General features: G+C 43.1%; 118 protein-coding genes and 1 other annotated feature (2 of these 119 cut by a window edge). Of the genes, 104 read left to right on the top strand and 14 right to left on the bottom strand.

Going from position 1 to position 115,343, the window contains the following annotated elements; all coding sequences use genetic code 11:
• From J2Z20_RS06420 to J2Z20_RS05995, 86 genes are all read left to right on the top strand, one after another.
• Positions 1-688, top strand: partial view of a flagellar hook-length control protein FliK gene (locus J2Z20_RS06420; RefSeq protein ID WP_209846682.1) — the 3' portion only. 767 nt of this gene lie to the left of the window's left edge; 688 of the gene's 1,455 nt are visible here — the last part of the coding sequence; the start codon falls outside the window, past its left edge; its stop codon occupies positions 686-688.
• Positions 689-720: 32 nt separating this feature from the next.
• The gene (locus tag J2Z20_RS06415; protein ID WP_209846679.1) at positions 721-1,197 is read left to right on the top strand and encodes a flagellar hook capping FlgD N-terminal domain-containing protein; all 477 of its coding nucleotides are present in this window, start codon (positions 721-723) and stop codon (positions 1,195-1,197) included.
• Complete coding sequence (locus J2Z20_RS06410; RefSeq protein ID WP_209846678.1) at positions 1,194-1,577, top strand: TIGR02530 family flagellar biosynthesis protein; 384 nt, start codon at positions 1,194-1,196, stop codon at positions 1,575-1,577. The genes J2Z20_RS06415 and J2Z20_RS06410 overlap by 4 nt, the downstream gene beginning before the upstream one ends.
• An 85-nt stretch (positions 1,578-1,662) precedes the next feature.
• Positions 1,663-2,487, top strand: coding sequence for a flagellar basal body rod protein FlgG (gene flgG / locus J2Z20_RS06405; protein WP_209846676.1), 825 nt, complete (start codon positions 1,663-1,665; stop codon positions 2,485-2,487).
• A 53-nt stretch (positions 2,488-2,540) separates the two neighbouring features.
• Positions 2,541-2,768: a flagellar FlbD family protein gene (locus J2Z20_RS06400; protein ID WP_209846673.1), complete on the top strand. Its 228-nt coding sequence runs from the start codon at positions 2,541-2,543 to the stop codon at positions 2,766-2,768.
• Positions 2,768-3,229 carry a flagellar basal body-associated FliL family protein gene (locus J2Z20_RS06395; protein WP_209847388.1) on the top strand — a complete coding sequence of 154 codons (462 nt, stop codon included), beginning with the start codon at positions 2,768-2,770 and terminating at the stop codon, positions 3,227-3,229. The genes J2Z20_RS06400 and J2Z20_RS06395 overlap by 1 nt, the downstream gene beginning before the upstream one ends.
• Before the next feature lie 50 nt (positions 3,230-3,279).
• Complete coding sequence (fliM, locus tag J2Z20_RS06390) at positions 3,280-4,278, top strand: flagellar motor switch protein FliM (protein ID WP_209846671.1); 999 nt, start codon at positions 3,280-3,282, stop codon at positions 4,276-4,278.
• A complete protein-coding gene (fliY, locus tag J2Z20_RS06385) occupies positions 4,268-5,458 on the top strand; it encodes a flagellar motor switch phosphatase FliY (RefSeq protein ID WP_209846669.1) in 1,191 nt (396 codons plus the stop codon). The genes fliM and fliY overlap by 11 nt, the downstream gene beginning before the upstream one ends.
• Before the next feature lie 27 nt (positions 5,459-5,485).
• Positions 5,486-5,851 carry a response regulator gene (locus J2Z20_RS06380; protein ID WP_209846667.1) on the top strand — a complete coding sequence of 122 codons (366 nt, stop codon included), beginning with the start codon at positions 5,486-5,488 and terminating at the stop codon, positions 5,849-5,851.
• Between the two features lie 9 nt (positions 5,852-5,860).
• On the top strand, positions 5,861-6,397 hold the full coding sequence (locus J2Z20_RS06375) for a flagellar biosynthetic protein FliO (protein WP_209846664.1): 537 nt from the start codon (positions 5,861-5,863) through the stop codon (positions 6,395-6,397).
• Positions 6,394-7,149 carry a flagellar type III secretion system pore protein FliP gene (gene fliP / locus J2Z20_RS06370; RefSeq protein ID WP_209846660.1) on the top strand — a complete coding sequence of 252 codons (756 nt, stop codon included), beginning with the start codon at positions 6,394-6,396 and terminating at the stop codon, positions 7,147-7,149. Before J2Z20_RS06375 ends, fliP begins: the two co-directional genes overlap by 4 nt.
• 61 nt (positions 7,150-7,210) lie before the next feature.
• The gene (fliQ, locus tag J2Z20_RS06365) at positions 7,211-7,480 is read left to right on the top strand and encodes a flagellar biosynthesis protein FliQ (RefSeq protein WP_209846656.1); all 270 of its coding nucleotides are present in this window, start codon (positions 7,211-7,213) and stop codon (positions 7,478-7,480) included.
• An 11-nt stretch (positions 7,481-7,491) separates the two neighbouring features.
• Positions 7,492-8,280, top strand: a complete 789-nt coding sequence (fliR, locus tag J2Z20_RS06360) for a flagellar biosynthetic protein FliR (RefSeq protein WP_209846654.1) — start codon at positions 7,492-7,494, stop codon at positions 8,278-8,280.
• Positions 8,277-9,389 carry a flagellar biosynthesis protein FlhB gene (flhB, locus tag J2Z20_RS06355; protein WP_209846651.1) on the top strand — a complete coding sequence of 371 codons (1,113 nt, stop codon included), beginning with the start codon at positions 8,277-8,279 and terminating at the stop codon, positions 9,387-9,389. Before fliR ends, flhB begins: the two co-directional genes overlap by 4 nt.
• Before the next feature lie 24 nt (positions 9,390-9,413).
• Complete coding sequence (flhA, locus tag J2Z20_RS06350; protein ID WP_209846648.1) at positions 9,414-11,447, top strand: flagellar biosynthesis protein FlhA; 2,034 nt, start codon at positions 9,414-9,416, stop codon at positions 11,445-11,447.
• Positions 11,444-12,808, top strand: coding sequence for a flagellar biosynthesis GTPase FlhF (gene flhF / locus J2Z20_RS06345; RefSeq protein WP_209846645.1), 1,365 nt, complete (start codon positions 11,444-11,446; stop codon positions 12,806-12,808). The genes flhA and flhF overlap by 4 nt, the downstream gene beginning before the upstream one ends.
• On the top strand, positions 12,805-13,692 hold the full coding sequence (locus J2Z20_RS06340; protein WP_209846642.1) for a MinD/ParA family protein: 888 nt from the start codon (positions 12,805-12,807) through the stop codon (positions 13,690-13,692). Before flhF ends, J2Z20_RS06340 begins: the two co-directional genes overlap by 4 nt.
• 34 nt (positions 13,693-13,726) lie before the next feature.
• Entirely contained in the window at positions 13,727-15,082 is a 1,356-nt protein-coding gene (locus J2Z20_RS06335) for a protein-glutamate methylesterase/protein-glutamine glutaminase (RefSeq protein WP_209846638.1), read from the top strand.
• 33 nt (positions 15,083-15,115) lie between these two features.
• On the top strand, positions 15,116-17,191 hold the full coding sequence (locus tag J2Z20_RS06330) for a chemotaxis protein CheA (protein WP_209846636.1): 2,076 nt from the start codon (positions 15,116-15,118) through the stop codon (positions 17,189-17,191).
• Positions 17,192-17,229: 38 nt separating this feature from the next.
• Positions 17,230-17,691 carry a chemotaxis protein CheW gene (locus tag J2Z20_RS06325; RefSeq protein WP_209846634.1) on the top strand — a complete coding sequence of 154 codons (462 nt, stop codon included), beginning with the start codon at positions 17,230-17,232 and terminating at the stop codon, positions 17,689-17,691.
• A 3-nt stretch (positions 17,692-17,694) separates the two neighbouring features.
• Positions 17,695-18,324: a chemotaxis protein CheC gene (locus J2Z20_RS06320; RefSeq protein WP_209846632.1), complete on the top strand. Its 630-nt coding sequence runs from the start codon at positions 17,695-17,697 to the stop codon at positions 18,322-18,324.
• Positions 18,314-18,811: a chemotaxis protein CheD gene (locus J2Z20_RS06315; RefSeq protein ID WP_209846630.1), complete on the top strand. Its 498-nt coding sequence runs from the start codon at positions 18,314-18,316 to the stop codon at positions 18,809-18,811. The genes J2Z20_RS06320 and J2Z20_RS06315 overlap by 11 nt, the downstream gene beginning before the upstream one ends.
• Positions 18,812-18,813: 2 nt before the next feature.
• Complete coding sequence (locus tag J2Z20_RS06310; RefSeq protein ID WP_209846628.1) at positions 18,814-19,236, top strand: hypothetical protein; 423 nt, start codon at positions 18,814-18,816, stop codon at positions 19,234-19,236.
• A 15-nt stretch (positions 19,237-19,251) separates the two neighbouring features.
• Positions 19,252-20,040 carry a FliA/WhiG family RNA polymerase sigma factor gene (locus J2Z20_RS06305; RefSeq protein WP_209846627.1) on the top strand — a complete coding sequence of 263 codons (789 nt, stop codon included), beginning with the start codon at positions 19,252-19,254 and terminating at the stop codon, positions 20,038-20,040.
• 48 nt (positions 20,041-20,088) lie between these two features.
• Entirely contained in the window at positions 20,089-21,498 is a 1,410-nt protein-coding gene (locus J2Z20_RS06300; protein WP_209846625.1) for a flagellar assembly protein A, read from the top strand.
• A gap of 25 nt (positions 21,499-21,523) precedes the next feature.
• Positions 21,524-21,850: a hypothetical protein gene (locus J2Z20_RS06295; RefSeq protein WP_209846622.1), complete on the top strand. Its 327-nt coding sequence runs from the start codon at positions 21,524-21,526 to the stop codon at positions 21,848-21,850.
• A gap of 44 nt (positions 21,851-21,894) precedes the next feature.
• Entirely contained in the window at positions 21,895-22,470 is a 576-nt protein-coding gene (locus J2Z20_RS06290) for a DUF6115 domain-containing protein (RefSeq protein WP_245251882.1), read from the top strand.
• Complete coding sequence (locus tag J2Z20_RS06285; protein WP_209846619.1) at positions 22,467-23,072, top strand: endolytic transglycosylase MltG; 606 nt, start codon at positions 22,467-22,469, stop codon at positions 23,070-23,072. The genes J2Z20_RS06290 and J2Z20_RS06285 overlap by 4 nt, the downstream gene beginning before the upstream one ends.
• Positions 23,073-23,300: 228 nt before the next feature.
• Positions 23,301-23,999 (top strand): 30S ribosomal protein S2, encoded by a 699-nt coding sequence (rpsB, locus tag J2Z20_RS06280; protein WP_209846616.1) that lies wholly within the window; start codon positions 23,301-23,303, stop codon positions 23,997-23,999.
• 123 nt (positions 24,000-24,122) lie between these two features.
• Positions 24,123-24,773, top strand: a complete 651-nt coding sequence (tsf, locus tag J2Z20_RS06275) for a translation elongation factor Ts (RefSeq protein ID WP_209846613.1) — start codon at positions 24,123-24,125, stop codon at positions 24,771-24,773.
• Positions 24,774-24,887: 114 nt separating this feature from the next.
• On the top strand, positions 24,888-25,616 hold the full coding sequence (gene pyrH / locus J2Z20_RS06270) for a UMP kinase (RefSeq protein ID WP_209846610.1): 729 nt from the start codon (positions 24,888-24,890) through the stop codon (positions 25,614-25,616).
• Positions 25,616-26,170: a ribosome recycling factor gene (gene frr / locus J2Z20_RS06265; protein WP_209846607.1), complete on the top strand. Its 555-nt coding sequence runs from the start codon at positions 25,616-25,618 to the stop codon at positions 26,168-26,170. The genes pyrH and frr overlap by 1 nt, the downstream gene beginning before the upstream one ends.
• Positions 26,171-26,279: 109 nt before the next feature.
• Positions 26,280-27,047, top strand: coding sequence for an undecaprenyl pyrophosphate synthase (locus tag J2Z20_RS06260; protein ID WP_209846604.1), 768 nt, complete (start codon positions 26,280-26,282; stop codon positions 27,045-27,047).
• A 17-nt stretch (positions 27,048-27,064) separates the two neighbouring features.
• Positions 27,065-27,865: a phosphatidate cytidylyltransferase gene (locus J2Z20_RS06255; protein ID WP_209846600.1), complete on the top strand. Its 801-nt coding sequence runs from the start codon at positions 27,065-27,067 to the stop codon at positions 27,863-27,865.
• A gap of 34 nt (positions 27,866-27,899) precedes the next feature.
• A complete protein-coding gene (locus tag J2Z20_RS06250; protein ID WP_209846597.1) occupies positions 27,900-29,045 on the top strand; it encodes a 1-deoxy-D-xylulose-5-phosphate reductoisomerase in 1,146 nt (381 codons plus the stop codon).
• Positions 29,046-29,167: 122 nt separating this feature from the next.
• On the top strand, positions 29,168-30,433 hold the full coding sequence (gene rseP / locus J2Z20_RS06245; protein ID WP_415640004.1) for an RIP metalloprotease RseP: 1,266 nt from the start codon (positions 29,168-29,170) through the stop codon (positions 30,431-30,433).
• Between the two features lie 30 nt (positions 30,434-30,463).
• Positions 30,464-31,915, top strand: coding sequence for a proline--tRNA ligase (gene proS / locus J2Z20_RS06240; RefSeq protein ID WP_209846591.1), 1,452 nt, complete (start codon positions 30,464-30,466; stop codon positions 31,913-31,915).
• 104 nt (positions 31,916-32,019) lie between these two features.
• On the top strand, positions 32,020-36,336 hold the full coding sequence (locus tag J2Z20_RS06235) for a PolC-type DNA polymerase III (protein WP_209846588.1): 4,317 nt from the start codon (positions 32,020-32,022) through the stop codon (positions 36,334-36,336).
• A gap of 172 nt (positions 36,337-36,508) precedes the next feature.
• Positions 36,509-36,970 (top strand): ribosome maturation factor RimP, encoded by a 462-nt coding sequence (gene rimP, locus J2Z20_RS06230; RefSeq protein WP_209846584.1) that lies wholly within the window; start codon positions 36,509-36,511, stop codon positions 36,968-36,970.
• Between the two features lie 33 nt (positions 36,971-37,003).
• A complete protein-coding gene (gene nusA / locus J2Z20_RS06225; protein ID WP_209846581.1) occupies positions 37,004-38,101 on the top strand; it encodes a transcription termination factor NusA in 1,098 nt (365 codons plus the stop codon).
• A gap of 25 nt (positions 38,102-38,126) precedes the next feature.
• A complete protein-coding gene (rnpM, locus tag J2Z20_RS06220) occupies positions 38,127-38,435 on the top strand; it encodes an RNase P modulator RnpM (protein ID WP_209846577.1) in 309 nt (102 codons plus the stop codon).
• Positions 38,428-38,751 carry a YlxQ family RNA-binding protein gene (locus J2Z20_RS06215; protein WP_209846575.1) on the top strand — a complete coding sequence of 108 codons (324 nt, stop codon included), beginning with the start codon at positions 38,428-38,430 and terminating at the stop codon, positions 38,749-38,751. The genes rnpM and J2Z20_RS06215 overlap by 8 nt, the downstream gene beginning before the upstream one ends.
• Entirely contained in the window at positions 38,744-41,311 is a 2,568-nt protein-coding gene (gene infB, locus J2Z20_RS06210) for a translation initiation factor IF-2 (protein WP_209846572.1), read from the top strand. The genes J2Z20_RS06215 and infB overlap by 8 nt, the downstream gene beginning before the upstream one ends.
• Positions 41,312-41,337: 26 nt before the next feature.
• A complete protein-coding gene (gene rbfA, locus J2Z20_RS06205) occupies positions 41,338-41,688 on the top strand; it encodes a 30S ribosome-binding factor RbfA (RefSeq protein WP_209846569.1) in 351 nt (116 codons plus the stop codon).
• Between the two features lie 24 nt (positions 41,689-41,712).
• Positions 41,713-42,690, top strand: a complete 978-nt coding sequence (locus J2Z20_RS06200; RefSeq protein WP_209846566.1) for a DHH family phosphoesterase — start codon at positions 41,713-41,715, stop codon at positions 42,688-42,690.
• Complete coding sequence (gene truB / locus J2Z20_RS06195) at positions 42,687-43,601, top strand: tRNA pseudouridine(55) synthase TruB (protein WP_209846563.1); 915 nt, start codon at positions 42,687-42,689, stop codon at positions 43,599-43,601. Before J2Z20_RS06200 ends, truB begins: the two co-directional genes overlap by 4 nt.
• Positions 43,602-43,632: 31 nt before the next feature.
• Positions 43,633-44,580, top strand: a complete 948-nt coding sequence (locus J2Z20_RS06190; RefSeq protein ID WP_209846560.1) for a bifunctional riboflavin kinase/FAD synthetase — start codon at positions 43,633-43,635, stop codon at positions 44,578-44,580.
• A 145-nt stretch (positions 44,581-44,725) separates the two neighbouring features.
• Positions 44,726-44,995 (top strand): 30S ribosomal protein S15, encoded by a 270-nt coding sequence (gene rpsO, locus J2Z20_RS06185; RefSeq protein WP_209846557.1) that lies wholly within the window; start codon positions 44,726-44,728, stop codon positions 44,993-44,995.
• A 158-nt stretch (positions 44,996-45,153) separates the two neighbouring features.
• Positions 45,154-47,253: a polyribonucleotide nucleotidyltransferase gene (gene pnp / locus J2Z20_RS06180; RefSeq protein WP_209846554.1), complete on the top strand. Its 2,100-nt coding sequence runs from the start codon at positions 45,154-45,156 to the stop codon at positions 47,251-47,253.
• 148 nt (positions 47,254-47,401) lie between these two features.
• Positions 47,402-48,403: a polysaccharide deacetylase family protein gene (locus J2Z20_RS06175; protein WP_209846552.1), complete on the top strand. Its 1,002-nt coding sequence runs from the start codon at positions 47,402-47,404 to the stop codon at positions 48,401-48,403.
• Positions 48,404-48,482: 79 nt separating this feature from the next.
• Entirely contained in the window at positions 48,483-49,748 is a 1,266-nt protein-coding gene (locus J2Z20_RS06170; protein WP_209846550.1) for a M16 family metallopeptidase, read from the top strand.
• Complete coding sequence (gene dut / locus J2Z20_RS06165; protein WP_209846548.1) at positions 49,726-50,175, top strand: dUTP diphosphatase; 450 nt, start codon at positions 49,726-49,728, stop codon at positions 50,173-50,175. Before J2Z20_RS06170 ends, dut begins: the two co-directional genes overlap by 23 nt.
• A gap of 143 nt (positions 50,176-50,318) precedes the next feature.
• Positions 50,319-51,230 carry a dipicolinate synthase subunit DpsA gene (dpsA, locus tag J2Z20_RS06160; protein WP_209846546.1) on the top strand — a complete coding sequence of 304 codons (912 nt, stop codon included), beginning with the start codon at positions 50,319-50,321 and terminating at the stop codon, positions 51,228-51,230.
• Positions 51,214-51,810 (top strand): dipicolinate synthase subunit B, encoded by a 597-nt coding sequence (locus J2Z20_RS06155; RefSeq protein WP_209846544.1) that lies wholly within the window; start codon positions 51,214-51,216, stop codon positions 51,808-51,810. The genes dpsA and J2Z20_RS06155 overlap by 17 nt, the downstream gene beginning before the upstream one ends.
• Positions 51,811-51,857: 47 nt before the next feature.
• Positions 51,858-52,907, top strand: coding sequence for an aspartate-semialdehyde dehydrogenase (locus J2Z20_RS06150; RefSeq protein ID WP_209846542.1), 1,050 nt, complete (start codon positions 51,858-51,860; stop codon positions 52,905-52,907).
• 67 nt (positions 52,908-52,974) lie between these two features.
• Positions 52,975-54,195: an aspartate kinase gene (gene dapG / locus J2Z20_RS06145; RefSeq protein ID WP_209846525.1), complete on the top strand. Its 1,221-nt coding sequence runs from the start codon at positions 52,975-52,977 to the stop codon at positions 54,193-54,195.
• Between the two features lie 49 nt (positions 54,196-54,244).
• On the top strand, positions 54,245-55,123 hold the full coding sequence (dapA, locus tag J2Z20_RS06140; protein ID WP_209846522.1) for a 4-hydroxy-tetrahydrodipicolinate synthase: 879 nt from the start codon (positions 54,245-54,247) through the stop codon (positions 55,121-55,123).
• A gap of 232 nt (positions 55,124-55,355) precedes the next feature.
• Positions 55,356-57,035, top strand: a complete 1,680-nt coding sequence (locus J2Z20_RS06135; protein ID WP_209846518.1) for a ribonuclease J — start codon at positions 55,356-55,358, stop codon at positions 57,033-57,035.
• A gap of 175 nt (positions 57,036-57,210) precedes the next feature.
• Positions 57,211-57,981 (top strand): ClpP family protease, encoded by a 771-nt coding sequence (locus J2Z20_RS06130; protein WP_209846516.1) that lies wholly within the window; start codon positions 57,211-57,213, stop codon positions 57,979-57,981.
• Complete coding sequence (locus tag J2Z20_RS06125) at positions 57,978-58,235, top strand: YlzJ-like family protein (RefSeq protein WP_209846513.1); 258 nt, start codon at positions 57,978-57,980, stop codon at positions 58,233-58,235. The genes J2Z20_RS06130 and J2Z20_RS06125 overlap by 4 nt, the downstream gene beginning before the upstream one ends.
• A 77-nt stretch (positions 58,236-58,312) precedes the next feature.
• Entirely contained in the window at positions 58,313-60,988 is a 2,676-nt protein-coding gene (locus tag J2Z20_RS06120) for an FtsK/SpoIIIE family DNA translocase (RefSeq protein WP_342454268.1), read from the top strand.
• 158 nt (positions 60,989-61,146) lie between these two features.
• Positions 61,147-61,917, top strand: a complete 771-nt coding sequence (gene sleB / locus J2Z20_RS06115) for a spore cortex-lytic enzyme (protein WP_209846511.1) — start codon at positions 61,147-61,149, stop codon at positions 61,915-61,917.
• Positions 61,918-62,057: 140 nt separating this feature from the next.
• Positions 62,058-63,338, top strand: a complete 1,281-nt coding sequence (gene yfmF, locus J2Z20_RS06110) for an EF-P 5-aminopentanol modification-associated protein YfmF (protein ID WP_209846508.1) — start codon at positions 62,058-62,060, stop codon at positions 63,336-63,338.
• A gap of 3 nt (positions 63,339-63,341) precedes the next feature.
• Positions 63,342-64,625: an EF-P 5-aminopentanol modification-associated protein YfmH gene (gene yfmH / locus J2Z20_RS06105; RefSeq protein ID WP_209846506.1), complete on the top strand. Its 1,284-nt coding sequence runs from the start codon at positions 63,342-63,344 to the stop codon at positions 64,623-64,625.
• Positions 64,626-64,627: 2 nt separating this feature from the next.
• On the top strand, positions 64,628-65,392 hold the full coding sequence (ymfI, locus tag J2Z20_RS06100) for an elongation factor P 5-aminopentanone reductase (RefSeq protein ID WP_209847380.1): 765 nt from the start codon (positions 64,628-64,630) through the stop codon (positions 65,390-65,392).
• Positions 65,393-65,496: 104 nt separating this feature from the next.
• Positions 65,497-65,751, top strand: a complete 255-nt coding sequence (locus J2Z20_RS06095; RefSeq protein ID WP_209846504.1) for a DUF3243 domain-containing protein — start codon at positions 65,497-65,499, stop codon at positions 65,749-65,751.
• Positions 65,752-65,950: 199 nt separating this feature from the next.
• Positions 65,951-66,718 (top strand): DUF3388 domain-containing protein, encoded by a 768-nt coding sequence (locus J2Z20_RS06090; RefSeq protein ID WP_209846502.1) that lies wholly within the window; start codon positions 65,951-65,953, stop codon positions 66,716-66,718.
• Positions 66,719-66,787: 69 nt separating this feature from the next.
• The gene (locus J2Z20_RS06085) at positions 66,788-67,807 is read left to right on the top strand and encodes a helix-turn-helix domain-containing protein (RefSeq protein WP_209846500.1); all 1,020 of its coding nucleotides are present in this window, start codon (positions 66,788-66,790) and stop codon (positions 67,805-67,807) included.
• A gap of 66 nt (positions 67,808-67,873) precedes the next feature.
• Positions 67,874-68,038 (top strand): hypothetical protein, encoded by a 165-nt coding sequence (locus J2Z20_RS06080; protein WP_209846499.1) that lies wholly within the window; start codon positions 67,874-67,876, stop codon positions 68,036-68,038.
• 122 nt (positions 68,039-68,160) lie between these two features.
• The gene (locus J2Z20_RS06075; RefSeq protein WP_209846486.1) at positions 68,161-68,652 is read left to right on the top strand and encodes a YajQ family cyclic di-GMP-binding protein; all 492 of its coding nucleotides are present in this window, start codon (positions 68,161-68,163) and stop codon (positions 68,650-68,652) included.
• 137 nt (positions 68,653-68,789) lie between these two features.
• Positions 68,790-69,377, top strand: a complete 588-nt coding sequence (pgsA, locus tag J2Z20_RS06070; RefSeq protein ID WP_209846483.1) for a CDP-diacylglycerol--glycerol-3-phosphate 3-phosphatidyltransferase — start codon at positions 68,790-68,792, stop codon at positions 69,375-69,377.
• 90 nt (positions 69,378-69,467) lie between these two features.
• Positions 69,468-70,718 (top strand): competence/damage-inducible protein A, encoded by a 1,251-nt coding sequence (locus tag J2Z20_RS06065; RefSeq protein ID WP_209846480.1) that lies wholly within the window; start codon positions 69,468-69,470, stop codon positions 70,716-70,718.
• Positions 70,719-70,978: 260 nt separating this feature from the next.
• Positions 70,979-72,040 (top strand): recombinase RecA, encoded by a 1,062-nt coding sequence (gene recA / locus J2Z20_RS06060; protein ID WP_209846476.1) that lies wholly within the window; start codon positions 70,979-70,981, stop codon positions 72,038-72,040.
• Between the two features lie 145 nt (positions 72,041-72,185).
• A complete protein-coding gene (locus J2Z20_RS06055) occupies positions 72,186-72,902 on the top strand; it encodes a regulatory protein RecX (protein WP_209846474.1) in 717 nt (238 codons plus the stop codon).
• 345 nt (positions 72,903-73,247) lie between these two features.
• Positions 73,248-74,789, top strand: a complete 1,542-nt coding sequence (gene rny, locus J2Z20_RS06050) for a ribonuclease Y (protein WP_209846471.1) — start codon at positions 73,248-73,250, stop codon at positions 74,787-74,789.
• A 60-nt stretch (positions 74,790-74,849) separates the two neighbouring features.
• Complete coding sequence (locus J2Z20_RS06045; protein WP_209847374.1) at positions 74,850-75,644, top strand: TIGR00282 family metallophosphoesterase; 795 nt, start codon at positions 74,850-74,852, stop codon at positions 75,642-75,644.
• Between the two features lie 113 nt (positions 75,645-75,757).
• Positions 75,758-76,018 carry a stage V sporulation protein S gene (locus J2Z20_RS06040; protein ID WP_005550495.1) on the top strand — a complete coding sequence of 87 codons (261 nt, stop codon included), beginning with the start codon at positions 75,758-75,760 and terminating at the stop codon, positions 76,016-76,018.
• Positions 76,019-76,097: 79 nt separating this feature from the next.
• Positions 76,098-77,048: a dipeptidase gene (locus J2Z20_RS06035; protein ID WP_342454267.1), complete on the top strand. Its 951-nt coding sequence runs from the start codon at positions 76,098-76,100 to the stop codon at positions 77,046-77,048.
• A gap of 109 nt (positions 77,049-77,157) precedes the next feature.
• Positions 77,158-77,730: a phosphate propanoyltransferase gene (gene pduL / locus J2Z20_RS06030; RefSeq protein WP_209846456.1), complete on the top strand. Its 573-nt coding sequence runs from the start codon at positions 77,158-77,160 to the stop codon at positions 77,728-77,730.
• 139 nt (positions 77,731-77,869) lie between these two features.
• On the top strand, positions 77,870-79,417 hold the full coding sequence (gene miaB / locus J2Z20_RS06025) for a tRNA (N6-isopentenyl adenosine(37)-C2)-methylthiotransferase MiaB (protein ID WP_209846453.1): 1,548 nt from the start codon (positions 77,870-77,872) through the stop codon (positions 79,415-79,417).
• Positions 79,418-79,486: 69 nt separating this feature from the next.
• Entirely contained in the window at positions 79,487-79,939 is a 453-nt protein-coding gene (locus J2Z20_RS06020; RefSeq protein WP_415639998.1) for a YlbF/YmcA family competence regulator, read from the top strand.
• A gap of 187 nt (positions 79,940-80,126) precedes the next feature.
• Positions 80,127-80,531: a PaaI family thioesterase gene (locus J2Z20_RS06015; protein WP_209846451.1), complete on the top strand. Its 405-nt coding sequence runs from the start codon at positions 80,127-80,129 to the stop codon at positions 80,529-80,531.
• Positions 80,532-80,546: 15 nt separating this feature from the next.
• Positions 80,547-81,326, top strand: coding sequence for an NUDIX hydrolase (locus J2Z20_RS06010; RefSeq protein WP_209846449.1), 780 nt, complete (start codon positions 80,547-80,549; stop codon positions 81,324-81,326).
• 46 nt (positions 81,327-81,372) lie between these two features.
• Entirely contained in the window at positions 81,373-81,912 is a 540-nt protein-coding gene (locus tag J2Z20_RS06005; RefSeq protein ID WP_209846446.1) for a cysteine hydrolase family protein, read from the top strand.
• Between the two features lie 49 nt (positions 81,913-81,961).
• The gene (locus J2Z20_RS06000; RefSeq protein WP_209846443.1) at positions 81,962-83,413 is read left to right on the top strand and encodes a nicotinate phosphoribosyltransferase; all 1,452 of its coding nucleotides are present in this window, start codon (positions 81,962-81,964) and stop codon (positions 83,411-83,413) included.
• 214 nt (positions 83,414-83,627) lie between these two features.
• Complete coding sequence (locus J2Z20_RS05995) at positions 83,628-84,128, top strand: hypothetical protein (protein ID WP_209846441.1); 501 nt, start codon at positions 83,628-83,630, stop codon at positions 84,126-84,128.
• 7 nt (positions 84,129-84,135) lie between these two features.
• Here J2Z20_RS05995 and J2Z20_RS05990 read toward each other — a convergent pair whose 3' ends face one another.
• Positions 84,136-84,651, bottom strand: coding sequence for a MogA/MoaB family molybdenum cofactor biosynthesis protein (locus tag J2Z20_RS05990; protein WP_209847368.1), 516 nt, complete (start codon positions 84,649-84,651; stop codon positions 84,136-84,138).
• A gap of 153 nt (positions 84,652-84,804) precedes the next feature.
• Here J2Z20_RS05990 and J2Z20_RS05985 point away from each other — a divergent pair, with 153 nt between their 5' ends.
• The 6 genes from J2Z20_RS05985 to J2Z20_RS05960 all read left to right on the top strand — a co-directional run bounded on the left by J2Z20_RS05985 (position 84,805) and on the right by J2Z20_RS05960 (position 90,987).
• Entirely contained in the window at positions 84,805-85,833 is a 1,029-nt protein-coding gene (locus tag J2Z20_RS05985; RefSeq protein ID WP_209846438.1) for a CobW family GTP-binding protein, read from the top strand.
• Positions 85,834-85,962: 129 nt separating this feature from the next.
• The gene (locus J2Z20_RS05980; RefSeq protein WP_209846435.1) at positions 85,963-87,873 is read left to right on the top strand and encodes an OPT family oligopeptide transporter; all 1,911 of its coding nucleotides are present in this window, start codon (positions 85,963-85,965) and stop codon (positions 87,871-87,873) included.
• Positions 87,874-87,889: 16 nt separating this feature from the next.
• Positions 87,890-88,288: a PqqD family protein gene (locus J2Z20_RS05975; protein WP_245251880.1), complete on the top strand. Its 399-nt coding sequence runs from the start codon at positions 87,890-87,892 to the stop codon at positions 88,286-88,288.
• Positions 88,289-88,342: 54 nt separating this feature from the next.
• Positions 88,343-88,586, top strand: a binding site (T-box leader).
• Between the two features lie 55 nt (positions 88,587-88,641).
• Positions 88,642-89,376: a DALR anticodon-binding domain-containing protein gene (locus J2Z20_RS05970; RefSeq protein ID WP_209846432.1), complete on the top strand. Its 735-nt coding sequence runs from the start codon at positions 88,642-88,644 to the stop codon at positions 89,374-89,376.
• Between the two features lie 94 nt (positions 89,377-89,470).
• Positions 89,471-89,920 (top strand): hypothetical protein, encoded by a 450-nt coding sequence (locus tag J2Z20_RS05965; RefSeq protein WP_209846429.1) that lies wholly within the window; start codon positions 89,471-89,473, stop codon positions 89,918-89,920.
• Positions 89,921-90,057: 137 nt separating this feature from the next.
• Positions 90,058-90,987 (top strand): S-layer homology domain-containing protein, encoded by a 930-nt coding sequence (locus J2Z20_RS05960; protein ID WP_209846426.1) that lies wholly within the window; start codon positions 90,058-90,060, stop codon positions 90,985-90,987.
• A gap of 53 nt (positions 90,988-91,040) precedes the next feature.
• On the opposite strand, the gene J2Z20_RS05955 is transcribed toward J2Z20_RS05960, so the two are convergent.
• A complete protein-coding gene (locus tag J2Z20_RS05955; RefSeq protein ID WP_280921729.1) occupies positions 91,041-93,134 on the bottom strand; it encodes an ABC transporter ATP-binding protein in 2,094 nt (697 codons plus the stop codon).
• The gene (locus J2Z20_RS05950; RefSeq protein WP_209846423.1) at positions 93,134-94,891 is read right to left on the bottom strand and encodes an ABC transporter ATP-binding protein; all 1,758 of its coding nucleotides are present in this window, start codon (positions 94,889-94,891) and stop codon (positions 93,134-93,136) included. The genes J2Z20_RS05955 and J2Z20_RS05950 overlap by 1 nt, the downstream gene beginning before the upstream one ends.
• A gap of 495 nt (positions 94,892-95,386) precedes the next feature.
• On the opposite strand from J2Z20_RS05950, the gene J2Z20_RS05945 reads away from it, so the two are divergent.
• Both J2Z20_RS05945 and J2Z20_RS05940 read left to right on the top strand, forming a co-directional pair.
• The gene (locus J2Z20_RS05945) at positions 95,387-95,596 is read left to right on the top strand and encodes a DUF2524 domain-containing protein (RefSeq protein WP_209846420.1); all 210 of its coding nucleotides are present in this window, start codon (positions 95,387-95,389) and stop codon (positions 95,594-95,596) included.
• Between the two features lie 128 nt (positions 95,597-95,724).
• Positions 95,725-96,027, top strand: a complete 303-nt coding sequence (locus tag J2Z20_RS05940; protein WP_209846417.1) for a HesB/YadR/YfhF family protein — start codon at positions 95,725-95,727, stop codon at positions 96,025-96,027.
• Positions 96,028-96,078: 51 nt separating this feature from the next.
• Here J2Z20_RS05940 and J2Z20_RS05935 read toward each other — a convergent pair whose 3' ends face one another.
• From J2Z20_RS05935 to J2Z20_RS05925, 3 genes are all read right to left on the bottom strand, one after another.
• A complete protein-coding gene (locus tag J2Z20_RS05935; protein WP_209846414.1) occupies positions 96,079-96,597 on the bottom strand; it encodes an ADP-heptose synthase in 519 nt (172 codons plus the stop codon).
• 317 nt (positions 96,598-96,914) lie between these two features.
• The gene (locus J2Z20_RS05930) at positions 96,915-97,358 is read right to left on the bottom strand and encodes a DUF441 domain-containing protein (protein WP_209847360.1); all 444 of its coding nucleotides are present in this window, start codon (positions 97,356-97,358) and stop codon (positions 96,915-96,917) included.
• A gap of 34 nt (positions 97,359-97,392) precedes the next feature.
• Entirely contained in the window at positions 97,393-98,370 is a 978-nt protein-coding gene (locus tag J2Z20_RS05925; RefSeq protein WP_209846411.1) for a YpdA family putative bacillithiol disulfide reductase, read from the bottom strand.
• Between the two features lie 199 nt (positions 98,371-98,569).
• On the opposite strand from J2Z20_RS05925, the gene J2Z20_RS05920 reads away from it, so the two are divergent.
• Complete coding sequence (locus tag J2Z20_RS05920; protein WP_209846408.1) at positions 98,570-99,166, top strand: DUF2087 domain-containing protein; 597 nt, start codon at positions 98,570-98,572, stop codon at positions 99,164-99,166.
• Positions 99,167-99,380: 214 nt separating this feature from the next.
• Here the strand turns inward: J2Z20_RS05920 and J2Z20_RS05915 are convergent, their stop codons facing one another.
• The 3 genes from J2Z20_RS05915 to J2Z20_RS05905 all read right to left on the bottom strand — a co-directional run bounded on the left by J2Z20_RS05915 (position 99,381) and on the right by J2Z20_RS05905 (position 101,328).
• Positions 99,381-99,905: a CcdC protein domain-containing protein gene (locus J2Z20_RS05915; protein WP_209846405.1), complete on the bottom strand. Its 525-nt coding sequence runs from the start codon at positions 99,903-99,905 to the stop codon at positions 99,381-99,383.
• 26 nt (positions 99,906-99,931) lie between these two features.
• The gene (locus J2Z20_RS05910; RefSeq protein WP_209846402.1) at positions 99,932-100,720 is read right to left on the bottom strand and encodes an alpha/beta hydrolase; all 789 of its coding nucleotides are present in this window, start codon (positions 100,718-100,720) and stop codon (positions 99,932-99,934) included.
• A gap of 275 nt (positions 100,721-100,995) precedes the next feature.
• Positions 100,996-101,328, bottom strand: a complete 333-nt coding sequence (locus J2Z20_RS05905) for a winged helix-turn-helix transcriptional regulator (protein WP_209846399.1) — start codon at positions 101,326-101,328, stop codon at positions 100,996-100,998.
• A 154-nt stretch (positions 101,329-101,482) separates the two neighbouring features.
• On the opposite strand from J2Z20_RS05905, the gene J2Z20_RS05900 reads away from it, so the two are divergent.
• Positions 101,483-102,250 carry a DODA-type extradiol aromatic ring-opening family dioxygenase gene (locus J2Z20_RS05900; protein WP_209846395.1) on the top strand — a complete coding sequence of 256 codons (768 nt, stop codon included), beginning with the start codon at positions 101,483-101,485 and terminating at the stop codon, positions 102,248-102,250.
• Positions 102,251-102,321: 71 nt separating this feature from the next.
• Here the strand turns inward: J2Z20_RS05900 and J2Z20_RS05895 are convergent, their stop codons facing one another.
• The gene (locus J2Z20_RS05895) at positions 102,322-102,561 is read right to left on the bottom strand and encodes a hypothetical protein (RefSeq protein WP_209846393.1); all 240 of its coding nucleotides are present in this window, start codon (positions 102,559-102,561) and stop codon (positions 102,322-102,324) included.
• 284 nt (positions 102,562-102,845) lie between these two features.
• Between J2Z20_RS05895 and J2Z20_RS05890 the strand changes: the two genes are divergently transcribed.
• Entirely contained in the window at positions 102,846-103,652 is an 807-nt protein-coding gene (locus J2Z20_RS05890; RefSeq protein ID WP_209846389.1) for an SDR family oxidoreductase, read from the top strand.
• On the opposite strand, the gene gluQRS is transcribed toward J2Z20_RS05890, so the two are convergent.
• The gene (gluQRS, locus tag J2Z20_RS05885; RefSeq protein WP_209846386.1) at positions 103,647-104,606 is read right to left on the bottom strand and encodes a tRNA glutamyl-Q(34) synthetase GluQRS; all 960 of its coding nucleotides are present in this window, start codon (positions 104,604-104,606) and stop codon (positions 103,647-103,649) included. The two genes, J2Z20_RS05890 and gluQRS, sit on opposite strands and share 6 nt — an antisense overlap.
• Before the next feature lie 90 nt (positions 104,607-104,696).
• Positions 104,697-106,025 (bottom strand): hemolysin family protein, encoded by a 1,329-nt coding sequence (locus J2Z20_RS05880; protein ID WP_209846384.1) that lies wholly within the window; start codon positions 106,023-106,025, stop codon positions 104,697-104,699.
• Between the two features lie 308 nt (positions 106,026-106,333).
• On the opposite strand from J2Z20_RS05880, the gene J2Z20_RS05875 reads away from it, so the two are divergent.
• Together J2Z20_RS05875 and hrpB are read left to right on the top strand one after the other, a co-directional pair.
• Positions 106,334-107,098: a DUF1836 domain-containing protein gene (locus tag J2Z20_RS05875; protein ID WP_209846382.1), complete on the top strand. Its 765-nt coding sequence runs from the start codon at positions 106,334-106,336 to the stop codon at positions 107,096-107,098.
• Positions 107,095-109,632, top strand: a complete 2,538-nt coding sequence (hrpB, locus tag J2Z20_RS05870; protein WP_245251876.1) for an ATP-dependent helicase HrpB — start codon at positions 107,095-107,097, stop codon at positions 109,630-109,632. Before J2Z20_RS05875 ends, hrpB begins: the two co-directional genes overlap by 4 nt.
• A gap of 21 nt (positions 109,633-109,653) precedes the next feature.
• Here hrpB and J2Z20_RS05865 read toward each other — a convergent pair whose 3' ends face one another.
• Both J2Z20_RS05865 and J2Z20_RS05860 read right to left on the bottom strand, forming a co-directional pair.
• Complete coding sequence (locus J2Z20_RS05865) at positions 109,654-109,950, bottom strand: spore coat protein (RefSeq protein WP_209846379.1); 297 nt, start codon at positions 109,948-109,950, stop codon at positions 109,654-109,656.
• 5 nt (positions 109,951-109,955) lie between these two features.
• Positions 109,956-110,180, bottom strand: coding sequence for a hypothetical protein (locus tag J2Z20_RS05860; RefSeq protein ID WP_209846377.1), 225 nt, complete (start codon positions 110,178-110,180; stop codon positions 109,956-109,958).
• Positions 110,181-110,303: 123 nt separating this feature from the next.
• Between J2Z20_RS05860 and J2Z20_RS05855 the strand changes: the two genes are divergently transcribed.
• The 5 genes from J2Z20_RS05855 to J2Z20_RS05835 form a co-directional block, all read left to right on the top strand.
• A complete protein-coding gene (locus tag J2Z20_RS05855; protein WP_415640003.1) occupies positions 110,304-110,654 on the top strand; it encodes a DoxX family protein in 351 nt (116 codons plus the stop codon).
• A 198-nt stretch (positions 110,655-110,852) separates the two neighbouring features.
• Entirely contained in the window at positions 110,853-111,458 is a 606-nt protein-coding gene (locus J2Z20_RS05850) for an HD domain-containing protein (RefSeq protein ID WP_342454266.1), read from the top strand.
• A gap of 21 nt (positions 111,459-111,479) precedes the next feature.
• Positions 111,480-112,670 carry an acyltransferase gene (locus J2Z20_RS05845; protein ID WP_209846376.1) on the top strand — a complete coding sequence of 397 codons (1,191 nt, stop codon included), beginning with the start codon at positions 111,480-111,482 and terminating at the stop codon, positions 112,668-112,670.
• A gap of 376 nt (positions 112,671-113,046) precedes the next feature.
• Positions 113,047-115,137, top strand: a complete 2,091-nt coding sequence (locus J2Z20_RS05840; RefSeq protein ID WP_209846375.1) for a glycosyl hydrolase family 18 protein — start codon at positions 113,047-113,049, stop codon at positions 115,135-115,137.
• 169 nt (positions 115,138-115,306) lie between these two features.
• Positions 115,307-115,343 carry the beginning of a sensor histidine kinase gene (locus tag J2Z20_RS05835; RefSeq protein ID WP_209846373.1) on the top strand. Its footprint extends 797 nt past the window's final position, so the window shows 37 of its 834 coding nt (coding positions 1-37); its start codon is at positions 115,307-115,309; the stop codon falls past the right edge of the window.

The raw sequence follows: 115,343 nt of genomic DNA, 5'->3' as shown, positions 1-115,343 counted from the left end.
TACACAAGCAGCCGAAGGAGTTCAGCTGGCAGCAGGTTCTGATAAATCTAATGATGGATCTCAGCTAACTGAAACTTCTGGTGTGAAAGCAGAGAATATTGGACAAAGCAATATACCTCAGCAACATATTATTACTGCTGGACAACTTGCTCTCAGCGATACTGGGACAGCACCTGTTAAACCGGCAACGCCGCAAGTTCATGTGCAACGATTCGCTCAAGAAATGAGCGGTTTTGTTGTTAACAAATTGGACATTGTTAAGCTGAACGGTATTTCTGAGGCTACCATCTCACTTCGTCCAGAACATCTTGGTCAAGTTGATGTCAAAATTACGATGCATAACGGACAGCTCGTTGCTCAGTTCATGACTGATAATGCAGCGGCAAAAGATATGCTCGAACAACAGATGAGCGGGCTTAGAGCAACGCTTCATTCACAAGGCATTCAAGTGGACAAGCTCGAAGTGACGCAGAACCAATCGCTTTCATCTCAAATGTATCAAGATGGGCGTCAGCCAGGAAACGGACAGCAACAAAATCGTCAGACGAATAAAAATCGTGGGGAGCAATCAGAAGATGCACTCACGGTTCTTGAACTGAGTGAGGAATGGAATGAGTGGATCAGACAGTCTGAGCTGGGCGGAATTGACGATCAAGAGCTAGGAGGCTCATTTGCTGCTAAAGCTTAATAGCTGACTGCAAAACAATAGGAGGTGATCATGTGGCTTCTTCAGATAGTATAGTATCAACTAGCAACATTTGGCCCAATTACTCCGCTCAGAACGTACAGAAGGCAAGCGCCAAAAAAACAGAACTCGGACAAGATGAGTTTTTGAAGCTACTCGTTACACAGATGCAATATCAAGACCCGCTTTCGCCGATGGATAACACGCAATACATCGCGCAATTGGCACAGTTTTCATCGTTAGAGCAGCTTACTAAGATCTCATCTCAAATTACCGCATTAGGACAAGACTTGGGCAATGCGTCGGGATTGATTGGCAAAGAAGTCACTTGGCTCACAAGCGGTGATGCACCAGTCGAGAAGAATGGTGTAGTAGGTTCGATCATCGTAAGTGACGGTAAACTTGCCGCACAGGTTGGAAGTGACTTAGTACCTCTGGACTCAATTAAAAAGATTGGTGATACGAGTTCATCTGCAGCAGGTACTGGAACGAACGGAGCGGCTACACCATGAATGAACGTTTGACGGTGGGGCAACTATTCCCCGGGAAAATTCCGTCATCCATGCTTCGCCCGAAAACACAATCAGCCTCATCAGAAAAAACGGATAGTACGTTTAGACATGTACTTGATGAGTATGTTGTTAAGTTCAGTAATCATGCAGCTAAGAGATTAGAACAGAGAGGATTACAGCTCGAGCCCGAGCAGTTGTCTAAGATTGAATCTGCGATTGATAAAGCGGCTGCTAAAGGAGCAAAGGAATCTCTTATTTTGATGAAAGACATGGCGCTCATTGTCAATGTGCAAAAACGTACAGTGGTGACTGCTATGGATGGAGATACAATGAAAGACAATATTTTTACTCAAATTGATAGTGCAGTTATTATTGCTTAAGCTAGCTGGCCCGAACTGGAGAGCTAGGGGGCCGCTGATCGACGGATGCGGTCACATTCAAACGAATTAAGGAGGAGTAACGCGGATGTTAAGATCTATGTATTCTGGTGTTTCAGGGATGAAAGGCTTCCAAACGAAGCTTGACGTTATTGGTAATAACATTGCAAACGTGAATACGGTAGGCTTTAAAGCTGGTCGGGTTATGTTTAAAGACATTCTCAGCCAAACGACTGGTGGTGTTACAGCACCTCAACCCGGAACAAAGGGCGGTGTGAACGCAAAACAAGTGGGACTTGGGGTTCAAGTTGGATCCATTGACACAATGCACATGGCAGGCAGTGCGCAAACGACCAATAATCCAACCGATTTGCGTATCGATGGAGATGGATTTTTTGTTGTTAAACTAGATGACAACCAGCAAGTTCCTTACTTAACTCGTGCTGGTGATTTTCATATTGATGCTGAGAGAAACCTGGTTACTTCAGACGGTTTGTTAGTTTGTGATGAGAATGGAACACCAATCACACTTCAATCTAATACTGTATCTTTTTCTATCAGTAATGATGGATCAATCATTGAGACAGATGATACAGGTCAAGCTAATGTAAACGTTAGAATTGGTGTGGCGAAAGTGGCTAACCCTGAAGGTCTTGAAAAATTAGGCGGCAATTTGTACCGCACAACGCTGAATGCTGATAATCGTCCAGACCTTGGCGGCGGCGGCTGGGTTGCTAATGATTCAACATTAGGCAGTGGCGCAATCATTTCAGGTCAGCTTGAAATGTCCAACGTTGACTTAACAAGTGAATTTACTGAAATGATCGTCGCTCAGCGCGGTTTCCAAGCGAACTCCCGGATAATTACGACTTCTGACGAAGTGCTTCAGGAAGTTGTCAATCTGAAACGATAATGACTAAATAATGGAGGAGGAACTCCTCCTCCTTATTTCTCAGGAGGATCGTTATGATCTTAGTAACGCGTATAAACGGTTCGCAAATGTGGCTGAATGCGCTCCTCATTGAAACCGTTGAAGAATCACCTGATACATACATTACTTTGGTTAATGGCAAACGAATTATCGTGCTTGAAAAGGCTGCTGAGGTTATTTCACTGGTGAAAGAGTACAACAAAGATATCGGAATACATGCAGCAACTATTAAAGTGCAGCAGCAGATGGAGGAAAGCTCATGATGAAGAGAATGGCACCATGGCTAATTACGATATTATTGGCCATTACACTCATTGCTCTAGCTTCATTTCTTTTAATTAATAACAGTCTTAATAAAAATAATTCTGAAACAGCAGGCAAAGAAACGAAAAAAACGATGATTTCAGCAGACAAAATTGTTGAAGAAACATCTGAAATTACAGATATCAAGACAAATTTGGCAGACTCGAATTATATTATTTCGATTAGCTTGGCGTTCCAATTAGACAGCAAAAAATCTAAAGAAGAGTTCGAAAAAATTAAAGAAATAAAAGTGAAACCGCTCATTATTAAAACATTGGCCGATACGAAGCCAGAAGAACTGAATGGTGCAAATGGCAAAGATCAATTTAGCAATAAGCTGCTCAATTTGGTTAACAAAACGCTCCCGTCGGGGAAATTGACACAAATCGATATTACGAACTTTATTCTGTCACCACTGTAATACAACTTAATTATATCGATTGGAACATTCTACAATGGGGGTGAGATAATTTGGTAGATGTATTATCGCAAAATGAGATTGACGCCCTGCTGGCCGCTCTCTCTTCCGGTGAAATGGATGCTGAAGAACTTAAAAAGGAAGAAACTCAGAAGAAAATACGATCCTATGATTTTAAAAGAGCGGTACGGTTTTCCAAAGATCATATTCGGAGCTTAACCCGAATTCATGAAAACTTTGCTCGCTATCTCACTACCTATTTTTCTGCTCAACTTCGTACCTTTGTCCAAATTAATGTTGTGCAGGTGGAGCAGCTTCCTTATGACGAATTTATTCGATCCATTCCAAAAATGACTATTCTGAACATTTTTAATGCTGAACCATTAGAAGGAAGAATGGTACTAGAGGTTCATCCAAATGTAGCGTATGCGATGGTAGATCGAATGTTAGGCGGAACAGGTAACGCTCCTGCGAAGTCAGGTACTTTGACAGAAATAGAAACTATGATTATGGAAAGGATTTTTAGCGGTGCTTTCGACAGCTTGAGAGAAGCTTGGAAGACAGTCTTGGACATGACGCCAAGAATGGAAGCACTCGAAACTAATCCGCAATTTATGCAGATCGTTTCGCCGAATGAGACGATTGCACTTATTTCACTGAGTACGAAAATCGGCGATACATCGGGTATGATCAATTTATGTATTCCGCATGTCGTCATTGAACCAATTATGTCCAAGCTTTCTGTGCATCATTGGTTCGTATCACAGAAGAAATCACGTGCACAAGAAGAGGTAGACGCACTTAAAGAGCGTGTAAGCAAAGCCAAATTGCCAATTGTCGCGGAGCTAGGAGAATCTGAACTATCTATCGCAGAATTTTTAGGATTGTCTGTGGGTGATGTTATTACGCTCAATAAATCGGTTGAAGAAGGACTTTCTATTAAAGTTGGCGACAAATTAAAATTTATAGGCAGTCCGGGTACAGTAAGGGAAAGAGTTGCAGTACAAATTGATGAAGTTGTCAGCGAAGGAGTTGAAGAACTTGACGAGTAAAGATTATTTGTCCCAAGAGGAAATTGATGCGTTGTTAAATCAGTCAAATGACAATACAGCTTCAAGCCCAAGCGAAGCAGCGCTGGATTTGACTCCGCTAGAACGCGATGCGCTTGGTGAAATTGGAAATATTACATTTGGCAGTGCGGCAACAGCTCTATCCACTCTTCTCGGTAAAAAAGTAGATATTACTACGCCGAAAGTATCTCTTATTACTCGGGCCCAGTTCGAAGATGAATTTCCAAAACCGCATGTAGCTGTTCATGTAACGTATGTTGATGGTTTTGAGGGAATTAACTCACTGGTCATTAAAACGAGGGACGCTCAAGTCATTGCAGATCTAATGCTTGGCGGTGAAGGTAATGTTGAAGAAAGCGAATTGAACGAAATTCATATTAGTGCTGTTCAAGAAGCGATGAATCAAATGATGGGTTCATCTGCGACGTCAATGTCGACGATCTTTAATAGATTCGTAAATATTTCTCCTCCTGGAATTGACATTTTGAATTTAGAAAGCGGAGAAGGGGTCAGTAACCTGCCGCCAGATGAGTCTTTGATTAAAATATCATTCAGACTCACAATTGGCGATTTAATAGACTCGACTATTATGCAGCTGTTACCTATTAAATTCGCCAAAGATATGGTGAATTCACTCATGTCTGGAACAAGCGAGCCAGAACCTGCTCCAGCTAAGAAGGAAGCAGCGGCTGCTCAAGAAGCGCCAGCGCGTCCAGTTCAAAGTGAGCCGGCTCAACCAACTTATAGTGCGCCTGATCCGCATTATCCGCCTGCAGCGGGGGTCCCGCAGCAACCGCAATATGCGGCGCCGCAGCATTATGGGGCAGTACCAAGCCGTAATGTGAATGTTCAACCTGTCCAGTTTGCAAACTTACAATCTGGTACATTTGGAAATATTGATGAAAATAATTTGAATTTATTGATGGACATTCCCCTTAAAGTCACCGTAGAATTAGGTAGGACCCAAAAGCAAATTAAGGATATCTTGGAATTATCACAGGGGGCAATTATCGAACTAGACAAGCTCGCCGGGGAACCTGTCGATATTCTAGTAAACAACAAGCTGATTGCAAAAGGTGAAGTTGTCGTCATCGATGAGAATTTCGGTGTTCGCGTAACAGATATCGTCAGCCAATGGGACCGAATTCAAAAATTACAATAAAGTAAGGTTAGGGAGGATTTTTAATCAATGGCAAACCGAATTCTAATCGTAGATGATGCTGCATTTATGCGTATGATGATCAGAGACATTCTAACAAAAAACGGGTATGAGGTAGTTGGTGAAGCTCAAGATGGGTCACAAGCTATCGAAAAGTTCAAAGAACTGAAACCTGATTTGATTACAATGGACATTACAATGCCTGAGATGGACGGGATCGCAGCGCTAAAAGAAATTAAAAAACTCGATCCAAATGCAAAAGTGATTATGTGCTCAGCAATGGGACAACAAGCAATGGTAATCGATGCGATTCAAGCAGGGGCCAAAGATTTCATCGTAAAACCGTTCCAATCGGATCGTGTTATTGAGGCAATAAATAAAACTCTAGGCGTGTAGGTTAAGGTTATGCCCAAAGAACAAACACCAACTGGAATGGTAGACACATCAGGATACATATGGAATTTAGTTACAGTGATCGTTGTCCTAGCCATTATTATTTTTGCTATCGTATTTTTAATTCGATTATTAGGTCAACGGGGTCGGAGTATGACAATGAATCGTTCTATTCGCACTCTTGGAGCGGTAGGACTTGGACCAAACAAATCGTTGCAAGCCATTGAACTTGGGGGCAACATTTATGTTGTCGGAGTTGGTGAGGATATTAGTCTCATTGATAAGATTTCGGATCCAGGCGAAGTGGCTAGCCTTATTGCAGCTTTAGAACAAGAAGCGGCGGGACAGCGAATTTCGCTATCGCCGCTGCTTGATAAGTTGGCAAACCGGTTTCGCAAGCAGGAGCAATCACAAGAAATGGAAATCGATGATTCGATATCGTTTCATGAAGTTTTTGAATCCAAGCTTCGCCGGATGCCCAATCGGAAACAAAAAATGGAAGAATTATTGATTGATGATAATTCGGAAGATCGGTTGAGGGATCCATGAAAAAAAAGCTCATTTTAGCTTCTCTTCTATTTGTAATCATCAGTGCATTTGCCGTTACTGCTGCATATGCGGATCCCATACCTAACATTGGTATTCAAATAGGAGATACAGGCGATAAACCAAGCACAAGCTCGCTTTCTATTATTTTACTAATCACCGTTATTAGTGTTGCTCCAGCGTGCTTAGTATTGATGACGAGTTTTACACGTATCGTAATCGTTCTTAGTTTTGTACGTTCAGCGCTCGGGACGAACCAAACACCGCCTAACCAAGTTCTTGTCGGTCTAGCATTGTTTTTAACTTTGTTTATTATGACTCCTACTTTCACAAACATCAATCAGGTGGCAATACAACCGTATATTAAAGGAGACATAAGTCAGTCCGCAGCACTGGAGAAGGCGTCCGTTCCGATGAAAAAGTTTATGTTCTCTCATACGAGAGAGAAAGATTTACTCCTTTTCATGAAATATACGAAAATGGAAAAGCCAAAGAGCTATGAAGATATCCCGCTCACTGTTATGATCCCGTCATTTGCAATTAGTGAGCTGAAGACTGCGTTCCAAATGGGCTTTATGATCTTCATACCTTTCTTAATAATTGATATTGTTGTTTCAAGCACGCTGATGGCAATGGGGATGATGATGTTACCGCCAGTCATGATATCTTTGCCGTTTAAAATTTTGTTGTTTGTGCTCGTCGATGGCTGGTATCTTGTCGTCAAATCGTTGCTGTTGAGTTTTAACCCGGGTTAAGCGCAAACAACACGAAATGCTTTTTGTATCAAAGATGCTTCCTGATTAGAGGAGAATGGGCATGACTTCGGAGTTTATTATAGGTTTAGCTGGACAAGCGGTCTATACGGTTCTTAAAGTTAGCGCACCTATGCTGGTCCTAGGTCTTCTAGTAGGTTTAATTATCAGTATTTTTCAAGCGACAACTCAGATCCAAGAACAGACGCTTGCATTTGTACCGAAAATTGTTGCAGTACTTTTAGCGCTCTTACTATTTGGGCCATGGATTTTAACCACTTTGGTGGACTTTACTTATAATATTTTAAACAATCTATACAAATTTATCGGATAGGCTGAAAGCGAATGAACATGTTGCTGCAAAGCTTCCCAGTCTTTTTGTTGATTTTTTGTCGAATCACATCGTTTTTTGTTGTCGTTCCGATCTTTTCCACTCGTGGGGTGCCTAGAAGTTTCAAAGTCGGATTGGCCGCTGTATTGGCACTGATCGTAACGATGGTTTATGGTTCACATCAAACCGTTCCTACGGATCTAAGTTACATTTTGGTTATCTTTCGTGAAATCATAATCGGTTTGTTACTAGGATTTGTCGCCTATCTGATGTTTGCGGTAGTGCAGACGTCCGGTGCCTTTGAAGATTTACAAATCGGTTTAGCGATGGCCAATGTAATAGATCCTATGTCGGGTACATCGGCTCCGCTCTTTGGTAACTTTAAATATATGTTTGCCGTGCTGCTTTTCTTAATTATGAACGGTCATCATTATTTATTGGATGCCATTATGCGAAGTTATGAGTGGATTCCTTTGTCCAATGATTTATTTAAACGAATGTATGACGGAAATTTGGCTGATTTTCTGGTGGAGACATTTAGTCAATCTTTCTTAATTGCTTTACAGGTGTCAGCGCCAATTGTAGTTGCTATGTTATTAACCGACGTTGGGCTCGCCTTTTTAGCGAGAACAGCACCGCAGTTTAACATTTTTTCCGTAGGTGTGCCGCTGAAAATCATTGTTGGTTTATTCATGATGGTGCTCATTGTCCCAAGTTTCTCGTATGTTTTTGAGGAGCTGTTTAACAAGCTGTTCCAAGCGTTGGAGGGACTTCTAGGAACAATTGGTCAAAGGCCGCAATGATTTTGGATGGAGGGAGTCCCTTGCGTTTCAGGTATGTGCTGAACTTGCAGTTGTTTGCTGAAGAGAAGACAGAACAGGCTACACCTAAAAAACGCCAGGATGCACGTAAAAAAGGACAGGTTGCAAAAAGTATGGAAGTCCCCGGCTCCATCATTTTGCTCTCATCCTTTCTCTGTCTTCTAATCTTTAGCCGTTATTTTAAAGACCATTTCGTTCGTTTATTTACGGACGTTTTTTTGCATCGACTGAATATGACGGTCAGTATTGACAATGTAGTCATGATGCTGGGAGAGTATGGAATTCAAATATTACTGATGATTGCACCTCTATTCATTGTGGTCATTGTGATGGCACTACTAGCTGACTACATGATGGTTGGGTTTCTCCTTACCGGAGAGCCGCTTAAAGTGAAGTTTAGCAAGATAGATCCTATTAAAGGATTTAAAAACATTTTTTCACTTCGATCGTTAGTGCAATTTTTCAAATCGGTACTTAAGCTGATTATCATTGGTTATTTGGTGTATTCGATACTATGGCATGAACGTGGAGATATTGCAGCTCTTTCATATATGAATGTGGATGCCATTTTTCAGTTTACGGCTCATCTTACTTTGAATTTAGGGCTTAAGATTGGCGCAGCGTTGTTTGTTTTAGCGATGTTAGATTACATGTATCAAAGATACGAACATGAAAAAAGTCTAAAGATGTCCAAACAGGATATTAAAGACGAGTATAAAAAGATGGAAGGCGATCCGCTTATTAAAGGTAAGATTCGTGAACGCCAGAGACGGATGGCACTGCAGCGCATGATGCAAGAGGTGCCTAAAGCAGATGTCATTATTACGAACCCAACGCACTTTGCGGTCGCAATCAAATATGATGGAACACAAATGGATGCTCCGCAAATTATAGCAAAAGGACAAGATTACTTAGCTTTACGCATTAAAGAAGTCGCCAAGGAACACGGCGTTATCACGATGGAAAATAAGCCGCTGGCCCGCGCATTGTACAACAGGGTAGAAATCGGTGAAAGCATTCCAGCAGATTTGTTTCAAGCGGTGGCCGAAGTGCTGGCATATGTATACAAATTAAAAGGCAAAGTGAAATGATAGGGATCGGAGGCAAAGAGACCATTGAAAATTAAAGATATTTCTGTCCTTGCAGGTGTCATCGGAATTGTACTCATGATGATTCTTCCGATCCCGACATGGCTGCTAGACGTTCTTCTCATTATTAATATTTCGTTGGCATTACTAATATTGCTCGTCGCGATGAATACGAAAGAAGCCCTGCAATTCTCGATCTTTCCAGCGATGCTTCTTGTTACAACGTTATTCCGGCTCGCACTCAATGTATCAACAACAAAGCTTATTTTAGGAAAGGGCGCAGCGGGAGAAGTTGTAGCAACGTTCGGGAGCTGGATTGCTCAGGGACAAATAGCGGTTGGCTTTATCGTATTTTTAATTTTGGTGGTCGTGCAATTCATTGTAATCACCAAAGGTTCAGAACGGGTAGCGGAAGTATCTGCAAGGTTTACACTCGATGCAATGCCTGGTAAACAGATGTCTATCGATGCTGATTTAAACGCCGGTCTGATTAATGAACAACAGGCGCGCGAACGACGTCAAAAAATTGAACGTGAAGCAGATTTCTACGGGGCGATGGACGGTGCCAGCAAATTTGTTAAAGGGGACGCCATTGCTAGTATTATCATCCTGTTAATTAATCTCATTGGCGGTTTTATCATTGGGATCGCGATTCATGGTATGCCGTTTAATCAGGCACTTTCTACTTATTCAATACTGACCATTGGGGATGGACTTGTAAGCCAAATTCCGGCTCTCCTCATTTCAACGGCAGCCGGTCTAATTGTTACGAGGGCTTCATCAGATGGAAGTATGGCTGATGATATAACAGGTCAGCTGTTTACTTATCCTAAACTGCTTTATATTGTTGCCGTAACGATTGCCTTGCTAGGTTTCTTTACGCCAATCCATATCATTACCACATTGCCTCTAGCGATACTGCTTTTAATAGCTGCTAGAAGGATGCAGAAGAATATGGATCGTAAGCAAATTGAAGTCGAACAGATGGAAGAGGAGCAGCAGATAGAAGAAGTGCGCAGTCCTGAGAGTGTCATTAACCTATTGCAAGTCGATCCTATTGAATTTGAATTCGGATATGGACTCATTCCGCTTGCGGATACGCAGCAAGGAGGAGACTTACTAGATCGAATTATTATGATCAGACGACAATGCGCATTAGAACTAGGTATTGTGGTCCCTGTTATCCGAATTCGCGACAATATTCAACTAAAACCGAATGAATATGTCATCAAAATTAAAGGAAATGTCGTAGGACGCGGAGAACTATTACTTAATCACTATTTAGCAATGAGTCCAGGGTATGAAGATGAGTCTGTCAGCGGTATTGAGACGTTAGAGCCTTCATTTGGACTTCCAGCTTTATGGATTGATGAAGCAACTAAGGAGCGAGCTGAAGTTGCCGGCTATACGGTCGTTGATCCGCCGTCAGTTGTCGCAACTCATTTAACGGAGATTATTAAGAAGCATGCTCATGAATTGCTTGGTCGTCAGGAGACGAGAGCACTTGTTGACAATCTCAAGGAAAACTATCCTGTACTTGTCGATGAGTTAATCCCGTCAATTCTCTCGATTGGAGATGTTCAGAAGGTGCTTGCAAAATTGCTTCGTGAAAAAGTTTCGATTCGGGATATGGTATCCATTTTCGAAACGCTTGCGGACTATGGTACCTATACGAAGGACCCTGATGTTCTTACTGAATATGTAAGGCAAGCACTGTCTAGACAAATTACACAGCAGTTTTCCGAGTCAGGGGAGACGCTTAAAGTGATTACCGTCGGCCCGACTCTAGAAAAGAAAATTGCTGAAAGTGTACAGCAGTCAGATCAGGGCTCATATTTGGCTCTTGATCCTGCGTCAACACAGACCGTTTTCCAGAAGCTCACTGAACAAGTGAATAGAATGATCCAATTGGGTCATCAACCTATTATTTTGACATCACCAACGATTCGAATGTATTTGCGTCAAGTGGTTGAGCGAACAATGCAGGACATTCCTGTACTCTCTTATAGTGAGCTTGAGCCAAATGTTGAAATTCAAAGTGTCGGAGTTGTGAATCTATGAGAGTAAAACGATATATCGTTGACACAATGCCCGAGGCAATGCTCAAAATCCGCACCGAACTTGGAAATGACGCGGTTATATTGAGCACGAAGGAACTCAAAACTGGCGGTGTCCTCGGAATGTTTCGTAAGAAGCAAATTGAAGTCATCGCAGCGATTGAGAAGGATGACAATAAGAAAGCGACAAACAAGCAAGTCACGATAGCCCCGAATCTGGCAGTTGCTCCAAGAGCTATTCCTGAAGCTTACCGAAGAACTTCGAGTTTGACGGCTGCAAGCAGGGAGGAAGAAGCAGCGACCTTAGACGGAAGACAGCAGCCTTTCACGCATTCAAAAACGGATGAGCTAGCAGAAAAATCAGCTCTGCAGAGAGACCAGAAACACGATGAATTTCTAACTCAATCTGCCATGAATGAACAAAGGCAGCAATTAAGGTCCCAGCAGGCAGCGGCAGTTGAACAGCCGCCGTCTATCAATACTGGCAATGAGAACAAATTATTTGAAGAGATTCATCAGTTGAAACTGATGATGACTAAACTATCCAAACTGGATCGAGACAATAGGGAGCTTCCTGAATTGTTACAAAAAATTCAGAACAGGCTTAGTCAGCAGGAAATTGATGAAACGCTGATCGAGCAGTGGATTGATACTCTTCTGGTTCGTATTCAAGAAACTGATGCTCAAATGGATGATGGGCAGATTATTTCTCTCTTAAAAGAGGAAATGATCTCTTATTTGCAGCCTCGACTTGTGGGCGGTATTGAACCGAAAAGCCGCATCATTTATATGGCTGGACCAACAGGGGTTGGCAAAACGACTACGATTGCTAAATTGGCTGCTGATCAACTGTTTCGCCTTCGTCGCAAAGTAGGTTTTATAACATCTGATACTTATCGGATTGCGGCAGTAGAGCAGCTTCGTACATACGCATCTATATTAAATGTCCCTCTTGAGGTGGTTCAATCACCAGCTGACTTGAACCGAGCGATGGAGCGGCTTCAAGATTGCGATTTGATCTTGATGGATACAGCAGGCAGAAATTATCGTAATGAAATGCTCGTCTCAGAACTGCAAAGTTTGTTATCCCATCATGAAGACAGCGAGACATACCTTGTTCTTAGTTTGACGTCTAAAATTCAAGATATGAAGACGATCACCGAACATTTCAGTCAATACAATTTGGACAAAGTGATCTTAACGAAATTAGACGAGACAGGAACGTATGGTACCTTATTTAATTTGATTCAAACCTATCCTCTTCATATATCGTATATTACGAATGGGCAAAATGTACCAGATGATTTGCTGCTCCCAGATGCTTCATTCTTTATCGATCTTATTCTAGGAGAAGACTTCAAATGATGGACCAAGCGGAAGCACTACGAAAAATGGTTTCTTCCTTGGACTTGTCCACAGCCTACACACCTGGTCGCCGTGAAGCACGAATACTGGCCGTATCAAGCGGAAAAGGCGGAGTGGGGAAATCGAATTTCACTCTAAATTTTGCGCTCGCTCTTAAAAAAATGGGGCGTAAAGTGCTTGTATTTGATGCTGATATCGGAATGGGAAATATTGATGTACTTATGGGTGTAAGATCCAGGTACAATTTTCTTCATCTTATAAGAGGTGAACAGAAAATTCGGGATATTGTAGAGAGCGGGCCTGAAGAACTATCTTATATAGCTGGAGGATCTGGCCTTACAGAGCTGTTCAATTTATCCGAGTCTGATATTGACTATTTTACTAGGCAGCTTGAAGAAGTATCTAGTGAAATGGACTTTATTATTTTTGATACTGGGGCAGGGTTATCCAAAGAGAATTTGCAGTTTATTACGGCAGCGGATGAATGCTTTATTGTTACAACTCCCGAACCAACAGCGATTACGGATGCGTATGCATTAATGAAAGTTGTCTATGAACTGGAGAAGAAAGTCAATTTCAAGCTTGTTATTAATCGGGCGGCTGATGAAAGAGAAGGAATTCAAACTGCCGATAAGCTATCATTAGTAGCCCGCAAATTTTTGAATTTAGATGTACCTCTGCTAGGTGTAATCAGTGATGATGTCCATGTCATGCAAGCAGTTAAGAAGCAAGTTCCGTTTTCACTAGCTTTTCCGAACAGTCCTGCAGCTCGTGATATTCAGCGCCTGGCACTTCGTTACATGGCTGTCCCGAGTACAACGGATACAGGGACCGTGATGGGAATCAAAGGATTTATGCAAAAATGGCTGAGACGTACAAAATGATTCTTCTGAAATAGGAAATGGGAGTGGAAATGACGTGGCGCCTTATCAAGTTTTGGTGGTCGATGATTCTGCTTTTATGAGGAAAATTATTTCTGATCTGATTGAAAGTGATTCGTCCTTTCGAGTTGCTGGAACTGCGCGTAACGGAATAGAGGCAGTGGAGAAAATCAGCTCCTTAAAGCCCGACTTAGTTACCATGGATGTGGAAATGCCAGATATGAATGGTCTTGATGCTTTGAAGATGATCATGAAGAAGCATCCGCTTCCTGTCATTATGCTTTCAGGTATTAATGAACAGGGAATGCGTGAGACGATCATGGCATTAGAACTTGGAGCATTCGACTTTATTCGGAAACCATCTGTGTCAAGCACTCTTGATATTAAGCAAGTAGGAGAAGCGCTGCTGGAACAGCTTCATGCAGCAATTGACGCAAGGGAGCGTAAAGCTGCTAGAGAAGCAGCGCTGCAACAAATGAAAGTAATACATACCGCTCCAAGTGGTCCTAAAATGATCGATTTGCTTGACTTACATAAACCAGAGGTAACAACGGCTAAAAATAAACCGTTACAAAGTGCAGCTAAAAAAGAACAAGCTGCTCTTAATCACCATTCTGCGCAGGAAGCGAGAACGCAGATTGCAAAAGCGAAAGAAGCACCAAAGAAGAAAGAAGCAAGACAGGATACTTCTCGGAGGGCGAAATCGGTTTTGGAGAGAAAAGATCTAAAGCCGATATCGAAAACGAAGCAGTTACCGTCTGCAACTGCGGCAACTATGGCGACGAAGCATGCAGGTAATATAGAACGATCTGCTGAGTTCACTCAGTTGGTAGCGATCGGTTGTTCAACAGGCGGGCCGAAAGCTCTAAAGACATTATTAGAGCAGTTTCCTGCATCATTCCCTGCACCGATTGTCATCGTTCAGCACATGCCGCCGAACTTTACCAAGTCGCTGGCACAGCGGCTCAATACGTTCAGTCAGCTTGAAGTAGTAGAGGCGGAGGATGGAATGATTCTTCGCAAAGGAACAGCATATATCGCTCCCGGCGGGTATCATTTAACCGTTGCACAAGCAGCGGGCGGGCACTTTGTAGCGTCGTTATCCCAAAGTGCACCGCGTAACGGTCATTGCCCTTCGGTAGATACTATGTTTGAGTCTTTACTGCCTCTTCAATCCTTGAAAAGGCATGTTGTTCTGCTAACTGGAATGGGCAGTGATGGAGCACGCGTCATGAAACAATTGTATGATGCGGGTGTTCATTCTACTTTTGCAGAGAGCGAAGAAACATGTGTCGTCTATGGGATGCCAAGATCAGCTGTTGAACTTCATTGTGTAGAGCATATTTTGCCTCTGCACGAAATTGCTCCAAAGCTTGTACAAGTTGTGAAATAACGTAATGTGATCTCATGAAGGAGGTGTCTCTCGATGGACATGAATCAATATTTATCCATGTTTATTGATGAGTCGAATGATCATCTGCAGTCCTTAAACGAAAATATGCTTCAATTAGAAAGTAATCCGAATGATCTTGGTATCGTTCAAGTCATTTTCCGTTCTGCACATACACTAAAAGGTATGGCTGCGACGATGGGCTTTGAAGATTTGGCTTCCCTGACTCACCAAATGGAAAACGTGCTTGATTTGGTACGCAATGAGAAACTGGTCATGCAAGAGTTTATTTTTGATACTTTATTCAAAAGCTTAGATGCTCTTGAATCGATGGTACAAGATATTACTCAAGGCGGGGAAGGAAGAGCGGATGTCTCCTCTATTGTAGCTGCACTTCAGGCGATTGTACGCGGGGAGCTTGAGGCAGCTGTTACTGTTGAAGCGCCGAGCAGCACAAGTGAACAAACGATTCCGCTAGATGCGATTCAATTGGATGAGTATCAATACTCCGTATTGGAACAATCCATTACAGAAGGCCACCGTGTTCTATATTTGGAAGTTTCTATTCGTGAAGATTCCGCACTAAAAGCAGCCCGTGCATATATGGTGTTTGATGCTCTCGAGCGCTCTGGTGAAGTGGTTAAATCGTATCCTTCAGTTCAAGACATCGAACAAGAAAACTTTGAGCGCAGTTTTTCCCTCTATTACATAACCCAAAAAGAACCTGGTGATCTCGAAAGCATGATTGCTAATATTTCAGAGATTGATCAGGTCAAAGTCGTTTCTTTAGATCATGAATCTTTGAAACAAATGACGCAGCAATCTTCGAATGCAGCTCCTAAAAAGGCTGCGGAACCGAAAGCAGAAGCTGCAGAGAAAGCTAAAGCGTCAGCAGACAGTACATCCGCAAATGCGGCTCCAAAACAAAACAAGCCGAGCGGCAATGCGGCTGCTTCAGCACCTTCACGGACGATTCGCGTAGATATTGAACGTCTTGATGTGCTGATGAATTTGTTCAGCGAATTGTTAATCGATCGTGTCCGCTTGGAACAGCTTGCAAGTGAAATTAAGCGCCAAGACTTAACTGAGACGATCGAGCATATGACGCGTGTTAGCGCTGATTTGCAAAATATCGTATTGAAGCTCCGCATGGTTCCAGTTGATACGGTCTTCAATCGCTTCCCTCGCATGGTTCGTGACCTGGCGAAATCTCTGGATAAGAAAATTGATCTCATTATTACAGGGGCTGAGACAGAGCTTGATCGTACAGTTATTGATGAAATTGGCGATCCCCTGGTCCATCTTCTTAGAAATGCGGTTGACCATGGAGTTGAGTCTGTTGCTGATCGCGTAGCCGCTGGCAAATCAGATACGGGTACGGTTCATTTAAGAGCTTTCCATAGCGGCAATCATGTCTTTATTGAAATAGAAGATGATGGTGCCGGCATTTACAGAGATAAAATTGTAAATAAAGCTCTTAAAAATGGAATTGTTACTGAAGAACAGACAGCTGCAATGAGCGATGAAGAAGTATATCAACTGCTCTTTGCTCCAGGATTTAGTACTGCAGAGGTCATTTCAGATATATCTGGCCGCGGAGTAGGTCTCGACGTTGTTAAATCTAAGATTGCTTCGCTAGGCGGAAATGTAACGATCTTTTCTCAGCCTGGTAAAGGAACGAAATTCTCTGTTCAATTGCCGCTTACGCTCTCTATTATCGCTGCGATGCTCATCAAAATGGGGGATGAGAAATTTGCGATTCCGCTTTCCTCTATTGTTGAGACAGGCGCGATCAAACCGGATGAAATCCGTACCGTTCATGGTACGAAGATGATTGAGTACCGTAATTCACATATTCCATATATTTCGCTCAGCCGTTTCCTTGATGTTCCTAATTACGATGAAACAGGGGAAGAAGAAACGGAAATTGTTGTCATTCGTAAAGGCGATCGTATGGCAGCTTTAGCTGTGGACGATTTTATCGGTCAGAATGAAATTGTTATTAAAAATTTAGGAAAATATTTGCCGCAAATCCAAGGCATATCTGGCGCTACTATATTAGGAGACGGGCAAGTCGCACTAATTATAGACCCTAACAATATTATCAAGTAATCTCATGAATTACTGCTAAATCTAAGGAGGTTTTTCAAGTGGGAGAAGAGTTGAAAGTGATCGTCTTTAAACTAGGTCATGAAGAGTATGGGATTGAGGTTGACAAAGTTCGCAATATTGAACGTATGATGCCAATCACTCGTGTACCTAAAACATTTTCATTTGTAAAAGGCGTTATTAATCTACGCGGAGTTGTTATTCCTGTTATTGATTTACGCGGACGTTTCGGACTTCCTGAAAGTGAATATACAGACCAAACCCGTCTCATTATTGTAGCTGTTAACGAGATGGAAGTAGCCTTCATTGTTGACTCGGCGAACGATGTTATTGATCTGAATAGCGACAGCATTCAAACTCCTCCTGAAGTGGTGGGTGGAGTAAAAGCTAAATATTTAGATGGTGTTGCTAAAATCGGCGAGGATCGCTTGCTAATTATGCTCAATCTTTCAGAAGTATTGAATAAGAGTGAAATTATTCAACTAGAAAGTTTAGAGGACTAAGCTGTGAATCTCTTTAACGACTTTGAGGATCTTAAGTTAGACGTCCTAAAGGAAGTTGGCAATATTGGAGCGGGACATGCAGCAACTGCATTGTCTCGCCTCTTAGGTAAACCGATTGATATGGCAGTTCCCAAAGTTCAAATGCTTCCCTTTGAGCAAATTCCAGATAAGGTTGGCGGGGCTGAGCAAGTTGTTCTAGCAGTTTTCTTTCGTGTTGAAGGTGAGGCGCCAGGCAATTTGTTTTTTATTATGACGCCGCTGGCTGCCAAAAAACTTTTGCACCGATTAGCAGGCCTTGATGTCATTCAAGACGACACCTTCTCTGAAATGGAGCAGTCTGCGCTTGCAGAGATAGGCAACATTCTAGCAGGCTCTTATCTTTCATCACTTGCTGATTTCACGAAGCTGACTATGCTTCCTACGGTCCCGGCATTAGCCATGGATATGGCCGGTGCAATACTAAGTTACGGTTTGCTCCAATTTGGAGAAATGGGGGATGATGCGCTCCTCATCGATACGACATTTTTAGAAGGACATCATGAAGTGGAGGGACAGTTTTTTTTAATCCCGGACCCTCACTCTTTTGATAAAATTTTCGCATCTCTGGGAGTGCCTCTAACGAATGATAGATGAACACAACATTGTAAAAGTCGGAATGGCAGATTTAAATGTCGTACAGAACAGCGGGATTATACGTACGACGGGTCTTGGTTCTTGTGTAGGCGTGACACTGTATGATCCTGCGCTAAAAATTGGGGGTATGGCACATGTAATGCTGCCGTCTTCTGACATTGCTCGCGAAGGCACGCTGAATATAGCAAAGTATGCGGATACTGCGATCCCTGCTCTCTTAGAGCAATTGCAAAAGCTCGGAGCGAATAAAGAGCGAATCGTTGCTAAGATGGCTGGCGGTTCACAAATGTTCACTTTCGCAGGAAGCGGTGACTCGATGAGAATTGGACCGAGAAACGTGGAATCCTGCAAACAGAAGTTAGAACAATTAGGTATACCTGTCCTCGCAGAAGATACGGGAGGTAATTACGGACGCACGATCGAGATGGACTGCAATACAGGCATTTTATTCGTTCGCAGCGTACAGATGGGTGTAAAGGAATTGTAGAGATGAAAGGAAATATTCGCTTTAATATTATTTTCGGCGCGGTTGGTTTAATTTTTACGACAATTATTTCGGCTTCAAACAATCTGCTTACGACTAGTTTGTTGCGCGGACTAATCGCATTCGTCGTATGGTTTTTACTTGCTTTTGCAGTCAGATGGGTTTTTGGTATTTTGGAGACCGATTCACAACATTCTAAAGCAGCTCAGCATCATTCACAGACAACAGAGAGTGATCTCGGATCAAGACTTGACTTGACGACACCTGATGAAAGCGGTGAGTTGAATGAATTGCTAAAATCTCCAGTTGGCAAACAGGCAGGAAGCAATTCGTCATTTAAACCATTAACACCGCCGAAATTAATTTCGACAGCAAGTACAGATCCTGAAGAATTGGCCAAGGCCGTTCGTCACCTTACAGAAAACTAAGGAAGGTGAAAGCTATTGAACGAGCGAAAAACGTCCCATTTGAACTATCCCGACCTGTGGGAGAAGTGGAAGGAACATGGGGATCTGGAAGCAAAGAAGAAGCTCATAGAAAATTATTTATACATTGTAGATTATGTTTCTAGTCGTCTGGCCATTGGACTTCCGCGAAATGTTTCTAAAGATGATCTCGTTAGTAATGGCACAATGGGACTGATTGATGCACTGCATAAATTCGACTATCAAAGAGGACTTCAGTTTGAAACTTATGCTTCATGGCGAGTGAGAGGCTCTATACTAGATGGCTTGCGTCAAGGAGATTGGGTCCCTCGATCTGTCAGAGAAAAAGCGAAGAAGATTGAGGAAGCGTATCAACATCTTGAACAAAAATATTTAAGAACCGTTTCTGACGCTGAAATGTGCGAATATCTCGGAATGACAGAGAAAGAATTTCACCATGTGCTCCAAGAGGTAGCCGTCATGAGTCTATGCTCGTTAGAGGATCCGATTCGAGAGGAAGAATCGGAGACGAGAATGTCGATTCTCGTAGATGAGAAGGCCAGAAATCCGGATTATAAAGTCAATGAATCTTATCTAAAGGAATCTCTAATTAAAGGTATAGAGAAGTTGACGGAGAAAGAACGAATTGTTGTCTCTCTCCTTTATTACGAGGATTTATCATTAAGCGAAATAGCAGAAGTGATGCAATTGTCTCCTTCACGCATTTCGCAGCTGCATTCAAAAGCAATTCTACGGCTGAGAGGAAGTCTAGAAAAACAACGAGACTTACTGCTTCAGAATGACTAATACAGTTTGCCTTACTTTTAAATAGAAATGGAAAGGGGGAATTAATTAATGTCTGAGCAATTTCCACTAGATCAATATTTAAGTATTACTTTTTCTCAAGATAAGAGTATTGCTTATATTCAATTTGTTAAACGCGACGAACAGTTCAAATGCTCGGTGTCAGATCTTGAGCAATTCATCCGAAAAAACGAAGTCATCCATGGTCTGCAGCAAGATACGGTGAAGTGTATTGCTGAAAATCCAGAAGAATACTTTTTTAGCAGAACCCCCATTGCGATCGGCCAAGAGCCGGTAAATGGACAAGATGGCAGCATTCGTATGATTACGGATATTAATGAGAAGGAACATAGGCCGCTAGAGTCAGAGGATGGAAAAGTAGATTACAAGGAGCTTGTTAAGCTCAACAATGTACGTAAGGGTCAATTGATTGCAGAAAGAATTCCGTCAGTTCCGGGTATTAATGGTATCGCTGTAACTGGAGAGCCGATTCCATATAAACCAGGCAAGGAAGCTCAATTTAAAGTTGGCAAAAATGTTGTTGTTAATCCGGAAAATACGGCGATGTACGCTGCAATCGATGGTCTTATTACGAAGACGGAAAAAGGAAAAATTAATGTTTTCCCGATCTATGAAATTAACGGCGATGTGGACTATAGCATCGGCAACATTGATTTTGTCGGAACTGTTGTTATACGCGGTAATGTGCTTACTGGTTTCCGGATTAAAGCAGATGGTGATATTCGCGTCATTGGCGGGGTGGAAGGGGCTGAGCTTGAGGCTGGAGGATCGGTCGAAATTTCAGGAGGCATTATCGGCTACAATAAAGGCTATGTAAAAGCACAACAGAATGTTAAAAGCTCGTTTATTCAAGATGGGCAAGTACAAGCAGGCGGAGATATCATTGTATCACAAAGTATACTCCATTCTAATATTCGTGCTGGCAAAGACGTAATGTGTAATGGTGCCAAAGGGCTTATCGTCGGAGGTAACATTCAGGCAGGGGAGCGAGTGCTCGCAAGAACGGTCGGTAATTCTATGTCCACAGCAACAGTTATTGAAGTAGGGGTTTTACCAGACCTAAGAAATGAGTTGACAGAGCTGCGGGCGCAATTAAAACTGCAAATGGAAAATATGGACAAAACGGATAAGGCGCTGAATCTGCTTGATCAACTTGCTCTATCTGGACACCTTCCGCCGGATAAACTGGCACTGCGCATTAAATTGACGGCTACCAAAAAGTCTAATCTAGCAGAAGAAGCTGCGATCAAAGATCGAATTTTGGCGATTGAAAAAGAGCTTGAAGATGTAGGAAAAGCACGGGTTGATATCATTAATACGATATACGGCGGAGCTAAGATCGTGATCGGCAGATATACAAAATACATAAAAGATCCTGTACAGCGTATCTCTTTCCGTTATAAAGACGGAGATATATCCATGACTGCTTTCTACATGTAATCCTTGATTACACTGGGGTGATGATATGAGTATGAAGCCTGTAGAATTGCAAATTGCAGTACCGCGTACGCACGACGCAGGTCGTCTTCAAAATGAACAGCAGCACAGGCCGATGAATGATCAGCATTTGCTTGCTGGGCAAAATGTGAAGGAGGCCGATGAACTGCGGAGGCGAAGTACTGAAGTGAATGAATCGGTCAACAACTCGATTCGAGAAGATGACAGGCAGCAATCATCACAACAAGGCTCTTCTCATCGTTCACGGAAGCAAGGTCAAGAAGCTGAATCTGATAAGACTGTAAATGCTGCGGAACATCCTTATAAAGGGAAGCATATTGATTTTTCTCTTTAATACATGTTCAACACCAAATTGACATAACAAAAAAGGTGATCATATTGTCTTTTAATGCACCATGGTTCTATATTGTAGTTCTTGGCGCCATAGCCATTGTATACGCTATGAAACTGCCTAAGAAAAATTTAGACACATTCGATTCTGCTGACATCGTTAAGGAAGTGGAAACTACACTCGAACATTACATGTCTGAAATCGAACAAGAAAATGAACAACTTGTAAATTTGATTGGTCAAATGAAACAAGAAACGACAGCCAAACAACTGTCACTTCAAGATCAGGTTACAGAATTGCGTCAACGAGTGGTTACACTTGAACAACAAACCGCACAAGCGGAATCACGCAATCGTATGCTTGAAGCGGCTATGGTTCAAACGGCATCATCGATGGAACAGACTGAGACAGTCGCTGTCCAGGCAGAGTCTCCATCATTAGAAATCGCAACTACCGAAGATACTGCTGCTGAGAAGCACGATACTATAAAAAGCCGTTACCCAGAGCTATTCGACTTATATGAGCAGGGTAAATCGGTTGATTTAATTGCGAAGACTACGGGTCTCCCGCGGGGCGAAGTACAGTTAATTCTACAGCTCGCGAAACAGGAGGTGTCTTTGTGATTAAAAATCGTTCATTTGTAGTGGGGCTCGGAAGCGGTTTGATTATTGGCGCTGTTTTGCTGCAGTTAATGCTTATCGGTCAAGGCCAAGTTCGAGTAGATACGAATCAGGGCGAAGAGCTGATGACGAAGGAACAACTAGAAGAGCAAGCGGCAAAGCTTAACTTAAAAGTGGTTTCTCCTGATGATGAGGGGAGAGCAAATGCGAAAGATACACAGACTGCGAAAGGGAATGAGCAGACGAAGCAGGTAGAAGAACCGAATAAGCCTGCATCACCTGATTCTCCAAAGAGCAGTCAGCCTGTAAACAATTCAGCTGAGCAGCAATCTCCCAAGTCACCTGAAGCGGCGACGAAACCAGTGGCACCAGCCCCGCCAAAGAAAGAGAATAATGTAAGCTACACGATCAAATCTGGAAGTACACTGCAAGATTTAGCTAGTGGACTAGCCACTGCTGGTGTAATCAAAGATAAGGAAGCTTTTCTAAAACAAGCGACCTCGCGAAAGATTAACTCCAAAATACGTGCGGGTTCCTACTCGTTCGTGGCCGGAGAAAAATACAGTTCCATTATTCAAAAAGTTACGACAAAACCGTCTAGGTGATGTAAAATTGCCTTACGGTTTTTTAGTATGAAAATGAAAGTGGAACATCACTGGAAATACGAATAAACTGTGTTGCATCCGCTTTTCAGTTATGGTATATTAATTGACGGTGTTAAAAACACACGCTGATTAATTTCGTTAAGGGTGCTCGTTACATGACGAGTCTTAGCGGAAAATGACGTCAGCGGAGGGATTACACAAAAACCAAAACTTAGGAGGTGCGTGAAGATGGCAGTAATCTCCATGAAACAGCTACTAGAAGCTGGGGTTCACTTCGGTCACCAAACTCGCCGTTGGAATCCAAAAATGGATCGTTATATCTTCACTGAAAGAAACGGTATTTACATCATTGACTTGCAAAAAACAGTCAAAAAGGTAGAAGAAGCTTATAACTTCGTGAAATCTGTTGCAGAAGAAGGCGGCACAATTCTTTTCGTTGGTACGAAAAAACAAGCGCAAGATTCTGTGAAAGAAGAAGCTGAACGCAGTGGTCAATTTTACATCAACCAACGTTGGTTAGGTGGTACGTTGACTAACTTCCAAACCATTCAAAAACGTATTGATCGTTTGAAACAACTTGAAACTTGGGAAGAAGACGGTACATTTACAGTGCTTCCTAAAAAAGAAGTTATCATTCTCCGCAAAGAGAAAGAACGTCTTGAGAAATTCCTCGGCGGAATTAAAAATATGAAAGGCTTGCCTAGCGCGTTGTTCGTTATCGACCCTCGCAAAGAGCGTATTGCAGTTGCAGAAGCTCGTAAACTTGGCATTCCAATCGTGGGTATCGTAGATACAAACTGCGATCCAGATGAAATCGATTATGTAATTCCGGGTAACGACGATGCGATCCGTGCAGTAAAACTTCTTACTGCTAAAATGGCAGACGCAGTGATCGAAGCTAACCAAGGCGAAGAAACAATTGCTTAAGTCGAAGCCGTGGCAAATGATTTGTGATTGAATTAAATGAAAAGGGTGGCTGGTAGGTGTGAAACCTCTCACTGCCCTTTTTTTAAAGTGAAAATGTTTAAAACTAATTTGGAGGGAAATATAATGGCAGTAAGTGCAAGCGCGGTAAAAGAACTACGTGAAAAAACAGGCGCCGGAATGCTTGATTGCAAAAAAGCGTTGGAAGAAGCAAATGGTGATTTGACAAAAGCAGTTGAATTGCTTCGTGAAAAAGGTTTGGCAGCAGCAGCTAAAAAAGCTGGACGCGTAGCAACAGAAGGCGTTGTAGAATCTTACATTCACGCTGGCGGACGTATCGGCGTATTAGTAGAAGTGAACTGCGAAACTGACTTCGTAGCTAAAACAGATCAATTCAAAGAATTCGTTCGTGACATCGCAATGCACATTGCAGCGAGCAGCCCACTGTTCGTTCGTCGTGAAGAAGTTCCTCAAGAAGTGCTTGATAAAGAAAGAGAAATTTTGCGTGCTCAAGCGTTGAACGAAGGCAAACCAGAGAAAATTGTTGATAAAATGGTTGAAGGCCGTATCAGCAAATACTTTGAAGAAAACTGCTTGATGGACCAATCTTTCATTAAAGACCCAGACAAAACGATTGCAACTCTTCTTAACGAAAAAATCAGCACGATCGGTGAAAACATCTCCATTCGTCGCTTTGTTCGTTACGAACTTGGTGAAGGTCTTGAGAAGAAACAAGATAACTTCGTAGAAGAAGTTATGGCACAAGTGAATCAATAATTTTGACTTGTTTTGCGAGTCAATGATGAACATAATATAATAAATAGGAATTAGGATGGAACACGCCCGTGTTCCTTCTTTTTTAAGAGTGGTATGAAAGTGGAGGGTATACAATTGGAACAACCTGTATATAAACGTGTTGTCTTGAAGGTTAGCGGGGAGTCGCTCGCAGGTCAAAATGGGTACGGCATTGATGCGGAAACCATTGCTTCGATTGCAGAACAAGTAAAAGAAGTCGTGGAACTTGGTGTACAAGTAGCGATCGTATGCGGCGGTGGAAATATTTGGCGCGGTATCGCTGGCAGTGCAAGCGGTATTGATCGTGCTACAGCCGATTACATGGGTATGCTCGCAACGGTTATGAACTCGCTCGCACTTCAGGATGCTTTGGAACAAATCGATGTGCCTACTCGAGTACAGACGTCGATTTCCATGCAGCAAATTGCCGAGCCATATATTCGTCGTAGAGCTATTCGTCATTTGGAAAAAGGTCGTGTCGTTATTTTTGCTGCGGGTACAGGTAACCCGTTCTTCTCAACAGATACGACAGCTGCGCTGCGTGCAGCAGAAATTGAAGCAGAAGTGATTCTCATGGCCAAAAATAAAGTTGACGGCGTATACTCTGCAGATCCTTTCAAAGATGCAACTGCTGAAAAATACGACCAATTAACATATTTGGATGTGCTGAATAAAAACTTGGGAGTTATGGATTCCACTGCTTCTTCCCTCTGCATGGACAATGATATCCCGCTCATTGTATTTGCTATTACTGAAAAAGGAAACATTAAACGTGTTGTCCAAGGTGAAAAAATTGGAACGATTGTCAAAGGGAGTGTAGACTAATGCCACAAGAGATTAAGAAAAATGCTGAAGAACGGATGGATAAAGCCATCCAAGCATTGAAACGTGATCTTGCTACGCTGCGTGCTGGGCGTGCGACTCCATCTTTATTAGATCGTATTCAGGTAGAATATTACGGTTCCTTGACTCCTCTAAATCAGCTGGCTAATATAAATACCCCTGATTCTCGCACGCTGTTAATTCAGCCGTGGGATAAATCATCCCTTGCTGATATTGAGAGAGCAATTATGAAATCCGATCTCGGATTGACACCGGCAAATGACGGTTCAACAATTCGTTTGACGATTCCACCGCTTACTTCAGAACGTCGTGCAGAACTTGTGAAATTAACGAAGAAATTCGGTGAAGAAGCGAAAGTCGCTATTCGAAATATCCGCCGTGATGCGAACGATGACATCAAGAAGAAAGAAAAAACGGAAATTTCTGAAGATGAGTCCCGCAGACATCAAGATGATATTCAAAAAGTGACAGACAAATTTATCGCGGAAGTCGATAAAATACTCGCTGCTAAAGAAAAAGAGATCATGGAAGTATAATAGACTTGCGGCCCCTCCAATTGGTGGGGTTATGTCTTTTTTCGTGAACTAGCGTCTGCTGTATATAGGTGGCAATAGAGTTTTATTACCGATCTTTGGGGGAAATGGAATGATCAACAGGCTTCGATCTTGGTGGAAACAAGAACAAAAGCAAACTGAACTGAGCATATCTGCGGATAATATTCCACAGCATGTTGCTATCATCATGGATGGAAACGGGCGGTGGGCCAAAAGGCTTGGATTACCGCGCGTTGCCGGCCACCAAAATGGAATGAAAGCGGTCAAGCGTACGACTATTGCGGCGGATGAGCTTGGAATTAAATATTTAACTTTATATGCTTTTTCGACGGAGAATTGGAAACGTCCGAAGGATGAAGTTGATTTTCTGATGCGTCTTCCTCAAGAATTTCTAAAACTTGAACTAGAAGAACTTATGGAGAAGAATGTAAGGATTCAGATGATGGGGCTCGAAAATAATTTACCACAGCACACGCTTAATGCCATGAATGAAGCAGCTGAACGAACAGCGAACAATACGGGGCTCGTTCTTACATTCGCCCTAAACTACGGAAGCCGCAATGAAATTACGGAGAGCATGAGATCCATAGGTGCAAAGATTGCAGACGGCAGCCTCTCAGTGGATGATATTACGGAAGAGTTGATTCAATCTCATCTGCTGTCCAGCAATTTGCCGGATCCTGATCTGCTTATTCGTACAAGCGGTGAGCTGAGATTAAGTAACTTTATGTTGTGGCAGCTGGCATACAGTGAGCTGTGGTTTACGAATATATATTGGCCTGAATTTAAAAAGAAACATTTAATTGAAGCAGTAGCCGAATATCAGCGGCGTACGAGACGTTACGGAGGATTGTTATAGCGGGGAGGATGTAAGTCGTGAAACAACGTATTACTACTGGAATCATTGCAGGAGGAGCGTTTTTATTACTCTGCCTGCTTGGCGGTCTTTGGTACCATTCGCTCCTTCTAGTTATGGCTTTGATCGGATACTATGAATTTGTACGAATGACGAAGCTCTCCCCGTTCGGAGCTGTTGCAATGATCGGATACGTGGGTGTTCTCATGTTCATTTTCCCTTGGAAATTGCTTCATGTACCGTTGCCGTTTCCTTTGGAACATGGGTTGTGGGTGTTCATGCTGCTGTTTCTTGTTTTTACAGTTACAAGCAAAAATGTATTCAACATCAAACACGCTGCCCTTATGTTTATAGGAATGGTGTATATTGGTGTTGGATTTTCATATATTGCAGAGTCGAGAAATACAGATGATGGACATGGATTATTCTGGACGTTCCTTTTGCTAGCGTCCATTTGGGCGAGTGATGCAGGGGCGTATTTTACTGGTAAATTTATAGGTAAGCATAAGTTGTGGCCGGCAATTAGCCCGAACAAGACCGTTGAAGGCGCCGCAGGAGGAGTTATTATTGCAGTAATTGTTGCAGTCATATTCTCGGTTATCTCACCTGATCTACTCTCTTTTGGCAGAGCGTGTGCAATTGGATTTATCGCTGCTGTCGTTGGACAAATGGGTGACCTTGTTCAATCAGCATATAAACGCGTCTACGACATTAAAGATTCAGGTAACATACTTCCTGGTCATGGAGGGATTTTAGATCGCTGCGACAGTTGGCTGACGGTGTTTCCTTTGATACATATACTTATGTTATTGCCTTATTGATTGTATGATCTAATTCATGAAACCGAGGTGCACAATGAAGAAAATAGCGATCCTTGGATCTACGGGTTCTATCGGTACTCAGACGCTTGATGTAGTGGCGATGCATCCTGAACAATTTCAAGTTGAAGGATTGGCAGCCGGTTCGAATATTGAGTTGCTCCTTGAGCAGGTTACAAAATTTAATCCTAAAAAGGTATCTGTCGCGACAAAAGAGTTAGCTGACCAGTTAAAACCACAGTTGCCAGCAGGGACAAAAATATATTACGGGGATGAAGGATTAATTGAAGTTGCTGCGGAAACGGACAGCGAATTCGTCGTTACGGCAGTCATGGGCAGTATGGGACTTCCTTCCACGTTAGCTGCTATTGAAGCGGGTAAAACGATTGGGCTCGCTAACAAAGAGACGCTTGTAACTGCGGGACATCTCGTTACGGCACTTGCGAAGAAGAAGGGCATTAGGCTGCTTCCGATCGATAGTGAACATTCGGCTATTTTCCAATGTTTGAATGGGGAAGATGCAAGCAGCATTCGGCAAATTACGTTGACGGCTTCTGGAGGTTCGTTTCGCGATTTGACCAGGGAACAGCTCCAGCATGTAACAGTTGAAGATGCTCTCAAACATCCAAACTGGTCGATGGGCTCCAAAATTACAATTGATTCGGCAACGATGGTCAACAAAGGACTTGAAGTCATTGAAGCTCACTGGTTGTTTGGACTGCCTTATGAGCAAATTGGTGTCCTTCTTCATCCTGAGAGCATTATCCATTCCTTTGTTGAGTTTAGGGACAGCAGTATTATTGCTCAATTAGGCAACCCGGATATGAGAGTGCCTATTCAATATGCACTGACATATCCTGAACGCTGGTCTTCACCGTCTAGCCGGCTTTCGCTGGCACAGGTCGGTAAACTGAATTTTAAAGAGATGGATTTTGAACGGTTCCCTTGTTTAAGATTAGCGTTTGAGTGTGGTAAAATGGGAGGGACTGCCCCAACCGTGTTTAATGCAGCAAACGAGATCGCTGTGTCGCGCTTTTTGCGAAGAGATATTTCGTTTTTGCAAATCGAATCGATTATTGAAGATGTGCTCAGTAAGCACCAAGTTCAATCTGAACCCGATTTAATGGTCATCCAAGAAGCTGATCATTGGGCAAGACAACTGGCAACGGAGTGGAAGCAATAATCATCAATCCTTCATGAGAAGCTCCGAAAATAGTGATTCTCTTGTGCGGGACCTTAGAATAATGATAATCTAGAAGGACATACTGCGACCCCTGCACTTGAAGGAGGCTGTGACCATTGGAAATGCTAAGAACCATTTTTTTGACTGTACTATTATTTTTTGTCATTGTCACTGTGCATGAATGGGGGCATTATTATTTTGCCAAACGTGCCGGTATTTTAGTTCGTGAGTTCGCGATTGGATTCGGTCCGAAGCTTTTTTCCTATAAAAAAGGGGAAACAAGATTTACTCTTCGTTTGCTTCCTTTTGGCGGGTTTGCACGAATGGCCGGAGAAGATCCGGAAATTGTACAGGTTAATCAGGGGCAGACGATTGCAGTAAGACTAGCGGGCGATGAAGTGAAGGCGATCTACTTAGATCAACTGGACAATCGCAGAAATGTAATCCGCGGTGAAGTGGAAAGTGTTGATCTTACAGAGAAACTTTCGATGGAACTTAACGTGGACGGTGAAATTCAGAAACTAAGAGTGCATCCTCAGGCTGTCATGATAGCCAAAGGGCAGGAGACGCAAATCGCTCCTAAAAACAGACAATTTTCTAGTAAAACGGTTGGGCAAAGGGCGCTTGCTATTTTCGCAGGGCCTGCGATGAACTTTGTGCTCGCCTTTGTATTGTTTGCTGCTTACATTCAAATGGTTGGTATTCCGGTAAATAACCCTACTTACGTTCAAATCGGTAATATTACGAAGGGTATGCCGGCTGATGAAGCGAATCTTCGTAAAGGGGATATCATTGAGACGATCAATGGTATACACATTGGTGCTGATTATAAAAAGATGATTGAACTTATTTCCGCCTCGAAGAATAAGCCTATGGAATGGACGGTACGTCGTGGAGATCAAGAGTTTAAACTAACGATCACGCCGCGGGAAATGAAAGGCGAGGAAGGCGGCAAAGTTGGCATTACGCCAGAGCTTCCTACAAGGCGTGCAACACTTTGGGAGACGATAAGCGGATCTTCTGAAGCGATGGTAAGTACGACGAAGATAATTTTTCAAGGGTTTGCTCATGTCATCGCCCAATTTTCAATAAATGATCTGGGTGGTCCAGTAAGGACAGCACAAGTAACAGGGGAAATAGCGCAGCGGGGGTTTGATCAGCTTACTTATTGGGCAGGTATTCTTAGTTTGTATTTAGGAATTTTCAATTTGCTGCCCATTCCGGCGATGGATGGAAGCAGACTTGTGTTCCTTGGCGTTGAAGCAGTTCGCGGCAAGCCGATTGATCCGAATCGTGAAGGGATGGTTCATTTTATCGGTTTTGCAATGCTGTTTTTACTCATGCTCGCTGTAACATATAATGATATTTTACGATTAATTAACGGATAATTTAGCATTTATGGGAGGACATCCATTTTTATGGCAAACGACGATAAACAATTTGTGACTGAGATTACACCGCAGCAGGAAGATTTCTCTCGTTGGTATATCGATGTCATTAAGAAAGCAGATTTGATGGATTATTCACCAGTTCGGGGTTGCATCGTATTCAAACCGGACGGTTTTGAAATTTGGGAACATATCCAAAGTGAGCTGGACAGACGTTTTAAAGAAACTGGTCACCGGAACGCTTACTTCCCAATGTTCATTCCAGAGAGCTTCTTTCAAAAAGAGAAAGAGCATGTGGAAGGCTTTAATCCTGAGCTTCCATGGGTAACTGAAGCAGGAGGCGAGAAGCTTGAAGAGCGTCTTGCTATTCGTCCAACTTCGGAAACGATGATCGGCCATATGTATCAGAAATGGATTCAATCCTATCGTGATTTGCCAGTACTTATTAACCAATGGGCCAACGTAGTTCGCTGGGAGAAACGTACACTTCCGTTTCTGCGTACTAGTGAATTCCTCTGGCAAGAAGGTCATACAGCGCACGAAACGGAAGCAGAGGCTCGTGAAGAAACGATGCAAATGCTCGAGATCTATCGTGATTTTGTAGAAAACTTCTTGGCCATTCCTGTTATTATGGGTCAGAAGACACCATCAGAGAAATTTGCGGGTGCGGTAGATACTTATTCCATCGAAGCGATGATGAAAGATGGACGTGCTGTTCAAGCCGGTACATCTCACTATTTAGGAACGAACTTCGCGGAGGCTTTTGAGATTAAATATTTAAGTCGTGACAATACTCAAGAATTCGTTCATACGACTTCTTGGGGCGTAAGTACAAGACTGATCGGATCCATGATTATGGTACACGGTGATGATCGCGGTCTTGTGCTGCCGCCGAAGGTTGCACCAAAACAAGTCATGATTATTCCAATTGGTCCTCCTAAAACAAGAGATGCAGTTGTTGCTCTAAGCGATCAATTGTTCACTGAACTCAAAAAAGCAGGCATTCGCGTTGGCATTGATGATCGAGCAGATGTCCGTCCAGGTTGGAAGTTCAACGAATATGAAATGCGCGGAATTCCGATTCGTCTTGAGATTGGTCCTCGCGATATGGAAAATGGCGTGTGTGTTCTTGTATCTCGCATTAGCGGTGAGAAAAAGACGGTAGAGCTAAGCAACCTTGTCGCTGAAGTGAAAGCTCTTCTGGAGCAAATTCATCAAGAAATGTTCGAACGTGCAAAACAATTCCGTGAAGATCATTTCTATTCAGTGGACACGCTTCAAGAAATGAAAGATAGCATGGAAGAGAAACGTGGATTTACGCTTGCAGGCTGGTGCGGATCTGAAGCTTGTGAGAAAAAAGTGAAGGAAGAGACGGGAGCAACTAGCCGTAACATTCCTTTCAAACCAGCTGAAGTGAAGCATACTTGCATTTCATGCGGACAAGCTGCTAAACATACCGTAGTCTTTGCCAGAGCGTACTAAACGTATGAAATGAAGCGAAAGCTTCTGATGAAGATGAGTCAATGGGCAAGAAGCCCGGGTTCTTTCTTTGACAGAAGCTTTTCTTTTTGTAAGGGGAGGGAAACATGAGCAGCGTAGGGGAGAAAAGAACGCGTTTTGAGTTGTTAATGAAACAAGCACAAGTTCCTTCAAGTATGATTGATCCATATTTTATGGATGGATATATAGATCATGTTGAAATCAGTAAGAGCAATAAAGACTGGACCATTGTCATTGCTAAAGATTCGCTTGTACCTGCACAAGTATTCCGAACATTTTGTTTGCATATTCAAGAGCGGATGAACCATATTGCAAAAATTCGGTTTATATTCCGCTACAGCGAGGCGGTTCAGCCTGCGAGTATCGTTAGAGAATATTGGAAACTGTTCATCGAATGGGTTCAACGCGAAATCCCTTCTGTTAACGGCTGGATGGCGCGGGCGAAACATGAAGTGGAGGGCGATCTCGTCTTCGTTACGATGACGGATTCGACTTCCTTGGAGCTTGCTCGTAAAAAGCAGATTGACCAAGCTATCATTTCTTTCTTTGAGCAATTTTTTACACTCTCGCTAAGAGTTAAGCTGCAGGTCGGTGAGACTAGTAATGAAGTATATGATGAATTTAGGCAGCGCCAAGAGCAAGAAGAACGAGAAGTCATTAAACAGATGATGACGATGATAGAAGCTGAAGTCAAGAAGGAAGATGAAGACACTAGCAATTTGAAGCTGCAAATCGGGTATGACATCAAAGATGAACCGGTTCCGATTATGCAAATTCAAGATGAAGAGAAAAAGGCAACCATTCAAGGGACAATCTTTGGGCTGGAGCAGAAAGAATTGCGTAACGGCAGCACGCTGTTTACGTTCTTTCTGACAGATTTCAGTGATTCCTTGCAAATGAAGATGTTCGCGAAGAACAAAGAAGATCTTAAAGTAATGAGCCTGCTTGCAAATGGCAAATGGATTAAGGCACGCGGACGAGTTGAATATGACCGGTTCATGCAAGTGCCAGAGCTCGTTATGATTCCTTCTGATTTAATAGAGGTTCAAGCGCCGCCTTCTCGCAAAGATAATGCACCTGAGAAACGTGTTGAATTTCATTTGCACACGACAATGAGCACGATGGACGCTGTTACGTCCATAGATGATTATATTAAAACAGCAGCAAAGTGGGGGCATAAAGCCATTGCTGTTACCGATCATGGCGGTATACAGAGCTTTCCTGAAGCAGCGAAAGCTGCGAAGAAAAACGGGATCAAAATGATCTACGGCGTTGAAGCTAATGTCGTCGATGACGGTGTACCTGTTGTCATTAATGAGTCGCCTATAGATCTGAAGTCGGCAACATACGTCGTATTTGATATCGAGACAACAGGTTTGTCGTTTACGCAGAACAACATTACAGAAATTGCCGCGGTTAAGATCCAAGACGGTAAAGAAATCGATCGGTATTCTACCTTCGTAAATCCGCATGAGAAAATTCCTTATCATATTCAGCAACTTACGAATATCACAGATGAAATGGTTAAGGACGCACCGGATGTTGAGCCTGTTCTGGAGAAGTTTATGGAGTTTTCTAAGGACGCTATTCTTGTAGCTCATAACGCAAGGTTTGATACAGGATTTATTCAGACGATTTTGAAAAGATCCGGCATGCCTCAGCTGACAAATCCGATACTTGATACGCTCGAACTTGCTAGATTGTTGTTCCCGACGATGAAGAATCACCGGCTGAACACGCTCGCCGATAAGTATAAAGTATCGCTTGAAAATCATCACCGGGCTATCGATGATACGATTGCTCTGAGCGGTATTCTCCTTGGACTGCTTCAAGATGCTGAGAAAATGTTAGGCATTACGATGCTTGATCGATTGAATGACTATGTCGGTAAAGATTTGTCTAATGCTCGTCCTTTCCATTGCGGCATTTATGCGCTGAATATGACAGGCAAAAAAAATCTGTATAAGCTGGTCTCCTTGTCTCATACCGAATATTTCAAACGAGTACCGACGATTCCAAAATCGAAACTGAAGGAATTAAGAGAAGGGCTCCTCATCCTTTCCGGTTGTGAGAAGGGCGAGTTTTTCGAAGCGGTGCTTAATAAATCGGTAGAAGAAGCGGAGCAGATTGCAGAGTTCTACGATGTCCTAGAAATTCAACCTTTAACGATGTATATGCATCTCGTTGATAAAGGGCTCGTTGGAAGTGTCGAAGAAATAAAGACAGCAATTAAGAAAATATATGATATGGGCAAAAAATTGAACAAGCCTGTTGTAGCAACAGGAAATGTTCACTATTTAGACCCTCGTGATAAGCTGTTCCGGGATATTACGATACACGGTATTACTGGGTTTAGCCCGCTCAAAGATATTCGTAAGCCAGACGCTCATTTTCGCACGACGGAAGAAATGCTTGAGGAGTTTAAATTTTTAGGCGAATCTGAGGCTTATGAAGTAGTCATAACAAATACGAGTGAGCTTGCTGATCGTTTTGAAGAATTGGAACTGTTCCCTACGAAGCTGTTTACACCGATTATTGAGGGAGCGGACGAAGAAATTCGGACGAAATGCTATAATACGGCCAAATCCATTTACGGTGAAGAGCTTCCAGAAGTTGTCGTTAAGCGCCTTGAGAAAGAGCTGGAACCGATTATTAAATACGGATTCTCTGCCAACTACCTTATTTCAGAACGTCTTGTAAAGAAATCGAATCAAGACGGATATCTCGTTGGTTCACGGGGATCTGTCGGATCTTCTGTCGTTGCAACATTTTTGGGCATTTCCGAAGTAAACCCTCTGCCTGCTCATTACATTTGCAGAAATCCGGAATGTAAGTATAGCGAATGGTTCCTTGACGGCAGTGTGCCGAGCGGATTTGACCTTCCGGATAAGGAATGTCCGAAATGCGGAGAGATGCTGAAAGGTGACGGGCAGGATATTCCGTTTGAAACGTTCCTTGGCTTTAAAGGGGACAAAGTTCCCGATATCGATTTGAACTTCTCAGGTGAATATCAGCCGACTGCACATAACTACACCAAAGAAATTTTCGGTGAGAAGAACGTGTTTCGTGCCGGAACCATTGGTACCGTTGCAGAGAAAACAGCATTTGGTTATGCGAAGAAATATGAAGAAGACCATCATAAAAAATGGCGCAGCGCCGAGCTTAATCGTCTTGCAGCGGGTTGTACGGGAGTTAAACGAAGCACAGGACAGCATCCAGGCGGTATCGTTGTCGTGCCGGATTATATAGAAGTTGAGGATATTACTCCTGTACAATACCCGGCTGATGATACGAGCTCTGAATGGAAAACAACACACTTTGATTACCATGCATTCGACGCGAACTTGCTTAAGCTCGATATTCTCGGACACGATGATCCGACGATGATGCGGATGCTTCAGGATTTAACGGGTGTCGATCCAACGACGATTCCGATGAATGATCCTAAAGTGATGAGTATGTTTAACTCGGTTGAAGCGCTTGGCGTAACACCTGAACAAGTCCGTACACCTGTTGCTACGTACGGCATCCCGGAAATGGGTACAAAGTTCGTTCGGCAGATGCTTGTTGAATCTAAACCTTCATCTTTCGCCGACTTGCTGCAAATTTCAGGACTGTCTCACGGAACGGGAGTATGGCTTGGCAACGCGCAAGAACTAATAAAGAACGGCACTTGTAACATTAAGACCGTTATCGGCTGTCGTGACGATATTATGCTTTTCTTAATTTATAAAGCAGGAATGGATGCGAGTCTTGCCTTTAAAATAACCGAGAGTGTTCGTAAAGGGAAGGGGCTTACACCAGAGTGGATTGAAGAGATGAAGAAATGCAATGTGCCGCAGTGGTATATTGATTCTTGCCTTAAAATTCAGTACATGTTCCCGAAAGCCCATGCTGCCGCATACGTTATTTCAGCGGTTCGCACAGCATATTTCAAGCTGTACTACCCTATTGAGTACTATGCAACGTACTTCTCTGTGCGGGGTGAAGATTTCGATATTGAGCTATGCGTTCAAGGTTACGATGCTATCTATCGGAAGATTGAAGAGATTGAGCAGAAAGGTTTCCAAGCGACAACCAAAGAGAAGAACAGTCTTCCAATTCTTGAAATGGCGCTGGAAATGACCGCACGTGGATTCCATTTTAAAGGGCTCGATTTATATCGTTCAGAAGCAACAAGATTTGTTGTTGACGGAGACTCATTAATCCCTCCATTCTCTGCGTTGCAAGGGATTGGTGAGAATGCTGCTCGCAACATTGCAGCTGCACGGGAAGCGGGAGAATTTCTGTCTATTGAAGACTTCCAGCAAAAATCGAAAGCAAGTAAGACGATTATTGAACTTCTTACTCAAATGGGATGCTTCCGCGGTCTGCCAGAGAGCAATCAGCTTTCGTTGTTCTAAGGCTAGCAAGACGTGATGAGTCAAGTACTCACACTTGTCAGTGATTCCAGACTATGTTATAATTTTCTTAGTAATCATGGAGATAAAACCGTTGCTGAAAAGAGTGGGGAAACCCACTCTTTACTCTTTGGTATATACGATATGCAATTGATACACATGGAGGGTTGTACGTTTGAGCACACCGAAGATAAAAGAGACCGTGGAAGCAATGGTCCAACCATTTTTGGATGAGAATGGATTTGAACTCGTAGATGTGGAATATGTGAAGGAAGGAAAAAACTGGTTTCTGCGTGTTTTTGTAGATAAAGAAGGCGGCATTGACATTGATGACTGCGGGCGAATTAGCGAATATTTAAGCGAAAAGCTCGATGAGACCGATCCTATTCCAGATGCCTATTTTCTTGAAGTATCTTCACCAGGAGCTGAGCGTCCGCTTAAAAAGCCGGAAGATGTTCGCAAGGCAGTAGGTAAAGATGTATATATTACTACATACGAGCCGGTTGACGGCCTTAAGGAGTTTGAAGGCCAGCTTCTTTCCTTTGAAAACGATGAAGTTGTAGTTCGTGTAGGTAAGAAGCAGCACACGATTCCGTATGCTAAAGTCGCTAGTGCAAGACTAGCTATCATTTTTTAATTTGAAACGAATGGAAGGGGGAGCTTGAGGCAAATGAGTATGGATTTTATTGAAGCCTTAAATGATTTGGAAAGGGAAAAAGGGATTAGTAAAGAGATTTTGTTTGAGGCCATTGAAGCTGCCTTAATCTCCAGTTACAAACGCAACTTCAATACGGCTCAAAATGTGCGTGTGGATATGAATCGAAGCACAGGCCAAATCAAAGTTTTTGCGCGTAAATTAGTCGTTGAAGAGGTGCTCGATCCTCGCACGGAAATTTCGCTTCATGCAGCACGCGAGATCAATCCGAATTTCCAACTCGACGACGTGGCTGAAATTGAAGTGACACCTCGCGACTTTGGACGTATTGCGGCTCAAACTGCAAAACAAGTAGTAACGCAGCGGATTCGCGAAGCAGAGAGAGGACTTATTTACGATGCTTTTGTGGATAAAGAAGAGGATATTGTAACAGGCACCGTGCAACGTCAAGATATGCGCAATATTTACGTTGATCTAGGGAAGATCGAAGCTGCTCTCCCGCTGAACGAACTTATGCCAAATGAGAAGTTCAAACAAAGCGAAAGAATTAAAGCTTATATCACGAAAGTAGAGAACACGACGAAGGGACCGCAAATTATGCTGTCTCGTACGCATCCAGGGCTCCTTAAACGTTTGTTCGAGCTCGAAGTGCCTGAAATTTTCGACGGTGTTGTTGAAATTCGTTCTGTAGCCCGCGAAGCTGGTTATAGATCCAAAATAGCGGTTTACTCCCGCAACCCTGAGGTAGATCCTGTAGGTTCTTGTGTAGGACCTAAAGGACTTCGTGTTCAGACGATTGTGAACGAACTGCGCGGTGAGAAGATCGATATTGTTCGTTATTCTGACAATGTGGAAGAGTACGTAGCTAATGCGCTTAGTCCATCGAAAGTACTCGAAGTTCAAGTGTTTGAACAGGAGAAAATGGCTCGCGTAATCGTGCCGGATTACCAATTGTCGCTTGCTATTGGCATCAAAGGTCAAAACGCGAGATTGGCCGCTAAATTGACAGGCTGGAAAATTGACATCAAGAGTGAAAGTCAGGCGGAACAAGAGTTCGGCAGACCGAAGACATCTACCGATGAAATGCATCAGGATTCCGTCTCTGTCGAGTAATTAGAGCAAGACAGGGGGTTGTCATATGAAGGCTAGAAAGGTGCCGCTGCGCAAATGCGTTGCTTGTCAGCAAATGATGCCGAAAAAGGAACTTATTCGCGTTGTTAAAACTCCTGATGATGAAGTGCTTATTGATTTGTCAGGTAAAAAGTCTGGGCGCGGAGCGTACCTGTGCGGCAAAGTATCTTGTTTTAAATTGGCACAAAAAAATAAATCACTTGATCGAGCATTAAAACATCAAGTGAAACCGGAAATTTATGAGCAACTTGCCCAAGATTTCATCTCTGTCGAAGATGAATTTATCGCAGCGAAAGAGAGAGACGGCGATGAATAATTTGCTGTCACGTTTGGGGCTTGCTATGAGAGCTGGCAAAGTTGTAAGCGGAGATGAACTTGTACTAAAAGCCATCCGCTCTTCTGAAGCGAAATTGGTTATTGTTGCTGGGGACGCCTCACCTAATACACAGAAGAAATTTCGCGATAAATGCGCGACGTATAAAGTCCCCCTAGTGATCGGTTTTGATCGGGAAAGACTGGGCACAAGCGTTGGAAGACCCGAGCGGGTTGTTATTGCGTTAACAGATCAAGGGTTCGCAGATATGATTCGCAAACAAATGGGTACTACGTCGGAGGTGGAGTATATTGAGTAAACAAGAAAACAAGGAAAAGCTTCGGGTTTATGAATACGCCAAATCGCTTAATATGAGCAGCAAAGAAATTATTACCATTCTTAAACGATTGGATATTCCTGTCAATAACCATATGAGTGTTATGGAGAATGACGCCGTAGCTCGTGTGGAACAGTTTTTTAAAGATATTAAAAACAATGCTGCTGCAAAGCGTGAAGGTGGAGCGGGTGCGCCTGTACTAACACAGTCCATTGCGAAAGAAGCGACTGTTAATCATTTTACTCAGAGCCTTCAAGTTGAGGCCGGCACCCTAGAGGGGAACAGAAGAGAGGGCGTTCGTCCTGAGCAGCCGAAGAGACAGGATAATCACGTTAGACAGAATCGTGACGGCGGCCAAGGACAGTCTAAAAATCAACAGGAAAAGCAGGTAAGTATGAATAAACCAACACAAAACAATACCAAAGAAACGCAGAATCGACCGCAAGGCGGTCATGATTCTCGAAGAAATCAACAGTCAACTGGGTCACAACAAGGACAGCATAAAGCACCTCATCAAGGAGGGGGTCAACGTCAACAGACAAGCTCAGCGCGTCCCAACCCAGTGCAAACTAACAATATCGCGGCTAAAGCAAATACAGCTGTCGTTGATACGGAAGATATAGAAACACCAGTAAAAAGCAAAGCACCGAAGAAACCTTTCAAACCAAATCAACGCGGCAACGATGATAATAACGCACGAATCAATAACAACTTTAAAAATCGCGGCGGTAAAAACAACCGCGGCGGCAGAGGTCAGCAGGCCCAACCTCCGCGTGAGAAAATCGACAACACACCTAAGAAAATTATTGTTCGGGGCACGATGACTGTTGGTGAGACAGCCAAACTGCTCCATAAAGATGCTTCTGAGGTCATCAAAAAGCTGATCTCTATGGGCGTTATGGCTACAATTAACCAAGAGCTTGATATTGATACCATTTTGCTTCTAGCTGCTGAATTTGGTGTAGAAGTAGAAGTGAAAATTCCGGTCGAGGAAGATCGCTTTGAGACGGTTGAAGAAGTCGACAATGAAGCCGATTTGAAAGAACGTCCGCCGGTTGTGACGATTATGGGTCACGTTGACCACGGTAAAACGACACTTCTTGATGCGATTCGTTCTACAAATGTAACGAGCGGAGAAGCTGGCGGTATTACGCAGCATATCGGTGCGTATCAAGTAGAAATCAACAACAAGAAAATTACATTCCTTGATACTCCAGGCCACGAAGCGTTTACGCTTATGCGTGCACGCGGTGCGCAAATTACGGACATCACCATTATTGTCGTTGCGGCAGATGACGGTGTTATGCCTCAGACCGTTGAAGCGATTAGCCATGCTAAAGCTGCAGGTGTGCCAATCATCGTTGCAGTGAACAAGATTGATAAACCAGATGCAGATCCCGATCGTGTGAAACAAGAACTTACCGAATATGAACTCGTTCCGGAGGAATGGGGCGGAGATACGATCTTTGTTAACGTTTCTGCGAAACAAAGAATGGGTCTTGAAGAGCTTCTGGAAATGATTCTGCTCGTGGCAGAGGTAAATGAATTTAAAGCAAATCCAAATAAACGTGCTCGCGGTACAGTTATCGAGGCAGAACTGGATAAAGGTCGCGGTCCTGTAGCTCGTGTGCTTGTACAGCATGGTACATTGAAAGTTGGAGACGCGTTTGTTGCAGGTAACTGCTTTGGACGTGTTCGTGCTATGGTGAATGATAAAGGCCGCCGTTTGAAAGAGGCAGGTCCTTCTACACCGGTTGAAATTACCGGCCTGACAGAAGTGCCGCAAGCAGGCGATCCGTTTATGGTGTTCGAAGATGAACGTAAAGCTCGGTCTATCGCTGAGAAACGTGCCATTACACAGCGTCAATCTGAACTTGGTTCGAACACACGTGTGACACTGGACGATTTGTTCAAACATATCAAAGAAGGCGAAATCAAAGATTTGAACGTCATTATTAAAGCTGACGTACAAGGTTCTGTTGAAGCGCTCAAAGGCTCACTTGAGAAGATTGAAGTCGAAGGCGTACGCGTGAAAATCATTCACAGCGGAGTAGGTGCGATTACCGAGTCCGATATTATTTTGGCGACTGCTTCCAATGCAATTGTCATCGGATTTAACGTTCGACCTGATAATCAAGCCAAAGCAACAGCAGAACAAGAAAAAGTTGATGTTCGTCTGCACCGTGTCATTTACAACGTGATCGAAGAAATCGAACAAGCGATGAAAGGTATGCTTGATCCGGTTTATAAAGAAAATGTGATCGGTCATGCTGAAGTACGCAATACATTTAAAATCAGCAAGGTCGGTACCATTGCTGGATGTATGGTTACTTCAGGTAAGATTACACGTACTGCCGAAGCGCGTCTTATCCGTAATGGTATTGTCATCTACGAAGGTAAAATCGATACATTAAAACGTTTCAAAGATGATGCCAAAGAAGTGGCTCAAGGGTATGAATGCGGTATTACTTTGGAAAATTATAATGACATCAAAGAAGGCGATGTCATTGAAGCATTTGTAATGGAAACGGTGGAGCGCTAAGCGTTCGTTAAGAGAGGTGAATGTCCATGGCCAAAATTCGTACAGGACGGGTAGGCGAACAGATTAAGAAAGAACTGAGCCAGCTCATTCAAACAGAATTGAAAGATCCGCGTATCGGCTTCATTACGGTGACAGGTGTTGATGTTACGAACGACCTGTCTCAAGCGAAGGTGTACCTCAGTGTATTTGGAGACGATGAACAGAAAGAAAATTCACTGAAGGGTCTTGAAAAGGCTAAAGGATTCTTGCGATCGGAACTTGGCAAGCGGATTTTGCTTCGGCATACGCCTGAATTGATTTTCAAATTCGATGAATCAATTGAGTATGGTAGCCGGATTGAGAAGCTGCTCGGTGAAATTCAGCAAGAAGATAAATGAATTGGATATTAAAAGGAGACGGCAATGCAGACCTATGAACTAGGGCTCCAAAATGCAAAAGCATTTCTTATGGAGCATGATGATTACCTGGTGGTGTCGCATGTTCAGCCTGACGGAGATGCAGTCAGTTCCACGTTAGCAGTGGGCTGGCTTCTCTCATGTTTGGGGAAAAAGTTCGTGATGTTAAATGAAGGTCCTATTCCAGATCGAATGAACTTTTTATGGCATGCCGATCAAATTGTTAATTTAAGTGTGACATCGCTCGGCAGAACGTATAAGTATATTGTTTGTGTGGATTGTGCTGATTTTCAGAGAGTCGGTCTCACCAAACAATATTTTGCAGAGGATGCTGTTATTTTAAACATTGATCATCATCCAACTAATGATGCGTATGGTACTTATAATTTAATTAAAGAGGATGCTGCTGCAACTGCGGAAATTTTATACGATTTAATTCATGGTTTTGGACTAGAATGGAATGCAGATATCGCGTCAGCCATTTATACTGGCCTACTTACAGATACAGGGGGATTCCGCTATTCAAATACGACACCTAAGGTAATGTCTATAGCATCGCAGCTTCTTACCTATGGAGTAGACGGCCCGAAATTGTCTGAGACACTTCTTGAGGAAATGACTTTTGCCCAATTGCAAGTGCTCACTAAAGCGCTGTCGACACTGCAAATGTCGGATGACGGCAAAATTAGCTGGGTCTATGTCACACCCGAGCATATGGCAGAATGCGGCGCCAAAAATGATGACTTAGAAGGCATTGTTAATTACCCGCGAAATATAAGAGGGGTAGAAGTAGGCCTGTTGTTCAAAGTGATCGATGATCAAGCGGTAAAAGTAAGTATGCGCTCTGCTGGTAAGGTGGATGTTGCTGCAGTTGCTCAATCTTTTGGCGGAGGCGGACATGTGCGTGCTGCAGGATGCCGCATCGAAGGGCAATTAGATGATATAATTTCGCGCGTCATCGCGCGGGTGAGAGAAGATTTATGAGTGAACTTGAAGGCATATTACCTGTGTACAAACCCGCTGGCTTCACATCTCATGATGTTGTTGCTAAAGTGCGCGGTATACTTAGAACAAAGCGGATCGGTCATACCGGTACGCTCGATCCAATGGTAACTGGAGTTCTGCCATTATGTATTGGCAGGGCTACCCGAATGGTGGAATATTTGCAAGATCTTCCGAAGGAGTATAAGGCAACCTTGAGGCTGGGGGTTGCCACAGACACGGAAGATTTGACGGGTAATACAATCGAGCAGGTTCCTGACGTGCAGGTGTCAGAAGAGGACGTTCGTACAGTTTTGGAACGTTTCGTTGGAGTCATCTCGCAGGTTCCGCCGATGTATTCGGCTGTCAAAGTAGACGGTAAACGTCTCTATGAATTGGCCCGAGAAGGAAAGACGATTGAACGGAAAGCACGCGAAGTGACGATATATGAGCTTGAGCTTACTTCATTTGACATTGATGAATATACTGAAATATCATTTCGTGTACTTTGCTCCAAAGGGACATATATCCGTACACTTTGTGTAGATATTGGCCGTGAATTGGGAGTTCCATCGACGATGGCTAAACTTGAGCGGACGATGTCTGCAGGCATTCCGTTATCACGCTGTTTAACTTTTGAACAGATTAAAGCGCTCATGAAGGAAGATAGGTTGGAAGAGTATGTTATCCGAATGGATGAGGCCATTAGCCATCTCCCAGCACATTACGTTCCGGAAGAGAAAAAGGCGGCTGCAACGCAAGGACAACGGCTCTCTTCCAAAATCATTTCACCACAAGTTACCACCTTTGAACCAATTCGGTTATATGCGCCAGATGGCCAATTTTTAGGGATTTTTAAAAAGGAAGACGACTCAGGAGCCATTGCTCCGGTTAAAGTATTTCTTCCTGAATAGCTGATATAGCAGAATTGCAGGTGAGACATTCGTGAAAACTGTATCTTTATCTTATCCATTATTGCCAGAGCAATTAGAGCAATATGCGAAGGCTCAGGTACTCGCTATTGGGCAGTTCGATGGCCTTCACCTTGGACATGCTGCTGTCATAAATAGAGCTGTTGAGATCGCGCACAAGGAAGGTATTCTAGCATCGGTGATGACTTTCCATCCTCACCCTAAAGAAGTCATGAAAAAAGGGGATTATGAAGGCTATCTGACTCCTCTTCATGACAAAGTTGAAATTTTAGAACAAATGGGTGTCCATGTCATCTATATTGTTGAATTCAATGACGAATTCTCTCGCGTATCTCCTCAAGAATTCGTGCTGAATATGCTTAAAGGATTGCAGGTACATACCGCAGTTGTTGGATTTGATTTCCGCTTCGGTCACAGAGGGGAAGGGAATCCTGAGATGCTTCGAGACCTTGGTCAGAGCTTTATGCAGGTAGAAATTATACCTCCATTTGTGCTGGATAGCGAAAAGGTTAGCAGTTCTGGCATTCGTAAATGGCTACAGACAGGCAACTTGTCTGGGGCTAACGTATGGCTTGGCCGCTGCTATTCTATTACCGGTACAGTTGTCGATGGTGAGAAGCGAGGACGGACCATAGGGTTCCCAACAGCGAATTTGAAACTGAATGATCCATATGTCGTACCTGCTAAAGGTGTCTATGCGGTAAGAGTGAAGTATAATGATCGGTTTATTTCTGGCGTCATGAATATAGGTGTCAAGCCAACATTTCATACCGGCGAAGTGATCCCGTCTTATGAAGTTCATTTGCTTGATTTCAATGAAAGTATTTATGGTCAGGAGCTTGTCGTAGAACTAGTTGCTTACATTCGAGAGGAACGAAAGTTTAATTCTGTCGACGAATTGATTGCACAAATTAGACGTGACGCAGAGGAAGCAGCTGTTATATTAAAAGCTTTGAAGTAAAAGAATGGGAACATTTACTTTTACCAAGAATGTATGTTATACTAATCAACGTTGTTATTTTGACAACAAACAACCTTAGCTTGGTTACACGATCTCACCGACGGTAACGAGGCTGATGGCGATTATACCTAAGGAGGTGAATAGGATGGCATTAACACAAGAACGCAAACAACAATTGATCGAAGAGTACAAAACTCATGAGTCCGATACAGGATCCCCAGAGGTACAAATTGCTATCCTTACGGAGAACATTACAAATTTGACAGACCACTTGCGTACGCATAAGAAAGATCATCATTCCCGTCGCGGTTTGCTCAAAATGGTAGGTCAACGCCGTAAGCTTTTGGCATACTTGAAAAACAAAGATGTTAAACGTTATAGCGCTTTGATCGAAAAACTTGGATTACGTCGTTAATAACCGATGTGTCTAACCGAAAGCAGCCTGGTTGTTACCGAATGCGCTTCTAGGAGCGAATAGGTAGCAGCTAGGTTGCTTTTTATAGATTGATATTATGAAGGAAATAATGTAGTTAGTAGTGAACATCTATTTATGAAAACTGAAGGAGGGATTTCATGGAAAAACGTGTAGAAATGCAGCTGGGAGGAAGACCTCTTGTTCTGGAAACCGGACGTCTCGCGAAGCAAGCGAATGCAGCGGTCACAGTACGTTATGGTGATACGGTCGTGCTTTGTACGGTAACGGCTTCTTCCGAACCGAAAGATTTGGATTTCTTTCCGCTGACTGTAAATTATGAAGAAAGATTGTACGCGGTTGGTAAAATTCCAGGCGGCTTTATTAAGCGCGAAGGAAGACCGAGCGAGAAAGCAATTTTGGCGGGACGTTTGACAGACCGCCCGATCAGACCGCTTTTCCCAGAAGGGTTCCGCAATGACGTTCAAATTGTAAATCTCGTAATGAGTGTGGATCAAGATTGCGAACCGCAAATTGCCGCTATGATCGGTACATCCGCGGCACTGAGCATTTCCGATGTTCCTTTTAATGGTCCAATCGGCGGTGTGGCTGTAGGTCGTGTAAATGGTCAATTTGTGATCAATCCAGATCAAGCGCAGCAAGAGCAAAGCGATCTTTATGCAGTCGTTGCAGGCACGAAAGATGCTATCATGATGGTTGAGGCGGAAGCGAACGAAGTGCCGGAAGAAGTCATGCTCGAAGCAATTATGTTCGCGCATGAAGAAATCAAGAAAATTGTCGCTGTCATAGAAGAGCTTGTTCAAATCGCTGGTAAAGAGAAGATGGATGTTGTTCTGCATACCGTAGATGCTGAGGTAAACCGTGAAGTTCGTGAGTATGCAGCTGCAAGGTTAGTAGAAGCCATTCGAATCGCAGAGAAACATGCTCGTCAAGATGCAATTGATGCGATCAATGATGAGACGGTGGCTTATTTTGAGGAGAAATACATAGAAACTCCAGAGCTCATTAGTGATGTAAAAGAAGTACTGCATGATATTGTGAAAGAGGAAGTTCGTAGACTTATCACCCACGATAAAGTTCGTCCGGATGGCCGGAAACTTGATGAAATTCGTCCAATTGAAGTGGATACAGGAATATTGCCGCGTACACACGGCTCAGGCTTGTTCACACGTGGACAAACTCAGGCGCTTAGTATATGTACACTTGGCGCACTAGGTGATGTGCAAATTCTTGACGGTATCGATCCGGAAGAATCTAAACGTTTCATGCATCATTATAACTTCCCGCCATTTAGCGTTGGTGAAGCGCGTCCGCTTCGTCCTCCAGGACGTCGTGAAATTGGACATGGTGCTTTGGGCGAACGAGCTTTGTCTAAAGTCATTCCGCCTGAATCCGAATTCCCATACACCATTCGTCTAGTATCCGAGGTACTTGAATCTAACGGTTCAACTTCCCAAGCTAGTATTTGTGCAAGTACTCTAGCAATGATGGATGCAGGTGTACCTATTAAAGCGCCAGTAGCTGGTGTAGCGATGGGTCTCATTAAAGATGGTGACCATTTCTCAATCCTTACGGATATTCAAGGGATGGAAGATCATTTGGGAGATATGGACTTTAAAGTTGCGGGTACAGCTGAAGGTGTAACTGCGATCCAAATGGATATTAAAATTGATGGCATCGACCGTCAAATTTTAACGGATGCGCTCAAGCAAGCTCGTGAAGGACGCATGTTCATTCTGAACAAAATGATGGAAGCCATTGATAAGCCTAGAACATCCCTATCTCCATTTGCACCGAAAATTTTGACCATGAACATTAATCCGGATAAAATCCGTGATGTTATTGGCGCAGGCGGTAAAGTGATTAACAAAATCATTGAAGAAACCGGCGTGAAAATTGACATCGAGCAAGACGGCCGAGTATTCATTGCTTCTGCAAATGAAGAAATGAATGAAAAAGCACGTTCGATTATCGAAGGTATTGTTCGTGAAGTCGTTGTTGGCGAAACTTACCTCGGTACTGTTAAACGTATTGAGAAATTCGGAGCGTTTGTGGAAATTTTACCGAACAAAGAAGGTCTCGTTCATATTTCGCAGCTCTCTACGGAGCGTGTAGCGAAAGTGGAAGATGTCGTTTCGATCGGCGATACAATTACGGTGAAAGTAACTGAAATTGACGGACAAGGTCGCATTAACCTTTCACGGAAAGCGGTTCTTACACCAGAAACACCTGCACAATAATAAGTTAGTGAACAATAGAAGCGAAAGAGACAGAGTTAATCTTCTGGCTCTTTTTTGTTTTTCTTTGGCCTTATATCGTATTACCTCTCATAATTCCCCCAAGTTTCTCATACAATGAGGACAAACCTTACAAGGGGGATAGCCTTTCATGGATCGCAAAAAAATAGTACTTTTATTCGTTTTCATGGCATCGATATTCATGGTGGCCGAGATGAGCGGAGTACCCTATTTCGTGGAAGAAACTAGACAAAGAGGGGAAAGTCAAAATACATTTGAATGGTTTAAAGATGTGAAGGAAGATTCGCTGCTGACATATATTAAAACAGAAGCCAAGAAGCGGCGGATCGAACCGGTTGACGCGAAGGTAGACTCTGTCTGGAAGGCGATTCCTGGATACAACGGTCTCGAGGTTGATATTCAGGCAACATACCAGAAGGCGCTTGAGCAAAAAACTCAAGGGTCTATTCCGTTTGTATATCGGGAAATTAAACCGAGGGTAAACCTCGAGGATCTAGGTGACCATCCAATCTACAGAGGGAATTCTGAGAAAAAGATGGCTTCTATCATGATCAACGTTGCTTGGGGAAATGAGTTTATTATTCCGATTCTTGATACGCTGGATGAAGAACAAGTCAAAGCGACATTTTTTTTCGATGGCAGTTGGCTTAAGAAAAATATTGAATTGGCAAAGGAAATTCAAAAGCGCGGTCACGAGCTTGAGAATCACGCTTATTCTCACCCGAATATGAGTCAGTTAAGTGAGAGCAGAGCGTATCAAGAAATTGATAAGACGAAGAAACTGCTTGAAGAACAGCTTGGCGTTCATAATAAATGGTTTGCACCTCCATCTGGAGATTACAATGACAATACGGTAAGGATTGCGGGTCAGATAGGTCTAAAGACTGTGCTTTGGACGGTCGATACAATCGACTGGAAAAATCCCCCGCCAGAGCAAATTGTAAATAAAATTCGAAACAAAGTAACTGCAGGATCACTCATTCTTATGCATCCGACATCTTCTTCGTCTGCAGCGCTCAAACAAATGATAGTTACTATAAAGGCTAAAGGGCTGCAACTTGGAACGGTGAGTGAAACCTTATCTTCGAGTCGTACGGATGTAGAGCGAGATGTAAATATGAAAGTAAAATAACAGCACGTCTTAAGGTTGAGATGAAGGTTTATTTTTGGTACGATAAACCCAGCATTTATTGATTTTAGGAGGATCATTCGTGAACAAAATTCAATTAAAAAACGGCCTTAGAGTGGTCATGGAGAAAATTCCAACCAGCCGTTCTGTTTCTTTTGGAATATGGGTTAAAACAGGCTCACGAAATGAAAGCCTCGAGTACAACGGTATTTCCCATTTTATCGAACATATGCTGTTCAAAGGAACAGAGCGCTTTGATGCGAAAGCAATTGCTGAACAGTTTGATGCAATCGGTGGAAATGTTAATGCATTTACATCGAAGGAATACACTTGTTACTACGCAAAAGTTCTAGATGAACATTTGCCAATCGCAGTGGATATGTTAGCGGATATGTTCTTCCGTTCTTCACTAGATGACGGGGAGCTCGCTAAAGAGAAGAACGTTATTTTAGAAGAAATATCGATGTATGAAGATACGCCAGACGATATGGTGCATGATTTGATTACAAGCGCAGCTTATGGCACTCATCCGCTGGCTTACCCTATTTTGGGTACAGAGGAGCGGCTAAAGTGGATGGATTCTTCCGATTTACGCCGTTACATGAACGATAGATACACAATCGAGAATACGGTCATCAGTATAGCGGGTAACATCGATGACAGCGTAGTGGAGCTGATAGAAAAGCATTTTGGAAGCTTTGACCTCCGGGGAACAGAACAAGTGCTTGAGGTTCCACAGTTTCAAAGCGGTCTTCTTTTCCATAAGAAGAAAACGGAGCAGAATCACATCTGTATTTCATTCCCAGGCAGCTCAATGACGGATGATCTTCAGTATGCGATGGTGCTGCTTAACAATGCGATCGGCGGCGGAATGAGCTCGCGCCTATTCCAAGAAATTCGCGAAAAACGCGGGCTTGCGTATTCTGTATATTCTTATCACAGCTCTCACGCGGACAGCGGATTGTTCACCATTTATGCGGGTACAGCACCGAAACAGACGAAGGAAGTGCTCGACCTGACGAAAGAGGTATTAGCAGATTTGGCTATTAACGGATTGTCCGAATCAGAGCTGCTTAAGGGTAAAGAGCAACTGAAGGGCAGTCTCATTTTGAGTCTTGAAAGCTCTGGAAGCCGAATGAATCGGAATGGTAAAAATGAATTGATGCTTGGCAAACATAGTACAATTGATGAGATGATTGATCGAATTGAACGGATCACGATGAGCGATATCGACGCCGTGCTTAAGTCTATGTTCTCTCAGCCGTTTGCCCTTGCTATGGTAGGTAATTCAGATAAAGTGATTTCAGATTTGAGGAGAGATGATCTTGTTAAATTACGTTCAAATTAAAAGATTACCAGGAAACGAAGATGTGCATCTTCCGCAAAAAATGTCTGAGCTCGCTTCAGGATTTGACTTATATGCAGCGGTTGAAGAAACAGTAACGCTAAATCCCGGACAGCGCGCACTTATTCCGACCGGCTTTTCCCTTGCTATGCCGGCTGGACTTGAAGCGCAAATCCGTCCGCGCAGCGGACTGGCGCTGAAGCATGGAATTACTTGTCTGAATACACCGGGGACGATTGATGCGGACTACCGCGGAGAAATCAAGGTACTCCTTATCAATTTAGGTCAAGAGCCTTTTGCAATCGCTCGAAATGAACGAATTGCTCAAATGGTATTTCAGACCGTTCCTGCTGTAGAACTGACGATTGTCGATGAATTGTCCGAAACAGTTCGCGGCAGCGGCGGATTCGGGCATACCGGTAAAAATTAATCAAACCAATAAGAAACCGCCTCATTACTTTGGAATGGGGCGGTTTTTTTTGTCTTTATTTTTTTGAAATCTAGACTTTCACCCCTTCATGGGCGCTGGCATATGATGTTGTAAATAACAGTGTATGAAAGGGGTGACGTCCTGTGCTTACTGGATTTCAGGTTGTATTCTTGGGGGGAGATGCAAGGCAGCTTGAAGTCATTGACAAGTTTGCAGAAATGGATGCAACGATCACCATCGTCGGATTCGATAAACTGAACAATTCATGGGCAGAGGTGTCACAACAGCCTTTATCGCTAGATCTTCTTGCAAATGCAGATGCACTAGTATTGCCGGTCGTAGGTTGTGATGATACTGGATTGATTCAAGCGATATATTCGTCGCAATCCCTTGTTCTGCTTGAGGATCATATTGCAGCATTGCCGCAACATTGCGTCATATACACGGGCATGGCTAAATCATACTTACGCAAACTGTGCGCCAAACACCAAATCAAACTTGTTGAGCTGCTGGAGCGTGATGATGTCGCCATTTACAACTCGATACCGACAGCAGAAGGCGCTTTAATGATGGCTATTCAAAACACGGACATTACAATTCACGGGTCTACTTGCGCCGTGCTCGGAATTGGAAGGACCGGCTTCACCATGGCGAAAACATTGCAAGGCTTAGGAGCGGATGTACGTGTAGGCATTCGCCGCGATGAGCATATTGCCAGAGCGGTGCAGATGGGCTGGAAGCCTTTTCTGATAAGGGATTTAGGCCTTCATGTGACGGATGTTGACTTGCTTTTTAACACAATTCCGACTATGATAGTCACAGCACAAATCATCTCGAAAATGCCTAATCGGGCGGTTATTATCGACCTTGCTTCGGCTCCTGGTGGAATCGATTTTCGGTTCGCAGAGAAGCGCGGAATTAAGGCGCTGTTAGCCCCTGGTTTACCAGGTATCGTCGCTCCCAAAACAGCTGGACGTATCATCGCGAATTGCTTAACGCAGTTAATTTTGGATGAGATTGAGCTTGGAGGGATAGAGAGTGAATTGGCAAGGTAAAACAGTTGGTTATGCAATCACAGGGTCCCATTGTACGTTTGCGGAAGTTATGCCGCAAATTGGGCGTTTCGTAGATGAAGGGGCGAATGTCGTCCCCATTATTTCACAAACTGTCTTGACGACAGATACTCGGTTTGGCACTTCGGAAAATTGGCGAAAACAGTTGAAAGAAATAACGGGGAATGATATTATTTCTACAATTGTAGAGGCGGAACCGCTTGGCCCATCTAAATTGCTTGATGTACTTGTTATTGCTCCATGTACGGGGAATTCGATAAGCAAATTAGCCAACGCGATGACAGATAGTCCGGTGCTCATGGCTGCAAAGGCGCAAATGCGAAATCGTCGCCCTTTAGTCATTGCGATATCAACGAACGATGGTTTAGGTCTGAATGCTGCCAATATTGCTAAGCTGCTTATTACGAAAAACATTTATTTTGTACCGTTCGGTCAAGATAATCCGCAGCAGAAGCCCAACTCATTGGTAGCAAGAATGGACCTTATTCCAGAAACGTGTTATGCGGCTTTAGAAGGTGAACAGTTGCAGCCGTTGATTATCGAACGATTTCTGTTAGCATAGTATACTTAAATATTGCAGGTAGTTTTAGTTGAGAAGGGGAGAGCCAGATGAGTAATCAAAGGTTGAATGTAGCTGTTGTTGGAGCAACAGGAGCTGTAGGGGAACAGATTCTCAATTTGCTTGAGAAAAGAAATTTTCCGATCGCCAAATTGAAACTTCTTTCTTCCGCACGTTCTGCGGGCACCAGCATTTCTTTTAAAGGTCAAAATATAATCGTGGAAGAAGCAACCCCTGATAGCTTTGAAGGAATTGACATCGCGCTTTTCAGTGCTGGGGGAGATGTAAGTAAAGAACTGGTTCCTCATGCCGTTCGTCATGGTGCGGTATGTATTGATAATACGAATGCATTTCGTATGGATCCAAACACACCGCTTGTCGTTCCAGAAGTAAATGAATCGAAAATTGACGAACATCAAGGTGTTATTGCCAATCCAAACTGCTCAACGATCCAAATGGTAGCGGCACTCAAACCGCTTCGCGATCGATACGGCATTGACAGAATTATTGTTTCCACATATCAAGCTGTTTCTGGAGCGGGGAGCCGTGCCATTGATGAAATGAAACGTCAAAGCAAAGAGGTCTTGGCTGGAAATAAAGTAGAACCGCAAATTCTGCCGGTAAACTCCCTTCCTGTTAAACATCAAATTGCATTTAATGCGATTCCGCAAATTGATAAATTCCAAGACAATGGCTATACACTTGAAGAAATGAAAATGGTTCGTGAAACGAAGAAAATTTTCGATGACGAATCTATAGATGTAACGGCAACTTGTGTCCGTATTCCTGTTGTTTATGGACATTCTGAGTCCGTGTATGTCGAGCTCAAAGATGACTATGATTTGGAAGACGTAAAACAGCTGATCGCTGATGCGCCAGGCGTTGTCCTGGTAGATGATCCTGCAACACAAAGCTACCCGCTTGCGACTGAAGCTGCTGGTAAAAATGAAGTCTTCGTTGGTCGTTTGCGCCGTGATCTAGGCCATAGCCGTGGACTTAATATGTGGATTGTATCTGACAATTTGCTGAAAGGCGCAGCATGGAATGCCGTTCAAATTGCAGAAATTATTGCAGCGAAGAAAGCATCTGAGCGTGCCTAAGATGGCAACCATTTGTGTTACTCAAAGGATTTTTCGTTCTCTTGCACTTACAAATGGAGGAATTTAAATGCGCATCTTGGTTCAAAAATTCGGGGGGACATCACTATCCTCTGAAAAAGCGCGGGAACATGTGGTTCGTCACATTAAGCGCGAATTAGACCAAAATTACAAACTTGTTGTCGTAGTATCGGCGATGGGCCGTAAAGGGGATCCGTACGCAACGGATACACTCCTTGATCTGGTAGCTCAAAATGGTAACGCGATACCCCCACGCGAAAGAGATTTATTGCTTTGCTGTGGTGAAATTATATCTGCTGCAACACTTTGCAGCATTCTTCAGCATGAGTTAATCTCATCCACTGTGTTAACAGGTGCTCAGGCTGGATTTTTAACAGATGATCATTATGGGAATGCGCGGATTTTAAATGTTGACCCGTCCCGAATCATTCGAGAACTGGAGTACAATGATGTCGTCATCGTTACTGGTTTTCAAGGACAGACGGAGAAGGGTGACTTTACAACGCTTGGCCGCGGTGGAAGTGACACATCTGCAACAGCTCTAGGAGCTGCTCTTCATGCAGAGATGGTCGATATTTATACGGATGTTGAAGGTGTATTAACAGCGGATCCGAGAATTGTTGAAGATGCGAAGCCATTAGCTTATGTAAGCTATACCGAAATTAGCAATATGGCTCATCAAGGAGCCAAGGTCATTCATCCTCGTGCTGTAGAAATTGCGATGCAATCGCAAATTCCTGTCAGGGTTCGTTCGACCTTTACAGAGAGTGAAGGTACGTTAATTACACAGCCAGAAGGGTTTAAAGATGTACAGACGGGAATTATTGACCGCTTCGTAACCGGAGTTGCATACGTAAGTAATGTGACACAAATCACGGTCGAATCACAAGACGGTGAAGATCACCATTTGCAACTGAAAGTTTTTAAAGCGATGGCTGAAAATGACATCAGTGTTGATTTTATTAATGTAACCCCTACGGGAGCGGTTTATACCGTATTTGATTCTGATTCCGAGAAGGCAATTTCCATATTGCAGCAACTTGGATTTAAACCAAAAAGTTTGTCCGGATGTGCTAAAGTTTCTGTTATAGGCGGAGGAATTAATGGAGTTCCCGGTATCATGGCAAAAATTGTTGAAGCATTAACGGAACAGGATATTCAAATTTTACAATCAGCTGATTCCAACACAACGATTTGGGTGCTAGTGAAAAAAGAGGACATGGTGCAGGCGCTGCGTGCATTACATGCCAAATTTGAGCTTCACCGTTAATTGTGTGCAGGTACAGTGTTATAGCAGTACGCTATAAGGAGGAGTCAAAGTGGATTTCGGAAGATTGATTACAGCCATGGTCACGCCATTTGATGAACAGGGACAGATCAATTGGACAGAAACCTCGCGGCTTATCGATTATTTAATTGATGAGCAAAAATCGGATGCGTTGGTTATTAGCGGAACAACTGGTGAATCACCAACATTGTCCGATGAAGAAAAACTGCAGCTGTTTGAATTTGCAGTTAGACATGCGCGTGGAAGAACTAAAATTATCGCAGGTACGGGAAGCAACAATACACAGCACTCTATTCACCTAACGAGAGAAGCGGAGAAATTAGGTGCTGATGGCGTGCTTCTTGTCGTGCCTTATTACAATAAGCCTAATCAAGAAGGCATGTACCAACATTTCAAAGCGATCGCCGAATCGACTTTACTACCTGTTATTTTGTACAACGTCCCTGGACGTACAGGATCAAGTCTTTCGGCACAGACGACACTTCGTCTTGCGCAAATTCCAAATGTGGTTGCCACGAAGGAATGCGCTTCTCTTGAGCAAGTGACACAGATTGCGGCAGGAGCGCCTGCGCATTTTCGTGTCTATTCAGGGGATGACTCAGTCACTTTGCCGGCATTATCTGTTGGTGCATATGGCATCGTCAGTGTGGCGAGCCACATTATCGGTGCTTCGATGAAAGAAATGATTAACTCTTATTTGAACGGCAATGTTCAGACTGCAGCGCAGCTGCATCAAAAACTGTTCCCTGTTTTTAAGGGGCTGTTCGAATGTCCACATCCGGTGCCTAATCCGGTAGCTGTTAAGCACGCGCTTGAATTAAAAGGATTTCATGTCGGTTCAGTTCGTCTGCCGCTAGTTCCTGCATCGGCGGAAGAAGCCGCATTTATTCGAGGTTTACTGGACGTTTAAGCAAGACATATGATAAGGCTAAGAGTGGAGTATATCTCCGCTCTTTTTTTGTTTATCATCTAATGTCGAACTTTTTGTTTTTTTGGAAAACATAAGATTCATAAAAGCAGTGACTTGTTTTTTTACTTTTTCATCATGTATAATGAGTGCAAGTGACTGGGTGCGGTAGATTTTTGAAAATTTAATATAACTTAGACTACGACGTCCAAAATCATAGGAGGGTTAGATACACTTGTCCAAAAAAATGAACAGCGATAAATTGACGATCTTTGCATTGGGCGGCGTCGGTGAAATCGGGAAAAACATGTATGTTATTCAATATGCTAACGACATTGTTGTCGTGGATGCGGGGCTTAAATTTCCGGAAGAAGATATGCTTGGAATCGATATTGTCATTCCAGATATTTCCTATTTGACGGAAAATCGCGATAAAGTCAGAGGCATTTTGTTGACACATGGCCACGAGGATCACATTGGCGGATTGCCTTATGTACTTAAACATTTAAATGTTCCGGTTTACGGAACAAAATTGACTCTTGGCTTAGTCGAGAATAAATTGAAAGAAGCAGGATTGCTTGGAGAGACCAAACGAATTTTAATCAATGCAGATTCAGAAGTACAGCTCGGATCAACAATGAAAGCTACGTTCTTCAAAACGAATCACAGTATTCCTGATTCTGTTGGGATTTGTATTGAGACACCTGAAGGAAACGTTGTTCATACAGGCGACTTTAAATTTGATCATACTCCAGTCAATGGTCAATTTGCAGATTTGCATCGTATGGGTGAAATCGGGAAAAGAGGCGTTCTAGCGCTTCTTTCAGACAGCACGAACTCTGAGAAACCTGGTTTTACACCTTCAGAGCGAATTGTAGGTGACGTTCTTGAAGATATTTTCCGAAAAGCACGTCAGCGTGTTGTAGTAGCCACTTTTGCTTCTAACGTTCACCGCATTCAACAAGTCATTGATGCAGCGAAATCAACAGATCGAAAAGTAACGGTGATCGGCCGCAGTATGGTGAATGTCGTTACGATTGCTTCAGAGCTTGGTTACTTAGACATCCCAGAAGGGATGCTTATTGAGCCCGAAGAAGTGAACAAAATGGCAGCAGACCGCGTTGTTATCCTGTCGACAGGCAGCCAAGGCGAACCCATGTCAGCACTAACACGGATGGCACGCTCTACACATCGCAAAGTGGATATTTTGCCTGGTGATACAGTCATTATTGCTGCAACGCCGGTTCCTGGGAATGAAAAATATGTTGGCCGCACCATTGATGAATTATTCCGCTTAGGAGCAGAAGTTATTTATTCAGGCTCAAATTCAGGAGTCCATGTCTCTGGACATGGCAGTCAAGAAGAGCTCAAGCTCATGCTCAACCTTATGAAACCTAAATATTTCATACCTATTCACGGTGAATATCGTATGCTGCGCAAACACGCGCTTCTTGCTGAATCCGTAGGAATTGATCCAGAGGATATCTTTATCACAGATATTGGTGACACGGTGGAAATTCAAAATGGAGTAGCGCGTAAAGCCGGTAAAGTTCCTGCAGGTAACGTACTCATCGACGGACTCGGTGTTGGTGATGTAGGGAATATTGTACTTCGTGACCGTAAGCTTTTATCACAAGATGGTATTCTCGTTGTCGTCGTTACACTCAGCAAGCAAGATGGAACGATTATGTCAGGACCAGATATTATTTCTCGCGGTTTCGTTTATGTTCGCGAATCTGAAGGATTGCTCGATGAAGCAAATCGTATCGTAACCAGCACACTGCAAAAATTAATGAGTGAAAATGTAAATGAATGGGCTTCCCTAAAAACAAATGTGAAAGATGCGCTCGGCAGATTCCTATATGAACAAACCCGTCGCAGACCGATGATTCTGCCAATCATCATGGAAGTTTAATTCATTGGTGAATCAAATAAAAACCAACTTCATAAGATAGGCACACAGTCGCCTCCTTTCTCGCCGGTAATATTGGACGGTTTCTAGTGAGAAGGGAGGCTTTTTGCGTTTAATATTGGTTATACATTGGCATACTACAATAAGCCATTTCATCATTTGTTTGGAGGAGTATGCAATGAATACAAGAGATAACGGAAATACAGCACAGTTCAATCACTATACTAATCAAACCGAGCAACCGGCAGCAGTACCTGATGATAAAAAGGCGCCGCCGCCTGTTGAAACCATTCAGCAACTTGGTCAGACCACAGTCCCTTCCGCAGAATCGAATGTTTTCTGTTTAACGATCATTGGTCAAATTGAAGGTCATTTGGTCCTTCCTCCCCAGAACAAAACGACGAAATATGAGCATATCATTCCTCAGCTTGTTGCAGTCGAGCAAAATAACAAAATCGAAGGCGTTCTCATTATTTTAAATACGGTAGGCGGTGATGTAGAGGCTGGTCTTGCCATCGCAGAGATGATCGCTTCCATGTCTAAACCAACAGTCACGGTTGTTATCGGCGGAGGACATAGCATCGGTGTACCGATTGCTGTCGCATCAGACTATTCCTTTATTGCAGAGAGCGCTACGATGACTATCCATCCGATCCGAATGAGCGGACTCGTTATCGGTGTGCCTCAAACCTTCGAATATATGGAGAAGATGCAAGAACGAGTTGTTCGGTTTGTAACGAAGCATTCCCGAATTTCGGAGGAGAAGTTTAAAGATCTTATGTTCAAAACTGGCGAATTGAACCGAGATATTGGTACGGCTGTTGAAGGTGAGGATGCCGTTAAATTCGGTTTAATCGACGAAGTGGGCGGTATAGGCGCGGCAATGAAGCATTTGGAACATTTGATTAAGGAACGCAAGACAATACCAGCTGGAGGGTTCACACAATGACTCTCTATACAACGATGCCTATGGAAACCGTCTGGGATGGCGCAATGACTTACACGCCTCAATTTGTAGAAATAGAGATCAATGGTATGTTGGTTCAAGCGGCTCCAATCGATTCACAAAGGGCTGTCATCGTAAGACTGCTTCGTTGTGAGCTGAGTGATTATTTGAACCCTGCATACGCCCCTGGGCAACAAATTTGCTATTTCCCTGCAGTTCAATCCAATCAACCTAATCAATTCAGCCCTATAGTGTGAATCAGTCTTAGGCATGTATAACAATATAGGTGTGATATCGGCCTTTGTGGTATAATATTCTTCTGGGGGTGACTATTGTGGCCAGAAGAAGAAAGAGGAAAAATGTCTCTTTAAGCAACGTGCTTAAATATGAAATTTATGGGATTATCTTCATTACATTATCAGTCATTGCGCTATCAGGAGAGGCTGCAGTCGGTAGATCCCTGTCTAAAATGTTTGGCCTTGTGCTCGGTAAATTTTATTTTGTCATTCCATTAGTAGGTATATATGTCGGTTTGATGGTTATGATTCATCGCAAGTGGCCAAGAGGCTGGACTAGTCGAAAAGCGGGAATTGTGCTGCTTGTGCTTGCACTCACGTTAATGAGTACCATTTCAACAATAGAACAGAAACTGTCCCCATTAATGAACGTGGATGCAGGGATGATTCTCAAGCAAGTACATAATGATCTTCAAGGATCACTCATCTCACCTAAAGCGGAAAATGATACTTCCATGCTTCATAAAGATATTGGCGGAGGATATGTCGGTGCTGTTCAGCTCGCTATGCTCTATTGGCTGTTCGGAATGATTGGTTCCAGACTGGTCATGATCGTCATGTTCTTTATTAGTTTTATGCTGATTACAAATCTGTCTTACGTTGAATTGATGCGGATTGTTCGTGCACGATTAATGAAGCTGATTGCTGTATTTCGTTCAAGCAGAAAAAGTAAGAATAGAACTGCTGACAAACATGGGCCGAATAAGCTTGTGTCGAAGCGGATGGAAGTTGAGCTGCTCCCTATGGATGATGAGGATGAGGACGAACATTATTCCAGTCCTCAAAATCAAAAGAAAACCCCAGTGTTCTTTCAATTGTTCAGCAGCAAACAGCCTAAGGCCCATCATGAATCGGACGAGGACGTACTGCTGGATGATATCGTGATGAGATCCGCTTATCAAGCGGCACCTATTGATGATGAAGAGAACGAAGAGGTACATAGAGAGCCTAACAATATTAATCATGATCAGCAGGTAGACCATCATGAAGAAGATATAAGTGAAGACAGTATACGCGGAAATAATGGTCCGATTATTCGGGATTTCTTTGAACAAGTGAAAACAGAGGGAAGACACGAAGATCCAGATTATGACGATCTAATGGATGATTACATAGTCGAAGGGACCATAGACAAATATTCAGCACCGCGACCGACACCACTAGCGCCAGTAGAGTCTTTATCAGAGATGGCAAGTAACGATCTGAATCTAAATGGGGATTCAAACCTATCCACTCAGGATCAAAGCAAAGAAATGGATATGATCACACCACTGCCTAAACCATCTCCGAAGCCGTATAAGCTTCCACCATTCCGTCTGCTGTCCAAACCGCCATCAAGCAGCAAAGCTGGAGATCAAGCAGATTATATGCAGACAGCTCGTAAGCTTGAAGCAACTTTGGAGAGCTTTGGCGTCAGAGCTAAAGTGCTCGAAGTGGTCAGAGGACCAGCTGTTACTCGTTATGAAATTCAGCCTGACATTGGTGTGAAGGTAAGTCGCATTGTCAATCTGACGGATGATATCGCGCTCGCTTTGGCAGCGAAAGATATTCGTATGGAAGCGCCGATTCCAGGGAAATCAGCAATCGGAATTGAAGTGCCGAATCCCGAGGTGTCGCTTGTAACGATGCGAGAAGTGATGGAGACACAGGTGTTCCAAGATTCCTCCTCGAAATTGTCCATCGCTCTCGGACGAGATATTTCAGGGCAGACCATTGTCGGCAACTTGGCCAAGATGCCGCATTTACTTGTGGCGGGTGCTACTGGTTCTGGTAAATCCGTATGTATTAACGGCATTATTACGAGCATATTGTACAAAGCTAAGCCAGATGAAGTTAAGTTCATGATGGTCGATCCGAAAATGGTCGAACTGAATGTTTATAATGGAATTCCGCATCTGTTAACGCCGGTTGTTACCGATCCGAAGCGTGCTTCATTAGCGCTGAAGAAGATTGTTGTGGAAATGGAGAAGCGTTATGAACTGTTCTCGAAATCGGGAACACGTAACATTGAAGGCTACAACAATTTGATGAAAGATAACCCGGAAGCAATTTTGCCGTATATCGTCGTTATCGTCGATGAACTTGCCGATCTTATGATGGTTGCAGCGCATGACGTGGAAGAGGCAATTACTCGTCTTGCGCAAATGGCGCGCGCTGCGGGTATCCACTTGATTATTGCTACTCAGCGTCCTTCAGTAGACGTTATTACTGGTGTTATTAAAGCGAATATTCCTTCAAGAATTGCATTCGGCGTATCCTCTCAAGTGGACTCAAGAACGATTCTGGACATGGCTGGAGCAGAGAAGCTGCTCGGACGCGGGGATATGTTATTCATGCCAATGGGCACCTCTAAGCCTATTCGTGTGCAGGGTGCATTTATGACCGATCAAGAAGTTGAATCGATCGTTAATTTTGTACGTGAACAGGGAGAAGCGGAATATAACGAAGATCTTGTACCTGAAATAGAAGAAACCGCGCAGGAGCAAGAAGAAGTTCTAGATGAACTCTACGACCAAGCGGTGCAAATCGTGCTTGAAGCGAAGCAAGCTTCAGTGTCCCTGCTTCAGCGCCGCATGCGTATTGGTTATACAAGGGCGGCTCGGCTCATTGATTCGATGGAAGCACACGGCATCATCGGCCCTTATGAGGGCAGTAAGCCGCGTGAAGTGTTGATGTCTTTAGAGCAGTATCAGCACGGCAGAGTTAGTTCTTAATACATAGTCTTTCTCGACTGATTACGGTCGGGAAAGACTTTTTTTATGCTGCAAACAATCTGTTCTTCCTTTCTGAATAGTGCATAGTATCGCAAAAGGATTCTCATAATAACGTTAGTCATCCTGATACTCCACAAGAGAAAGGTAGAGCTTATAGCATGAAAAAAGCAAAAATTTGGATTTCCACCGGTTTAGTGCTTCTAATAATGGGCTCTCTGTTTGGAACATATCAGCTAAAACAGAGCGGGGCGATCGTACCGACTTTCAGCTCAAATATTATTCAGTATGGTTCATCCGGCCAAGATGTATATGAGCTGCAAGGGCGTCTAAAATATTTGGGATTCTATAATGGGAAAATTGACGCCTATTTTGGAGATTCGACGTTAAAATCAGTCAAATGGTTTCAATCCGAATTTGGCATGAAAGCAGATGGCATTGTCGGTGGCAAAACAAAACTGAAGTTGTATAATGCAACGAAAAATTGGAAGCCAACGGGTTCTGCTGCTACGATTAAAGAGGAAGAAGCAAGTTCCGACGATAACGGTGAAACTCCTTCGTCTAACCCGCTTGGTCTAACTGATAATGACCTTAAACTTATGGCTAACGCCGTCAACGGAGAAGCAAGGGGTGAACCGTTCGAAGGGCAAGTTGCGGTTGCGGCGGTCATTTTAAATCGTGTGAAGTCACCTAATTTTCCAAATACCGTATCAGGTGTTATATTTCAGCCAGGAGCTTTTACAGCCGTTGCAGACGGTCAAATTTGGCTTACGCCAAACGAAACTTCCCGCAAGGCAGTACAGCAAGCGGTAAACGGCTGGGATCCAACGGGAGGATGTTTGTACTATTTCAATCCGAAAACGGCAACCTCGAAATGGATCTGGTCGCGTCCGCAAGTCAAAACGATTGGTAACCATATTTTCTGCATGTAACTCATCAGTAAAAGAGTCTTCATGAAGAAGCAGCCGAAGGTTATTTCCTCGGTTGCTTCTTCCATTTCAGTTGGTATAGAATGGATTTACCCTTAAATTACAAGGTGTAATATCATCTGCGTTGTAAAGGAGTTTTGGACTTGAATACAACCCAATTTGAACGCGGAACCGTGAATCAATTACGAATTCATGTGCTTCCGACCAAGCGCTTTAAGACATTTGCAATTTCTCTCTATATCGGATTCCCTCTTCAAGAAGAGACGGTTACAAAAGTTGCACTTACGCCATTTGTGCTGCGCAGAGGTACAGCATCGTACCCCGAAACAACGCAATTTCGTGAGCAATTGGAGCATTTATACGGAGCAGGATTTGCCCTTGATGTATATAAACGCGGTGATTATCAAATTGTACAATTTCGTATGGATACGATTAATGATTCTTTTGTACAAAGCGATGAATCTCTTCTTGAAAAGTCGTTTAACTTCCTTGGTGAAGTGCTGACGAAGCCAGTAACAGAGAACGGACATTTCCGTACTTCGTATGTACAGGCAGAGCGTGAGACGATCCGCAAAAAAATGGAAGCGATTGTAAACGATAAAATTAGGTATGCAGCTGAACGGTGTATCGAGGAAATGTGTAAAGATGAGCCATACAGACTTCATCCGCTCGGTAAACGGGAAGATCTGGCTGGGATTGAGGCTGCTGAGCTATATAATGCCTATCAGGATTGGCTGCAAAATGCGGTGATGGATTTGTACGTTGTGGGTGATACCACCTCCGAGGAAGTAGAGCAATTGGTCAAGAAATCTTTCGACATGCAGCGTACCTCTTCACCCTCGTATTCACAGACTCGGGCGATAACCGGAGTGAAGGAAGTAAAGACTGTAGAAGAAGCGATGAACGTCAGTCAAGGAAAGCTGAATATGGGTCTTCGCACTTCCATTACGTATGGTGATGATAAGTATGCACCTGCCTTGCTGTATAACGGGATTCTAGGCGGTTATCCGCATTCGAAGCTGTTTAGGAACGTACGTGAGAAAGCGAGCCTTGCTTATTATGCTTCTTCGCGCTATGACGGACACAAAGGGATCGGAACGATACAGTCTGGTATTGAAATTCAGAATTACAAGAAGGCGTTAGATATTATTCAGAAACAACTCGAAAGTATGCGAGCAGGTGAAATTTCGGAGCTGGAAATGATCCAGACGAAAGCAATGATAAGCAATGCGCTCAGAGAAATAGAGGACTCTGCCTTCGAGATGATCGCCTTTGATTTTAACAGGCAGTTATCGGGTAAAGAACGTTCTACGAGTGAATTGCTTGAGCAGGTGCAGCGTGTAACCGTGCAGGATGTCGTTGCTGCAGCCCAAACTTTTGAGCTGGATACGGTTTATTTTTTGAAAGGTCAAAAGGAGGAATAGCCTGTGGAACGTATACAATATCCGAATCTGCAAGAAACGCTGTACTATGAAGTGATGGATAACGGCCTTCAGGTGTATGTTCTGCCAAAGCCTGGCTTTTCGAAAACGTACGCTACTTTTTCAACAAAATACGGGTCGATTGACAATCACTTCAGAGTTGAGGGGCAAGAGGAAGTGAAAGTTCCTGACGGCATTGCACACTTTTTGGAACATAAAATGTTCGAAGAGCCTGAAGGAGATATTTTCGCCACGTTCTCCTCGCAAGGAGCGTCCGCGAACGCTTTTACCAGCTTTGATCAGACAGTTTATCTCTTCTCTGCGACAGAACAAATCGACGCGAATTTAGAGACGCTTATTAATTTTGTGCAGCACCCTTATTTTACAGATCAGAATGTAGAGAAAGAAAAAGGGATTATCGGCCAAGAAATTCAGATGTATCAAGATAACCCAGACTGGCGTGTCTACTTCGGATTAATCGAAGCGCTTTACAAGGTGCACCCTGTCCGTATTGATATCGCAGGGACAGTGGAGTCGATCGGTACGATTACAAAAGAAACGCTCTACAAGTGTTACCATACGTTCTATCATCCAAGCAATATGTTGCTGTTTATTGTCGGGGGAGTAGAACCTGAACATGTATTTAAATTAGTGCGGGACAATCAAGCGAAGAAATCTTTTGAGCCACAAGGCAACATTGAACGTTTGTTTGATGAAGAGCCGTCCGAAGTTGCTGAGCCGCGCAAAGTCGCAAAACTAGCTGTCTCTATGCCTAAATGTCTGTTTGGGTTTAAGGAAACAGAATTGGGTCTAACGGGAGAGGCGCTTGTACGACGTGACTTAACGACTAAGCTGATGCTGGATTTGTTGTTCGGTTCAAGCACGAGCCTGTATCAGAAGCTGTACGATGAGGAGTTAATTTCAGACAGCTTCGGTTACGAATACAATAGCAATCCGAATTATGCATTCTCAGCCATCGGCGGAGATACGAAAGATCCTGATTTGCTGCTGCAGCGGATTCGAGAAGAAGTAGATAAAATTCGGGAGAAAGGCTTTACAGCATCCGATTTCGAACGGCTTCGCAAAAAGAAAATCGGCGGTTATTTGCGCATGTTAAATTCTCCTGAAAATATTGCTCATGAATTTACACGATATAAATTCCGAGACAGCGACTTGTTTGCCGTTCTGCCGCTTTATGAAGCAATTACACTTGATGAAGTGAACGAACGTCTTCGCAGTCATATCGACTGGTCGAAGCTTGCGGTATCCATTGTGGTGAGCCCTTCATGAATATGCATCATGGGAGAGATTTAATGCTTGATAGGCAGATGACAGCTTTAATTACGGGAGCGGGTCGAGGGATCGGCGCTGCCATTGCTGAACGGTTAGCAGAAGGCGGGATGAATGTCGTTATCCACTATATGAAATCGGATGAAGCAGCAAGAGAAGTCGCCAGACGCTGCATGTCATTTGGAGTAAAAGTGTTGACAGTCGCGGCGGATTTGCGCAGCAAAGAACAAATTATGGAGATGCGGACAAAGATTGAATCAAGCGGGATGCAGCCTGATATTTTAATAAATAATGCTGGCATTTCGCACTACGGCCTTCTCTCGGACGTTACTGAGGACGAGTGGGATGAAGTGATAGACATTAACCTAAAAGGTCTGTTTCTGTGTACACAGGCCTTTATGCCTTATATGATTTCACAGCGTTATGGCCGCATTATAAATATTTCATCAGTATGGGGGATGGCTGGTGCTTCTTGTGAGGTCGTATATTCGGCGGCGAAAGGCGGTGTGAACGCTTTTACAAAAGCGTTAGCTAAAGAGCTTGCCCCGTCTGGAGTAACCGTGAATGCTGTAGCGCCTGGAGCTGTAAATACGAGTATGCTTGAGCACTTAGACCATGATGAAATGAAGATGCTTGAAGAGGAAATACCGGTTGGCAGGCTAGGGGAGCCTTCGGAAATCGCATCTCTTGTTTATTTCTTAGCTTCTCCAGAGTCAGCATATATAACGGGACAAATCATCAGTCCAAACGGTGGATGGGTAATATAGTGAAAAGTTCTTCCTTCGCATACGAGAATAAATGGCAGCATTTTGATGCATATTACGAGTGTTGATTTAAATTTCTTGTATGAGGTGAAGGAGGATTTAAAACGATGTCATCCGTGATGAATGATTTTGATAGCTGGAAAAAATTTTTAGGTGAACGCGTTCAGAAAGCGGAGCAACTAGGTGTCAACGAGGATACAATCAATAATCTCGCTTATGAGATCGGTTCTTTCCTTGATGAGAAGGTAGACCCGGCAAATCATTCGAACCGTGCACTCAAAGAACTTTGGGACGTAGGCAATGAAGAGGAACGTAAAACAATTGCTCGTCTGATGGTGAAATTAGCAAAGCAAAACGCATAACATGGTCGCTTCAAAACATGAGAAAAGCTCCCATTTGGGAGCTTTTCTCTAATCTGTATTTAGATGAGCCTTGCCTTTCATTTTTATTTTATATATCATTAACACGTAGTAAGAGTAATGACCTAGCCTGATTCCATGGGAGTAAAGAACTGTTTTGCTATAAATAATAGCATTTATGTATAAAAATGAGGTGTCTGCAATGGGGAACAAGCAATGGTACATGGAATATAAAATACATAAAAATCGTCCCGGCCTCTTAGGAGATATTGCTTCAATGCTTGGGATGCTTGAAGTGAATATCATTACAATTAACGGTGTTGAAGGTAAAACACGCGGTATGCTTCTTGAATCCGATGATGATGAGAAAATTAGATTGATGGGTCAAATGCTTGAAAAGGTAGATAACATTACGGTGAGTGCTTTGCGCTCTCCGCGCTTAGTTGATATTTTAGCTGTTCGTCATGGGCGGTATATTGACCGGGATTCTGATGATCAGAAGACGTTTCGTTTTACACGTGATGAATTAGGACTTTTGGTTGATTTCCTCGGCGAAGTCTTTAAGAGAGAAGGAAATCAAGTTATCGGATTAAGAGGCATGCCACGAGTCGGCAAGACAGAATCGATTATTGCTGGCAGTGTTTGCGCCATGAAGAGATGGACGTTCGTCTCGTCAACATTGCTTAGACAAACCGTTCGAAGCCAGTTATCCGAAGATGAAATGAATCCGAATAATGTGTTTATTATTGACGGTATTGTAAGTACTATTCGTTCCAACGAAAAACATTATCAGCTTCTGCAAGAAATTATGGAGATGCCTTGTACCAAGGTCATTGAACACCCTGATGTGTTTATGAAAGAATCAGAATTTGATTATAATTCATTTGATATTATTATAGAGCTCCGTAACAATCCTGAGGAAGAAATTGTTTATGATACGTTTACAACAAGTTATACAGATGATCTGTAAATATTTTGTAAATGAATTGTAAACTTTTCAAAGATAAAATAATGATATTCTGAATAAGGAGGTGATGGTATGTCGGATCTAGGTCAACAGCTTAAGGAAGCCCGTCTTCAAAAAGGTTTAACACTTGACGATGTGCAAGAAATGACAAAGATAAGAAAAAGGTATTTGGAAGCAATCGAGGCTGGGGATTATAAAGTGCTCCCAGGCAGTTTTTATGTGAGAGCATTTATTAAGACATATGCTGAAGCGGTTGGAATCAATCCGGACGAGCTGTTCGCTGTACACCAGATGGATATACGGACACCCGAGCCGGAAGTTACTGCCGAACCGATTGTCCAAAAGCGTAGCAACAGACAGTCTTCTGATCGAAATTCAAAATGGATTTCTACGGTCCTTATGTGGACTTTTCCAATATTGATTATTGCTGTTATTTACTTATATGTCTCATCGCTCAACGATAAAAAAGGCGTCAACAAAGTTGATCCAACAAAAGTAACTACTGAGCAGGCTAATCCTGCAGATTTACAGTCTACAACTCCTGCAAATTCAGGAGATAATGCTGGTGGAACAAATAGCGAAGTTCAAGGCAACAACGGGGCTAGTACGACTCCTGAGACTCAGCCTCCTGCAGTAACTGAACCGAACACCACTAAGTCAGCGGCGCCTGTCGTTACAGAGGATCGTAAAGAAGGCAGCACTACCGTGTTTAAAGTTACCCCAGCAGATGCTGCTCCGGTTAAGGTAGAAATTAAGGCGACCGGAAAGAGTTGGGTAGAGGTGCGTAAAGGCAGTTCTAAGGGTGAGAAGCTTTTCTATGCCAATATGAACAACGGTGATGATCAGACTTATGAGCTTGATGGACAAGGCCTGTTCATCAAGTCTGGTAACTCGCCTGCGACTGAAATTACAGTTGGCGGTCAAGTTGTAACGGATGGCAAGCTTACTTCCAAAATTCAATTGGAGTTAGGAAGCGCTGATTCAGCTGGCTCCCAAGCCGAATCTACTTCGGGAACAAATCAAACGGGTGAAGCAAACAACCAAACCGATTCTACTCAAGTAGATACAACCCCGACTACAGCAAACGAATAAGGAAATAACTTCACGGAGAGAATAGAATTACTCTTCTATTCTGGAATGAAGTGAGGTGTACGTACCTTGTCCGTTGGCTGGATCGTTACTGGAGTAGGTGTAATTGTCAGTCTTTTAGGTTATTATCTGACGCCAAATGCGTGGGGCTACGGCATTTTAGGTTTCGGCCTTGCACATATTGTGCTCGGTATTCTAGATATGTTTCGTCAGCCGTCACGAAGTAAATATTAAGCGATGCATGTATATGGACGCTCCTCTTAGACCTAAGGTTAGTCTTGAGGAGCGTCTTTTGTCTAATTAGACTTCGCTTCAAGTTTTTCATATAATATCTACTGGAAAGGACGTGAAAACAGATGGCTTCAGAAAATTCATTTGATATTGTTTCCAAACTCGACGTGCAGGAAATGATTAACGCGATTCATCAAACGGAGCGTGAAATTGAAACGAGATTTGATTTTAAAGGCAGCAAAAGCAGTTTGAAACTTGAGAAGGATGTGCTTGTCGTTACTTCAGATGACGAATATAAACTGAATGCTGTGCTTGATATTCTACAATCGAAAATGGTCAAGAGAGGTCTATCGCTTAAAAATGTAGATTACGGTAAAATTGAACCAGCTTCTATGGGGACAGTTCGCCAACGCATTACTTTGAAGCAAGGAATTGACCAAGAGAACGCGAAAAAAATAAATGTGCTCATTCGCGATTCGAAGCTTAAAGTGAAGAGTCAAATTCAAGGAGATCAAATTCGAGTCACCGGAAAAAGTAAAGATGATCTGCAATCCGTGATGCAACTTCTGAGAAAAGCAGATTTGCCTCTTGATTTGCAGTTTACGAACTTTAAATAAGGAATTCAACTCCAATTTACAAAAATATGTTAAAGTAAAATTGCTGTATTTTGACAGGGTATACCCCTTGTATTATACTAACTTACATAATATTTGACGTATATGAATGAATATGATCTTTTCGGGGAGGGTGTCTTGTGAATTTACCCAACCGTATTACACTCACAAGAATTTTGTTAATTCCAATCATGATGGTTTTTCTGCTTGTTGATTTCAAAATGACAGCTTCTTTACAAGTTGGCTCATATCGTATTGAGTACAGCCAACTTATTGCTACCATTCTGTTTATTATAGCGGCAAGCACGGACGGTATTGATGGTCATATTGCCCGCTCGCGCAACCTCGTAACAAACCTTGGTAAGCTGCTCGATCCACTTGCTGACAAATTGCTGGTAACGGCAGCGCTTGTGTCGCTAGTCGAAATGGGGAAATGCGATGCGTGGATTGCAGTGCTGATCATCAGCCGGGAATTTGCGGTAACTGGCCTTCGTCAGATAGCTTTGCTGGAAGGTTCGGTTGTTGCAGCGAGCAAATGGGGCAAGGCTAAAACGATCATACAAATGATCGCCATTATTTCGAGTCTGCTGAACAACTTCCCGTTTGCATTTTTAAATATCGCTTTCGATCGAATTACTTTGGTGTTAGCGGCGATTATTACCGTATACTCCGGTATTGATTATTTTGTTAAAAATAGAAGCATACTTGTTCAACATTCCAAAGCATAATGATTTACACGGCAATAGGTCCTTCCTATTGCTTTTTCTTTCTCGGGCTGCTCTGATTTAAGTCCATACATATAAAGGAGGAAGTTCACAATGAAAGCGGAAATTATTGCGGTAGGTACCGAGCTTTTGCTTGGACAAATTGTGAATACGAATGCACAGTATTTGTCTCAGGAACTGGCGTTCTTAGGTATTGATGTATATTTTCAAACGGTTGTTGGCGATAACTTAGGTCGATTAAAACAAGCGATTACGATAGCTCAGAACCGAGCGGATGTTATTGTATTTTCAGGCGGACTTGGACCTACACAAGATGATTTAACAAAAGATGCGATTGCGGAAGTTTTGGGCCGTAAAATGTACATCGATGAAGACGCTATGGCTAAAATTGAGGCGTTATTCAAAGGTAGAGGCACTGTGATGACCGAAAATAACCGGCGTCAAGCTCTGATAATTGAAGGGAGCGATCCGCTTCCGAACGAGACAGGCTTAGCGCTTGGGAATGCTATTTCACAAGACGGCAAGTACTATATCATCCTTCCGGGACCGCCGAAGGAGCTCATTCCGATGTTTGATCATCAGGCTAAGCCATGGATCGTCAAGCATGTTCTGACTTCTGAGATGCCGCTCTTCTCCAAAATGTTAAAGTTTGCAGGGATTGGTGAATCGCTGCTTGAAGAAAAATTAATTGATCTCATTCAAAATCAAACGGATCCGACAATTGCTCCTTATGCCAAAGAAGGGGAGGTAACCATTCGTCTGTCGACAAAAGCGCCTACTAAGGCGGAAGCGAACGTGAAACTTAATGAGATGGAAGCGAAAATAAAAGCTCGTCTTCCGCAACATTTGTATGCCAATATCGATGTCCCAATTGAACATACGATCGTTCATTTGATGGCAGATCAAGGGTTGACTTTAAGTGCTGCGGAAAGCTGTACTGGCGGCATGGTTATGGAGACGATTACTTCGATTGCGGGTAGCTCTTCGGTATTAAAGGGCGGGTTCGTCACCTATACGAACGAGATGAAGGAGCAGCTTCTCGGCGTTCCGCATCATTTGCTCGAAGGAACAGATGCTCCGGGAGCGGTAAGCGCTGAAACAGCGCAAGAGATGGCGGAGCGGGTAAGAACCATTACGAATTCCGATTTTGGGTTATCGGTCACGGGTGTAGCTGGTCCCGGCGAATCAGAAGGTAAGCCTGCGGGGTTAGTATACATCGGTATTGCTGAGAAGGGGAAAGAGACAGAAGTCCATCAGCTTAAATTGCACGGTAACCGTGAAAGTGTGCGAAACCGAGCTGTTAAGGCGATTTTGTATCGCCTATGGTTGAAGCTTCAATCTTAAGTTAGATGATATTACTGCCTGATGTTGCGTTAGCAATAGACATGAGGTATATTATCTAATAACGGAAGAACCGTAGCAAAACTGATTTTGCTGCGGTTTTTTTGTATTTAAATGTAAGGAGGTCTGTTGCCTTTTCGAAAAAAAACGAATGTATGTTCGAAAAAATGCTTGGCAAACGACTGAAAACAAGGTATCATAATATTACAAACTACAAAACAAATTAGTGATGAAGAATATCAACCGTAAAGGGTGTGGATTGATTGTCAGATCGTCGTGCTGCGCTGGAAATGGCGCTTCGTCAAATAGAGAAACAATTTGGTAAAGGTTCCATTATGAAACTTGGGGAATCGACGCACATGCAAGTGGAAGTTGTTCCCAGCGGCTCTATTGCACTGGATATCGCGCTTGGAACAGGCGGGTTCCCAAGAGGTCGGATTATTGAAATTTATGGACCTGAATCTTCAGGTAAAACAACTGTAGCATTGCACGCTATTGCTGAAGTGCAAAAAACGGGGGGGCAGGCTGCGTTTATCGATGCAGAGCATGCGCTCGACCCACTTTACGCAAGCAAATTAGGTGTAAATATTGATGAACTGCTTCTCTCCCAGCCAGATACTGGGGAACAAGCGCTTGAAATTGCAGAAGCGCTAGTACGAAGCGGTGCGGTTGATATTATTGTTGTCGACTCTGTCGCAGCTTTAGTACCAAAAGCAGAAATCGAAGGGGAAATGGGTGATTCGCACGTCGGTCTACAAGCGCGTCTCATGTCCCAAGCACTTCGTAAATTGTCTGGTGCAATTGCTAAGTCGAAGACGATTGCCATTTTCATTAACCAATTGCGTGAAAAAGTAGGGGTCATGTTCGGTAACCCTGAAACGACTCCAGGCGGCCGCGCTCTTAAATTCTACTCGTCCGTTCGTCTTGATGTACGCCGTGTAGAGACGATTAAAGTTGGTAATGACAGCGTAGGTAATCGTACGAGAATTAAAGTTGTGAAGAACAAAGTTGCTCCTCCGTTCAAACAAGCGGATATCGATATTATGTATGGCGAAGGAATTTCCAGAGAGGGAAGTATTATCGATATTGGTACCGAGCTTGATATCGTCAATAAGAGTGGTGCTTGGTATTCTTACGAAGGTGAGCGATTAGGTCAAGGGCGCGAGAATGCGAAGCAATTCTTGAAAGAGAATGCTGCAATAGCTGCTGCTATTGAACAGAAAATTCGCGAATCAAGCAATTTGTCGACTTCTGTATCTTCCCCTTCTGCTGCGGAGTTAGAAGAAGAATCGTTGGAAGAAAACGAACTTTTTGAAATCGAATAGCAAGGATGAAGCGCTCCAATCGATGATTTCTCACCGAGAGGAGCGTTTTTTAGAGATGAAGAGGAGCGCTTTTTAGAGGTAAGAAAGTATATACAAACTTCCGCTTAAGAAGTGTTGATGATTAACAAAATAAGGGAGTTCCAATATGGAAGAAAATGAACTGCCCATTCAGCAAGATGGTGGGCCGAATAATCAAGAGACGCTGCTTCAGCTGCCTGATGAAGGAGAACTCGTTATTACTTCGGTAGAGCATGCTAAAAAGGCTAAAAACCGATATCTGATCTGGTTTGGCGATCTATCATTATCTGTACATGAAGATGTGATGATCAAGTATCGGATGTTAAAGGGCAGCACCTTTAATAAGCAAGAACTTGGTGAAATCATTATCGCAGATGAGAAGCAGCGAGCTTACGTTCAGGCTATACTTTATTTGGGACGCAAACCTCGTACGAGACAAGAGGTTGCCATTCGTCTTAGGGAGAAAGAGATCGAAGAAGGTGTAATCGACGAAATTATAAATCGTCTTGAGCAGGAAGGGCTTCTAAATGATGCTATCTACGCTCGCCAGTGGGCCCAGCAACGTGTTTCGAGCCAGCGGAAGGGTAAAGTGTGGGTAAGGCATGAGCTGCGTCAGAAGGGGATTAACAAGTCTCTCATCAGCGAAGCGTTGGAACAAATCAGTGAAGAAGAAGAATTAGCGAGTGCGATCACGATCGGTCGCAAGAAGTGGAAACAAACGAAGGGGGAACGGCTTGATCGCAGACGGAAAACGGCTGCTTATTTGATGCGCAGAGGTTTTTCGAGTGAATTAGTACGCCGTGCTTTCGTAGAAATTGAGAATGAAGATGGGTTCGAGGAATAATTTGCTGAAAAATGACGGCATGTGCTCCGTGGCGATGTCAGTTTGCTTGACAATATCTTTTGGCAAATAATAAAATATAGATGAATCATTAATTTTAGAGTCGCTTTTCCTTCCAAAAAGAGGATTCTATGATTCTAATCGCCAATTTATGATGAAATGAATGTTGTCCTCTGCTGCATTTTATTGAAGTTATAAGCACATGAATGATCAAGAGCAGCAGTGGACTGAATCGGCATTATAGTGAATATACCGATTCTTAGTAAACAAAAGAATGAATGTGTAAACTGAAAATTTGACAAATCCCAAGGAATGCCTTGGAGGAATCAACGAGGAGGTGAACAGGACATGCAATCATGGATCTGGATACTGATCGTTCTCGTTGTAGCCGCATTATTCTTTGGGTTCGGTTATTTTATTCGCAAGTCTCTTGCAGAAGCTAAAATTTCTAGTGCAGAAGCTGCTGCTGAACAAATTATTGAAAATGCGAAGAAAGAAGCAGACGCGCTGAAGAAAGAAACAGTTCTTGAAGCGAAGGACGAAGTCCATAAGCTAAGAACTGAAGCTGATAAAGACATTCGTGAACGCCGTAATGAAATTCAACGGCAAGAAAGACGATTGTTGCAAAAAGAAGAGTCGATGGATAAAAAAATAGAATCGCTCGAACGTAAAGAAGAACAAGTGGCGAACAAAGAGAAACGTATCGAAGAAACTCAGCAACAAATTGATCTTATCTACAAGAAGCAATTGGAAGAGCTTGAGCGGATTTCCAACTTGTCGATGGAGGATGCTCGAAGCATCATTTTGAGTACGGTAGAGCAAGAAGTTCGTCACGAAACGGCACAAATGATCAAAGATATTGAACAGCAGGCTAAAGAAGAAGCGGATAAGAAATCCCGCGAAATCATTACCATGGCTATTCAACGTTGTGCTGCTGATCATGTTGCTGAAACAACGGTATCTGTCGTTACATTGCCGAATGAGGAAATGAAAGGACGGATTATCGGCCGCGAAGGACGAAATATTAGAGCGCTCGAAACTCTTACGGGTATTGACCTTATTATCGATGATACACCGGAAGCAGTTATTTTATCAGGATTTGATCCGATCCGCCGTGAAATTGCACGTACTGCTCTTGAAAAATTGGTGGCAGATGGTCGGATTCATCCAGCGCGTATCGAGGAAATGGTGGAGAAATCCCGTCGAGAAGTGGATGAGCGAATTCGTGAGTATGGTGAACAAGCTACCTTTGAGGTTGGAGTACATGGACTACATCCTGATTTGATTAAAATTTTGGGACGTTTGAAATTCCGGACAAGCTACGGACAAAACGTACTCAAGCACTCCATGGAAGTTGCGTATTTAGCAGGATTAATGGCTGGAGAGCTTGGAGAAGACGTTGTATTGGCGAAACGTGCCGGGCTTATGCATGACATCGGTAAAGCGCTCGATCATGAAGTGGAAGGGTCTCATGTCGAAATCGGCGTGGAACTGGCGAAGAAATATAAAGAACATCCAGTGGTTATTAACAGTATCGCATCGCATCATGGTGACGTTGAAGCTACTTCGGTTATTGCGATGCTCGTAGGTGCAGCCGATGCGCTCTCAGCAGCAAGACCGGGCGCAAGACGCGAGACATTGGAAACTTATATCAAACGTCTGGAAAAACTAGAAACGATCTGTGAATCGTTTGAAGGCGTTGAGAAATCATATGCTATTCAAGCGGGTCGTGAAGTTCGTGTCATGGTTCAACCTGATAAAATCGATGATGCGGAAAGCTTCCGCTTAGCGCGCGACATTACGAAGATGATTGAAAATGAACTCGATTATCCGGGTCACATTAAAGTTACAGTAATTCGTGAGACAAGAGCGGTTGAATACGCGAAATAAAGGATATGCTGAAAAGTGGCTCCCGTGGTGGGCCACTTTTCATTGTGAGGGGGGAGTACCATCAAAGTTTTATTTATTGGTGACATTGTAGGGAACACAGGCAGAAAAGCGGTTAAAGAGACATTGCCGCACTTAAAATCGAAATTCAACCCGCATATCATTATCGCAAATGGTGAGAATGCTGCATCTGGACGGGGCATTACGGCTGCTATTGCTAAGGAGTTTTTCGACTGGGGAATCCATGGCATAACCATGGGTAATCATACGTGGGATAATAAAGATATTTTTGAGTTTATTGATGATGAGCCTAGATTGATTAGACCTGCTAATTTCCCTGAAGGAACACCAGGTCTTGGGTCTACAGTTATTAAAGCGAACGGCAAAGAACTCGGTATCGTTAATTTGCAAGGAAGAACGTTTCTTCCGCCGATTGATGATCCTTTCCGGAAAGCGGATGAAATCGTCGATCAAATGAAGAAGAAAGTAAAATGTATTTTGGTGGACTTTCACGCGGAAGCGACGTCGGAGAAAATAGCGATGGGCTGGCATTTAGATGGCCGGGCATCTATGGTTGTTGGAACACATACACACGTACAGAGCAATGATGACATCTTGCTTCCAGGCAGAACAGCGTATATTACAGACGTTGGTATGGTTGGCTCGCGGGAAGGTATTCTAGGGATGGAACGTGAGGCGGTCCTTCGCAAATTTAAAACGCAGCTGCCTGTTCGTTTCCAAGTCGATAACGGGAAATGGCAATTCCATGCTGTCTTCGTCGATATAGACGATGCGACAGGAGAAGCTAAGCACATCGAAAAAATTCGTCTGCTAGAAGACGAGTGGGTTATAAATTAATAAATTTGTTATAACTTGGTAATATCTCCTCAAAAAGAAGGAATCTTTTCCACTCTTCTCGAATAACATTTATTAGTGGAATCAAACCAACATTCCCAGGGGAGGTACTAAGCATGGAAGTATTAAAAGTGTCAGCGAAATCCAATCCTAACTCCGTTGCCGGAGCATTAGCAGGTGTTCTCAGAGAACGTGGTGCTGCTGAACTACAGGCGATCGGAGCGGGTGCACTTAACCAAGCGATTAAAGCGGTAGCGATTGCCCGGGGATTTGTAGCGCCTAGCGGTGTTGATTTGATTTGTGTTCCTGCTTTTACGGATATTGTCATTGATGGTGAGGACAGAACTGCAATTAAATTAATCGTAGAGCCTAGATAATAAATTAGAGTTCAATATGAACCTGTTTACGTTACATAGTAGACAGGTTCTTTTTGTTGCCATAGAAAGGGTGGTTAAGGTGAAACGGGGGATTGTAGATTTCCATTGCGATGCGTTAAGTAAAATGCAGATGAATCCAAAAATCAACTTTGCCTCTGATGAGAGGCTTGATGTATCCAGGCTGATGCTTGAGGAAGGCGGAGTCATGCTGCAATGCTTTGCCATATTTCTCTCACCGCATTTCGAGCCGCATTTTGAACTTATTTTGGATCAAATGGGGCTATTTAAGCAAAAAGTTAGTCGTGCAAATCAAATTCCGCTCATACAGTGGCGTGAAGATATTGAGAACCTAAGGGCATCTACGCATATTGGCGGATTATTGTCGATCGAAGGTGCTGATGGTCTTGAAGGCAATATGTTTTATCTACAATTATGTTATGAGCAAGGGGTTCGTTTCTTAGGGTTAACCTGGAATTATGCAAACTGGGCAGCAGATGGAGTTATGGAACCGAGGAACGGAGGATTTACGAAGAAGGGCAAGGTGCTTGTCGCCAAATGTAATGAGCTGGGTATCATTTTGGACGTCTCACATTTATCTGAGCAAGGGTTTGCAGAGTTAACGGAGCTGTCGCAGAGGCCGTTTATAGCGTCACACTCGAATAGTTACACAATATGTAACCATGTCCGTAATTTGAAGGACGATCAGATCAAAGCAATCATCCGCATGAATGGGAGAATAGGATTGACTTTTGTGCCGTGGTTCGTGAGAGATACAGAGCGAGTGGTCATGGAGGATTTACTGCCCCATATCGAACATATATGTGAACTTGGCGGAGCGAAGCATCTAATGTTGGGTTCAGATTTTGACGGGATTGACAAGTGGATCGTTGGCCTTGAAAATGCAGGGAAGTATCAACGGTTCGTAGATTTGCTTCTTCGTTACTATCCAGAAGATTTAGTACTCGGAATTCTATCAGGAAATGCACTTCATTTCTTAAATGAAAATTTGCCAGCAAGAAGAAATGAGTAGTGTGATATGAGGACGACTGGATATACCGGTCGTCTTTTCCTTTTTAAGCAAATAGTTGTATAATGAGTTTCGTCATTTAGTGCTACTGATAAAGAGGAGTGGAAATACAATGAGTAAAACTGTACCTGTAGGCGTCTCAGCGAGACATATTCATTTGACAGAGGAGCATATTGAGGCTTTGTTCGGACCAGGGTACCAATTAACACCGTTAAAAGACCTTTCACAGCCGGGACAGTATGCTGCGAACGAGACGGTTACGGTGATCGGACCAAGAGGTCAATTTGATAAAGTGCGGATTTTAGGACCTGCTCGGCCAGCATCACAACTTGAAATATCTCGTACGGATGCATTTTCTATCGGTCTTAAACCTCCTGTTCGTGAATCTGGCAACATTGAAGGAACGCCTGGAGTTACCATTAAGGGACCTTATGGGGAAGTGCAGCTTGAAGAAGGTGTCATCATTGCTGCACGTCATATTCATTTCCATACTTCTGATGCAGCTAAATGGGGAATTAAAGACAAACAGCTGCTCAAAGTTCGTGTGAACGGTGAGCGCGGGCTTGTATTTGAAAATGTGATTGCACGTGTGTCTGATTCTTTTGCGCTGGACATGCATATCGATACCGATGAAGCAAATGCCGCAGGTTTGAATAACGGCGACACGGCTGAAATTGTAGATTAAGACCATGAATAGAGGTAAGACGAGAGTTTCCTTTGGTGGATAAGGCTTTAGATTCATGTTATAATTAGATGTAATGCCCATTTTTAATTAACATGCTAGATTGCGTTATTATATAGGATTTAAGGAGTGAACCCACAGCATGGCAAAGGAAACGAAGGATTACTCCAAATATTTTGATTTCTCGGATGCGAAAGTAATTTCTGACGATGGACATACCAAAAAGATTCGTATTAAAGGCCGGGAAATCAACATTATTTCGGAGCCTAACCATAGACAAGAGAAACAGCGCGGTAAAGAGGACGTTAAGGTGCTCTATGAAAATGCTGTGCCTGACGAACTGAAGACAATAGGTGAAGGCAAACGCTATATTGTGTATACTTACGGCTGTCAAATGAATGAACATGATTCTGAGACAATCAAAGGGCTTCTGGAGCAAATGGGCTATCGCAGTACGGAAGATCGTAAAGAGGCCGACATTATTTTACTTAACACATGTGCGATTCGTGAGAATGCAGAAGATAAAGTATTCGGCGAACTTGGTCATTTAAAAACGCTCAAAACGGAAAATCCAGGCTTACTGATTGGGGTATGCGGCTGCATGTCTCAAGAGGAAGTCGTTGTCAACCGTATCATGCAGAAACATGGTTTCGTCGATATTATTTTTGGAACACATAACATTCATCGCTTGCCTCATTTGGTGAAGGAAGCGATATTCAGCAAAGAAATGGTTGTTGAAGTGTGGTCTAAAGAAGGCGACATTATTGAGAACTTGCCGAAGAAACGTGAAGGAATGCGTGCATGGGTTAACATTATGTACGGCTGTGATAAATTTTGCACGTATTGTATCGTTCCGTTCACTCGCGGTAAAGAAAGAAGCCGTCGCCCAGAAGACGTCATTGCAGAAGTGCGTGAGCTGGCGCGTCAAGGATTTAAAGAAATTACGCTGCTTGGGCAGAACGTAAATGCCTACGGCAAAGATTTTGAAGATATCAACTATACATTCGCTGATTTGATGGATGATATTCGGAAAGTGGACATTCCGCGTGTTCGTTTCACGACATCCCATCCGCGCGACTTCGATGATCATCTTATTGAAGTGCTTGCTAAGGGCGGCAACCTTGTTGAGCACATCCACTTGCCGGTTCAATCAGGCAGCACGGCTGTTCTGAAAAAAATGAGCCGCAAATATACGCGTGAGCAATATTTAGAGCTGGTTAGAAAAATTAAAGCAGCGATTCCGAATGTTGTGCTAACAACGGACATTATCGTTGGTTTCCCTGGTGAAACGGATGAGCAATTTGAAGAGACGCTTTCCTTAGTACGCGAAGTCGGATTTGATTCGGCGTTTACATTTATCTATTCGCCGCGTGAAGGAACACCAGCTGCCGTTATGGAAGATAATGTTCCGATGGAAGTGAAGAAGGAACGTCTGCAACGCTTGAACAATACAATTAATGAATATAGCCGTACAAGCAACGATAAACTGAAAGGTCAAATCGTAGAAGTGCTTGTAGAAGGTGAAAGTAAAAACAACACGAACGTGCTTGCCGGACGTACACGCACGAATAAATTAGTGCATTTTGAAGGATCTAAAGATTTGATTGGCAAGTTCGTACATGTGAAGATTACTGATCCAATGACTTGGTATATTAAAGGGGAAATTGTACCTGAACCTGTCACTGTATGAATCTGTTAATATAAAGATGAGATTTAAGCAAGATCATATTTTATATATTAGAGATGGGGGAGAACGACCGTGGAACAACACGATCATAATCATCATGCAGGTGCAGATATTCCGAAATTTAATACCAAAGATTTAATTATCCGTGAAGATATTATGGCTAAGGCTAAAGAGCTGGCTGATCTTATTGGCACAAGCGATGAAGTGATTCAATTTAAGCAGGCAGAAGCAAAAATTCGCAACCATGAACGCATTCAAAAGCTGATCAATATGATTAAAAAGAAACAAAAGGAAATTGTCGCTTTCGAAACGTTCCAAAATAAAGAAATGGTCGCTAAAATCGAGCGTGAAATTGAAGAGCTTCAGGATGAGCTGGACAGTATCCCGCTTGTAACAGAATTCCAACAAAGTCAAGTCGACATCAATTATTTGCTTCAATTAGTCATTTCCGTGATTCGTGATACGGTTTCTGAAAAAGTAAACGTTGAAGCGGGTACGGAAGCAGCTCCAAGCAGCTGTGACTAACCTATTGCCATCTATGGCTGTTCACGTCTAGTTGTAACAAACATCTTCGAGAGGGCTCCGATCGGAGCTCTTCTTTTTTAAGATTAGCTCCGAGATGGGGCTTTTCTTGTAGACGAACCATTATATAATAGTTTTAAGTTGGGCAACATTAGACCACAGCTAGAGCTGCAGGGGGAGGAAGCTAGGCTTGGACGTAATTAGAGAAATTGTTGTTGAAGGTGAAGAGCGGTTCTGGGGATTGCTTGGGTGCAGACTCATTTCAAGTGATGAGAAGAATGTAACGATTGGTCTAACAACAAATCGCACGCATTGGAATAGTATGGGGATAGTGCACGGCGGAGTGTTGAGCTCGCTAATGGATCAAGCGATGGGGATGCTTGCGATTAAGGTTCGTGATGGAATGCCTGCAGTCACTACCAATTTAAATGTTCATTTCTTGGCACCGATGGAGCAAGGGGAATTAACAGCGACAGCAAGAGTTATTCACGAAACGAACCGGACCATAACGCTTCAAGCTGAAGTTAGAGATGCAGACGGCGTTCTTGGCAGTGTGGCAACCGGAACATTTCGTGTTGTAAAATTATCAAATTAATATACGGTGATAGATATGAACCAAGAGGAAGAGCTACAAAAGCAATCTTATGATGTTAATAAATATCGTACGCCGGATGGAGCACCAGCAGATATTGTCATGTTTACAATTACGAAGCGTGAGCGGAAAATGATGACTAAAATGCTACCCATCTATGAGCTCAAAGTAATGCTCATTCGCAGAAGAAAGTGGCCATGTGCCGGTCTGTGGGCACTGCCTGGCGGCTTTGCAGGCGAAAATGAATCGATGCACGGCGCAGCACGCAGAGAGCTGAAAGAAGAAACAGGGGTAGATGGCGGACACTTAGAATATTTAGGCGTGTACAGTAAGCCGGGACGAGATCCAAGAGGATGGATTATTTCACATGCATTTTTTGCGCTGGTGGCAGAATCGGTTCTGGAGAAAAGGCGTGCGGCAGACGATGCGGAAGCAGTAGGACTGTTTACGATTCATGAAGCCTTGAATGAGCTTGAGCTTGCATTTGATCACCGTGACATTATAGAAGATGCTTACCGCCGTATTCAGCTGCAAATGCTTCAGACGACGATTGCAAAGCAGTTTTTGCCAGAGCATTTTACATTAGGTGAGTTGTACCAAGTTATCAAGACCGTTGTTCCTGATTTTGAAGAACCAAATTTTATTCGTAAAATAACGTCGACACGCAGCCGCAAGGGGATACTTGAAGAGGTTAGAGATGAGAACGGGAAGAAACTTAGCTCCAATCAATACTCTCAACGTCCAGCGCAGTTATACCGCTTTACCGATATTGTACCTAAGCTTTCTATATACACATAGATTTGTGTTGAAAGTTATTCATGTATAGGGCAGGGGAGGACAACGAATGAAAGCTCTCATTGTTATTGATTATACGAATGATTTCGTAAATGGCAGTTTGCCTGTAGGGCAGCCCGCAATCGATATTGAGGATACGATTGCTAGAATCACGGAACAATATGTGCAGCAAGGTGATTTCGTCGTGATGGCTGTCGATCTGCATGAAGCAGATGATCCTTATCATCCAGAGGCAAAGCTTTTCCCGCCCCATAATATTCGAGGCACAGAAGGTCGCAAGTTATTCGGCAAGCTGGATCGTGTCTATAATGAACATCAGAGTAAAATCTACTGGATGGATAAAACGCGTTACAGTTCATTTGCCGGAACGGACTTGGAGCTTAAATTACGTGAACGCGGCATTACAGAGGTGCATTTAGTCGGAGTATGTACCGATATATGCGTCTTACATACTGCGGTTGATGCTTATAATAAAGGATTTAACATTACGGTATATGAGGACGCTGTAGCAAGTTTTAATAGTGACGGGCACACTTGGGCGTTAACGCATTTTACAGGCAGTCTCGGAGCTAAAGTAATTCATAGTTAACAATGAAGAAAAAGGACTTTAGTTAGTCAGGCAGAGAGGGTGATGATGCATGGAGAGTTCAACTCTTGCATTGCATACCGATAAGTATCAAATCAATATGATGTACGCTCATTGGATTAATGGTTCGCATGAGCGGAAAGCAGTCTTTGAAACGTATTTTCGTAAACTGCCGTTCGGCAACGGATATGCTGTGTTTGCGGGACTGGAACGAATTGTGGAGTATGTTCGGGGCTTGCGATTTACAGAAGCGGATATTGCTTATTTAGCGAAACAGGAAGAAGACTATGCACCGGCATTCTTGGAACTGCTCAAGCAGTTTAAGTTCAGAGGAACGATTCACGCGATGCCGGAAGGTTCACTTGTATTTCCGAATGAACCGCTCATTCGAGTAGAGGGCACTATTTTTGAAACGCAATTAGTGGAGACAGCACTGCTTAACTTTATGAATTATCAGACGCTGATTGCGACAAAAGCGTCCAGAATTAAGCAGGTTGCGTGGAATGATGTGCTCATGGAATTCGGTACGCGGAGAGCCCAAGAAGCGGATGCGGCTATTTGGGGAGCACGCGCTGCTTACATTGCCGGCTTTGATGCGACCTCCAATATGCTCGCGGGCGAGAAATTCGGTATCCCAACCAAAGGAACACATGCGCATTCATGGGTACAAATTTTTGGCTCCGAGAAAGAAGCGTTTGAAGTGTATGCTAAGGCGTTGCCAGATCAAGTAACTTTGCTCGTAGATACGTTCGACACGCTCAAAAGCGGAGTTCCGCATGCCATTCAGACGGCCAAGCATCTTGAAGCGCAAGGGAAAAGAATGGGCGGTATTCGTCTAGATAGCGGCGACTTGGCTTACCTGTCTATTGAAGCACGGAAGATGCTGGATGAAGCGGGTCTCCATTATGTGAAAATTACGGCGTCGAATGACTTGGATGAAAATACGATTTTCAACTTAAAAGCACAGGGTGCAAAGATTGATTCATGGGGAGTAGGCACACAGCTTATTACAGCTTCGGACCAGCCATCATTGGGCGGCGTATATAAACTGGTAGAACGTGAAATGAACGGGAAGATGGAGCCTACGATTAAAATATCAGGCAATCCAGAAAAGGTAACGACACCAGGCAAAAAGGATGTCTTCCGAATCGTGGATCGTCAAAGCGGTAAAGCAGTCGCCGATTACATGTGCTTCCCAAATGAGGAAGAACCGCGCCGCGGAGGAAGACTAAGATTGTTTAATCCACTTCATCCATATCTTCAGAAATATGTTCAGAATTATGACGCAGTTCCTATGCTCGTGCCCATCTTTGTGAACGGTGAACAGGTATACGAATTGCCTACGCTGGAGTCGATACGGGAATATCACAAACAGCAGCTTAGTATGTTCTGGCCGCAATATTTGCGCAAGCTAAATCCAGAAATATACCGCGTAAATATGAGCCAGACGGTGTGGGAATTGAAGCAGAAACTAATCGCTGATCATTTGAAAGAAGAGGAATAATAGAGTAAATTATTTCTCGGGAAAGCGCAGAAATTGATAATAGTCGAGTGTAGTTCGGACAATTCGACAACACATGGAAGGAATAAGGCATGCCTCCTTGGCTGCAGCTAAAGCTGCGGACGGGAGGTTTTTGCTTGTTTTCGTATAGAATCAAGAGTCTTATGGCAATATAAGGAGAAATACTTTCTGAAACTTGGAAAGGCGGGACTTATGCATGAGACACGGAATTAAATTATTTATACTGATCAGCATTGTCATTAGCGTTGTCGGCTGCGCTCAGATGGTTAAGACGGAAGCGGACAAGTATAATATGAAGGCGAACCGTGAGGGGAACTTAAGAGCACAGACTCAGGGGAAAGGTCTCAATGGACATATATTACAGGAGATGAAGAGGCTGTTTGCAGAGCGGAATATAGAGCTCACGAATGAAATGTATGCCGAGGGAAGAGGCGGAGAAATAAGCTACATGTATTTTTTAAACGGGAACCCTCAGGAATTTGTTACACTGCACATTTATAAGAGTCCGAAGCAGCGTATGAAGAGAATAAAAGAATTATACGGCAAACAGAACGTCATTACGACGTCTACATCGAAAATCATTATTTACTCATATGACAAAAATGCGCTCGTCTACAGCTCTATTGGGAGCAGGCGAGGTGCTAACACGATCGCTGTGAAAGATGTGTTCTCAGAATTGGTTCGCAGACTGGATTAGCTTATATTTAAGTTGATTTACGAAGTTCACGCAGAACATGTGTCAGCTCCGGAATAATTAATCGCTCCATAGCCAGCTTTACAGCCCCTTTCGAGCCTGGCATAGAGAACACGGCGATGTTGTTATGTATTCCTGCAATTGCGCGGCTTAACATTGCTGCGGGTCCAATATCTTCAGCAAAGCTCAAATAGCGAAACAGTTCTCCGAACCCAGGCAATTCTTTATGAAGGAGATTCTTTACAGCTTCCCATGTTGTATCACGCGGAGAAATTCCTGTTCCGCCCGTGAGAAGAACCGTATCTACATGGCTGTTTGCAGCTGCGTTCTTAATGAGACGCTGTATCTCGTCATAATCATCACGAATAATTTCATAATGAACGACCTGATGTCCTCGTTCTTCCAGTAAAGAAATCATTAAATGTCCACTCGTGTCATTTTCCTTCGTTCGTGTATCGGATACGGTTATAACCATACAAGAGGCTGAAGAAGGTGCTACACTTTTATGCTCATCAACAGATCTCATCATGCATACTCTCCCTTTTATTTTAGCTGATCCAATCGCTTAATCATTACTATATTAGCATAACTAACTCATCTTGCTGAAGGGTTGCATGGATAGCGCGGTTATAGTAAACTCGCTTTCGTAGTTATACATATAAGAGCGGGAGAGACCACAATGAATGAACAACAAAATAAGGCAGTTCCTATATATATTTTATCCGGCTTTTTAGGAAGCGGGAAAACAACGTTGCTTAAACGGCTTATTCAAAACTTTCAACATTTAAATCTAAAGCCTGCGGTCATTATGAACGAGATTGGAGACGTCAACTTAGACGGTCTGCTTGTGGAAGAGCAAGTGCCAATGTCAGAAATGCTTGGCGGCTGCATTTGCTGTTCGATTCGCGGGGATTTGGGACTTGAAATTGCTAACCTAATTCAATCTGAATCCCCTGATGTCATCGTCGTAGAATCAACAGGTATTGCAAATCCAATGGAAATATTGGATGCAGTCACAGAGACTTCCTTGTACATGATGCTTGAGCTGAAATCGGTCATTACGGTCGTTGACGCAGCCCATTTGTTTGATTTGTATAAGGAACAGAAGGGGAAAACATACCGCCTTATGCAGGAACAGATCAGATGTGCGGACGTTCTTATTTTGAACAAAACGGATAGAGTGAGTTCTGAGCAAATTGATGAGCTTAAGCAGACGATTTCCCGTTGGAATCCTTTTGCGCTGCTGCAACCTGCAGTCCAATGTGATGTGGATCTCGGGCTGCTCCTAACGAATGACCGCACACAGCATACGGTTGCAGTTTCACAGGAGCAAGAACATCCTGATCTTCATCATCATGAGCACCACGAACACTACGAACATGATCATCATCATACAGACCATGACCATGTACATCACCACGTATCTCACGATCATGTGATGGTGTACACTCATTATTTTACTGGACCTATTGACAGCACTGCGTTCGAAGCATTTATAGCGGAGCTACCTCGTGAAGTGTATCGCGGTAAAGGAATTCTCTCTTTCACAGATACGTCGAGTCGTTTCTTATTTCAATACGCTTACCGAGAGCTTGATTTTATAAAAATCGATCCGCAAGGCCAAGTACAGGATGTCGCAGTATTCATCGGGGAGCATTTTGATAAGACAGTACTTATAGATCGGTTGAAAGCACTAGAACTTAACTAGAACTTAAATAAAGCGTAAAGAGTCTAATTTTTCCGGAAGCAGAAGGAGGAATTAGGCTTTTTTTTGTTTTAAAATAGTTTGTTACGGGCATCATATGTTTGTTTCTAACCGCTTAAAAGGAGAGATATTATGGAGCATAACGAAAAGACAAAATCTTCTTCTTTTGTGCCGTATATACCCGCCTCGCAATCATTGCCCGAGCTGACAGTAACGGCGATTGTGTTAGGTATAATTCTTGCGATTGTTTTTGCGGCAGCCAATGCATATTTAGGTTTGAAAATTGGTTTGACGGTCAGCGCATCGATTCCAGCTGCGGTTATTTCGCTTGCCATTTTGCGAGGGCTGTTTAAGAGAAAATCAATTTTGGAAAATAACATCGTGCAGACGATGACGACAGCTGGGGAAGCGATCGCTGCTGGTGCTATTTTTACATTGCCTGCTCTGTACATGTGGAACCTCATCCCAAGCTTGGCGAAAGTGAGTTTTATCGTGCTTGTAGGCGGATTTCTCGGAGTTGCGATGATGGTGCCGCTGCGCCGCCTCTTAATCGTGAACGAGCATGAAAATTTACCTTATCCTGAAGGCACTGCGTGTGCGGAAGTGCTCATTTCCGGTGAAACAGGCGGTAAAAGTGCAGAAATGGTTGTATATGGGTTCATCGTAGGCGGTTTAGTAAAAGCGCTGGGCGATGGAGCCATGTGGTTTAAGACAGAAATTGAAACTAAAGTTCTTCATTTCAGAAATGCGCTAATCGGCATGGATACATATCCCGCATTATTAGGTGTAGGGTACATCATCGGTCTGCGAATATCGGGGCAAATGCTTGCAGGGGGCCTATTCGCCTGGTTGGTCCTTATTCCTGCAATCAGCTTTTTTGGAGCTGGAAATACAGCTGCCGTGTTTCCTTCAACAACACCTATTCCGAAGCTCGATGCTTGGGGGGTATGGGAGAGTTATATAAGGTATATCGGTGCAGGAGCGGTTGCAGCTGGCGGAATCATCACCTTAGTGAAGACTTTACCGATGTTGTACAGTTCACTAGCTGCGACTTTAAGGAGCTTACAAGGAAATAGAGGCCCGAAAGTCGCCTTGGATCGCACGCATCGAGACATTCCAGCGATTTGGGTATTTCTTATGATTGCTCTGCTCATTGTCATTATAGCGTTTGCGCCTATTACGGAAGTCGGCATCATTGGCGCAATCGCGATCGCGATTTTCGGATTTCTGTTCGTAACCGTTGCCTCACGGATTGTCGGACTTGTGGGAAGCTCTTCATCTCCCGTATCAGGAATGACAATCGCTACACTGCTTATTGTTACTTTTATCTTTAAACTTACAGGATTAACAGGATCGATGGGCATGGTTGCTGCACTGACAGTGGGTGCTATTGTGTGTGTTGCACTGGCAGTTGCCGGAGATATTTCTCAAGATTTGAAGACGGGATATTTAGTCGGAGGAACGCCTTGGAAGCAGCAAGTGGCGATGATGATTGGTGTACTTGTCTCAGGGTTGTCCATTGGATTTATTTTATCCGTCCTTCACCAGACATATGGTCTTGGTTCTCAGCAATTGCCCGCCCCTAAAGCGGTGCTGATGAAACTAATCGTTGAAGGAATTATGTCTGAGAGCTTGCCGTGGGAACTGATTTTTATTGGAGCATGCTCAGCGATTGTTTTTGAGTTTCTAGGACTTAACTCTTTAACCGTTGCGGTTGGTATTTACTTGCCAGTCCATGTCAGCACTCCGATTATGGTTGGCGGGATTGTCCGCTGGTTTGTTGAAGCGGTCACTCGTAATAACGAATCTTTGTTAAAAGCCCGGGTGGAGACAGGCACACTGCTAGCCTCAGGTCTGATTGCAGGAGAGTCGCTGCTTGGTGTCATTATTGCCATATTAATTTGGCTGAATGTGCGCTTGCCTGAACGTATACTCTTTACTGGAAATGCACTCCCGTTTCTCATTTTCATTATCGTTACACTGCTCTTAGCTTGGGGGTCGATGCGAGCGAAGAGTGATGACATCAGAAAGCTGAATAGGTAAAGGAGCTGAGACGGTTATGGGAATGTGGATATGGCCTGTACTCAAACGCAAATCAAATGTTAACCAAAACCTGCTTCAGATGGTTCCGATATTGAAAGAACATCTAACCGTTCAATATGATATTGATGGAATGGGAATAGTTCTCGTTCCTAGATTAAGCTGGATTGAGCGTCAATCCGTCCGTTTTCTTAATCAGCCTGACACCATTACAGTGCAAGTTGATTTGCTCGGAAGTGAAGTGCTTAAGAGATGTGACGGAACATACAGCGTAGATCAAATTGCGGATGAGTTGACAAATAAATATGGTGAGCTCGCTGATCCGCTTCTTCCTCGCCTCGTCATGTTTACGAGGCAGCTAGAAATGATTGGATGGATCAAATGGATGGACAGCGATGATTACAAAACGGAACGTTAAAAATTCCGCTTGCATTTCACATGAATCCTTCATATAATAATATGAAATATATGGAAAATATTGTAGATCGGGACAGTAGAAAGAACTGCTCTCATACAAGCGAGCCGGGATGGTGGAAGCCGGTATGACCTTTCTTTCGAACCGCACCCAGGAAATGACTTTCTGAAGCATGGTTCATGTGAGTAGGAATGTCCGGTGAACACCGTTATCCGTTTCCAAGAGGGCTGGCAGAACATGTGTTCATGTATGCTAGTCACTAAGAGTGGTACCGCGGGACTCATAAGCTCTCGTCTCTTTAATAGAGACGGGGGCTTTTTTGCATCTATACAATGACCAATAAGGAGGACAAAAAGATGTTGATCAAGATGGCTGCTCAGGCTCTGTTACCCTATTTACATTTACCAGAGGAAGAAATCGTTCGCCTGCTTGAAATTCCTCCAAGACCGGAATTGGGTGATGTGGCGTTTCCATGTTTTACTTTGGCACAAGTATTCAGCAAATCTCCGGTGCAAATCGCGGCTGAATTAAGTGAGCGAATCGAGGCAGAAGGCTGGAAAGTCTCTGTATCAGGACCATATGTAAATCTATTTGTAAATCAGACAAAGTATGTTCCAAGATGGCTTGTTTTCGGGGACCTGAAAAATAACCGAATGAATGAAGTGGATTTTTCGATTGCAGATGCGCTTAATTTTGAAGGGGAAACCGGTCCTTATGTTCAGTACACCTACGCCCGGACACAAGCTGTATTGGAAAAAGTTATGAGCTCTGAGATAGAATCCAAACAGCAGTTAGAAGATCACGAAACGTCAGGGGATGAGCTTGTGGGCATGGCGGGATTTGAACTTTTGAAGCTGTTGACCCAGTATCCAGACGTGCTGAAGCGGGGAATTGATCGTAATGAACCTTCCATCGTTGCACGGTATTTGCTTGATGTTGCCAAGTCTTTTAACCAATTTTACAATAAGGAGAAAATTATTCATCCTGCACCTGAAGTTAGGCTAGCGAGAATTCGCCTCACATCACTTACGGCTAGCTGCCTCTCACGCATGCTGCACATGTTAGGGTTGCAGACGCCAAGCCGTATCTGAATGAAGTAGGAGCCATCTCAATATAAATCCATTGCTCAATTTCCAATCTTCCAGTAACATATATATTAAATAGAATGGAAAACAGGGTGCAAGTATGTCACACGAAATCATTATCGATACGGAACAATCTAGAGAATTATTTATGTACTTCGGGCTTGCCGTATATTATTCGCAGGCGCTGGAGCAGCAGCTTGCCAACCTTATTATGCTTATGAAATTGGCTGATGGTAAAGTTCCATCGGAAGAAGATTTCTCCGAGCTGTACCAGCGTAAACTGAGCAGCTCACTTGGACAATTGGTTCAAGAGATTCAGCATAATTTTGAGTTTTCAGCGGAGGAGACGGCGCAGCTTAGAGCGATATGGAAGCAGCGCAATTATATTGTCCACGATTATTTTAAAGAGCGGATTCAAGAGACGTTTACGGCAGAGGGCAGAATGCGTATGATCCAAGAATTGATTGAGTTCAAGGATCAAGCTCAGGCTTTGGAGACTAAGCTGCACATATATACAAAAGAGCTTTATGCCAAAATTGAACTCACTTGAACGATCTGTTAAAGCATAGCAATGATTCATCTCGTTAACCCTATCATACATATCAATATAGGTCTTAAGAACTATATTTTGACAACTTGAAACATATTATATTTTTTTGTCGTCAAGAAGGATGGAGGTGAAGATACATGGAGAAAAAGAAAACTCGTTCCATGGCTGCCTTTGTTGTGATTTGTTCAATGATGTTCGCCTCATCGGTGTCTGCCTTCTCAGACGTAACCGGTCAGCAGCAACAAAAAATCGTAGAATCACTGCAAAGTCAAGGAATCATTCAAGGTGTAAGTGATGATAAATTTGCGCCAAATGATGTTGTAACTACAGCTCAAGCATATCAGCTTGCAGTAAAGGCGTTTAAACTTCAAACGGTGAAAAGTACCAGCTCTTCCGATATAAAGTGGAAAAAGGTACCTGAAAATGCTTGGTATGCAGAATCATTGCGTATCGCAGCTCAGAACGGTGTTCCTGTCCCTGCTGATATCGATCCCTTAAAGGCAATCACAAAGGAAGAATTCGCACGCATTGTGTATAAAGCGCTATCAGCGACAACCAAATTTCCTATGATAAGAATTTATGTTCCGATTGCTGATGAGTCGGATATAAATTCAGATAATATGGGCAGTATACAAGCGCTGTTAACTTTAAAAATCGCACAACTCGATGAGAAGAATCAGTTCCATCCACAGCAAAATATTACACGGATGGAGGCAGCAACGATCATCTACAATGCGATTGAATTTGTAAATTCACATCAAGACAAACCAGTTCAAGATTCGAAAGAAGAAGTAACCTATACGGTTGAAAAAGCTAGTGATTCCTTAAACAAAGTAGTTCTTATCCGGAGTGAGCAACCGAATCCTGGATATGGCATTTCGATTGCAAAAGTCGAATATACGGGCGATAATAAAGCGATCATTTATTACGAGCTGACTTCTCCAGAGCCAGGACAAATCTACGTACAGGTCATTACAAAAGCAAAGGTAGAAACATTCATCTCTAATCAATATAAAGTTATTGAAATCCGGCCATTCAACAAAGGTACAAACGGAATTACGAAATAGACTATCTGAAAAAGGCGCCCTTCACTTAAAGAGAGGGGCGCCTTTCTGTACCTCTACACTACTGCGTTAGGTACCGTATTTAATTGACTAACAGCAACTTGTTCAGAAGAAGTATTCGATTCCGTGGAACCTTGCTGTAATTGATACATTTGATAATAACGGCCTTTCAATTCCATTAGTTCATCATGAGTACCCTGCTCAACAATGTGTCCGCGGTGAAGTACGAGAATTTGATCTGCACTGCGGATGGTGGAGAGGCGGTGAGCAATGATAAATGTTGTGCGGCCTTTCTTAAGCACTTCAAGCGCGGATTGAATGATCGCTTCGGTCTCTGTATCAATATTAGATGTGGCTTCATCTAATATAAGAATGGCAGGGTCAAAAGCTAGCGCTCTGGCAAATGAGATGAGCTGGCGTTGACCAGCAGACAACGTGCTGCCTTTCTCCACGACAGGCTCATCGAATCCTTGCGGCAAATGAGCTAATATACGTTCAGCGCCTACATCTCGAAGTGCTTTTAGGGCGGTCTCTCTGCTGATTCTTTCATCGCCAAGACTGACATTCGAGGCAATCGTTCCCGTAAATAAGTAAGGATCCTGAAGTACAATGCCCATATGCTGACGCAGCCACTGCTTCGGAATTTCCTTCACGTCTTGACCATCAATGGTAATCGTTCCTTTCTGCGGATCGTAGAACCGGAACAGCAGATTGATGATCGAGCTTTTCCCTGAGCCCGTGTGACCAACTAAAGCTACCGTCTGTCCTTGTTTAGCTTCGAAGGAAATGTTATTTAGGACGTAATCTTTTTTATAAGCAAAAGATACATCTTTGAATGTGACGTTTCCTTTGTAGCGCGGCATCGAACCCTCTGTCACATCTTCACCAGGTTCATCCATGAGTTGAAATACTCTGCCAGCAGATACGAGTGAAGAATCCATCGTTGCCAGCTGATTGACCATCCCTATAATCGGATGAAATAGACGGTTCAGCACATCGACGAATGCGTACAGCACCCCCATAGATACGATACCTACTCCATTTAAGGCAGCAGATCCGAAAAACCAAAGTACAACTGTGAACGAGAAGTTGCGAAGAACATTAACAAGATTATGGGAAGTTAACGCATTCAAGTTGAGCATCTTGTTCTGATAAGTCATATAATCTTTGTTCAGGGCTTCAAACTCATCGCTCGTCTGTTTCTGGCGGCGAAATACACGGATAATCGACATTCCTTGGATGGATTCATTGATGATTGCGTTAATTTCACTCAGACGTGAGCGAATAACGGTATTATATTTGGTTGCAAATTTGCGGTAGAGCGCAATCCATCCAATGATAACCGGAACGATGAATAAGCAGACAAGTCCAAGCCGAACATCAAGTAAGAATAAGGCTACATATACGCCTATCATATTAATAAATCCTGAGAAGAAATTAGATAACACGACGACGAACAAATCTTTAACAGCTTCTGTATCGTTCGTAACACGGGAGACGACTTTACCAGCAGGTAAGTTATCAAAGAAATGTACAGGCAATCGCTGAATTTGAGCGTATAAATCCATCCGCAGTTTCTGAATGACTTTGTTCGCTGATGATTGCAGCCAGTATGTTTTTCCGAACTCCGCTACAATCGAAATAAATAAAAATAAGAAGTACCATCCAATCAATTTGATAATGCCCGGCATTTCTAATTTATAAAAAGCTAATAGTTCTTTAGCAGATAGCCGCTCAGCTGCATAAGTCTTGCTGGTTTCACCATACGAGATGGTCAACTTCCCGTCACTCAGTGATTTCTCACCTTCGGTAGAAGTGACTGGCTCGTTAACGAAGACAAATTGTCGGCCTACTTCCAGTATTCGTACTTCATGTCCTTTTGTTTCACCAGCTTCGAAACGTTCGCCTCGTTTGTACCATTTCCCTTCATATTGTGCCGCGTTATGAGTAGAAGTTGTCTCATAATACGGTTTCTCAATGCCAAGCAAATGATCATCGATCATCGTCTTTGCAATGAATGGTCCGGCCAAATTTGCTCCAACGCCAATGGCTAATAATATAAGTGCGGAGATAAATGTTTTCTTTGCGGTTAATGCGTATTGGAATAACCTTCGATTAACTTTTGTGCTTTTTGTACTCATAGTACTCATTAGGAAACCTCCTCTATAGAGAGATTGGATTCCACCTGCTGCCGCTCGTATTGTTCACGGTACCAACCGTCTTGAGCTATCAATTGCTGATGGGTTCCTTGCTCGATAATTTTGCCTTGCTCTAGAACTACGATCCAGTTTGCATGCTCTACAGCGGACAAACGGTGAGTAGCGATTAGCGTAGTCTTTCCGGCGCGCTTCTCACGAATATTCTCGATGATTCGCGCTTCTGTTCTAGCATCTACTGCTGAAAGCGCATCATCTAAAATTAATATGTCTGGTTCTGAAATAAAAGCTCTGGATAAGGATACACGTTGTTTTTGTCCGCCGGAGAGAGCTATCCCTTTCTCACCGACCAGCGTATCCAGTCCATCGGATAATGTCTCTAAATCACGATCGAAAGAAGCCGTACGAATCGCTTCAAGAACTTCCGCATCACTTGCGTTTGCCTTACCGAATTGAATATTTTCACGCACCGTTTTCGAGAACAGAATTTGTTCTTGCGGAACATAACCGATCCAGCTGTGCAGTTGGTCAACACGAATAAGTTCGATGGGTACACCCGAAATGAGAATATCTCCCGTACCCGTAGGATATTCGTGCAGAAGTTGTTTTAGCAAGGTAGATTTGCCGCTTCCTGTCCGGCCGACAACCCCTAATGTCTCGCCGCGGTTAATCCGCAAATTGATATCCTCTAGATTGTTAACTGCAGAAGTTGGATATCTGAAAGTAACATCTTTCATTTCGATCGCTTCAAGCTCCTTCACATCGATTGGATCCTTAGCATCTTGGACATCAGGAGCAACAGACAGCGTTTCATTGACACGATCAAGTGAAGCGCCGCCGCGCTGCATGACATTAATTAATTCACCGATTGCGAACATCGGCCAAATCATCATCCCTAGGTACATGTTAAACGATACGAGATCCCCTAGGGTCAACTCATTATGAAATACAAGATACATCCCGTAACCAAGTGCAATGACATAACTGAGGCCTACACTTAAATTGATCGTAGGTTCAAAAAGGGCATCCAATTTAGCAACGGCGAGGTTTTTACGGTACACGTCATCAGTGATATGCTGAAAGCGCTTCTGGTCATTTTTCTCTTGCACATATGCGCGAATAACTCGCACACCTGCGACCGACTCTAACACTTGATCATTCATATCTCCAAAAGCATCTTGCGCTACCGTATAGCGTTCGTGGATAGCTTTGCCGTAAATGCTCATCGCAACAGCGATGATCGGCAGCGGGAGAATAGCAGCAAGGGTCAATTTCCAACTTATTAGTGTACCCATTGCAACGAGAACGACACTGAAGAAAATCGTTGAGTCTGTTAAGGTCAACATCCCGAATCCGGCGGTTACAGCGATGGCGCGCAGGTCATTAGTCGCTCTTGCCATCAGGTCACCTGTACGATTTCTTTCAAAGAATGGAGGTGTCATCCGCAGTAAATGCGCCATATAGCGATTTCGTAAAATACGTTCGAGTAAGTTCGAACCTCCAAACAACTGATACATCCATACATAGGTGATGAAATAAATGAATAAAAACATACCGGCCGTAGCAAGTATGTACGTTGTCAGCGCTCTCCATGTAATAGATCCGCTCGCAATATCATCAATTGCGATTCCTAGAATGCGGGGTGGAAGCAGCTCCGCGATACCCGCGATAATGAGGAACAGTACGCCAATGGTGTACCGCAGCCTCTCTTGTTTAAAAAACCATTTTAAATTTTTAAGTACTGAAAACAAGAAAATCCCTTCCTTTCGTCGTTAAGCAACTGCTTGTGTTACCTTAAAGGGTCTTAAGAAGTCACAAAAAAGGCATATCGTCCGTAAACGATATGCCTTGGATAACTCAGGTTCATAGCGTACGTTACTTGAAAGACAAGTAACCGCAGCTAGTTAAATGTATGACGTTTCGTGAGCAGGCCTCATTAGAAGCCTTCAACTTAAGAAGGTATCACCAGCAGGGTTACTTCGGTATTCGATTGTTGATTGGCTAAGCGCAATCTGAGGTTGATAGTTCATTATGATGTTGGACACCGGATTCACCCTTTCTTTGGAAATTAATTCAAATTCAATCTCGTATGCTGACGATTGTATCACCCGTTTCAAACATTTGTCAATTTTTATTTTTTGTGTTTAGCATTTAATCTGCGTTCGGCCTGCGTATAGTTTTGCCGCAATGTCTTATAATATGACGGAACAACAAGGTTATGATGAGATCTAAGGAGGCAGACAAGATTGACAGAAACTTTTTCTTTTGACAACCTGGAGAGCGACTATGATTGCGCTCACGCAAGTCAAGATCTTCCTCGTTTGAAGGCTCAGCTGGAAACGTTGCGAGCACAAGCTGGCAGTCCAGCAGCATCGTCTCACAGTCTGGAAGAGCAGATCAATCGCTTAGAAAATCAAATACATTTTATTAAAACGAAATGCTCAATCCCTGATTAAACACTTGGATAATGAATGATTACGAACTGCCCCTCTATAAGGGGCTATTTGTATTTTACAAGCATATTGAGCTATGATAGAAAGAAGATAATGACCCATCGTTTATATCGTTAGAGGGGAGAAATGAGATGAATATACATGTATCTGAGGAAGCTGCCAAATGGTACAGGAAGGAATTAGAGCTTCGAGAAGGAGATTCAATACGGTTCTTTGCTCGTTACAGTAATACGAGCCCAATCCATCCAGGATATTCACTCGGCATTTCCGTGGAACAACCGAAGCATCCCGGATTTCGTACGGAGGCAGGCGGTCTGACATTTTTCATGGAAGAACATGATCTATGGTATTTAAGAGGTTATCGGCTTAATGTAAAATATTTAGATTCCATCGACGATATCGACTATGTGTACGAAGAGGAAGCGGAAGCGTAAGGCAGTTAATAAAACTCCTTTCTCAGAAGAGAAGGGAGTTTTTTGTGTTTGTTACAGCGGGTCTTTTATGATGGGAAACTGCTCAACAGCAAATTGGAAATCATTGATATCATACACTTCGACCGGAATTTGTGCAGATATAATTCGCTCAATAAATTCGATCTGATCTGTTAATATTGGAATCCCTTCTCGCTGCGAAGTTAGTACAAGTTCGGTCTCAACAGGGTCCATGAACTCTCCAAATTGAGCGGTATCGAGTGCATTGATGACAGTAAGCTCAATTTTTTCGCTGAGCAGGATTGACGGGCTTTTTGTCCATGGTATTTGCAGTGCCTTCTGAATCTTTTTATGATTAAGCGGCTGTTCTATGTAAGTGATCAGTTCGTCAATTATTTGTTTAACGTGCCGATCATCCTCGGGTTCAGTCATTAGCGACTCAGGGCTGTGCCTGAATTCATATAGTTCCATAAGGCTTGTATAAGGTACAATATATGTTACGGGTTCTGATGGAAGCAATAACTCGCCATAGATTGCAACCATCACCGCCTCGATTACAAATCGTCGTGACATCTTTTATCCTCCTGAAGTCGGTACGGCTATGTTAATAACATAACATATTAAATGACTTATGACGATCAGCGATCTTAGAGAAAAGAGGTAAGAATTTTGAAAGATTGGAATGTTTATTTTCGGTTTGTAAAGCCTTATACCAAATGGATTATTATAACGCTTATCGTGGGTCGGAATTTACGCCGATTAAATTTGGGTGATGGAGAATAGAATGATTGTCGAGCACGGTACCCACGAGCAATTAATGGAGATGGATGGCAGCTACGCAAGGCGTTATAATGTACAGCATCTCGAATCTTAGGTTCGGATGCTGTGCATTATGATTTGCCGATTAGGAGCGATAGAAGGCCCGCCGCGATTAAAGGACCGACAGGGACGCCTTTTAAGAAGGCGACACCAAGTACGGTTCCAATTAGTAGACCTGCAACAACTGTAGGATTAGTTGCCATTAAGGCAGCTCCGCGGCCCCCAAGATAAGCGACAAGGATGCCGACCCCAATTGCAGTCAGCGACTTCCAATGAAGAAAAGTTGATCCGATCGTTTCTAAGCTGATTTTGCCGCTGGCAAGCGGAGACATGACGCCTATGGTCAGAACGATAATTCCGACCGTAAGGCCGTATTTCTCAAGCCAAGGAAATGCTTGATGCAAATGAGTGATTCGAATAAACAGCAGCACAATCATTGCGATTGTAATGGGTGTATTGCTGCTTATTAAACCAAGCGCTGCAAACAGCAGTAATATGAGCGATGAATAATCGATCTGAGCCATAGCATTTAATCTCCTTTTCACTTAATTAACCTTTCGCTTTAATATATTGTGCAATCAGCTTACCATGATCGCGTCCTGTCTCGATAAACACTTCATTGGCATTGCTGCCGGAAGCAATAACACCCGCAACGAACAATCCTGGGACGTTTGACTCCATCGTCTCTGGATTATAATGCGGTTTATCCTGATTGTCATCGAGCTCTACACCTGCCGTAGTAAGCAGCTTGCGATCAGGTCTAAATCCCGTTAAAGCAAGTACAAAATCATTTTCTAATGTCTGAATATTCCCATCACGATCACGATAATGAATAACGTCCTGCTCAATACTTGTCACTTGGGAAGAAAGGTGCAGTGTGATTCGTCCTTTATTAACCATACTCTCAAATAACGGCTTCACCCAAGGTTTAATATTACCGGAGAGATCTTCGCCGCGATAAATAACGTCGATCTTAGCACCCACACGCAGCAGTTCCATAGCGGCGTCGACAGCGGAATTGCTGCCCCCGATAATTGCTACCTTCATACCGCTGTATGGATGGGCTTCTCTGAAGTAGTGCGTCACTTTGTCCATATCTTCCCCAGGAATCCCAAGAAGATTAGGGTGATCGAAGTAACCCGTGGAGATAATGACGTTCTTCGCTTTATACACATGATTTGTTCCAGTGCTTTTCGTTGTATGCACTTCAAACGTACCGTCCTGTTGACGTTCAATCGTGGTTGCTTCCTCGTAGGACTGAATTCTTAATTTATAGTGATCAATGACTCTCCGATAGTAGGTAAGAGCTTCGTGACGAAATGGTTTGTCATTAGGTGTTGCGAAAGGAATATTTCCGATCTCAAGCATCTCTGCTGTACTAAAGAACTGCATATGTGTTGGGTATAAATAAATCGAATGAACGACAAAGTGTTTTTCTATAATAAGTGCAGATAAACCTTGTTTCTGGCATTCAATTGCAGCCGAAATTCCGCACGGTCCAGCGCCGATAATAATAACGTCTTCCATATTATTTAAATCCTCCTTCAATTATGCGTATGTAAAAAGTCAAGTAATCTCATCTTATCGTAAATGAGGTGCAAATACCAGTGTGAACACACGCATTTGCGCTTGACACGCTTTTATAATTAGATTAGTATCAAATTAGATGAATAGCTAATTTCATGATTTTACAAATTATATAAATACTGAAGGAGTGTTCCATACGATGCAGCTCGAGAAAATGGTTGCTTATCATAAAGCATTAGCTGATCCCACTAGACTGCGGATGCTTTTTTTACTGGCTGAAGGCGAACTTCACGGTCAAGCATTGGCTGAGAAATTGAACATTTCTCAACCGACAGTAACACACCATGCCGCCAAATTAAGGGAAGCCGCACTCATCAAAGAACGGAGAGATAAGAATACGGTATATTTCTCCATTAACCCGTATTTTATTGAGAAGTCAGCTCAGGCGACGATCAATTTTATTTTGCACAAGGGAGGTGAAGAGAGGATGGATCATCAGGTGAATGAGTCACTTAAGGAATCTGTAGTGCGCAATTTTTTCGCCAAAGATGGCAGACTGAAGCAAATTCCTGCTCAATATAAGAAAAAGCTTATTGCCCTGCAGCATATGGCTGAGCAGCTTGAACCCGGCCGTTCTTACAGTGAGAAGGAAATTAACGAGTTCATTAAACAGTACCATGAAGATTTCGCCACAATACGGCGGGAATTCATTATGCACCAATTTATGTACCGCGAGGACGGCGTATACGAGCTCAATCCGCGTGAAATGTGGACGAAGTGGGAGAATGTAAAGTAGTTTCATAGAGCTAGCGTGCTGTTATTGAGATTACTTATATGGGGGTGAATGTGTCGTGATGGGAGGTTTCAATGTGACGACTGTCGCATCCTAGGGGTGGTTCATGATCTGAGCTTAGGCAAGGCTCTAATGCTGAAGTTGAAGATTTCTTCAAAGGGCTAGAATAAGTATAGAAAAGAGCCACTTGTAGAAAGCGACTCTTTTTAATTCCGATTTATTGATTAGGCTGTGTAACCATTAATGTATTTGCCTTGCGTATAAGATGAATATTAAACCCGATGTAATAGGTTACAAGTATACAAAGCACTGCAATGGTCAGAGGATCTTTGGAAAAGTCATTCAAAGACCCGTAATTGTTATTTTCCATCGATGTCATCATTTGATACATGAAGTATAATCGATAACCAATTCTGTAAATGAATAGTGCAATAATGATCATCCCGATTGTCGTATTGGGCCTATAATGCCATCTATTGTCATGCTCTTCATATGTTGTTGTTCGAATCGATACAGTTAACAAAATGCCTCCCAAGACGACCCCCAACACATCATAAATGATGAAGCTATGCTGACGAACGGAGTAGGATAATGCAAGAAGTGCAAGAAGTGAAAATATGATGATCCTCATATAGAGCCTTCTCTTCACAATAAGCTGAAGTCCTACGTTTCTTCTAACACGGCGATATAACCCCCATAAAATTAAAACCGCTGGCAGCAAAAATGAAATATGCTGATTCATAAAACACTTCCTTTATCGTTATTTTATTACTCGTTACGGAGTGGAAGCCATTTTAATACGTCTTGAATTTTCGCATCCCAATACCCCCATTCATGTGAGCCCGGACCTTCTTCGTATGTATAAGAGAAATTTGTTTGCTCGGCCGCTTGCCGAAATAATTGATTATCCTCATATAAAAAATCTTCTGTTCCGCAACATTGGTACAACTTAGGCTTAGGCCCCTCAGATTGTTCACATTGCTTCAGCAACCAGAACAAATCATTTGGAGTTCCCTCAATGCTTTCTTCTCCAAACACATGGGTATAGTTTAATGAAGTGTTCTGCCATTCTGGACCTCGGAAAACAGGGTTCGCCATATTGAGTGCTCCAGATAAGCTAGCCGCAGCGGCGAATTGGTCTGGGTTAGAAAGTGCCAGCTTGAAGGCACCATATCCGCCCATGGATAAGCCGGCCACAAAATTGTCATCTCTTGCACTAGACAACGGGAAGAAAGAGCGGGCAATACGAGGCAGCTCTTCACTAATAAAGGTCCAGTAACGTCTGCCATAGGCCATGTCAGTGTAGAAACTAAGATGAACCTGGGGCATGACAACGGCTAAGCCCATCTCAGAGACATATCGTTCTATGGACGTGCGTCTGATCCAAATCGAATCGTCGTCCGACAGACCATGCAGAAGATAGAGAGCAGGGTTCAAATGACTTCGCTTCACGTTCTGCATACCTATTTGAGTTGCTGTTTGTTCAGGTAAAATAACGGTCATTGACGTGCTAAGACCCAATACTTCTGAATAAAAACGACATTCGATTAGAGCCATAACAAATCTTCCCCTCCAAATGCTGTAGAATAGCCTGTTCTAATTGTATGGTAAGATTATACTATGTACCAGCGATGTAAATAAATATTTCTATTCTCATAATGAGATCTAGACCGTAACGGGATTGAAATTTATGTTGACCGACCTAGAGCGGAGTGGAAGCGTAACGAGTTCGGGGAATTTGAAGCCGAATTAATACCTATGACAAAAGCAGCCTTTCCTTTATGGTGTCACTTCACAGTTCACTTCAGGAATGGCTGCTTTTTCATACATATTTATCGTACAGTTGTTTCTTCTTCCAGTTCAATCCACTGCTTGCACCATTGTTCCATATCCCGAATAATCGGTTCCAGAGCAAAGCCTTTCTCTGTAAGCGAATATTCAATACGGACCGGAATTTCAGGATAGATATGCCGATTGACAATTCCTTCGCTTTCTAAATCCTTAAGACGTTCAGACAGCAATCTGCCGCTGATTGGAATGGAAGATTCAATGGTACCAAAACGTTTAGGACCGGATAGAAGTTGATAAATGATAAGGACAGTCCATCGTTTGCTTAATAATTGCATCCCTTTTTCAAATCTAGGACAAAGGGTCGATTGGTCCATCTTGATTCACCTCAATTTCAATACACTTAAATTATAACATAATATATAAAATACATAAAGTAATGTAATAGAAATCTATAACTTGACGTTTGTTAATTGTAATAATATAATTACTTACAATTAGTAACTAATAAGAGGCGCGGAGGTTATGAATATGTTACCCTCATTATTTTTGGCACATGGATCACCTATGTTGGCTATTGAGAATACGGAATACACTCAATTTTTGCAAAGTTTAGGAAAGCAAATTCAGCCTAAGGCTATCGTTATTTTTACAGCGCATTGGGAAAGCGATGTGATGACAATCTCATCTGTTGATGGTGAATATGATACGATTTATGATTTCTATGGTTTCCCAGATGAATTGTATCAGATTAAATATCGTGCGAAAGGTTCACCAGAGCTCGCTTCCCGAATTCAGCAATTGATGTCGGATCAAGGTATTAAGACTCAAACGAACGATCAGCGGGGGCTTGATCACGGATCATGGACATTGCTGCACCGGATGTATCCTGAAGCTAACATTCCTGTTGTCCAAATTTCTGTCCATCCGTTTCTCTCGCCAGAAGTTCAATTTAAAATCGGTGAGGCACTGCGCGGTCTAGGCAACGAAGATATTCTTATCATCGGCAGCGGCGTAACAGTTCATAACTTAAGAAGAGCTAATTTCAATGCCACATCCATCGAATCTTGGGCCGTTGAATTTGACGATTGGCTCATCGATAAAGTGGAGTCTAAAGATTATGAATCGCTTTTCAACTACCGATCCATCGCTCCATATGCTGTGGATGCCGTTCCAAGACCAGAGCATTTCGTTCCTTTCTTTATCGCGCTAGGAAGTGCAGATGAGAATCACGAGGCTAAGGTTATTTATCGTAGTTATGATTTTGGTAACCTCAGCTATCTTTGTTATCAATTTTAATCCGCACTTCATATAAAAAAGGAGCCCATCCGTTCAATTAGACGGATAGGCTCCTTTTCTGCTTCTGACGATTAATACAGTGATAAAGCTAACGTGTCATTCTCGCTCTTGCTGTGAAGTATCGCCTCAGATCCTTCAATCTCGATGCTAATAAGCGAATTCAGACATTTTTTCAAAGCATTTTTACCATATTGAAATTTATGTTCCAGTGCGCTGCTGAGCAGTTTTAATATTTTTTGAGTAGATTGTTTATTGTCATTGTCGAAATATACAGGTACAGGTCTGTTTTGAAAGTTAATGATCATTCTCATTGGAATCACCTCTGAATAAGTTATTTCACAGTTTTCATTGTAGATTGCCTAGCTTAAAAATTCCTTAAAAATAGCTTATAGAATGTATAAAGATTGTCCAAAAATACAAATGTTCAAAATTTGATCAACATTGCTAATAAAATGGAATCTCCATATTAATTACGTCACAAACAGGAAATAGTTTCACAAATAAATGAAGTTTTTTGTTTTTTATGATTAGAAGCGGCGCTGTTTTGGGTAATCTTTATAAATGACATGATATAAGGTCGAAGGAGTGCGCGGTAATGAATGAACAGATAAAAGATTCACAGCGATTTGCGGGTAAAACAGCGATTGTCACAGGTGCCGGTTCGGGTATCGGCAAAGCCGCTGCTGTTAAGTTAGCTCAGCAAGGAGCGAAGGTGGCACTGTTTGATTTGAAGGATGAGCGAACAGAACAGACAGAACAAGATATTAACAAAATGAAGGCAGGCTCGTCAAGAGCGTTTGACGTTGACACAGCTGACCCGAAGCGAGTGGAAGAGGCAGTTCTGGAAACCGTAAAAACATTCGGCGGTGTAGATATCGTATTTGCGAATGCGGGTATTAACGGTGTGCTGGCTCCAATTGAGGATATGGATGTGGGTGATTGGGAGCAGACGCTGCGCGTGAACTTGAATGGTACATTTTTGACCGTAAAATATGCGATTCCTCACTTGAAAAAAAGGGGTGGTGGAAGCATCATCATTACCAGCTCGATCAATGGGAATGTGCGATTTTCTGGATTCGGCATGTCTGCATACAGTACGTCCAAAGCGGGACAAGTTGCCTTTGCAAAAATGGCCGCACTAGAGCTTGCCAAGTTTAAAATTCGCGTCAATGTAATTTGCCCAGGCGCGATTTCAACGAACATAGATCAAAGCACGGTGCAGACCGATGAACTCAAAGAAATTATTATCCCAGTCGAGTATCCCGAAGGAAGCCAGCCGCTTGCAGATGGACCTGGTAAGCCGGAAAATGTAGCGGATCTCGTAGCTTTTCTTGCATCGAACGAAGCTGCCCACATTACAGGGGCGCAAATTGTGATCGATGGTGCTGAGTCACTTTTATAGTAATAATTGCTCTAAAATTTGTTCGTTAAGCGTAAAGGGTGTAGTGGATACTGCTTTCGGTTCGAAGTGTTCGATGAGTTCAGATGCTTTCACGGGCTCTGGCTTCGGAATAAGTCCGCTCATGTATGCAAGATACCCTACAACTTTCTCAGGAGAAATGCCCTGTGCTCGAATGGAATGAAGTGCGATCGCTCCGTGACGCTTAGCGAGTCGCTGACCATCTGGTCCATAAAGCAGTGGTACGTGTGCGAAGCTTGGAGCGTTAAGTCCAAGAGCTTTGTAAAGAAGCAGCTGACGCGGCGTTGAATCAAGTAAATCCCATCCGCGCAGCACGTCGGTAATACCCATCGCAGCATCATCCACGACGACAGCCAGTTGATAAGAGATGATGCCATCCGCTCTCTTGACGATAAAGTCACCGCCATAACTTGCCGAGAACGACTGAAGACCAGCAATTTGATCAGCAAAAGAAATGTTCCCTTCAGGAGTCTTAAAGCGGAGGGAAGGTACTTTGTCAGCTGCCTTTACCAATCTCTGTTCAGTTGTTAACGAGCGGCATTGTCCGTTATAAGCAGGTCCCTCTGAAGCAATCCCGTGCGGCGCACTGGCAACACTGAGCAATTGCGCTCGGCTGCAGTAACAAGGATAGAGATATTGCCCTTGTGACAGCTTTAACAGCGCTTGTTCGTATAGATGCTGTCTTTCGCTTTGCCGATATGGTCCATAAGAGCCTCCTACATCAGGGCCCTCATCCCAGTCAATACCGAGCCAGTACAGATCATCGATGATTTGTTCAGCAATATGCGGTTTAGAGCGGTGAATATCAATATCTTCGACACGAAGAATGAATTCACCTCTTACAGCTCTCATCTGTAACCATGCGAGGAGGGCAGTACGTGCGTTTCCAAGATGTATCATTCCAGATGGTGTTGGTGCAAATCTTCCCCGTCTCAAGGGTGGACCCTTCTTTCGTTGATGATTAATTAAATCTATTTTAGCATAGAAAAAAGCACCGGAAAAATGCCTCCGATGCTCATATCATGTTTAAGATGTTAAAGATAATTCCTCTTGAACAGGTGTTACTTTTTGAATTTCAAGTTTGCGAATACGGTGTTCTTCTTTTTCCAGGACGGTAAAGACTAGATCTTTGTAGTGGGATTGATCGCCTTCTTTGAGGTCCATATTCTCACCATACAACCAACCGCCAATCGTATCAAGCTCTTCATTCTCTATATCAACGAGTAATAAATCATTAATTTGAGAAATAAGCACTTTCCCGTCAACGATAAGGTGATTCTCTTCGACTTGAACGATATCAGAAGTTTCCTCATCATCAAACTCGTCTCTAATTTCACCAACGATTTCTTCCAATATATCTTCAATGGTTACCATCCCGGATGTACCGCCATATTCGTCAATAAGAATGGCCATATGAGAACGTTCCTTCTGCATCTTCTTAAGCAGCTTACTGAGCGGAATCGTCTCGGAAACGGTCATCACCGGATGGATCAAGCTTGTTAAATCTAGATCAGGGTTATCCTCGTGTTCCAAAAAGTATTGTTTCGTATTGATCATACCAACAACATTGTCTTTGCTCTCTGTAACTACAGGGAAACGAGTATAACGCTCTTCTTTAATAATTTTGCGATTTTCTTCAGCTGACTTGTTCGTGTACAAAACAACCATATCTGTACGCGGAACCATAATTTCTTTCGCAAGCAGTTCATCAAATGCAAAGATTCGACTTACGTATCCATACTCATTTTGATTGATTTTACCGCTCTCAAAGCTTTCATTAATAATAATTTGCAACTCTTCTTCCGTATGAGCTTCTTCATGCTCGGATACAGGCTCAATCCCCATCCATTTCACAATTCGATTCGAGGATACATTGAGCAGCCAAATAAATGGATGTGCGATTTTGTTAAACCAAATAATAGGCCGCGCTGTAAAAAGAGCAATCTTCTCAGCCTTTTGAATCGCAATCGATTTCGGTGCAAGTTCTCCGGCTACAACGTGAACATACGTAATCAGCACAAAAGCAATAACGAAAGATAGAACGGAATTAAACTTATCCGGCAAATCCAGCAAGTGGAATAACGGATGCAATATTTTCTCGATCGTCGGTTCACCAAGCCAACCAAGAATCAGGGAAGTAATTGTAATACCAAGCTGGCTTGTAGACAGATATCCATCTAAGTTGGATACGACTTGCTTAACTGCAAGGGCGCCATTTCTTCCTTCGGCAACCATCTGATCTACACGGCTAGGACGGATCTTAACAATTGCAAATTCCACAGCTACAAAAAATGCGCTCAGAGCTATGAGTAAAACAATCAAAAATAAATTCAATACGTACCTGTCACTTTCCATTTCTATTAATCTTCTCCTTATAAGTGAGTAATCTATGAGAGCCCATTAGAGTTCCAATGAACTTCATTATACAAACGTAAACCAAAAAATTCAAAAGTCATATCGAACGAAATATGGCGATATTAGCCTTACAATTTGAATTAGGGGGGAGTTAACGGAATCGTTGCTTTATTTTTGAGCGCAATATCTATCTTTACAAACCATTTTCGCCGTTTTATGATGAGTTCATATGAACCTAAAATAGAAGCTTAGAGAAGAAGGCTAAATGAAGCTTAAATATTAGAAGCTAATAAATAGAGGTGAACATTTTGGAAACATGGAATATGACACGTGAACAAGCATCAGATTTACTGCGTTCCATACGTGGAGACCTCCAGAAAACGCCGCTCAGTATACTTCAAGATGCTTGGCATCATACACTCGAAAAGCAGAAGAATACGGTCATGTCATTGGACGCTATTAACCCAATTACCGTTCCTTCGATTGTCAATAAAATCATGAAAATGAATTCTTCGCAAGAAGGACTTTCTTTAAATGATATTGTGGCACTTGGCAATTTAATTGAATTTAACGAGTATGCGATTACTTCCGTACAAAATTGGGTGAAGCGGGATATTCGCGATATTCTCGGTACTCCAAAGTGCGGTAAGAAATATTCCATAGACCAAGCCGCTGTCTTACTCATCGTAGAAGATCTGAAAGCGACACTCGATTTTGAGTCGATTCGCAAGCTGCTTAAGGTCTTGTTCAATAATCCAAACGATGATCAAGACGATCTTATATCTCCGATCGATTTTTACCATTTCTACGCCACATTGATTGAAGAAATGAAAGTACAAGCTCACAATGTTAAGGTGAAATCAATGAAAAAACGATTAGAACAGAGTGCAATACCTTACTTAACAAAAATGATTAAAAATAAAGCTGATGAACGTGCGCGCAGCCTAGAGCATTTGCATACCTCCGAGCAGGACCAAATTAGCAATGCACTGGTTGTTGCCGTCGTCTCAGTTCAGGCCGCTTACTACCAATCTATAGCTAAACGTGCTTTGAATGCGGCGGTGTACTTATGAGTGATCGACCTATGAATAATAAATTTCGGAATGAACACGAATTACCTATCCATGAAGTCATTCCTCAGATCAAAGATGCGCTTTCTTCGCATCGTTCAGCAGTACTTATTGCTGAGCCTGGAGCAGGGAAAACAACAGAGACACCATTAGCGCTTCTAAATGAGCCCTGGCTAGAGGGTAAAAAAATAATAATGCTCGAGCCAAGACGGTTAGCTGCTAGATCGGCAGCCGCTTATATGTCCAAAATGCTGGGAGAGCAGGTCGGACAAACGGTTGGTTATCGAGTGCGGTGGGATTCTAAAGTGAGTAAAGATACGCGTATAGAAGTGGTAACCGAAGGTATTTTAACGCGAATGCTGCAAGCTGATCCTGAACTCGAAGGTGCCCGGCTTGTCATCTTTGATGAGTTTCATGAACGAAGCATTCATGCCGATTTGGGGCTTGCGCTAACCCTTCAGTCTCAATCGATATTGCGTGAAGATTTACGAATACTAATCATGTCGGCTACGCTCCATGGAGAGCGCATTGCAGAGCTTTTGGGGGATGCGCCGATTATCGAATCGAAGGGTCGGGTCTATCCTGTAGAAACAAGATACGTGCCGATCCTTAATCAAGATGATGTAGAAACAGTTATGAAACGTACCATAATTCAATCGATTCAGCATGATCAAGGGGATATACTAGCATTCCTGCCAGGTGCCAAGGAGATAAGACGAGTTCAATCGGCGTTAGAGAACGAAGTGCCATCAGATGTAATCCTCGTTCCGCTGTACGGTAATTTACCTTTGGAACAGCAGGATGCGGCCATTCGTCCAGCACCAGCAGGCAAGCGCAAAGTTGTACTAGCGACTTCGATTGCTGAATCAAGCTTGACTGTTGAAGGAATTACAATCGTCATCGACAGTGGTCTTCAGCGTGTGTCTAAATTTTCCCCGCGAACAGGAATGGCGCATCTGACTACAGTTAAGGTCTCGAAAGCATCGGCAGATCAGCGGCGCGGAAGAGCGGGAAGGCTAGCGCCGGGAATTTGCTATCGATTATGGAGCGAGCAAGAAGAGCGGATGCTGCGTCCATTCTCGGTCCCGGAAATTTTGGAGGCGGATCTTGTTCCATTAGCTCTTGAACTTGCGGGGTGGGGTACAGCAGATCCTAATGATTTATTGTGGCTCGATGTACCTCCGAAGGGTGCATATGAACATGCTGTGCAATTGCTTGAAGGGCTTGGTGCGCTTAAAGCGGACGGCAGCCGTTCTATTACGACTCATGGGAAGGCGATGGCGTCACTTGGTGTCCATCCACGCATCGCTAATATGCTTCTTAAGGCGAAGGATCTTGGGCTCGGGTATGTGGCGGCACGTTTAGGTGCGCTCCTTCAAGAAAGAGATCTCTTTCGCGGACAAGATGCCGCTCGCAAGACGGATATTCGATTGCGATTGGAGGCACTTCTTCAGGCAGATGAAGGTGTTGACATCCAAGAGATCGACCTTGCTGTTATGAAAAGGATAAAGACAGAGGCTGACCATTTCATGCGCATTTTAGATATCGATGATCAGCCTATTCAAGATTCACAAATCGATATGTGCGGTTTACTTCTTTGTTTTGCCTATCCAGATCGGATTGGTAGGCGGAGAAGTAATGGACGATATACTTTGCAAAATGGACGCGGGGCTTATTTCGCTCATCAAGATCATGTGTCTGAGCAAGATTATATCGTTGCGGCCGAGTTAGATGATCAGGGCACAGAAAGCCGCATTCAACTCGCTGCACCTGTAGATGGTTCAGAGCTCGAACAACACTTTGCAAGTCATATCGAAAAGCAAAGCAACATTTACTGGGATAGAGAAGCGGAAGCGATCAGAGCAAAGCAAGTCATGCGAATGGGAAGCATCATACTGCGAGAAACGCAGCTAGCTAATCCGTCTCAGGATGAACTATTAGCGATATTATTAGAAGCGATTAAGCATATAGGCCTTCAAATCCTTCCATGGAAGCCGAAATCTAAGCAATTACAGCAGAGAATGATGTTTATGCACAAGCAGGACGACACATTCCCTGATGTATCGGATGAAGCATTGCTTGCAACGCTTGATAGCTGGCTTGCACCTTATGTTATCGGGATGAAGAGCCGCCAAGATTTAGAACGTCTCGATTTGGCTGCTATTTTACAGTCTATGCTTTCGTGGGAACAACTTCGGCAGCTTGATGAGTATGCACCCACGCATATGATCGTTCCTAGTGGATCACGGATTCCAATTCACTACAGTGACGGTGAATCGCCGTATATATCCGTACGTCTTCAAGAAATGTTCGGACTTCAAGAGACACCTCGGATCGGAGGAGGCAAAGTCCCGATTACACTGCATTTGCTGTCTCCGGCTCAGCGGCCTGTTCAGGTCACTTCTGATTTGGCGAGCTTTTGGAAGCATGCTTATTTCGAAGTGAAAAAGGATTTGAAAGGCCGTTATCCCAAACATTATTGGCCTGACAATCCGCTTGAGGCGATTGCTACGCATCGTGCTAAACCTAAATCATAAGTTCATAACTAAACTAAATGACTAGGTGATTTGTTTCAGCGCTTTAGCGGCTTGTTTTAAATCTCGATCTAGCAGTTCCTTAGTTAGCCTGGGCTGTATCCAGCCTTTTTGTTCCTGATAATGCTTTATTGTTTCTTGGAATGATTTGATGTCTTTGATCTGCAGCTCAAGCCAACTTTTCAAATCAGCGGATGCTACTGCGGCTATAGCTGCTTCAAGAGAATACGTACGATGTTCAAGAGTAAGCAGCAGATCGGACGCAATGACTTCATCACTCAGCAGCTTCATTCCCATTAAGCTTTCGACAATTGGATTCATACGAGTCAGTCGCCTCCAAATATTGATGGGGAAATAGAGGAGGATAGTAATGTGTGCAGTTTCTCAGCTATGAGAGCGCACCGCTTACTGTCCTCTTCTAATATCTTTTGAAGATGTTCATCGCTTGTAAGCTGTTTGAACGTATACGATTTGAGCATAGAAGTGACATGAATGTTCAGCAGTTTATGCAATTCGGTAGCATCTGACGAAAGAGAGACAGGCGGATTCATAGGCTCCCACTCACCTTATATCTTTTCCACTTAGTATGCGGCAATTTTTAAAGATTATGAGTACGTTATTATTTGAAAATTTGAAAAGGTGTTGAAAAGGTTCTGAAAAAGATTGAAAAAAACATTATCGGTTTGTTATTTGCCGGACATGGTGCGCAAAAGCTGTTTGGCTGGTTCGGAGGTTATGGACTAAAAGGAACTGGCGGATGGCTTGAATCGATCAATATTAAACCAGGCGTATTGATGGCGTTCGTCGTTGGATTGTTTGAATTTGCCGGCGGCTTGTTGTTCGCGGCTGGACTATGGACAACACTTGCGGCTATCCTCGTTGCAATCACAATGATTGGTTCTATTGTAACGGTTCATGGTAAAAACGGACTTTGGTCCACTCAAAACGGATATGAATACAATCTAGTATTACTTGCAGCAGTTATCGGTGTTGCCTTAACAGGCCCTGGTGCTATTGCAGTTTAATATAGATAGACAGCAAGCAGCCGGGTATGATGATCATCATCGTATTCGGTTGTTTTTTTGTGCTATCCTTTATCTGGATAAAGTAGAGCCTTGTCTATCAATCTAGTACAATAACAAGGTAGAGAGTTCATGGCTTAGGTCATTAGGAGGTCGTTCCACATAGATACTCATCGTATTTTAGAAGCTGCAGCAGCATTTGTGAAAAAAGAGCTTGGAGGCGATTCAAGCGGACACGATTGGTGGCATATTGAACGTGTAACTTCACTTGCCAAGAGGATTGCGAAGCAGGAGAATGCCGACGTATTTATTTGCGAGCTCAGTGCACTGCTTCATGATGTAGCAGATGAGAAATTAAATCCATCGAAGGAAGCCGGTATGCACAAGGTTGCGGATTGGCTTGAACAGCAGAAGGTAGATGGAGACGCCGCTGAACATGTCCTAGACATTATTGGAGCGATGTCTTATCGCGGCGGCAATTCTGAAAGGATGCGCACACTGGAAGGGCGTGTCGTGCAGGATGCGGATCGGCTTGATGCGCTTGGCGCTATAGGCATCGCACGTACATTTGCTTATTCTGGCTCGAAAGGACAAGTGATGTATGACCCGGACATTCCAGTGCGCGATCAGATGACACCTGAGGAATATCGAGGCGGAAAAAGTACGGCTGTCAATCATTTTTATGAAAAGTTGTTTAAACTGAAAGATTTAATGAATACAGATTATGCTCGAAAACTAGCAGATGAAAGACACGAATTTATGGAGCAGTTTATTGCAAGATTTTATAAAGAATGGAACGGTGAATAAATAAAGTCAGGAGTTTACAACATGATTCGCAAGCAAAAAATCGAAGAAATTCAAGTTCTGCGCGGACTAGCCTTTCTTGCCGTTGTCCTTCAGCATTCTATAGCTCATTATGCTAATGTAGACGGGGTTACACTAGAGGATGGCGTATTGATGGGCTTGCTGCTATTAATAAGTAAGTTCGCGGTACCAGCGTTTATTTTTATAACCGGGATGGTGCTCTTTTACAATTACGACGGTAAGATCAACTACTTCTCTTTCCTCGTTAAAAGATTTAAAGATATCGTTGTTCCTTATTTTATCTGGTCGGTTATTTATTTGATAATAAAAAATGGTCTGATGAACACATTGACAGATCCTTTGACAATATTGCACGCATGGCTAACGGGAAAAGGAAGCTATCATCTATGGTATGTGGCGATGACGATCCCCCTCTATGTGTTGTTTCCGCTATTTAAGAGGGCAGGGCGGTATGTTCATCATCATTGGAATCGATCTGCCAAAATAGGAGCGCTTATTGCAGCAGGACTATTGTACATTTGGCTTACATCACTTGTTGGACCAGTGTATCAGCTAATGTACAGGCTTCAAGTTCCTGTATTGACAGATGTATTTACCCTTTATGCAGATCGCAATTTTATTTATTTTATTTTTTATTTTGTGTTGGGTGCTGCTGCAGGACTAGGCGTTCATACTTGGAAAGAGTGGATTCATAAGTATCGGCCCATTTATATGAGTCTATTTGTGCTCATGTTCTGTTATCATTTCTATAGAACAGTACAAAGTTTTCAGATGGGTACAGATCTCAAAATTACGTTTCAAGCGACGACGCTGCTGCAGCCATGGATGGCAGTGTTTCTCATAAGTTCGGTGTTCGTCTATTACGACATCGTTAGCCAAATAACGATTCGCACCTCTTGGCTCCAAAATAAACTGGCTGTCATTGGTCATTTCTCATATGGCGCATATCTAGTTCATGCATTGATGCTGCCCGCTGTTGGTTATCCAGTCGATCGTGCTCTATTTACGGGGTTGCCTGTTACGATTCGAATGATTCTAGTATTCGCTCTATGTATGATCAGTTCAGTAGGAGTGATGTATGGTTTGAACAAGATGCCAAAGACCAAATGGATCACGGGTTTAACAGCTCGGCCAATTCGAAAGAGAGTGCTGCATAATAACCAAAAATTAAGTAAAAATACAATAAATGGATAAATTTACCCCTGTAAAATATAATATTATCCCTCTCAAAGTGGAGAAACTATGCTTAAATAATGGTAACAACTCCATATCGATATGAAGTTTCGTTCATAGCTTATCTTTATCAGAGCTTTCAAACGATTGAAGAATGCGCGTCGTGCGCGAGTGAATTCTTCAATGCATTGAAAGCTTTTCTGTTTTCTATGGGGTTGGCTTCTGGCTTCTCAAAGGAGGTGGTGCCTATACAATGTGCTGCTTGTTTTGTTGCTAAGTCTATTCCCATAGAAGGGAGGAGAGTTCAATTACATCTATGAAGTTTCCTCATCAGGAGCAGACTATTTTGGTTGATCCGCTATGAAAATATTTTCATATTTTTGAGGAGGAATGATAGATGATAAGCTCTAAGATTTTTTTGAAAACGTATTCAAATACGCTGCGCCTTATCGGAACAATATTATTGATTTTCACCTTGGCAATGCCGACATTCTCATTTGGTGCCAGCAGGGCAGATGCGGCCTCAAGCTATAAAATTGTCGGCTATTATCCAGCATGGGCGGCATATGGACGCAATTATAACGTAACGGACATTGATCCGAATAAAGTGACACATATTAACTATGCTTTTGCTGATATATGCTGGAATGGAATTCACGGTAATCCCGATCCAACAGGTCCAAACCCGGTCACATGGTCTTGCCAAAATGAGAACAGTCAGACGATCAACGTGCCTAATGGAACCATTGTGCTTGGCGATCCATGGATTGATACTGGCAAACGGTTTGCGGGGGATACATGGGATCAGCCGTATGCCGGCAACATCAATCAGCTTAATAAGCTCAAAACGATAAATCCGAATTTGAAGACGATCATATCTGTCGGCGGCTGGACATGGTCTAACCGGTTCTCAGACGTAGCAGCAAGTCAAACAACACGTGAGACATTTGCCAATTCGGCTGTTGATTTTCTCCGGAAATTCAAATTTGACGGCATTGATTTGGACTGGGAATATCCAGTATCAGGCGGATTAGCCGGCAATAGCTACCGGGCAGCTGATAAGCAGAATTATACGCTCCTGCTGCAAGAAATTCGGAATAAATTAAATGCAGCAGAATCTACAGATGGCAAACATTATCTCCTGACGATCGCATCCGGGGCATCGCCATCTTATGCGCAAAATACAGAGCTGAACAAAATTGCAGGCATCGTAGACTGGATTAACATTATGACTTACGATTTCAACGGCGGCTGGCAGGCTGTCTCCGCACATAATGCACCGCTCTACTTCGATCCTGCTGCGGGGAGTGCTGGCGTACCAGACGCGGCTTCTTTCAATGTCGACGCGGCTGTACAAGGTCATCTGAATAGCGGAGTTCCTGCGAGCAAACTTGTCATGGGTGTACCGTTCTATGGAAGAGGATGGGATGGTGTAGGTTCAGCAAATAATGGCCAGTATCAAACCGGAACTGGAGCATCGCAGGTTGGAACTTGGGAAGCAGGTGTGTTCGATTTTAGCGATTTAGAAGCGAATTACATTAATAAAAATGGGTATACCCGTTACTGGAACGACACTGCTAAAGTGCCTTATTTATATAATGCTTCGAACCGAAGATATATCAGCTATGATGATACAGAATCGGTTGGGAACAAGACGGCGTATATTAAATCCAAGGGCTTAGCTGGAGCGATGTTCTGGGAACTGAGCAGTGATCGGAATAAAACACTTCTTACCAAAGTAAATACAGATTTAGGCGGCGGAACGCCTCCTCCAGCAGATACAGCTCCGCCTAGTGCGCCTGCGAACCTCGTCTCTACGGGTAAAACGTCAAACAGCGTATCGTTGTCATGGAATGCTTCCACTGATAATGTAGGAGTAACGAGTTACCTTGTCTATAATGGAAGCACACTTGCGGCTACGGTGTCAGGCACAAGTGGGACGGTTAGCGGTCTATCTGCATCAACGACGTATACATTTACAGTGAAGGCAAGCGATGCGGCCGGAAATGTATCCGGGTCAAGCAACGCTGTAACGGTTACGACGAATGCTCCTCAGCAAGATACGACTGCACCTTCAGCTCCAACGAATTTAAGTGTAACAAGCAAAACTTCCACTAGCGTAACGCTAAGCTGGACAGCATCGACGGATAACGTTGGTGTTACGGGATACGATATTTATAACGGTTCCGTATTAGCAGCCAGTGTAACAGGCACTTCAGCGACGATTAGCGGTTTGACAGCGAGCACCAGTTACACGTTCACCGTTAAAGCGAAGGATGCGGCTGGGAACATATCAGGTGCAAGCAATGCCGTTACAGTGACGACGGATGCTTCAGGCAGCACCATTCAAGAATGGCAGCCTAACACATGGTATTCTGTAGGTCAATTAGTAACGTATAACGGATTGACCTATAAATGTATTCAAGCACATACTTCTTTGGTAGGCTGGGAACCGCCTATTGTACCAGCACTATGGGGACTGCAATAAATAACACATTCATGTAAATCATAGGGCAGTTCCGCTTTGGCGGAGCTGCCTTTTTCGCGTAAATGTCATTGAGATGTCACTTGCTCCTATAGCTGACCTCAGGTATATTCGGATAAGTGAAGTGTTAATATTTACGTTAAAGTTGCAGAAGGGGGCATTATATACTGCCATGACATACAAACAAATAAAATGGATGATCCTTATTG

Source organism: Paenibacillus sediminis (genome assembly GCF_017873765.1).
Classification (GTDB): domain Bacteria; phylum Bacillota; class Bacilli; order Paenibacillales; family Paenibacillaceae; genus Paenibacillus_AG; species Paenibacillus_AG sediminis.
The sequence above is the reverse complement of the archived record's forward strand: the minus strand, read 5'-3'. Positions and strand labels throughout refer to the sequence as shown.

Bases quoted from the DNA above. Each gene is read 5' to 3' on its own strand.
- J2Z20_RS06315 (WP_209846630.1), top strand. From the start codon at position 18,314: ATGATAGATGAACACAACATTGTAAAAGTCGGAATGGCAGATTTAAAT.
- flhF (WP_209846645.1), top strand. From the start codon at position 11,444: ATGAGAGTAAAACGATATATCGTTGACACAATGCCCGAGGCAATGCTC.
- rny (WP_209846471.1), top strand. From the start codon at position 73,248: ATGCAATCATGGATCTGGATACTGATCGTTCTCGTTGTAGCCGCATTA.
- rseP (WP_415640004.1), top strand. From the start codon at position 29,168: ATGCTAAGAACCATTTTTTTGACTGTACTATTATTTTTTGTCATTGTC.
- J2Z20_RS05935 (WP_209846414.1), bottom strand. From the start codon at position 96,597: ATGTCACGACGATTTGTAATCGAGGCGGTGATGGTTGCAATCTATGGC.
- J2Z20_RS05920 (WP_209846408.1), top strand. From the start codon at position 98,570: ATGCAGCTCGAGAAAATGGTTGCTTATCATAAAGCATTAGCTGATCCC.
- J2Z20_RS06200 (WP_209846566.1), top strand. From the start codon at position 41,713: ATGCAGACCTATGAACTAGGGCTCCAAAATGCAAAAGCATTTCTTATG.
- J2Z20_RS05990 (WP_209847368.1), bottom strand. From the start codon at position 84,651: ATGAGATCTGTTGATGAGCATAAAAGTGTAGCACCTTCTTCAGCCTCT.
- J2Z20_RS06125 (WP_209846513.1), top strand. From the start codon at position 57,978: ATGACTCTCTATACAACGATGCCTATGGAAACCGTCTGGGATGGCGCA.
- J2Z20_RS06375 (WP_209846664.1), top strand. From the start codon at position 5,861: ATGCCCAAAGAACAAACACCAACTGGAATGGTAGACACATCAGGATAC.
- J2Z20_RS05970 (WP_209846432.1), top strand. From the start codon at position 88,642: ATGTTGATCAAGATGGCTGCTCAGGCTCTGTTACCCTATTTACATTTA.
- fliQ (WP_209846656.1), top strand. From the start codon at position 7,211: ATGACTTCGGAGTTTATTATAGGTTTAGCTGGACAAGCGGTCTATACG.
- J2Z20_RS06090 (WP_209846502.1), top strand. From the start codon at position 65,951: ATGGGGAACAAGCAATGGTACATGGAATATAAAATACATAAAAATCGT.
- J2Z20_RS05845 (WP_209846376.1), top strand. From the start codon at position 111,480: ATGATTCGCAAGCAAAAAATCGAAGAAATTCAAGTTCTGCGCGGACTA.
- rpsO (WP_209846557.1), top strand. From the start codon at position 44,726: ATGGCATTAACACAAGAACGCAAACAACAATTGATCGAAGAGTACAAA.
- J2Z20_RS06400 (WP_209846673.1), top strand. From the start codon at position 2,541: ATGATCTTAGTAACGCGTATAAACGGTTCGCAAATGTGGCTGAATGCG.
- J2Z20_RS05865 (WP_209846379.1), bottom strand. From the start codon at position 109,950: ATGAATCCAATTGTCGAAAGCTTAATGGGAATGAAGCTGCTGAGTGAT.
- dapG (WP_209846525.1), top strand. From the start codon at position 52,975: ATGCGCATCTTGGTTCAAAAATTCGGGGGGACATCACTATCCTCTGAA.
- J2Z20_RS06150 (WP_209846542.1), top strand. From the start codon at position 51,858: ATGAGTAATCAAAGGTTGAATGTAGCTGTTGTTGGAGCAACAGGAGCT.
- J2Z20_RS06300 (WP_209846625.1), top strand. From the start codon at position 20,089: ATGTCTGAGCAATTTCCACTAGATCAATATTTAAGTATTACTTTTTCT.
- J2Z20_RS06215 (WP_209846575.1), top strand. From the start codon at position 38,428: ATGAATAATTTGCTGTCACGTTTGGGGCTTGCTATGAGAGCTGGCAAA.
- J2Z20_RS05895 (WP_209846393.1), bottom strand. From the start codon at position 102,561: ATGAGAATGATCATTAACTTTCAAAACAGACCTGTACCTGTATATTTC.
- rbfA (WP_209846569.1), top strand. From the start codon at position 41,338: ATGGCCAAAATTCGTACAGGACGGGTAGGCGAACAGATTAAGAAAGAA.
- J2Z20_RS05965 (WP_209846429.1), top strand. From the start codon at position 89,471: ATGTCACACGAAATCATTATCGATACGGAACAATCTAGAGAATTATTT.
- J2Z20_RS06095 (WP_209846504.1), top strand. From the start codon at position 65,497: ATGTCATCCGTGATGAATGATTTTGATAGCTGGAAAAAATTTTTAGGT.
- J2Z20_RS05995 (WP_209846441.1), top strand. From the start codon at position 83,628: ATGAGACACGGAATTAAATTATTTATACTGATCAGCATTGTCATTAGC.
- tsf (WP_209846613.1), top strand. From the start codon at position 24,123: ATGGCAGTAAGTGCAAGCGCGGTAAAAGAACTACGTGAAAAAACAGGC.
- truB (WP_209846563.1), top strand. From the start codon at position 42,687: ATGAGTGAACTTGAAGGCATATTACCTGTGTACAAACCCGCTGGCTTC.
- J2Z20_RS06010 (WP_209846449.1), top strand. From the start codon at position 80,547: ATGAACCAAGAGGAAGAGCTACAAAAGCAATCTTATGATGTTAATAAA.
- J2Z20_RS05985 (WP_209846438.1), top strand. From the start codon at position 84,805: ATGAATGAACAACAAAATAAGGCAGTTCCTATATATATTTTATCCGGC.
- nusA (WP_209846581.1), top strand. From the start codon at position 37,004: ATGAGTATGGATTTTATTGAAGCCTTAAATGATTTGGAAAGGGAAAAA.
- ymfI (WP_209847380.1), top strand. From the start codon at position 64,628: ATGCATCATGGGAGAGATTTAATGCTTGATAGGCAGATGACAGCTTTA.
- fliP (WP_209846660.1), top strand. From the start codon at position 6,394: ATGAAAAAAAAGCTCATTTTAGCTTCTCTTCTATTTGTAATCATCAGT.
- flhB (WP_209846651.1), top strand. From the start codon at position 8,277: ATGATTTTGGATGGAGGGAGTCCCTTGCGTTTCAGGTATGTGCTGAAC.
- frr (WP_209846607.1), top strand. From the start codon at position 25,616: ATGCCACAAGAGATTAAGAAAAATGCTGAAGAACGGATGGATAAAGCC.
- J2Z20_RS05925 (WP_209846411.1), bottom strand. From the start codon at position 98,370: ATGGAAGACGTTATTATTATCGGCGCTGGACCGTGCGGAATTTCGGCT.
- J2Z20_RS06250 (WP_209846597.1), top strand. From the start codon at position 27,900: ATGAAGAAAATAGCGATCCTTGGATCTACGGGTTCTATCGGTACTCAG.
- J2Z20_RS05860 (WP_209846377.1), bottom strand. From the start codon at position 110,180: ATGAATCCGCCTGTCTCTCTTTCGTCAGATGCTACCGAATTGCATAAA.
- J2Z20_RS05955 (WP_280921729.1), bottom strand. From the start codon at position 93,134: ATGAGTACTATGAGTACAAAAAGCACAAAAGTTAATCGAAGGTTATTC.
- J2Z20_RS05900 (WP_209846395.1), top strand. From the start codon at position 101,483: ATGTTACCCTCATTATTTTTGGCACATGGATCACCTATGTTGGCTATT.
- J2Z20_RS06330 (WP_209846636.1), top strand. From the start codon at position 15,116: ATGGACATGAATCAATATTTATCCATGTTTATTGATGAGTCGAATGAT.
- fliR (WP_209846654.1), top strand. From the start codon at position 7,492: ATGAACATGTTGCTGCAAAGCTTCCCAGTCTTTTTGTTGATTTTTTGT.
- J2Z20_RS06260 (WP_209846604.1), top strand. From the start codon at position 26,280: ATGATCAACAGGCTTCGATCTTGGTGGAAACAAGAACAAAAGCAAACT.
- J2Z20_RS06295 (WP_209846622.1), top strand. From the start codon at position 21,524: ATGAGTATGAAGCCTGTAGAATTGCAAATTGCAGTACCGCGTACGCAC.
- J2Z20_RS06380 (WP_209846667.1), top strand. From the start codon at position 5,486: ATGGCAAACCGAATTCTAATCGTAGATGATGCTGCATTTATGCGTATG.
- J2Z20_RS05840 (WP_209846375.1), top strand. From the start codon at position 113,047: ATGATAAGCTCTAAGATTTTTTTGAAAACGTATTCAAATACGCTGCGC.
- J2Z20_RS05975 (WP_245251880.1), top strand. From the start codon at position 87,890: ATGGGAATGTGGATATGGCCTGTACTCAAACGCAAATCAAATGTTAAC.
- J2Z20_RS06055 (WP_209846474.1), top strand. From the start codon at position 72,186: ATGGAAGAAAATGAACTGCCCATTCAGCAAGATGGTGGGCCGAATAAT.
- J2Z20_RS05890 (WP_209846389.1), top strand. From the start codon at position 102,846: ATGAATGAACAGATAAAAGATTCACAGCGATTTGCGGGTAAAACAGCG.
- flgG (WP_209846676.1), top strand. From the start codon at position 1,663: ATGTTAAGATCTATGTATTCTGGTGTTTCAGGGATGAAAGGCTTCCAA.
- rpsB (WP_209846616.1), top strand. From the start codon at position 23,301: ATGGCAGTAATCTCCATGAAACAGCTACTAGAAGCTGGGGTTCACTTC.
- sleB (WP_209846511.1), top strand. From the start codon at position 61,147: ATGAAAAAAGCAAAAATTTGGATTTCCACCGGTTTAGTGCTTCTAATA.
- miaB (WP_209846453.1), top strand. From the start codon at position 77,870: ATGGCAAAGGAAACGAAGGATTACTCCAAATATTTTGATTTCTCGGAT.
- J2Z20_RS06085 (WP_209846500.1), top strand. From the start codon at position 66,788: ATGTCGGATCTAGGTCAACAGCTTAAGGAAGCCCGTCTTCAAAAAGGT.
- J2Z20_RS06410 (WP_209846678.1), top strand. From the start codon at position 1,194: ATGAATGAACGTTTGACGGTGGGGCAACTATTCCCCGGGAAAATTCCG.
- J2Z20_RS05880 (WP_209846384.1), bottom strand. From the start codon at position 106,025: ATGGAAAGTGACAGGTACGTATTGAATTTATTTTTGATTGTTTTACTC.
- J2Z20_RS05910 (WP_209846402.1), bottom strand. From the start codon at position 100,720: ATGGCTCTAATCGAATGTCGTTTTTATTCAGAAGTATTGGGTCTTAGC.
- J2Z20_RS06340 (WP_209846642.1), top strand. From the start codon at position 12,805: ATGATGGACCAAGCGGAAGCACTACGAAAAATGGTTTCTTCCTTGGAC.
- J2Z20_RS05980 (WP_209846435.1), top strand. From the start codon at position 85,963: ATGGAGCATAACGAAAAGACAAAATCTTCTTCTTTTGTGCCGTATATA.
- J2Z20_RS05940 (WP_209846417.1), top strand. From the start codon at position 95,725: ATGAATATACATGTATCTGAGGAAGCTGCCAAATGGTACAGGAAGGAA.
- J2Z20_RS06075 (WP_209846486.1), top strand. From the start codon at position 68,161: ATGGCTTCAGAAAATTCATTTGATATTGTTTCCAAACTCGACGTGCAG.
- J2Z20_RS06235 (WP_209846588.1), top strand. From the start codon at position 32,020: ATGAGCAGCGTAGGGGAGAAAAGAACGCGTTTTGAGTTGTTAATGAAA.
- J2Z20_RS06065 (WP_209846480.1), top strand. From the start codon at position 69,468: ATGAAAGCGGAAATTATTGCGGTAGGTACCGAGCTTTTGCTTGGACAA.
- J2Z20_RS06310 (WP_209846628.1), top strand. From the start codon at position 18,814: ATGAAAGGAAATATTCGCTTTAATATTATTTTCGGCGCGGTTGGTTTA.
- rnpM (WP_209846577.1), top strand. From the start codon at position 38,127: ATGAAGGCTAGAAAGGTGCCGCTGCGCAAATGCGTTGCTTGTCAGCAA.
- J2Z20_RS06395 (WP_209847388.1), top strand. From the start codon at position 2,768: ATGAAGAGAATGGCACCATGGCTAATTACGATATTATTGGCCATTACA.
- proS (WP_209846591.1), top strand. From the start codon at position 30,464: ATGGCAAACGACGATAAACAATTTGTGACTGAGATTACACCGCAGCAG.
- J2Z20_RS06130 (WP_209846516.1), top strand. From the start codon at position 57,211: ATGAATACAAGAGATAACGGAAATACAGCACAGTTCAATCACTATACT.
- pnp (WP_209846554.1), top strand. From the start codon at position 45,154: ATGGAAAAACGTGTAGAAATGCAGCTGGGAGGAAGACCTCTTGTTCTG.
- J2Z20_RS06000 (WP_209846443.1), top strand. From the start codon at position 81,962: ATGGAGAGTTCAACTCTTGCATTGCATACCGATAAGTATCAAATCAAT.
- pduL (WP_209846456.1), top strand. From the start codon at position 77,158: ATGAGTAAAACTGTACCTGTAGGCGTCTCAGCGAGACATATTCATTTG.
- hrpB (WP_245251876.1), top strand. From the start codon at position 107,095: ATGAGTGATCGACCTATGAATAATAAATTTCGGAATGAACACGAATTA.
- J2Z20_RS06040 (WP_005550495.1), top strand. From the start codon at position 75,758: ATGGAAGTATTAAAAGTGTCAGCGAAATCCAATCCTAACTCCGTTGCC.
- J2Z20_RS05960 (WP_209846426.1), top strand. From the start codon at position 90,058: ATGGAGAAAAAGAAAACTCGTTCCATGGCTGCCTTTGTTGTGATTTGT.
- J2Z20_RS05905 (WP_209846399.1), bottom strand. From the start codon at position 101,328: ATGGACCAATCGACCCTTTGTCCTAGATTTGAAAAAGGGATGCAATTA.
- J2Z20_RS06175 (WP_209846552.1), top strand. From the start codon at position 47,402: ATGGATCGCAAAAAAATAGTACTTTTATTCGTTTTCATGGCATCGATA.
- J2Z20_RS06005 (WP_209846446.1), top strand. From the start codon at position 81,373: ATGAAAGCTCTCATTGTTATTGATTATACGAATGATTTCGTAAATGGC.
- J2Z20_RS05915 (WP_209846405.1), bottom strand. From the start codon at position 99,905: ATGAATCAGCATATTTCATTTTTGCTGCCAGCGGTTTTAATTTTATGG.